This is a genomic window from Anabaena sp. WFMT, from assembly GCF_051781005.1.
Taxonomy (GTDB): domain Bacteria; phylum Cyanobacteriota; class Cyanobacteriia; order Cyanobacteriales; family Nostocaceae; genus Anabaena.
Window position 1 is genome coordinate 1 of record NZ_JBPWOA010000029.1, and the last position, 115343, is coordinate 115343.

Annotated in this window: 108 protein-coding genes, 1 tRNA gene and 1 other RNA gene (1 of these 110 running past the window's edge); 35 read left to right on the forward strand and 75 right to left on the reverse strand. The window is 37.5% G+C overall.

Going from position 1 to position 115343, the window contains the following annotated elements:
* Window positions 1–28: 28 nt before the first annotated feature.
* The 4 genes from ACSQ6I_RS19085 to ACSQ6I_RS19100 form a co-directional block, all read right to left on the reverse strand.
* A complete protein-coding gene (locus ACSQ6I_RS19085; protein ID WP_438891876.1) occupies window positions 29–328 on the reverse strand; it encodes a DUF4238 domain-containing protein in 300 nt (99 codons plus the stop codon).
* A 150-nt stretch (window positions 329–478) separates the two neighbouring features.
* Window positions 479–808, reverse strand: coding sequence for a DUF433 domain-containing protein (locus tag ACSQ6I_RS19090; protein WP_438891877.1), 330 nt, complete (start codon window positions 806–808; stop codon window positions 479–481).
* An 84-nt stretch (window positions 809–892) separates the two neighbouring features.
* Window positions 893–1111: a hypothetical protein gene (locus ACSQ6I_RS19095; protein ID WP_438891878.1), complete on the reverse strand. Its 219-nt coding sequence runs from the start codon at window positions 1109–1111 to the stop codon at window positions 893–895.
* Window positions 1080–1298, reverse strand: coding sequence for a hypothetical protein (locus ACSQ6I_RS19100; RefSeq protein WP_438891879.1), 219 nt, complete (start codon window positions 1296–1298; stop codon window positions 1080–1082). The genes ACSQ6I_RS19095 and ACSQ6I_RS19100 overlap by 32 nt, the downstream gene beginning before the upstream one ends.
* Before the next feature lie 175 nt (window positions 1299–1473).
* Between ACSQ6I_RS19100 and ACSQ6I_RS19105 the strand changes: the two genes are divergently transcribed.
* Together ACSQ6I_RS19105 and ACSQ6I_RS19110 are read left to right on the forward strand one after the other, a co-directional pair.
* Complete coding sequence (locus tag ACSQ6I_RS19105) at window positions 1474–1929, forward strand: hypothetical protein (protein ID WP_438891880.1); 456 nt, start codon at window positions 1474–1476, stop codon at window positions 1927–1929.
* 45 nt (window positions 1930–1974) lie between these two features.
* Entirely contained in the window at window positions 1975–3027 is a 1053-nt protein-coding gene (locus ACSQ6I_RS19110; RefSeq protein ID WP_438891881.1) for a pentapeptide repeat-containing protein, read from the forward strand.
* A gap of 70 nt (window positions 3028–3097) precedes the next feature.
* On the opposite strand, the gene ACSQ6I_RS19115 is transcribed toward ACSQ6I_RS19110, so the two are convergent.
* The 12 genes from ACSQ6I_RS19115 to ACSQ6I_RS19170 form a co-directional block, all read right to left on the reverse strand.
* Window positions 3098–3733 carry a hypothetical protein gene (locus ACSQ6I_RS19115; protein WP_438891882.1) on the reverse strand — a complete coding sequence of 212 codons (636 nt, stop codon included), beginning with the start codon at window positions 3731–3733 and terminating at the stop codon, window positions 3098–3100.
* A 91-nt stretch (window positions 3734–3824) separates the two neighbouring features.
* On the reverse strand, window positions 3825–4388 hold the full coding sequence (locus ACSQ6I_RS19120) for a Uma2 family endonuclease (protein ID WP_438891883.1): 564 nt from the start codon (window positions 4386–4388) through the stop codon (window positions 3825–3827).
* Window positions 4389–4442: 54 nt separating this feature from the next.
* A complete protein-coding gene (locus tag ACSQ6I_RS19125) occupies window positions 4443–5006 on the reverse strand; it encodes a Uma2 family endonuclease (protein WP_438891884.1) in 564 nt (187 codons plus the stop codon).
* A gap of 135 nt (window positions 5007–5141) precedes the next feature.
* Window positions 5142–6296 carry an iron-containing alcohol dehydrogenase gene (locus ACSQ6I_RS19130; protein ID WP_438891885.1) on the reverse strand — a complete coding sequence of 385 codons (1155 nt, stop codon included), beginning with the start codon at window positions 6294–6296 and terminating at the stop codon, window positions 5142–5144.
* Between the two features lie 205 nt (window positions 6297–6501).
* Complete coding sequence (locus ACSQ6I_RS19135; protein ID WP_438891886.1) at window positions 6502–6810, reverse strand: P-II family nitrogen regulator; 309 nt, start codon at window positions 6808–6810, stop codon at window positions 6502–6504.
* A gap of 4 nt (window positions 6811–6814) precedes the next feature.
* Entirely contained in the window at window positions 6815–7786 is a 972-nt protein-coding gene (locus tag ACSQ6I_RS19140; protein WP_438891887.1) for a sodium-dependent bicarbonate transport family permease, read from the reverse strand.
* 203 nt (window positions 7787–7989) lie between these two features.
* Entirely contained in the window at window positions 7990–8919 is a 930-nt protein-coding gene (locus ACSQ6I_RS19145) for an alpha/beta fold hydrolase (protein ID WP_438891888.1), read from the reverse strand.
* Window positions 8920–8942: 23 nt separating this feature from the next.
* Window positions 8943–9767: an SDR family oxidoreductase gene (locus ACSQ6I_RS19150; protein WP_438891889.1), complete on the reverse strand. Its 825-nt coding sequence runs from the start codon at window positions 9765–9767 to the stop codon at window positions 8943–8945.
* Between the two features lie 300 nt (window positions 9768–10067).
* Window positions 10068–10733 carry a pentapeptide repeat-containing protein gene (locus ACSQ6I_RS19155; RefSeq protein WP_438891890.1) on the reverse strand — a complete coding sequence of 222 codons (666 nt, stop codon included), beginning with the start codon at window positions 10731–10733 and terminating at the stop codon, window positions 10068–10070.
* Between the two features lie 429 nt (window positions 10734–11162).
* Window positions 11163–11654, reverse strand: coding sequence for a hypothetical protein (locus ACSQ6I_RS19160; RefSeq protein ID WP_438891891.1), 492 nt, complete (start codon window positions 11652–11654; stop codon window positions 11163–11165).
* Window positions 11655–11971: 317 nt separating this feature from the next.
* Entirely contained in the window at window positions 11972–13399 is a 1428-nt protein-coding gene (locus tag ACSQ6I_RS19165) for a sensor histidine kinase (protein ID WP_438891892.1), read from the reverse strand.
* 609 nt (window positions 13400–14008) lie between these two features.
* Window positions 14009–15250, reverse strand: a complete 1242-nt coding sequence (locus ACSQ6I_RS19170; protein ID WP_438891893.1) for an RNA-guided endonuclease InsQ/TnpB family protein — start codon at window positions 15248–15250, stop codon at window positions 14009–14011.
* A gap of 384 nt (window positions 15251–15634) precedes the next feature.
* Between ACSQ6I_RS19170 and ACSQ6I_RS19175 the strand changes: the two genes are divergently transcribed.
* Window positions 15635–17920, forward strand: coding sequence for a hypothetical protein (locus ACSQ6I_RS19175; RefSeq protein ID WP_438891894.1), 2286 nt, complete (start codon window positions 15635–15637; stop codon window positions 17918–17920).
* Window positions 17921–18017: 97 nt separating this feature from the next.
* Window positions 18018–18158: a photosystem I reaction center subunit VIII gene (gene psaI / locus ACSQ6I_RS19180; protein ID WP_438891895.1), complete on the forward strand. Its 141-nt coding sequence runs from the start codon at window positions 18018–18020 to the stop codon at window positions 18156–18158.
* Between the two features lie 172 nt (window positions 18159–18330).
* Here psaI and ACSQ6I_RS19185 read toward each other — a convergent pair whose 3' ends face one another.
* The 6 genes from ACSQ6I_RS19185 to ACSQ6I_RS19210 form a co-directional block, all read right to left on the reverse strand.
* Complete coding sequence (locus ACSQ6I_RS19185; RefSeq protein WP_200324672.1) at window positions 18331–18450, reverse strand: photosystem II reaction center protein J; 120 nt, start codon at window positions 18448–18450, stop codon at window positions 18331–18333.
* 52 nt (window positions 18451–18502) lie between these two features.
* Window positions 18503–18622 carry a photosystem II reaction center protein L gene (locus ACSQ6I_RS19190; RefSeq protein WP_081462709.1) on the reverse strand — a complete coding sequence of 40 codons (120 nt, stop codon included), beginning with the start codon at window positions 18620–18622 and terminating at the stop codon, window positions 18503–18505.
* Window positions 18623–18631: 9 nt separating this feature from the next.
* A complete protein-coding gene (gene psbF / locus ACSQ6I_RS19195) occupies window positions 18632–18769 on the reverse strand; it encodes a cytochrome b559 subunit beta (protein WP_015115279.1) in 138 nt (45 codons plus the stop codon).
* 9 nt (window positions 18770–18778) lie between these two features.
* Window positions 18779–19027 carry a cytochrome b559 subunit alpha gene (psbE, locus tag ACSQ6I_RS19200; protein ID WP_438891896.1) on the reverse strand — a complete coding sequence of 83 codons (249 nt, stop codon included), beginning with the start codon at window positions 19025–19027 and terminating at the stop codon, window positions 18779–18781.
* 235 nt (window positions 19028–19262) lie between these two features.
* Window positions 19263–20261 carry a photosynthesis system II assembly factor Ycf48 gene (locus ACSQ6I_RS19205; protein WP_438891897.1) on the reverse strand — a complete coding sequence of 333 codons (999 nt, stop codon included), beginning with the start codon at window positions 20259–20261 and terminating at the stop codon, window positions 19263–19265.
* Between the two features lie 54 nt (window positions 20262–20315).
* A complete protein-coding gene (locus tag ACSQ6I_RS19210) occupies window positions 20316–20660 on the reverse strand; it encodes a rubredoxin (RefSeq protein WP_438891898.1) in 345 nt (114 codons plus the stop codon).
* 87 nt (window positions 20661–20747) lie between these two features.
* On the opposite strand from ACSQ6I_RS19210, the gene ACSQ6I_RS19215 reads away from it, so the two are divergent.
* Entirely contained in the window at window positions 20748–21215 is a 468-nt protein-coding gene (locus ACSQ6I_RS19215; protein ID WP_438891899.1) for an HIT family protein, read from the forward strand.
* On the opposite strand, the gene ACSQ6I_RS19220 is transcribed toward ACSQ6I_RS19215, so the two are convergent.
* Window positions 21212–22081 carry a methylated-DNA--[protein]-cysteine S-methyltransferase gene (locus tag ACSQ6I_RS19220; RefSeq protein ID WP_438891900.1) on the reverse strand — a complete coding sequence of 290 codons (870 nt, stop codon included), beginning with the start codon at window positions 22079–22081 and terminating at the stop codon, window positions 21212–21214. The genes ACSQ6I_RS19215 and ACSQ6I_RS19220 overlap by 4 nt on opposite strands.
* 231 nt (window positions 22082–22312) lie before the next feature.
* Between ACSQ6I_RS19220 and ndhC the strand changes: the two genes are divergently transcribed.
* The 6 genes from ndhC to ACSQ6I_RS19250 all read left to right on the forward strand — a co-directional run bounded on the left by ndhC (window position 22313) and on the right by ACSQ6I_RS19250 (window position 26033).
* The gene (gene ndhC / locus ACSQ6I_RS19225) at window positions 22313–22675 is read left to right on the forward strand and encodes a photosynthetic/respiratory NAD(P)H-quinone oxidoreductase subunit C (RefSeq protein WP_438891901.1); all 363 of its coding nucleotides are present in this window, start codon (window positions 22313–22315) and stop codon (window positions 22673–22675) included.
* Window positions 22666–23400 carry a photosynthetic/respiratory NAD(P)H-quinone oxidoreductase subunit K gene (gene ndhK / locus ACSQ6I_RS19230; RefSeq protein WP_438891902.1) on the forward strand — a complete coding sequence of 245 codons (735 nt, stop codon included), beginning with the start codon at window positions 22666–22668 and terminating at the stop codon, window positions 23398–23400. The genes ndhC and ndhK overlap by 10 nt, the downstream gene beginning before the upstream one ends.
* On the forward strand, window positions 23393–23920 hold the full coding sequence (locus ACSQ6I_RS19235; protein ID WP_438891903.1) for an NAD(P)H-quinone oxidoreductase subunit J: 528 nt from the start codon (window positions 23393–23395) through the stop codon (window positions 23918–23920). Before ndhK ends, ACSQ6I_RS19235 begins: the two co-directional genes overlap by 8 nt.
* Before the next feature lie 171 nt (window positions 23921–24091).
* Window positions 24092–24826 (forward strand): DUF1995 family protein, encoded by a 735-nt coding sequence (locus tag ACSQ6I_RS19240; protein ID WP_438891904.1) that lies wholly within the window; start codon window positions 24092–24094, stop codon window positions 24824–24826.
* A gap of 271 nt (window positions 24827–25097) precedes the next feature.
* On the forward strand, window positions 25098–25298 hold the full coding sequence (locus ACSQ6I_RS19245) for a hypothetical protein (RefSeq protein WP_438891905.1): 201 nt from the start codon (window positions 25098–25100) through the stop codon (window positions 25296–25298).
* A gap of 201 nt (window positions 25299–25499) precedes the next feature.
* Window positions 25500–26033 carry a CPBP family glutamic-type intramembrane protease gene (locus ACSQ6I_RS19250; RefSeq protein WP_438891906.1) on the forward strand — a complete coding sequence of 178 codons (534 nt, stop codon included), beginning with the start codon at window positions 25500–25502 and terminating at the stop codon, window positions 26031–26033.
* An 8-nt stretch (window positions 26034–26041) separates the two neighbouring features.
* Here ACSQ6I_RS19250 and ACSQ6I_RS19255 read toward each other — a convergent pair whose 3' ends face one another.
* Complete coding sequence (locus ACSQ6I_RS19255; protein WP_438891907.1) at window positions 26042–27418, reverse strand: hypothetical protein; 1377 nt, start codon at window positions 27416–27418, stop codon at window positions 26042–26044.
* A gap of 568 nt (window positions 27419–27986) precedes the next feature.
* Here ACSQ6I_RS19255 and ACSQ6I_RS19260 point away from each other — a divergent pair.
* Window positions 27987–31973, forward strand: coding sequence for a magnesium chelatase subunit H (locus tag ACSQ6I_RS19260; RefSeq protein ID WP_438891908.1), 3987 nt, complete (start codon window positions 27987–27989; stop codon window positions 31971–31973).
* A 62-nt stretch (window positions 31974–32035) separates the two neighbouring features.
* Here ACSQ6I_RS19260 and ACSQ6I_RS19265 read toward each other — a convergent pair whose 3' ends face one another.
* The 3 genes from ACSQ6I_RS19265 to ACSQ6I_RS19275 all read right to left on the reverse strand — a co-directional run bounded on the left by ACSQ6I_RS19265 (window position 32036) and on the right by ACSQ6I_RS19275 (window position 34203).
* Window positions 32036–32704 (reverse strand): MAE_28990/MAE_18760 family HEPN-like nuclease, encoded by a 669-nt coding sequence (locus tag ACSQ6I_RS19265; protein WP_438891909.1) that lies wholly within the window; start codon window positions 32702–32704, stop codon window positions 32036–32038.
* Between the two features lie 5 nt (window positions 32705–32709).
* Window positions 32710–33822 carry a DUF262 domain-containing protein gene (locus tag ACSQ6I_RS19270; RefSeq protein WP_438891910.1) on the reverse strand — a complete coding sequence of 371 codons (1113 nt, stop codon included), beginning with the start codon at window positions 33820–33822 and terminating at the stop codon, window positions 32710–32712.
* Between the two features lie 243 nt (window positions 33823–34065).
* Window positions 34066–34203: a hypothetical protein gene (locus ACSQ6I_RS19275; RefSeq protein WP_438891911.1), complete on the reverse strand. Its 138-nt coding sequence runs from the start codon at window positions 34201–34203 to the stop codon at window positions 34066–34068.
* Window positions 34204–34482: 279 nt separating this feature from the next.
* Between ACSQ6I_RS19275 and ACSQ6I_RS19280 the strand changes: the two genes are divergently transcribed.
* The 4 genes from ACSQ6I_RS19280 (at window position 34483) to ACSQ6I_RS19295 (ending at window position 36326) form a co-directional block, all read left to right on the forward strand.
* The gene (locus tag ACSQ6I_RS19280; protein WP_438891983.1) at window positions 34483–34557 is read left to right on the forward strand and encodes a hypothetical protein; all 75 of its coding nucleotides are present in this window, start codon (window positions 34483–34485) and stop codon (window positions 34555–34557) included.
* A gap of 523 nt (window positions 34558–35080) precedes the next feature.
* Window positions 35081–35854, forward strand: a complete 774-nt coding sequence (hisF, locus tag ACSQ6I_RS19285) for an imidazole glycerol phosphate synthase subunit HisF (protein ID WP_438891912.1) — start codon at window positions 35081–35083, stop codon at window positions 35852–35854.
* Window positions 35855–35952: 98 nt separating this feature from the next.
* On the forward strand, window positions 35953–36144 hold the full coding sequence (locus ACSQ6I_RS19290; protein ID WP_323314709.1) for a hypothetical protein: 192 nt from the start codon (window positions 35953–35955) through the stop codon (window positions 36142–36144).
* Window positions 36145–36253: 109 nt separating this feature from the next.
* Window positions 36254–36326, forward strand: a tRNA-Ala gene (locus ACSQ6I_RS19295).
* A gap of 331 nt (window positions 36327–36657) precedes the next feature.
* On the opposite strand, the gene ACSQ6I_RS19300 is transcribed toward ACSQ6I_RS19295, so the two are convergent.
* Window positions 36658–37164, reverse strand: a complete 507-nt coding sequence (locus ACSQ6I_RS19300) for a pentapeptide repeat-containing protein (protein WP_438891913.1) — start codon at window positions 37162–37164, stop codon at window positions 36658–36660.
* 168 nt (window positions 37165–37332) lie between these two features.
* Between ACSQ6I_RS19300 and gcvT the strand changes: the two genes are divergently transcribed.
* Together gcvT and gcvH are read left to right on the forward strand one after the other, a co-directional pair.
* Window positions 37333–38517 (forward strand): glycine cleavage system aminomethyltransferase GcvT, encoded by a 1185-nt coding sequence (gene gcvT / locus ACSQ6I_RS19305; protein ID WP_438891914.1) that lies wholly within the window; start codon window positions 37333–37335, stop codon window positions 38515–38517.
* A gap of 81 nt (window positions 38518–38598) precedes the next feature.
* Window positions 38599–38988 carry a glycine cleavage system protein GcvH gene (gene gcvH / locus ACSQ6I_RS19310; protein ID WP_438891915.1) on the forward strand — a complete coding sequence of 130 codons (390 nt, stop codon included), beginning with the start codon at window positions 38599–38601 and terminating at the stop codon, window positions 38986–38988.
* A gap of 86 nt (window positions 38989–39074) precedes the next feature.
* Here gcvH and ACSQ6I_RS19315 read toward each other — a convergent pair whose 3' ends face one another.
* The gene (locus tag ACSQ6I_RS19315; protein ID WP_438891916.1) at window positions 39075–40094 is read right to left on the reverse strand and encodes a catalase family protein; all 1020 of its coding nucleotides are present in this window, start codon (window positions 40092–40094) and stop codon (window positions 39075–39077) included.
* 78 nt (window positions 40095–40172) lie between these two features.
* Window positions 40173–40916 (reverse strand): glycoside hydrolase family protein, encoded by a 744-nt coding sequence (locus ACSQ6I_RS19320; RefSeq protein WP_438891917.1) that lies wholly within the window; start codon window positions 40914–40916, stop codon window positions 40173–40175.
* 313 nt (window positions 40917–41229) lie between these two features.
* On the opposite strand from ACSQ6I_RS19320, the gene ACSQ6I_RS19325 reads away from it, so the two are divergent.
* From ACSQ6I_RS19325 to queF, 5 genes are all read left to right on the forward strand, one after another.
* Window positions 41230–41496, forward strand: a complete 267-nt coding sequence (locus tag ACSQ6I_RS19325) for a YciI family protein (RefSeq protein ID WP_438891918.1) — start codon at window positions 41230–41232, stop codon at window positions 41494–41496.
* Window positions 41497–41533: 37 nt separating this feature from the next.
* Window positions 41534–41630: signal recognition particle sRNA small type (ffs, locus tag ACSQ6I_RS19330), an RNA gene on the forward strand.
* 25 nt (window positions 41631–41655) lie between these two features.
* On the forward strand, window positions 41656–42039 hold the full coding sequence (locus ACSQ6I_RS19335; protein WP_438891919.1) for a phasin family protein: 384 nt from the start codon (window positions 41656–41658) through the stop codon (window positions 42037–42039).
* A 157-nt stretch (window positions 42040–42196) separates the two neighbouring features.
* Entirely contained in the window at window positions 42197–42601 is a 405-nt protein-coding gene (locus ACSQ6I_RS19340; RefSeq protein WP_438891920.1) for a hypothetical protein, read from the forward strand.
* 88 nt (window positions 42602–42689) lie between these two features.
* On the forward strand, window positions 42690–43118 hold the full coding sequence (gene queF, locus ACSQ6I_RS19345; RefSeq protein WP_438891921.1) for a preQ(1) synthase: 429 nt from the start codon (window positions 42690–42692) through the stop codon (window positions 43116–43118).
* Between the two features lie 76 nt (window positions 43119–43194).
* Here queF and ACSQ6I_RS19350 read toward each other — a convergent pair whose 3' ends face one another.
* From ACSQ6I_RS19350 to ACSQ6I_RS19375, 6 genes are all read right to left on the reverse strand, one after another.
* The gene (locus ACSQ6I_RS19350) at window positions 43195–43482 is read right to left on the reverse strand and encodes a hypothetical protein (protein ID WP_438891922.1); all 288 of its coding nucleotides are present in this window, start codon (window positions 43480–43482) and stop codon (window positions 43195–43197) included.
* A gap of 77 nt (window positions 43483–43559) precedes the next feature.
* Window positions 43560–43829, reverse strand: a complete 270-nt coding sequence (locus ACSQ6I_RS19355; protein ID WP_438891923.1) for a colicin E5-related ribonuclease — start codon at window positions 43827–43829, stop codon at window positions 43560–43562.
* Between the two features lie 106 nt (window positions 43830–43935).
* Window positions 43936–44637 carry a serine/threonine protein kinase gene (locus ACSQ6I_RS19360; RefSeq protein ID WP_438891924.1) on the reverse strand — a complete coding sequence of 234 codons (702 nt, stop codon included), beginning with the start codon at window positions 44635–44637 and terminating at the stop codon, window positions 43936–43938.
* Window positions 44638–44690: 53 nt separating this feature from the next.
* Window positions 44691–46058 carry a cytochrome c biogenesis protein gene (locus ACSQ6I_RS19365; protein WP_438891925.1) on the reverse strand — a complete coding sequence of 456 codons (1368 nt, stop codon included), beginning with the start codon at window positions 46056–46058 and terminating at the stop codon, window positions 44691–44693.
* Between the two features lie 2 nt (window positions 46059–46060).
* Window positions 46061–46801: a cytochrome c biogenesis protein CcdA gene (locus ACSQ6I_RS19370; RefSeq protein ID WP_438891926.1), complete on the reverse strand. Its 741-nt coding sequence runs from the start codon at window positions 46799–46801 to the stop codon at window positions 46061–46063.
* A gap of 106 nt (window positions 46802–46907) precedes the next feature.
* The gene (locus tag ACSQ6I_RS19375; RefSeq protein WP_438891927.1) at window positions 46908–48569 is read right to left on the reverse strand and encodes a SulP family inorganic anion transporter; all 1662 of its coding nucleotides are present in this window, start codon (window positions 48567–48569) and stop codon (window positions 46908–46910) included.
* 498 nt (window positions 48570–49067) lie between these two features.
* Here ACSQ6I_RS19375 and ACSQ6I_RS19380 point away from each other — a divergent pair, with 498 nt between their 5' ends.
* Window positions 49068–49511: a YidH family protein gene (locus ACSQ6I_RS19380; RefSeq protein ID WP_438891928.1), complete on the forward strand. Its 444-nt coding sequence runs from the start codon at window positions 49068–49070 to the stop codon at window positions 49509–49511.
* A gap of 507 nt (window positions 49512–50018) precedes the next feature.
* Window positions 50019–53612, forward strand: coding sequence for a pyruvate:ferredoxin (flavodoxin) oxidoreductase (gene nifJ / locus ACSQ6I_RS19385; protein WP_438891929.1), 3594 nt, complete (start codon window positions 50019–50021; stop codon window positions 53610–53612).
* A 252-nt stretch (window positions 53613–53864) separates the two neighbouring features.
* Here the strand turns inward: nifJ and ACSQ6I_RS19390 are convergent, their stop codons facing one another.
* Complete coding sequence (locus ACSQ6I_RS19390) at window positions 53865–55814, reverse strand: transglycosylase domain-containing protein (RefSeq protein ID WP_438891930.1); 1950 nt, start codon at window positions 55812–55814, stop codon at window positions 53865–53867.
* Between the two features lie 437 nt (window positions 55815–56251).
* Here ACSQ6I_RS19390 and ACSQ6I_RS19395 point away from each other — a divergent pair, with 437 nt between their 5' ends.
* Window positions 56252–56521, forward strand: a complete 270-nt coding sequence (locus ACSQ6I_RS19395) for a YciI family protein (RefSeq protein WP_438891931.1) — start codon at window positions 56252–56254, stop codon at window positions 56519–56521.
* A gap of 276 nt (window positions 56522–56797) precedes the next feature.
* Here ACSQ6I_RS19395 and ACSQ6I_RS19400 read toward each other — a convergent pair whose 3' ends face one another.
* Window positions 56798–57856, reverse strand: a complete 1059-nt coding sequence (locus ACSQ6I_RS19400; protein ID WP_438891932.1) for a hypothetical protein — start codon at window positions 57854–57856, stop codon at window positions 56798–56800.
* A gap of 151 nt (window positions 57857–58007) precedes the next feature.
* Entirely contained in the window at window positions 58008–58199 is a 192-nt protein-coding gene (locus tag ACSQ6I_RS19405) for a hypothetical protein (protein WP_438891933.1), read from the reverse strand.
* Window positions 58200–58810: 611 nt separating this feature from the next.
* Here ACSQ6I_RS19405 and ACSQ6I_RS19410 point away from each other — a divergent pair.
* Window positions 58811–61339: a sugar phosphate nucleotidyltransferase gene (locus tag ACSQ6I_RS19410; RefSeq protein ID WP_438891934.1), complete on the forward strand. Its 2529-nt coding sequence runs from the start codon at window positions 58811–58813 to the stop codon at window positions 61337–61339.
* A gap of 184 nt (window positions 61340–61523) precedes the next feature.
* Window positions 61524–61667: a hypothetical protein gene (locus tag ACSQ6I_RS19415; protein ID WP_438891935.1), complete on the forward strand. Its 144-nt coding sequence runs from the start codon at window positions 61524–61526 to the stop codon at window positions 61665–61667.
* Between the two features lie 31 nt (window positions 61668–61698).
* Here the strand turns inward: ACSQ6I_RS19415 and arsC are convergent, their stop codons facing one another.
* Together arsC and ACSQ6I_RS19425 are read right to left on the reverse strand one after the other, a co-directional pair.
* Window positions 61699–62094: an arsenate reductase, glutathione/glutaredoxin type gene (gene arsC, locus ACSQ6I_RS19420; protein ID WP_438891936.1), complete on the reverse strand. Its 396-nt coding sequence runs from the start codon at window positions 62092–62094 to the stop codon at window positions 61699–61701.
* 96 nt (window positions 62095–62190) lie between these two features.
* The gene (locus tag ACSQ6I_RS19425; RefSeq protein ID WP_438891937.1) at window positions 62191–62646 is read right to left on the reverse strand and encodes an ArsI/CadI family heavy metal resistance metalloenzyme; all 456 of its coding nucleotides are present in this window, start codon (window positions 62644–62646) and stop codon (window positions 62191–62193) included.
* 101 nt (window positions 62647–62747) lie between these two features.
* Here ACSQ6I_RS19425 and ACSQ6I_RS19430 point away from each other — a divergent pair, with 101 nt between their 5' ends.
* Window positions 62748–63083 (forward strand): ArsR/SmtB family transcription factor, encoded by a 336-nt coding sequence (locus ACSQ6I_RS19430; protein WP_438891938.1) that lies wholly within the window; start codon window positions 62748–62750, stop codon window positions 63081–63083.
* Between the two features lie 12 nt (window positions 63084–63095).
* On the opposite strand, the gene arsB is transcribed toward ACSQ6I_RS19430, so the two are convergent.
* The 3 genes from arsB to ACSQ6I_RS19445 all read right to left on the reverse strand — a co-directional run bounded on the left by arsB (window position 63096) and on the right by ACSQ6I_RS19445 (window position 66745).
* Window positions 63096–64244 (reverse strand): ACR3 family arsenite efflux transporter, encoded by a 1149-nt coding sequence (gene arsB, locus ACSQ6I_RS19435; protein WP_438891939.1) that lies wholly within the window; start codon window positions 64242–64244, stop codon window positions 63096–63098.
* A 446-nt stretch (window positions 64245–64690) separates the two neighbouring features.
* A complete protein-coding gene (locus tag ACSQ6I_RS19440) occupies window positions 64691–64966 on the reverse strand; it encodes a Calvin cycle protein CP12 (protein WP_438891940.1) in 276 nt (91 codons plus the stop codon).
* A 384-nt stretch (window positions 64967–65350) separates the two neighbouring features.
* Window positions 65351–66745: a GTP-binding protein gene (locus ACSQ6I_RS19445; protein WP_438891941.1), complete on the reverse strand. Its 1395-nt coding sequence runs from the start codon at window positions 66743–66745 to the stop codon at window positions 65351–65353.
* Window positions 66746–67368: 623 nt separating this feature from the next.
* Between ACSQ6I_RS19445 and ACSQ6I_RS19450 the strand changes: the two genes are divergently transcribed.
* Window positions 67369–67632 carry a hypothetical protein gene (locus ACSQ6I_RS19450; protein WP_438891942.1) on the forward strand — a complete coding sequence of 88 codons (264 nt, stop codon included), beginning with the start codon at window positions 67369–67371 and terminating at the stop codon, window positions 67630–67632.
* Between the two features lie 90 nt (window positions 67633–67722).
* Here ACSQ6I_RS19450 and darG read toward each other — a convergent pair whose 3' ends face one another.
* The 4 genes from darG to ACSQ6I_RS19470 form a co-directional block, all read right to left on the reverse strand.
* The gene (gene darG, locus ACSQ6I_RS19455; RefSeq protein ID WP_438891943.1) at window positions 67723–68742 is read right to left on the reverse strand and encodes a type II toxin-antitoxin system antitoxin DNA ADP-ribosyl glycohydrolase DarG; all 1020 of its coding nucleotides are present in this window, start codon (window positions 68740–68742) and stop codon (window positions 67723–67725) included.
* 7 nt (window positions 68743–68749) lie between these two features.
* On the reverse strand, window positions 68750–69325 hold the full coding sequence (locus tag ACSQ6I_RS19460; protein ID WP_438891944.1) for a DarT ssDNA thymidine ADP-ribosyltransferase family protein: 576 nt from the start codon (window positions 69323–69325) through the stop codon (window positions 68750–68752).
* A 221-nt stretch (window positions 69326–69546) separates the two neighbouring features.
* Window positions 69547–70695, reverse strand: coding sequence for a glycosyltransferase family 4 protein (locus ACSQ6I_RS19465; RefSeq protein ID WP_438891945.1), 1149 nt, complete (start codon window positions 70693–70695; stop codon window positions 69547–69549).
* 170 nt (window positions 70696–70865) lie between these two features.
* Entirely contained in the window at window positions 70866–72035 is a 1170-nt protein-coding gene (locus ACSQ6I_RS19470) for a glycosyltransferase family 4 protein (protein WP_438891946.1), read from the reverse strand.
* Window positions 72036–73107: 1072 nt separating this feature from the next.
* Between ACSQ6I_RS19470 and ACSQ6I_RS19475 the strand changes: the two genes are divergently transcribed.
* From ACSQ6I_RS19475 to ACSQ6I_RS19485, 3 genes are all read left to right on the forward strand, one after another.
* Entirely contained in the window at window positions 73108–75444 is a 2337-nt protein-coding gene (locus tag ACSQ6I_RS19475; RefSeq protein ID WP_438891947.1) for a hypothetical protein, read from the forward strand.
* A gap of 579 nt (window positions 75445–76023) precedes the next feature.
* Window positions 76024–76809 carry a PIG-L deacetylase family protein gene (locus ACSQ6I_RS19480; protein WP_438891948.1) on the forward strand — a complete coding sequence of 262 codons (786 nt, stop codon included), beginning with the start codon at window positions 76024–76026 and terminating at the stop codon, window positions 76807–76809.
* 100 nt (window positions 76810–76909) lie between these two features.
* Window positions 76910–78064 carry a glycosyltransferase family 4 protein gene (locus tag ACSQ6I_RS19485; protein ID WP_438891949.1) on the forward strand — a complete coding sequence of 385 codons (1155 nt, stop codon included), beginning with the start codon at window positions 76910–76912 and terminating at the stop codon, window positions 78062–78064.
* A 71-nt stretch (window positions 78065–78135) separates the two neighbouring features.
* On the opposite strand, the gene ACSQ6I_RS19490 is transcribed toward ACSQ6I_RS19485, so the two are convergent.
* The 24 genes from ACSQ6I_RS19490 to ACSQ6I_RS19605 all read right to left on the reverse strand — a co-directional run bounded on the left by ACSQ6I_RS19490 (window position 78136) and on the right by ACSQ6I_RS19605 (window position 109411).
* Window positions 78136–79017, reverse strand: coding sequence for an aspartoacylase (locus ACSQ6I_RS19490; RefSeq protein ID WP_438891950.1), 882 nt, complete (start codon window positions 79015–79017; stop codon window positions 78136–78138).
* A gap of 330 nt (window positions 79018–79347) precedes the next feature.
* The gene (locus ACSQ6I_RS19495) at window positions 79348–80781 is read right to left on the reverse strand and encodes an O-antigen ligase domain-containing protein (RefSeq protein ID WP_438891951.1); all 1434 of its coding nucleotides are present in this window, start codon (window positions 80779–80781) and stop codon (window positions 79348–79350) included.
* Window positions 80782–80856: 75 nt separating this feature from the next.
* Entirely contained in the window at window positions 80857–81798 is a 942-nt protein-coding gene (locus ACSQ6I_RS19500; protein ID WP_438891952.1) for a glycosyltransferase family 2 protein, read from the reverse strand.
* Complete coding sequence (locus ACSQ6I_RS19505) at window positions 81716–82918, reverse strand: glycosyltransferase family 4 protein (protein WP_438891953.1); 1203 nt, start codon at window positions 82916–82918, stop codon at window positions 81716–81718. The genes ACSQ6I_RS19500 and ACSQ6I_RS19505 overlap by 83 nt, the downstream gene beginning before the upstream one ends.
* A 29-nt stretch (window positions 82919–82947) precedes the next feature.
* Window positions 82948–83937 (reverse strand): glycosyltransferase family 2 protein, encoded by a 990-nt coding sequence (locus ACSQ6I_RS19510; protein ID WP_438891984.1) that lies wholly within the window; start codon window positions 83935–83937, stop codon window positions 82948–82950.
* 88 nt (window positions 83938–84025) lie between these two features.
* Window positions 84026–85192, reverse strand: a complete 1167-nt coding sequence (locus tag ACSQ6I_RS19515) for a glycosyltransferase (protein WP_438891954.1) — start codon at window positions 85190–85192, stop codon at window positions 84026–84028.
* Window positions 85193–85304: 112 nt separating this feature from the next.
* Window positions 85305–87134: a heterocyst formation ABC transporter subunit HepA gene (hepA, locus tag ACSQ6I_RS19520; RefSeq protein WP_438891955.1), complete on the reverse strand. Its 1830-nt coding sequence runs from the start codon at window positions 87132–87134 to the stop codon at window positions 85305–85307.
* Between the two features lie 69 nt (window positions 87135–87203).
* Window positions 87204–88148, reverse strand: coding sequence for a hypothetical protein (locus ACSQ6I_RS19525; RefSeq protein ID WP_438891956.1), 945 nt, complete (start codon window positions 88146–88148; stop codon window positions 87204–87206).
* A gap of 129 nt (window positions 88149–88277) precedes the next feature.
* Window positions 88278–89033, reverse strand: a complete 756-nt coding sequence (gene hepC, locus ACSQ6I_RS19530) for a heterocyst development glycosyltransferase HepC (protein ID WP_438891957.1) — start codon at window positions 89031–89033, stop codon at window positions 88278–88280.
* A gap of 1013 nt (window positions 89034–90046) precedes the next feature.
* Window positions 90047–92278 (reverse strand): GumC family protein, encoded by a 2232-nt coding sequence (locus ACSQ6I_RS19535; protein ID WP_438891958.1) that lies wholly within the window; start codon window positions 92276–92278, stop codon window positions 90047–90049.
* Between the two features lie 76 nt (window positions 92279–92354).
* Window positions 92355–93455 carry a glycosyltransferase gene (locus tag ACSQ6I_RS19540; RefSeq protein ID WP_438891959.1) on the reverse strand — a complete coding sequence of 367 codons (1101 nt, stop codon included), beginning with the start codon at window positions 93453–93455 and terminating at the stop codon, window positions 92355–92357.
* 397 nt (window positions 93456–93852) lie between these two features.
* Window positions 93853–95166 (reverse strand): NAD(P)H-dependent oxidoreductase, encoded by a 1314-nt coding sequence (locus tag ACSQ6I_RS19545; protein WP_438891985.1) that lies wholly within the window; start codon window positions 95164–95166, stop codon window positions 93853–93855.
* A gap of 2 nt (window positions 95167–95168) precedes the next feature.
* Window positions 95169–95714, reverse strand: coding sequence for a dTDP-4-dehydrorhamnose 3,5-epimerase (rfbC, locus tag ACSQ6I_RS19550; RefSeq protein ID WP_438891960.1), 546 nt, complete (start codon window positions 95712–95714; stop codon window positions 95169–95171).
* Window positions 95715–95861: 147 nt separating this feature from the next.
* Window positions 95862–96755 carry a phytanoyl-CoA dioxygenase gene (locus tag ACSQ6I_RS19555; RefSeq protein WP_438891961.1) on the reverse strand — a complete coding sequence of 298 codons (894 nt, stop codon included), beginning with the start codon at window positions 96753–96755 and terminating at the stop codon, window positions 95862–95864.
* An 84-nt stretch (window positions 96756–96839) separates the two neighbouring features.
* Window positions 96840–97817 (reverse strand): glycosyltransferase family 2 protein, encoded by a 978-nt coding sequence (locus ACSQ6I_RS19560; protein WP_438891962.1) that lies wholly within the window; start codon window positions 97815–97817, stop codon window positions 96840–96842.
* A gap of 82 nt (window positions 97818–97899) precedes the next feature.
* Window positions 97900–98739 (reverse strand): phytanoyl-CoA dioxygenase, encoded by an 840-nt coding sequence (locus ACSQ6I_RS19565; RefSeq protein WP_438891963.1) that lies wholly within the window; start codon window positions 98737–98739, stop codon window positions 97900–97902.
* A 61-nt stretch (window positions 98740–98800) separates the two neighbouring features.
* Window positions 98801–99802: a glycosyltransferase family 2 protein gene (locus ACSQ6I_RS19570; protein WP_438891964.1), complete on the reverse strand. Its 1002-nt coding sequence runs from the start codon at window positions 99800–99802 to the stop codon at window positions 98801–98803.
* A 51-nt stretch (window positions 99803–99853) separates the two neighbouring features.
* Window positions 99854–100840 (reverse strand): glycosyltransferase family 2 protein, encoded by a 987-nt coding sequence (locus ACSQ6I_RS19575; protein WP_438891965.1) that lies wholly within the window; start codon window positions 100838–100840, stop codon window positions 99854–99856.
* Window positions 100841–100973: 133 nt separating this feature from the next.
* Window positions 100974–102002: an NAD-dependent epimerase/dehydratase family protein gene (locus ACSQ6I_RS19580; RefSeq protein ID WP_438891966.1), complete on the reverse strand. Its 1029-nt coding sequence runs from the start codon at window positions 102000–102002 to the stop codon at window positions 100974–100976.
* A 439-nt stretch (window positions 102003–102441) separates the two neighbouring features.
* Entirely contained in the window at window positions 102442–103653 is a 1212-nt protein-coding gene (gene lhgO, locus ACSQ6I_RS19585; protein ID WP_438891967.1) for an L-2-hydroxyglutarate oxidase, read from the reverse strand.
* A 51-nt stretch (window positions 103654–103704) separates the two neighbouring features.
* Complete coding sequence (rfbF, locus tag ACSQ6I_RS19590) at window positions 103705–104478, reverse strand: glucose-1-phosphate cytidylyltransferase (protein WP_438891968.1); 774 nt, start codon at window positions 104476–104478, stop codon at window positions 103705–103707.
* 767 nt (window positions 104479–105245) lie between these two features.
* Entirely contained in the window at window positions 105246–107441 is a 2196-nt protein-coding gene (locus ACSQ6I_RS19595; protein WP_438891969.1) for a tetratricopeptide repeat protein, read from the reverse strand.
* 321 nt (window positions 107442–107762) lie between these two features.
* Complete coding sequence (locus ACSQ6I_RS19600; protein ID WP_438891970.1) at window positions 107763–108545, reverse strand: PP2C family serine/threonine-protein phosphatase; 783 nt, start codon at window positions 108543–108545, stop codon at window positions 107763–107765.
* Window positions 108546–108736: 191 nt separating this feature from the next.
* Window positions 108737–109411, reverse strand: a complete 675-nt coding sequence (locus ACSQ6I_RS19605; protein WP_438891971.1) for a vWA domain-containing protein — start codon at window positions 109409–109411, stop codon at window positions 108737–108739.
* A 607-nt stretch (window positions 109412–110018) separates the two neighbouring features.
* On the opposite strand from ACSQ6I_RS19605, the gene ACSQ6I_RS19610 reads away from it, so the two are divergent.
* A complete protein-coding gene (locus ACSQ6I_RS19610; protein WP_438891972.1) occupies window positions 110019–111383 on the forward strand; it encodes a response regulator in 1365 nt (454 codons plus the stop codon).
* 95 nt (window positions 111384–111478) lie between these two features.
* Complete coding sequence (locus ACSQ6I_RS19615; RefSeq protein ID WP_438891973.1) at window positions 111479–112747, forward strand: ABC transporter ATP-binding protein; 1269 nt, start codon at window positions 111479–111481, stop codon at window positions 112745–112747.
* Between the two features lie 401 nt (window positions 112748–113148).
* Here ACSQ6I_RS19615 and ACSQ6I_RS19620 read toward each other — a convergent pair whose 3' ends face one another.
* The 3 genes from ACSQ6I_RS19620 to ACSQ6I_RS19630 form a co-directional block, all read right to left on the reverse strand.
* Window positions 113149–113988 (reverse strand): TlyA family RNA methyltransferase, encoded by an 840-nt coding sequence (locus tag ACSQ6I_RS19620; RefSeq protein ID WP_438891974.1) that lies wholly within the window; start codon window positions 113986–113988, stop codon window positions 113149–113151.
* Window positions 113989–114423, reverse strand: coding sequence for a DUF29 family protein (locus ACSQ6I_RS19625; RefSeq protein ID WP_438891975.1), 435 nt, complete (start codon window positions 114421–114423; stop codon window positions 113989–113991). It lies immediately after the preceding gene.
* Window positions 114424–114533: 110 nt separating this feature from the next.
* Window positions 114534–115343: the 3' portion of a Z1 domain-containing protein gene (locus ACSQ6I_RS19630; RefSeq protein ID WP_438891976.1), read on the reverse strand. It continues 1365 nt past the right edge of the window; the window shows 810 of its 2175 coding nt (coding positions 1366–2175); its start codon lies off the right edge, out of view — the gene reads right to left on this strand; it ends in the stop codon at window positions 114534–114536.

Genomic DNA, 115343 nt, shown 5'->3' on the forward strand with positions numbered 1-115343 from the left:
GCTTTACTATTAATCGGAAATGCTATTTCTATACCTGGAGAATTAATACCCTCTTTTTTTGAATATGCTTAAGTAATTTATTTTGCCTGATTTCTAGCTCGTTGAAGAAATTTTCTACTTTTTGTGGATCTTCTCGTGGTAATACGAAAGTTTCAGGAAAATCATAAAAATATCTTTCTAATGTAATATTTTTAATATTAGTGGGAAATTTTTTTTGAGTAACTTTGTCAAAAACAAAAATTTGCTTTTCATTTTTGCTTGGATCAATACTAAAGTTTTCTAGATAAGATCGAGGAACATAGTGTTGATTTTTTTTAGGTTTTTCCATTTTTAATAACTCGCTTGTAATATACAAATATGGTGATAATATTTTCTTATGCTTACTGTTTTATTGCTATCAATGATTTATTTTTTAACTTTTGCAGAACTCCCGTGACAATAGACTGATTCAAATCAGCATCGGCTTGGTAGCGAATATTCACAATTTCACCTGCTGTCTTGCTGTTTTCGCTGCCTTGAGTTTGTCATCTAAAATAGGATCACTGCTTTCTAGTGGTTGAGGCATAGCATCAAAAGCCGCTTCCTCATCTGCCAAGTAAGTATCAATCTCAGCGCGGTTAGCTAGATAAAACGTAATTCCTCCATAAACCTGTTCTAGGGTTAGCAGAGGAAAAGATTGAACGATACTTTCAGGTGATAAGCCTTTTTGGAAAGCATAGACAATCGAATCTAGAGAAATCCGTGTTCCTTCCACCCAATATCCATCGTTCCGATACTCTACGTAAGTTTTAGCTGCAATAACTGACATAAATTTACTCGCTTGTCTAGCTATTTATAATCATAATATTATTTGTTTTCTTAAACTTTCGGAAATATATGTAGACACAAGAATTTAAGGATTTGGTAAACTATATCCTCGCCAACGAAGTAAAACTGTTGATTGAGCTTTACGTAACATAAAAATATCAGCTTCTTGTCTGAAAAATATTAAATTTAATCTTTCTGTTTCTGTCAATTTACCACTAGAATTTTTTTCTGGTAAGTTATTATATTCTTCCATGTTGGCTGATGTTTTATGACTATGGAAAATTTGCCAGTAGAGTATTATCATCTAACTTATCTAAAGCCGCCAGTTCGGCTTGAAACTCTTCTGGTACATCATCCCATGCTGGTGGGCTACCTACTTGTAAAGCACGAAGTATGACTTCCTCTAAAGGACGTTGAGTAGCATTGGCGGTATTGACTAACCGTTGATAGATAATTTCAGGAATTTGTAGGGTGACAGTTTCAGTAAGCATATTAAATTACTACTTTAATTATCAATAGTTTTTCTATTGATAATTAAAGTATATCCTGTTGTTATAGGTCTTTCAATTCAGTATAACGGCAATACAAGTACAGCATTTAATATTTACACTTTCATTAATTTGTGCTATACAATACTTAGTATTTTTCAGTATTGATTCAAAATTGATGAAAAGCAAAATAATTAATGTAGTCTTTTTTAGCCTTGTGAGTATCAGCAGTCTGTTTGTGTGCAGTATTATTCTTAGTATTAGTAAGACAGTTATAGCACAAACAGCAAAGCAAGATTCAGGTCAAAAACCTTGTGTAAGACAAGAATTACCAAAGCTTAAACAGAATATGCCTTATTCAAAAGCTAGAGAACTTTTATTAGAAGCAGGTTGGCAAGCAATATTTAACCGAGACCAATTAATGAATTCTGAAAGAAGCGCCCCTGTGAATTACTTTTTTACTCAAAAAGGTTATACAGAAATTGTAGATTGTGCAGGTTCAGGTTTAGGTCTTTGTCTTTTTCAATTTGAAAGTGCTTATGGAGAAATTTTGTCTGTTACAACTGCAAATAATGGAGCAAATCAAGAAAGTGTTTTTCGCTGGTATATTGAACAAAAAGAAACAGAAAAATAATGTGGATGGTAGATTACGTAATTTAAAATATAAAAACAGTTGATTATGGCAAATTCAGAACACCTAAAAATTTTAAAGCAAGGTTTAGAAGCCTGGAATAATTGGAGAGATGAAAATCCAGATACAGTACCTGATTTCAGCAATTTTTCTTTTTATGAGGCTAATTTCTACTTGGCAAACTTCACAGGTGCAAATTTCAGTGGGGCTGAACTTGTTGATGCTGAACTGAGCAGAGTTGATCTTAGTAAAGCTAATTTAAGTAAGGCTATTCTGAGTAGGGCTATTATAAGAGACGCGGATTTAAGTGAAGCTGACCTTAGTAATGCGAAACTTGATAGCACTGATTTAACTAATACTTTACTCATTGAGGCTAACCTGAACAGCACGGATCTCAGTTTTTCTAACCTAAACAGTGCGGATCTCAGTTTTGCTAACTTAAGCAATGCTAATTTTATGTCTTCACAAGTAATAGGTGCTAATTTAGAGTTTGCTAAACTGACTGGTATTTGTGTAAAAGATTGGCAAATTAACAGTAAGACAGTCTTTGATGATGTATATTGTGATTATATTTATCTTGATGAAAATGGAAAACAAAGAAGACCCCTAAAGGGTAATTTTGAACATGAAAAATTTGCTATTTTATGCAAAAAAATTATAGACAGTAAAAATTTAATTGTAAGTAAAATTTTTGAAGATGATGAAGTAAATAATCAAGGACTTGAGCTTTATTTAAACCAAACCTCTTCCTATTGGGAAAATTTACGGTTTCATTCAGAAGCAGAGATAAAAATTGCTCAAGCATTAGACCGCGCTGGAGTTCTATATTTCCCAAACTGTTTAGCTAGACTCAATGCAGACAATGGCAGAGCAAATAAAGACGCAAATTTTTTAGTGCGTTATAAGGATAATTGGGGTATTTTAGAAGTTGATGAAATTTATTATACACCAGAACGTAGAATAGAAGAACAAGAAAGAGAACGTATGTTTAAAAGAAATGGTATCAAAGTAGTAGAAAGGTTTGATCCTAAAAGTTGTTATAAAAATCCTGATAAAGTAGTAAAAGAATTTCTAGAAATAATAGAAAACATCTATTCATAAAATCATCTCACTTTTAAAAATGATTATTTTTTTAGCACTTATTCACATCTTAGAACTTATGCACACAAAATTAGTATTCAATCGTCAAGTCACTTTTAGCTATTGCTTCCATAATGATACTAACAGCAAATAGTATTATTGATAAAGCTAAACTCCACATAGCATATCTTAGACACACGCTCTTGTTTCTTGCTTGAAGTTCAAGTTGTTGTATTGCCCCTTTCCATGCACTAGCAATATAGTGACGACATCTTTCATCTGATTTGTAATACCACTCTCCATCTAACAAATCTTTAGGTGAGACGACATCGCCACATGGAGACGGCATTAATCCAATGATACATAAACCAATATCTATAGCAAGAAGAGCGCAAACAGCAATTTTGATGTACAAACAGTAACCATCGTTTGAGAGGTCGGCCGAAAATCTCAGCAGTACACCGCTAAAACCTATGACGGTGGTCATCTTAGTATTAAGTGAATCTATACTTTTATTGACATCTTTTAAAAAACTTTCTGTATATTCATAAGCTAGTTTAGTATTAGTATGTTCTTCAGTATCTATGATATTTTTCTCCATGTCTAATAACCAAGATGACAGACAAAAGGAGCAACCTAAAACACCACCTGCATCTCCTCCACCTCCTAAGCCTAGCAAAATAAGGCTTGATGGCGATGATACCAAGGATAAATAACTTATTGGCATTGCTACAACAGACTGAATAAAGAATAGTTAATTAACTCAGGTGGGTATTGCCTATCTGATTTTTTTAATAAGCCTTGATGAATCAATAATATCACTCTAAAAACCACCCAAACAACTCACAAACCGTCAATTGTAAATGACTAGCAAAAGAAGGCACAGAAATTAGCATATCTGGTTCATCAAAAACCTCAACTTGTTGATTTGCATGATAAACAAACACAGTCCGTTCACCTGGATCAATTAACCAACCCATTTGACTACCATATTTTAAACAATGCAAAATATTTTTAGTTACCTTGGTCTGATTTTGATCTGGTGATAAAATTTCAATTGTCCAATCTGGAGAAATTGCAAATGTGTTAGATACTTCTCCATTTTCATCACGGGGAATTCTATCCCAAACAAAAACTGCTATATCAGGTACTATCGAACGTCCACCAAAGGTACAACGCAATTCAGGAAATGCACGAGCGATTTTTTGAGGTTTAACGATAAAATTAATAGCAGGTACAAGTTCACCTTGAACTATACTATGTTTTCCCTGTGGCATGGGTTTTTGAATAATTTGACCATCAATATATTCACTTGCAGGTTTCGTTTCTGGTAGTTGCAGAAACTCATCTAATGTGAGAGGTTTTAATATTGCTTGTACCATCTTGGTTAACTTCTAGAAAATATTTGTCTTTCAATGTTAAATTTAAGGATTTTTCTACTTAAGCAAACTACCCACAACACAACTAAATCCAGGCAGCAAAGGCGATATTAACTCATCATTAGCAAACAGAGTTTCTACTAATACTAAAATTGCCCTTTCTCTTCGATAAACTTCTATTTGTTGTAACCACCAATTCATTATCCAATATTCCTGAACACCTCTAGAAGCATAAAGCTTTAATTTCACTTCTTTATCTCGGCGTTCATTTTCTACACCAGCAGAAAGTACTTCAATTACTAATTCTGGCGCACCTGTTAAATGTCCATCATCATCTAATAAAGTTGCTAACTTTTCATTACTTACCCAAACTACATCAGGAATGACATTATCAGCATCAGTAAAAATAATACCGGGAGCAGTTGCAGTTTCTCCTAAACCGGTTTCTCTAGACCAAAGTGTGAGTTCCGTACAAACATTGTTGCCAGCTTTTTGATGTTTCCAATGTGGCGCTCTTGTCACAAATAATTCTCCATTAATTATCTCATAACGGTTGCCGTTATCTGGCAAGAGTTCAAGGTCTGAGCTTGTCCAGCGTACTCCCTCATATATCTGGGTCATACGGACTCCTGTAGTGGTGATAATTATATTATAGAATTTGTAGCAATATTGTTGTTATCCCAAGTTGAAAAATTTTAGATATTAAAAATTGCTTTGTTATGGGTAGGTATTTTACCTACCCTACAAATTAAATCTCTAAGCGCAAAGAGCTAAAATCTTCTCAACAACTTGCGGGTTAACATCTTTATTTTCCCCCAAAGCTGTCATTCCATGCTTTTCTAAATTCTCGATAACTGCGGGAATAGTTTCTACTCCCACACCATAGTCAGATAAATGAGTGCGGACACCGACTGATTCAAAGAAATCACGAGTTTTAGTAATTGCTGCATCTATCCGTTCATCTTCTGAACCACCAACAATTTCCCAAACTCTATCTGCATATTGTAGAAGTTTTTGCCATTTGCGATCGCGTCTAATTGTCAACGTACTAGGTAACACAACCGCCAAAGTTTGAGCATGATCCATACCATGCAACGCTGTCAACTCATGACCAATCATGTGAGTTGTCCAATCTTGAGGTACACCAGCAGCAATTAATCCATTTAACGCCATTGTCGCAGACCAGACTAAATTCGCCCGTGCATCATAATCTGTAGGACTTGCTAAGGTTTTTGGACCCTCCTCAATCAGGGTTCTTAAGATTGACTCAGCCATGCGGTCTTGTAATGGTGCATTCACTGGATAAGTCAAATACTGTTCCATCACATGAGTAAAAGCATCAACAATACCATTACTAATTTGCCTGGTAGGGAGGGAGAAAGTCGTTTCTGGGTCAAGAACAGAAAATTTAGGAAAAACCAGGGGACTAGCGAAATATAACTTTTCTTGAGTTTCCGACTTGGTAATCACCGAAGTTGGGTTCATTTCCGAACCAGTTGCGGGTAAAGTCAAAACCACCCCCATAGGTAAAGCCGCAGTTATCGGTGCGCCTTTTGCTAAAATATCCCAAGGGTCGCCCACAAAAGGAACCGCAGCAGCTATAAATTTAGTCCCGTCAGCAACTGAACCACCACCTACAGCTAACAGAAAATCAATACCTTCTTTGCGTATCAACTCAACTGCTTTCATCAGAGTTTCAAAGTGGGGGTTGGGTTCAATACCACCAAACTCAAATACATTCCTTCCAGCTAAAGCAGATTTTACTTGGTCATAAACGCCATTAGCTTTAATACTCCCACCGCCATAGGTGATGAGAATTCTAGCATCTGCGGGAATTTCTGAAGCAATGTTAGCAATTTGACCTTTACCAAATAGGATTTTAACTGGATTGTAAAAAACGAAATTTTCCATGATTAGTGACACAAGGTAATTAAATTTCACCTTGAGTATTGTAATCAGATTAGTGATTTTTCGCCTGTACCTACAGAATACTATTTCAAAAAACAGATATAGTATATTGCAGGTATACGAGGTATACAAATTTGTTCCAAAGCTAGGCTACAAAAGGCTTTTATTCCTGACTCCTGACTTCTGAATTCTGCTGTAAGTTATTTACCTAACCAACACACTTAGTTGTGTTCAATTCCATTGCATCAGAAATAAAACAAGTCCCACCAAATTTATTTAAAATCTTTCTAATTTGTACCTCCACTAATGGCAATTTTTCAGGAGGAAAGAAAGCAATAATATAAATGTTATCTAGCAAGGTCATTGCTAAATCATCACTGTCTGTTCCTCCTCTACCTTTACCGACAACATTTTTAATAACCGTATGTTCAGGAACACCAGCTTTTTCTAAAGCTTCTAAAATCTTCCCAACTTCAACGTAATTAGCAAAAATTTCTACTCGTTTAACTAACTCCATAATCTCAACTCCAAAAGATATTAATTGCGTATAGATAAAAGGGTATGCCAATGATGATGTTAAAAGGAAATGTCACAGCTAAAGCAGTAGAAACGTATAGACTAGGATTAGCTTCAGGAACTGTTAGTCGCATAGCTGCTGGAACTGCAATGTAAGAAGCACTAGCGCACAACACCGAAAATAAGAGAGCATCTCCTTGGGGCATACCGATTAGTTTAGCAATAATTAAACCAACTCCGGCATTGACGATTGGTATTAATATGGCAAATAAGATTAAGAAAACGCCGGTTTTTTGCAAATCTTTGATTCTTTTTGCCGCTAGAAGTCCCATATCTAACAAGAAGAAGGTGAGGACTCCGTAAAACATATCCTGTGTAAACGGTTTTAAAGTCGTCCAACCATGTTCACCTGTGAGTAAACCCATAATCAGGCTACCAACTAGGAGAAATACGGAACTATTTAGAAATGCTTCTTGTAATACTTCCGACCAATTAAACTCTCTGTCACTTTGATCAGCAGTAAATAATTTTACTAATATCAAACCAACGACAATAGCCGGAGATTCCATCAAAGCCAGAGCTGCAACCATATAACCATCAAAGCTGATACCCAGTTGAGTCAGAAAAGAACTAGCCGTGATAAAGGTTACAGCACTAATTGAACCATAGGTAGCTGCGATCGCAGCGGCGTTGTAAGAGTCCAATTTTACCTTGAGAATAAAAAAAGTATAAATTGGAACAATGCAAGCCATTAAAATCGCCGCCAGCATAGTTAAAATCACTTCCTGGCTAATACCACTTTTTACCAGTTCCACACCACCCTTAAACCCAATCGCAAATAGCAAATACAGGGAAAACAGCTTAGGAATGGGTGCAGGAATTTCCAAATCTGACTTCAGGAAAACTGCCAACATCCCCATAAAAAAAGCTAATACAGGTGGATTCAAGATGTTGGACACAATCAAGCTGACATCCATTCCCACCACTCCTATAATTTTGTGATTAAGATTCCTTCATAAGTTTGACACGAGAGTGGCAACTATAACAGTCTATAAAAATCCAATTTGATTTATAAGAGTTTAGTAGCATAGGTATACTTAGCTATAAAACAGCAATGTTTATAATACGCTTTTAAGCGCAAGCCACTTTACCGATAGACTCCCATAGTAAAAGATGTCAACTAAGAAAGTTCATTAACAAATGAAGATATAGTTGCCACAAATTCGGCAGTTGATTCATATGGTAAAACATTGCGTCCGCTGATTTTCATGCCTCGACCTTGAGGTAAACAAGCCAGATAATCTGCCAAACGTTCATCAGGCGTTTCTTTTTTACCTTCCTTACTAATAGCTGATGCTGTATCTCCTAAAACTACTAATGTCGGTTGTTGAATGGAGGCAATATCACCACTATAATCCCGTTGCCAAAACCTAGCTAAAAAAGAAAATACAGCGTAGCGACCACCCATATTTTTAGCATCTGCTATTAAAGTATTTAACCATTGTTCATCAACAGCTTCGCTAGATGCAAACAATTTCTCAGTTGAGAAAGAAACTAAAAATTTGCGTGTACGTGCATATCGAAAAAAAGCATTCCCTAGTGGTGAATTAAAGATAGACCAAAGCAGATTTTGTTGCCATTTAGGTGCATTTTTAGTAGTTACACTCCAAGCTGTTGGACCAGAAAGTACAAGTCCTTTAATTAGATTTGGCTCTAATTTAACTAATTCAATAGCTACTGGTGATAAAGCACCTTGTGCTATTACAATCACAGGTTTTTGTACTACTGTATGTAAAAAGTGTTGTAATTGTTTTGCCCAATCGATTGGTTTATACGCCTGGCGAGGCATATCACTTTCACCACATCCCAATAAATCAGGATTATAAATAATATTTTGATGATTGGTTTGATACCATTCATGGCAAAATCGCTGCCAAAATTGCCTTGATAATCCTACCCCAATAGGATGAATTAAAAGTAAAGGAGTACAGTCAGCAGATGAATCTATGGGTTGATGTACTTCATAAGCACAGCGATAATTCTGCCAATTATAAAACTTGGTAGGAGATGCTGTAATCCCCGATGTATTGGCTATGGTAAAAGGTTGCATAATCCTAAATTCAGTATTTCTGGCTAAAAAGTTATTTGAGGATGGATTAACTTGTATCCCGCGTCTTTTATCTTTTGATTAGACACCCACGTATTATATGGGCGGTTACTCTTGTTTGTTGCATCCCATATTACATTAGGTAAATTATGTTTTGTTAGCACATTATCAATTAGTTCTCGACTTGTGAGATGTGAATCATCTACTAGATTATAAATACCTTGTAAGCGATGGTTACGTGCAAATTCTATAGCGCCAACAATATCATCTCGGTGAATCCAATTTGTGATTTCTTCACCATTACCAGCACGAGTTGTACCAGCTACTCGTCCAAATATTTTCACCAATTCTCTACCAGGCCCATAAATCCCTCCCAAACGTAAGATACAAACACGGAGGTTTTCATTATCTGCTGATAGTAAAACATCTTCGGTTTTGCGAAGAATTTGAGCATTCAAATTAGGTGGTGCTGGTGGTGTTTCTTCATCTACCCAAACACCATTTCTATCTCCGTATACTGAATAACTTCCTGTATATATCAATTGATGAATATGGGGAGAATGTCGCAATACAGAAACTAAGGTTTTGGCAGTTTGCAGATAAGTTTCTTCATAGGTATTTCCACTTTTTGCACCTAGACTTAATATGACGACATCTTGATTTTTTAATACTGAGGTTAGAGATTCTAAATCATTACCTTGGGTGACTATAACTTTTTGAGCTACAGCCTTCAAATCAGATACACGCTCAGGAGTAGTTGTGGTTGCAGTGATGATAAAATTTTTATTTTCCTGCCAATATTGAGAAACTGCATAACCAACATAACCACAACCAATTATTGCTATATTCATGACGATCTAAACAAAAAATTAAATTACTTTCCAGATTACATTTGCAAAAAGCGAGATTACAAGAGTTTATAACTAAATGATTGTCGCTATTTTCCAGTTTAAATTTAAAAATTCCAACTTAAGTAGTCTGTTTGGAAAATTTTAGACACCTGTAAAGTAGCTTCTCTCAGAATATTTTCAACTTTCTGTTACATATGATACCTTTATTGGGAAACTTGTGTTCTCAGGAATATTACGAAGTTTCCCATATTGCAGGTACGTCAACTTAGTTATTTATGTTTTTGATAACTAAGGTCGAGATCAGCCATGAATTACGCCATCTGGCATAATAGCCCCAGCCAAGTTAGCACCAATCAGTTTCACTAGTAGACGCTCACCTGAGCGAATTCTAGCACCAGTCAAGTCTGCACCCCGCAAGTCTGCACCGCTGAGATCCGCACCAATCAAATTAGCCGAGCGTAAATTTGCTTCTCTCATATCTGCTAACAGCAGGTTAGCTCTAAACAAATTAGCTTCCGATAAATCCGCACCTCTGAGATTAACTTTGTGCATAAAAGTGTCACTGAGATTAGAACCGCTTAAATTTGCATAGCTTAGGTTTCTACCAGATAAATCTCTGTTACTTAAATTAGCGCGACTAAAATCTTTTCCACTCAAGTCTGGATTTTGATTGGGTTGTTGATAGTTTGTTTGTGGTTGTTGATAGTAAGTAGAGGATGGTTTTTTTTGTTGGGTTGGTCTAGAATTTGCAGTTTGAGACCTATCGTTTAAAGAACGTAATTTTTCACGAGCTTCATTAAAGGCTTTGAGTTTGTCTTGAGCTTTTTGTTGTAAACGGTGGTTGTCTTTAGGGAGGCGATCAGGATGCCAAACAAACACTAAATCTTTGTAAGCCTGGTTGATCTCTTCTAGTGTTGCTCCAGGCTCTAATTCTAAGATTCTGTAGTATCGCTCCAGTTCGCTCATACGATGTGTTGATGGAAAATCAAATAATAATTAAATTAATTATGAGTGATATCGCTATATGTTGAGTATAACGATTCATTGAGTTGGCTTCCGCACTCATACGGAAAATTGCGAACTGACGGCTGAGGTAGAAATTTTCCTGATGGTTAATCCCCAATCCCTAATGTCTTGTATTTTATAAATTTTACGTCAGTTATTTCTAAAATTCTACTATAGTTCTCTGAAATCTTGCGGTGATGCCTACAACTACCAAAGATATCGCTCCATTTATGATCAAATAGTGAATGAATCTAATTTTTTTGCCGCCACGCTTTTGCTCAAGTTTACAAAGAGCAGATGGCAACATGAAAACCCTACATCTTTAGCCCATAAAGTATCAAATAGCGATGCCTATGGCTACCAAAGGTATCACATTATAGATTTAAAAATTCACCTTGTTACACTATTTCTCCAGCGATTGATGGCTCGGAAATATGCCTCAATCGGAATTTGATAAACTTCAATAAAAATCCAAACTATAATTGATAAATGTAACAAAAATGTGAGTAATGTCCAGATATATGGTAGCCACGAAAGAGGTACATCAGGATTTGGAGGAAAATAATAAGCTGCTAGGCCAATTAAGATAGTTGGTAAAATGACAAAAGCCATTGCTGCTAACACGTAACCCCAACCTAATTCAACACCTTCTAGTTGGGCTTCTGTCCACTTAAAGCCATTCCATTGCCAAACCAGTGGAGGTTGTCTAGAAGGCATCTTGATTTGCTGTATTTCCAAATTGACGGTAAAAATTTCTTGGCAAAAGTTACAAGACATTGCTTCCATTAATGGCATAGGGGAAATTTTACCGACTCTACAAACAGGGCATGGGAAATCTTCTTGAAAATTTAAAGCTGTGGATAAAGTTTGAGAACTAGGCATAATTAAACTACTACTTCTAACAAAATTGATTTTATTTATAATAAATCAACTAAAAATCATAAATTGTCAGATTTTTCACTATTCTTTTGATTGAGTTTCCTATTGGAAACGTCTCAATGAACTTCAATTACTAGCATCAGGGAATTTATACTTAATAATACACAAGATAAAGAGCTTTAGAGAACTCTACAAAAAAGATGAACTGCTTGCAGCAGCGCTTCGCTATCCAATTTGTGAAATCAAAATGATTTTTCCTCCCCCTGCTCCCTGCCTCCCTGCCTGTACAAATACGGGATATTTTTTTATTTGGAAGTCTCTTATGTCTGGGTTTTACAAGGTATTTCAATCCAAAATTCTGCGCCTTTTCCTTCTTGGGATACATACTTCAATATTCCACCATGTTTATCAACTATAATTTGATAACTAATAGATAATCCCAAACCTTGCCCTCTGCCTACAGGCTTAGTTGTAAAAAATGGATCAAATATTTGTTTACTAATAGATTCAGGTATACCTAGTCCATTATCTGCAATTCTGACGACAGCAAATCCTGAGTGAACATACTTAGTCTGAATGCTGATTTTGAGTTCATGCTTTTGTCCAGGTTGCATAACAAATGACTCCTGTAGAGAATCAATAGCATTACTAAGTAAATGCATAAAAACTTGGTTTAAGTGTGCTGGATAGCATTCTACTGATGGAAGTTCACCATATTCTTTAATAACTTCTATTTTCGGAAAATCTCCCTTTGCTTCCAGTCTATGCTGTAAAAATAATAATGTGCTATCAATACCTGTGGTTATATTCACTGATTTTTTTTCAGCTTCGTCTATCCGACAAAAGTTCCGCAGCGACAGCACAATTTCACGAATGCGCTGAGTACCAACTTTCATAGAGCTAAGGATTTTAAATAAGTCTTCATTCAAAAAACCAAAATCAATAGCATCGGTTTTCTGCTGGATATGAGAACTTGGATGGGGATAATTTTCTTGATACAAACTTAATAAATCTAATAAATCTCGGACATTATCATCTACGTGTTTGAGATTGCCATAAATAAAGTTAGCAGGATTATTAATTTCATGGGCAATACCTGTAATCAAGGGAACTAAACTAGACATTTTTTCGGCATGAATCAGTTGTGTTTGAGTTCTTCTTAACTTATTTACAGTACTAGAAAGCTCTTGATTGCTGATGCGTAGTTCATCTTCAATTATTTGACGCTTGACAATATTTTTTTCTAACTGCATTAAATTAATTCTCAGTTCCATTTGTGTGAGAACTTGACGACCTAATCTTCTCATTGCTGTAATTTGTTCTGGATTCAGAATGTGCGGTTTTTGGTCAATAGCGCACAAAGTTCCCAAAGCCAAACCATCAGATGTCACTAGAGGTGTGCCTGCATAAAACCGAATATTAGGGTCTTCTGTCACTAATGGATTATCATAAAAACGCCCATCTTCAAGGGCATTTGGTACTATTAGCATTTCCTCTGGTTGGAGAATAGCATGGGCGCAAAATGATATATTTTTAGGAGTTTCTGTTACTTCTAAACCAATTTTTGATTTGAACCATTGTCGATGGTCATCTATTAAGCTGATCAAGGCAATGGGAGTTTTACAAATATATGCGGCTAAAGCAGTTAAATCATCAAAGCCTTGTTCTTCAGCGGTATCAAGAATTTGGTATTTTTCTAGTGCTTTTAGCCTCTCTGCTTCATTGGATGGTAATGGAGCTACTTTCATTGAGTGAATATAATAATGTTGGTATTAAGTTCTGAGATATTAATCTATTGTTGGCCAAATTATGTAAATTTTTGGTAAATACTTACGCAGAAATATCTAGCTATTTTTGAACAAGAATGTAATTGCTGTATTTTATAACTGTTGTTATTTGCCTGTTAATATTCTTTTCTCCTAACTATATAATTAATTTATTTTACACGACTGTAGGGAAACATGAATTTTCCATACAGAGGATTTTGGATAAGGCATGATTATTTTTCAGAGATGTTTAATATTCTTTCAGTAAATACAGGTAACAGTGCAGAGTAAATAATTACAAAATGCTTTTTAAATGTTCTTATACTAAACACGGGTTAAAAATGTCATTTTGATAGCGTTCATGTAGTGTGCCGTAGGCATAGCGTGGCGTTAGCCATACGAAGTGTATCCCTTACGGGAGCCGTAGGCTCTAGAATCTCCGAGATACTTCACTTCGTTCAGTAGGACATAAGTCCAGATTTCACCCGTTTGCAGTATAACTCGCTTATAGACGCAGTTAAGACTAAGTTATCCAAGATAATAGTGATTTGACACTCCCCTGGCTAAAGCGTCTCGCTAGAGAGGGGATTCTTAAGACCAAATAAATAATCTTAACGGCGATATCAAAACGCCTCTACTGATTCCACTAAGATTTAACCCTAGCTTTACCGCTACTTTTCTGAAAATATTGGCTGCGCCGTTACAGTCTGCATTTATTGTTGTACCATCTTGAGAACGATACAAACCACGGCTAACTCTTTGACCTGACTCTTTCCACCACTCGGGTTTTTCACCGTATTTAGGTAGAATATCATTGTCCAAGAATGATGCCTTTGATGTATAAGATTCTTCAGTTTCTACAAACTTAATACTGTATTGTTCACACAGTTGAGCAATGCGGTCTTTAAGTCGTGCTGTGGGGATTTGAACAAACTTTTGATTAGTTTTAGAGCCAAGATTGATAGTATCTTTATGTCCTGTATTCCAACCAAAAACTATAGTTCCAATCTGGTTTTCCAGACAATGATTTATAACTATTCGAGCCGATTTATTTATGGCATCACGTATTTGTCGGTTACGCTTTTCAGTTATTGATGCTAATTGCTGAGACCAAAAACCTGGAGGTTGATTTTCTTTTAAAACTGAAACTCGCTTGTTGTACCATTGGTTCATTGATTTTAATTTGCGTCCGTCAATTAAAAACGACGTGCCAACATTGCTGATGCAGGTTAGCCAATTATTTAAACCGTGGTCAATTGATAAAACATTATCAATATTTACGTCAGCTTTTAAAGGAGATATTTTGTAAACTAGCTCTAAATAGAACTGATTATTCCTTGGTAGTATCCGATATTCTTGAATGTTTTTGTGTTCTAGGTTTGAGGGCATGGGAATATAGAAAGCGTCAAGTCCAAACCAAATTTTTACTTTACTGCCCAATGGAAATCTTAAATTTCCGTCTTTTAATTTAACAGCTTGCCCAGGGAAAGTCACGAGATTAAAACCACCTTTTCTATATCCAGGTAACTTAGATTTTTGGGTTAAAGTTCCTTTTTTAATACTTTTTATAAGTCCGACATAAGACTTGAATGACTCCGCAACTGTTGTTAAACATTGCTGTGCGACTTGAGAATACATTGAGCTACAATGTGGATTGTTTCTTAACTCACGGTGCAAATCAAATTTACCAGGAATTTTCCCAGTTTTCCAGAATAATTGTCTAGCATAGTATGTTCCACAATTTGCAAGTTTTACAGACTCACTACACAAAAACTCTAAAACTCCTTTCAATGCTGAGTTCGGATTAATTCTAACTTGTTGACAACCATACATTTGTTTTACCTGCTTCTGTATATGTTAACATAAATGCACAAATAATTTTAGTGCTTTATGAAAACAAAATCATTAACAATTCGGTTATCTGAACGTAGAAGATATAAATTAGAGTTATACGCTGCTGAGAATGACAGAACAATAACTAGTTTATTAGAAGAGTGGATAGACAACCTGAAATTAAAAGACAATGCAGGCTAAAGCCTGCCACTAGCTTTCATCCCTGACTTAAAAGATGTTCATTCTTCAAAACCAAAAAGTTTTGAAGAATTCACTTCAGGGCTTTCAGCATTTCCCTTGTAATTACACAATGCTGAGTTAAACTTGCAAGCAAGTTAATGCAAAATATTAATTGGCGGATCTTCGGTTTGGGCATTACTCACAATGGAACACTGGCAATTTCTGATACAGAAACAGGGCGATCGCGCTTGGCAACCCCTGGAATCGCCTACTCTGAAAATTTTAGCAGGTAAATACAGGGTTTTGGCTCGTTCACACCTTCCCAATATAGATGTAGAAGTGCGGGTAACTCACTCCTCAATCCAGGCAGTTCCACCCAAACGGCGAATTTTTAAACGTTTGCGTCGCACTAATGCAGATGGGCTGATGGCTGTAATTCCCTTTACTGAACTGAAACCGGGAATTTGGGAATTACGATGTTCAGCCGACTTAATGACAGATATGCTAGGTAAATCCTGGCAATATAGTCTGCTGATCAAAGTCTCTCCACAAGAAGACAGTAACCAACCAAATCTAAGTAGTGGTGATGAGTTTGATAATGAACTCGAGGTATTACTGACTCAAGAAGATCAAACCGAAGAAGATATAATTATTAATCAGCCTGTCAGCCCAGTTTGGTTCAAAGGTGAGACAGCAGAACAACTTTTACAAAGTTTAATAGATTTAGCTTTACCCAACTCGGAATCCTTGGAGGAAGAGCAAACATCTGAGGATTGGCTGTCGATATCCCCACCATCACCACTGAAATTATCTCTGGAAAGGGACACATACATTACTGCTTGGGGAAAAACTCTGACAGTGAATGGGGATGTGGAACTGGCTCAAACTGGTCATCTGGAAGATGAAATATTCTCAATAACCAGTCTTAATCAGCTACAGCTATTGATCGAATTGCGATCGCCCTCAGAATCACAAGTCTTAACTCAAGTCAGACAAACTTTAAAAAATAAAATCCTGCCTTTTACATTCAGTACCGCCATTAATATTCCTACTGAGTGTGAATCGAAGTTAATTTTGGCAGATATTAGTTTATACGGTGCAATTACAGATGGTGGTGAAGTCATATTCTTGGCCAACCATGCTTTCACAATTACAGCAGATGTCACAGAATTACTGGCAATTTCTTTACCAAAATCTAGTCCACCAGACTTGCCATCTGCAAGCACCGAAATCCAAACTCAAGCTGAGACAAAGCCAGAACCACCAGTTAGCGTTGGCTTGGAACTTTTCAATCTCGTCAAAACTCCCAAATTAGCTCAGTTTCATAGTTTAAAGTCTTCTGCCAACAAACAGCTGCCACCCAGAATTAAACCAGTAATTGTCTTAGGTGGTTTTTCGCCAGAATTACCGAATTTGCCTCGAATTCACAAAAATTTAATGGCAGAATCGCTCAAATCTGAAGGTAGTATCAAGACACCGCCTCAGATATCCCCAATTAATCTGGAAAAGTTGGTGATTAAACAGGTTAAAACAACTTTGCCTTTTTTGAAAAGGTTAAAACCTGCTCCAGTTCAGGAAGAAGAACCTCAAGTCCATTCGTCAGATATCTTAGAAACTCAATTATCTGAAGTTGAAAATACATCGGAATTTCGGCTCAATAATGCAGAATATGAGGATGAATCCGCTGAATTTAGAGAAAATGTTCCTGCTCAATCTCCTACTTTGTCCAGTGAGGAATTAATCACAGCGAAGACTCCAGAAACATCTCCCCTGATTCAAAAATGGATGCATAGCCAAGGCTACTTGAGTGAAAGTGTCAATTTGGAAGCCGCAGAAGATGATACTAATGAGTTGAATGAGCAGCCACTTTTAATTCTGAATGCAGAAAATCCCTCTGTTGAGATGGATGCACAGGAAGATGATATTGAAGAAAATCTGGCTATAAATACTCGTGAAACAGGAGAGACACCAGAAGAAATAGTGCAGCCAATTCAGATTTTACCTACTGTGTTGTCCCAAGAAATAGTTTTAGATGATACATATATTAGTTTGAGCAGTCAGGATAACAATCAGTCTCCTCTCCAACCAGATCCACCACTAGTAGATTTATCGAGTTCTCTTCAAGAATCTTTACCAACACCCCAACTGTTTTTACCAAATGGTGAATTGCTGGCGGGAACGTCGATAAAAGTGCGTTTAGAATTGTCTGCGGTGTCGTCAGCGGTGGTGGTTAAGTTGTGGGTTGAAGATTATCAAACTCGCGGTTTACTAGACGGGCCTCATCTACTCAAAGATTTGCGACCTACCCCTTGGGGAAATTGGGAAGCGATAACTCAATTAATTGTGCCTTTCGGCTGTGTAGAAATCCGTGTAGGAGCGATCGCACTCGACCTGAATACTCAACAGGAAAGTGGTAAAGTCACCGTCGTCAAAACCGTTATTCCCCCCGATTTGCCAAATATAGAACTAGATGACTTACTGGGAATTTGACCTCTCTGTTAAAAATCTTGATAATTTGCAAAAACAGGCAGAATTTTGCAGTAAGCTCCTAAGTGAATTGTAGTGTGACTTCAGAGGACTTTTTACTATGTCAAGTTCATTTTTGCCCTCTATCTTGGCCTATTCTTCATTCTTGCCTTCTATTTTCGTACCTCTGACTGGTCTAGTTTTGCCAGCAGTAATCTTCGCATTTTTGTTTTCATATATTGAACGCGAAGATATCGCTTAATTAGGTACTGCGGATTGGGGACACTTCAGCGTAGCTCAGTGACCACTGGGGAAGTCATTTTTCCAATCACCAATCCCCAATTACCAATTTATACTTGAAAAACCGCCTATCTCATTGAGAAGGGCGGTTTTTTGATGTCGGTTTTTAACCAAAAATTCGGTTAAGGTTCACATTACAGTGAAGAACCGAGTCCGGCGTAGGCTCCATAAAAGAAAATACCTACAACAGTAATGACACCTAAACCTGCGATCGTAGCGACGACCCACAGGGGAATTCTTCCACTTCCTGACACAGTTTTCTCCTCCCTTACAAAAATCAACAGAAATTAGCAGCCACAGATCCAGTTAGTTAAAGAAGTAACTGGAAAACAGAATTCCTAGAACGAAAATCAATAGCAGTCCTAGATACAGAGAGGTACGGTTTAATTCAACCGGTTGTTGATTAGGATTAGGCGATCTTTCCATGAGTTGCTCCTAGCGTTGAATAAACTGCATTGCGGCGATCGCTCCCAAGAAGAAGACAGTTGGCACACCTAGAGTGTGAACTGCAAGCCATCTGACCGTAAAAATTGGATAGGTAACTGGTTGATTGATGTTATTGCCGCTAGTCATGATTTCAAATTACTTTCCGATAAATGTTTCTACTTGCTTTTTAGCTTCAAAACGGTTCTTCACAATAGGCACTTCTTGTCGTACCTGTGTGAAATAATCGTTGGGACGGGGTGTGCCAAACACATCATAAGCCAGTCCAGTGCTGACAAATAGCCAACCAGCAACAAATAAAGCTGGAATGGTGATGCTATGGATTACCCAGTAACGAATGCTGGTGATAATATCCGAAAACGGACGCTCTCCGGTGGTACCTGACATTTAGATCACTACCTTCTCAAAAACTACTATTGAGTTTATTATCCTACAAAGTTTAGAAAGAGTTACAACTTGCAACGTTCTTCTCAGAAATCTCTTTTGGATAAATTTTTAAACGAGCCTTTCAGGAGAGTCGAGAGTCGAGAGTTGAGTACCGAGTACCGAGTCATGAGTATCGAGTCTTGAGTAATCTGAGATTATTGCCCTTTTTACTCAGTACTCATTACTCAATTACTATTTAAGCTGCATTGGGGTTGTATTTGAGCAAAACACCGTGATCACCGATCACAAAGCCTTGTTCAGGATTGAGAAACACAATCTTATACAAGTTACCTGCAACTCCTTCCACCTCACGGTCTTTTTCCCAAGTTTTACCACCGTCGGTACTGCGTAGTAGATTACCGCTACCACCACCAATCCAAATTTCATTGGGTGTGCGATATGCCAAATCTAGTAAACCCCAACTAGTGGCTAACTCTGGATATTCTACATCTAGCCACTCATCTGGGTTAGTCAAATCGCTAAATTGAACTTGACCACCCCGTGCTAATAACCATAGTTGGCCATTATCAGCAAAGCCCATATTTTCTACACGTCTAGAACTGAGACGGTTATGGGGTTCCCAAGCAGCTTGTCCTGGTTCCCAAACAGAGTAAAAACTACCTTTGGCAGAAACAGCAATATACTTACCATCAGGCGATCGCTCTAAGTTTCTCACTACACCAACGGCTGCTTCAACTTGAGCTTTCCAGTTTTTACCGCCATCTGTAGTTTGATAGATAGCACCGACATCAGTAGCCATTTCTGCTGTATTTTCAGCCAAAGCTGCGATCGCAATTGGGCTACCTGGTAGCTTTTCGGTTAAAGGAATACGTGACCAAGACTTGCCTTCATCAGTAGTATGTAGCAACAGCGAAGGCTCTCCCGCAATCCAGCCTTCATTCCCACTAAAACTGACTGAGTTAAAGCGATACCTTTCATCATCCAGTTCCAGTTTTAGAGGCTGCCAAGTATCTCCACCATCATTAGTTTCCAATAAAGTGGCACTACTACCGACTAAATAACCATGCTGGGGATTACCAGTAAAGCCAATATCCAACAGTTTTGCTTCTGTTGGCACATTAATAACTTGCCAGGGATTAGAGCTGATTGAGGGAACTTTGCTACAGCCGATACAGGCGATGACTACTATTAACGCGGCAAATATTCGTTGCCAACTTCTCAAAATTGAATGCATCAGTATTTCTTAGTGTTTTGTAAATTTTTGTAGGATGTCTATAAAAACCGGGTCTTATTGTAAGCCGTAAAGACTAATAAAAAACAAGAATCCAAGCGCCAAAGCACCGAAAATCAAAATGTTCTTTTGGGTTGGTGTCAGCGTATTAACACCTAAACCGTAACCTAAATTTTCTTTGAAACCAGATGCTGTACCCGCAGGCCCAATGTTAGCGAAAGCTACCTTTTTGGCATTACAAACTGGACAGCGCCAATTTGTAGGTAGTTCTGCAAACAGTGTGCCAGCATGAATATCATTCTTGTCGTCTCCTTTTTCCGGTTCATAAACGTAACCGCAAGAGCGACACTCGTATCTATCTAACACTGGAGTTTCAATAGCTTCTTCAGCTTGTTCGCTCATGGCTATAGCCTCCCAGAGGGAAATCTTAAATATACGTTACAAATTATGACATATTTGTTAGGCTTTTCTATCGCCTACTAATTTGATATGTCTACTCTCATTCACGATCGCGTTCAAGCAGCACGTCAGGGAACTAATCCAACTGTAATTTGCCGTGTTGGATCAGGTTGGGTAGTACTTGGAGATGTCCAGTTTTTGCGGGGTTACTCTCTCTTACTACCCGATCCTGTGGTTCCAGACCTAAATGCTTTAACAATGGATCAGCGTCTAAACTTCTTGCGAGACATGACATTATTGGGAGATGCACTGCTTGAAGTCACTGGTGCTACTCGCATCAATTACGAAATTTTAGGTAACAGTGAAGCAGCACTACACGCCCATGTTTTTCCAAGATATGCGATCGAGCCAGAGGAGAAGCGACGAAAGCCAGTATGGTTTTATGATTGGAAAAACGCGACTCCATTCAATTTAGAACGGGATAGTCCATTGATGTTTGAAATAGCTGAGTCCATCAAACGTCATCAGAAAACTGCGGTAGGCGATTCTACGGTTTAACTTAGCTGATTTCGACTTGATTCCCATCCCAGAATCATCGTTTTACGTTCTAATCCCCACCTATAACCGCCCATCTCACCCGATTCTCGAATTACTCGATGACAGGGAATTAAGTATGCGACTGGATTACTGCCAATTGCGTTACCTACGGCTCTAGCAGCAGTGGGACGATCAATTGATGCGGCTAAACTTTGATAGGTGGTAATACCTCCCCAGGGAAGTCTTAGTAGCGATCGCCAAGCTTGAATTTGAAAGTTAGTTCCTTTAACGTGAATAATTAATGGAGAACTATTGTCTGCAACTGGTTGGAAGATGCGAGTGATAGTTTCTTTTGTCACTTGCTGATCATGAATGATTTCTGCATTTTTCCATTCTGTACGCAGGTTATTTTCAGCAATTTCTTCATCTTTTGCATTCAGGAAATGAAGATTGCAGATACCACGTACTGTTTTGGCAATGAGACAATCACCAAAAGGGGTTTCATGAATCCCATACCAAATCTTCAAGCCCGCTCCCCCGTTCTTAAATTCACCGGGTGACATGGCTTCTAGCTTCACAAATAGATCGTGTAAACGTCCTGGACTTGATAACCCCACATCCATAGTCAGATTTAAAAGGCTCTTAGTCTCAACGATTTTTGATTTTGCGTACTCAACTGTGAGATATTGCCAGAAACGCTTGGGACTGATTCCTGCCCATTTCGTAAATAAACGCTGAAAATGATACTCGCTCAGATGTACGTGCTGGGCGACAGTTTCCAAGTCAGGCTGGTGCAGATAATTTTTTTGCATAAATGCGATCGCTCTCGCAATGCATTCATAGCTTTCTCTATTGTAACTATTAGTAGCTTCTATCGAGGAATTCATATTGTTAATCTATTCTACCCATTCCTCAATTTAGGGACTTACGGCGCTTCAATACCACCCACTTCTTGCTATTCATAGAAACTGCATGAGCATTTTTAGACTAATTGCCAATTCAATCAACACCCTACCCTCAGTGTGTCTAATTCCACGATTTCAGAAAGCCGGGAAAGATATAATAATGTAAGAGAAAATTATCCATTTCAATTACACCATCAGCGGTAGATATCCATTGTGTTTGTCCTTAGCGGTTACGAATACCTTCTAGGCTTCTTCCTCCTTTGTAGCCTAGTACCAGCCCTGGCGCTCTCAGCGTCCAAGCTCCTCAGACCTAGTAGCTTCAGCCCGGAACGGCGCACCACTTATGAATCTGGCATGGAACCCATTGGCGGAGCCTGGATTCAATTCAACATTCGCTACTATATGTTTGCGCTGGTTTTTGTAGTTTTTGACGTGGAAACTGTATTCTTGTATCCTTGGGCAGTTGCTTTCCACCGTTTAGGTTTATTGGCGTTTATTGAAGCGTTAATTTTTATTGCGATTCTCGTAATCGCCTTAGTTTACGCATGGCGTAAAGGAGCATTGGAATGGTCTTAAATTCTAACATAACCACCCAGGACAAAGAGCGAATCATCAACCCGGTTGAGCGTCCTACAGTTACTCAAGAACTGTCAGAAAACGTGATTTTAACCACGGTTGATGACCTCTACAATTGGGCGCGACTTTCTAGTTTGTGGCCTTTGCTGTTTGGGACAGCTTGCTGCTTCATCGAATTTGCAGCTTTAATTGGCTCTCGCTTTGATTTTGACCGTTTTGGTCTAATTCCCCGTTCTAGCCCCCGGCAAGCTGATTTAATTATCACTGCTGGTACAATTACCATGAAGATGGCTCCTCAATTGGTGCGTCTTTATGAACAAATGCCCGAACCCAAGTATGTAATTGCTATGGGTGCTTGTACAATTACTGGCGGAATGTTCAGCGTTGACTCTCCTAGTGCTGTGCGCGGAGTTGATAAGCTGATTCCGGTGGATGTGTATTTACCTGGTTGTCCTCCTCGTCCTGAAGCGATTATTGATGCAATTATTAAGTTGCGGAAAAAAATTGCTAATGATTCCATGCAAGAACGGGGTCAAATTAAACAAACTCACCGTTACTACAGCACGACTCATAACTTGAAACCAGTACCAGAAATTTTAACTGGTAAGTATATGCAGTCAGATACCCGCTTTACTCCACCGAAGGAATTGACGGAAGCAATGGGTATGCCCATACCACCTGCGCTACTGACAACAAAGACAAAGGAGGCGGAAAAGCGTGGCTGAAGAAGAATCTAAATTAGTTCCTGCGGCTGAAGAAGCTATAGTTCCAGCAGGTCAGGTTTCCCAGTGGTTGACAGAAAATGGTTTTGACCATGAATCTTTAGCCCCAGATGTGAACGGGGTGGAGATTATTAAGGTAGCACCTGATTTCTTGCTTCCTACCGCTACAGCTTTGTACGCCTACGGGTTTAATTATCTCCAGTTTCAGGGAGGTATTGACTTGGGGCCAGGACAAGATTTGGTTAGTGTCTATCATTTGGTGAAGGTAAGTGATAATGCTGATAAGCCGGCAGAAGTCCGGGTGAAGGTGTTCTTACCTAGAGAAAATCCCTCTGTACCTTCAGTCTACTGGATTTGGAAGACTGCGGACTGGCAAGAGCGTGAGTCTTACGATATGCTTGGCATTATCTATGAAGGTCATCCTAATTTAAAGCGGATTTTGATGCCGGAAGATTGGGTAGGTTGGCCTTTGCGTAAGGATTACATCTCGCCTGATTTCTATGAGTTGCAAGATGCTTATTAGGTAGTGCTGAGTTTTAATCTGTGATTTACCCCTTTCCGGTGGCGGAGAGGGGTATTGTTTTTAACGCAGAGGAACGCGGAGGTAAGCGCAGAGGTTCGCGGAGGAGTAAATACTCCTTTTGTGGTGAGAGAATCGAAATATTGATGATTAACTTGAGAGACTTTATAAACTATGGCTGAATTACCCAAAACCCTAGAAGATGCGATCGCACAATCCCGTGAAGCTGTAAAATCGGCTTTAGCTGATGGTATGACTCGCATTCAGGTTGATTTTCTGTTTCCTGAACTCAAATTTATGCCGGTGGCGGAACAGTTTATACCTCTGTTCGCTGAATATGAATCCCGGCTGAAAATCTTTTTTGCAGATGCTGGTGCAGCCGCTTTAGCCCGTCGAGATTGGGCAGATTCACCATTTAAAGTTGAAGATATCGGTACAGGTAGAACTGCATCTTTAGAAACCAAAATTCAGCCAGAAGATGAAATTTTCCTCTTTATCGCTCCCACTTCTGTAGAAGTGCCACAATTAGAAAAACTGTGTGAAATCATAGGCACACGTCCATTTATTTTATTAAACCCCCGTTTAGAAGATTCCGGTGTGGTAGGTATCGGTTATGCGGCTAGAGAAACCCGCAGACGTTTTATTAGCACAATTGAATCTTGTTATTATCTGCGTCCTGTTGATGATGAATCTGCCCTGTTTCGTTGCTACCCTGGAGATTGGGAAGTATGGCTAGAAACCAACGACGAATATCAAAAAATTGCCGAATTACCTAAACGTCCTTCTGGTGATGAAATAGATGTAATTCTCATGAAAGGACAACCGCAAACCACCACCGACGGAACACCCGTAAAAAAAGCTAGTGTATTCAAGAGTTTGCAACGGTTTATCAAGGCTTTGAGTAGTTAAATTCAGTGGAAATAGTAGAGATGTTTCATGAAACGTCTCTACTGCAAAAGGTGTATTTAATGTTGTGGGATTCATACTATAAACAGGAGAAATAGACAGTATTTCTGGCAACGGGTTCTTGTCAAGTATTATGCTATTTAATACAAAAATTCAATACGAAAAACCCAGTTAATGGACAAAACACCAATTACTCTTTATAGACAAGGTAATTCTAATTCCCCCAGAATGGATAATGTCCGCCCTGATAAGGATATTGCTTGCTATGATCAAGATGGTCAAGTTTAGTGAATCTGTCAGATCATACCTGGAAACCCAATTACAAGAAACGGTTAATGATGCTGTATCTGATCCGTTAATTGGCTTATTTGCAGCCACACCTGATTTAGCTATTAATTCCGAACGCTGCGCGAACGCTATCGCTCTCCCAATCAACATCCTAAACAGCGATCACTCACAACTCCCCCAATTTTAAGCGATCGCTCTCCCAAGCAATATCCTAAACAGCGATCGCACTCGTAATATTAATGATGTTGGTTTCTCATCTGTTGAAGTAACGGAATCTGTGAAAGTTTTGTAAAGGGTAAACAAAACTGAAGCACACTAATTACTCATTTATCATAGTGATAATATATCAGAGGTTTCATTTGAAGATTATTTTTCAAGAATTATCCAAATGCTACAGTTACTGAAAAAGCGCTTACATTTGGCTTTCACGACATCAATCAATGCCGATCAACTAAAGCGTATACTGCCACCTCTGTTTGGACTGATAGCTTTGTTGTTAATCATAGGGTTTAAAACTGACTTTTTGAAAATCAGGTTAATTAGTAAAACATGGATAGAAATTATCAAAATAACAATAATTTCTTTAATTGTTCCGTCATTAAGTGAGGAAATATTTTTTCGAGTTTTATTTTTGCCTCACCCTTCTGAAAATCCGTCTACAAAATCTCAGATTATCTGGGGACTTGTCAGTGTGATCCTTTTTATTATTTACCATCCATTTCAGGGTATGACATGGAACCATTCTGGACAGGATGTATTTATCAACCCAATTTTTTTGAGCCTAGCTAGTTTGTTAGGGGTAGTTTGTACAATTACATATTTAAAAACTGGCTCAATTTTGCTATCAGTAATAATACATTGGCTGGCAGTAGTAATTTGGTTGGTTATGTTAGATGGTTTGTCAAAATTTATTCTGTATTAGAAATATTTTTATTTTAATAATTTTGGCTCTAACAAAGAATCTGTAATTTCAGGATTGAATTTTGTAGATTCTTTTCCGTATATTAACGTCAGCATACCAGCAACATCTCTAGCTTTCATAATATATTTAGAAGGATCTGAAGAATATTCTTTCTCAAAACCACGTAGTTCATTTATATATTTATTTAGCTCTGCTATGGAATTTGGAGATATTGTATTTCCAAAAATGTATACAACATTGCTTAGACCAAGAAGATTTAGAAATCCTTCTGGAAGTTTAAATTCAGTTAGGACACGAAGTCCGCTTATTGTCAACGTAATTCCAACAATAAAGCTAAAAAGCAAGAGTTGATACTTGTAAACATCAAAGCTGCCATTAGTATTGATCAAATCTTTCCAATTTGCATTTTTTGACTGATTAGAATCATTTAGATATCCTTGAATGCGTAACCAAGCCAAGTTATCAAGTGATAATCGATTTGCAGAAACATCTATTCCCATTGAAAGAATCTTGGCAGTACCACTGATTCCAAGAAGCCATAATATATCTTCTGAAATAGCACTTAATTGACCAGTTCTCAATAGGACATGAATTAGTAAGCCAAATACAATTAAAGTAAACCATGTAATTTGTAAATTAGAAATACTAGCCTTCCCAGACTTTTCTGTTGTGAATGTTACCAGGTCTAAGTATTTAATTATTTGCAGGAAAAATTCTCTTATTCTTTGTGGGGAATGTTTTTTTGCGAATTTAACATGATCTATATTTTGAGAATTATAAATGGATTTATCTATAGAGGTTTTCAAATTATACACAGGGATAGCTGCAACCAAGTAAATAACAATAAGCAGAGCAATTGAACCAATAAAAGAAAGTGGCCAAGAACTAATCTTTACATCTTGCAAAATATAAAAATTTGGAGAAGCTACTTGATATTTTCCAGTTGCTTCATCAAATGGTATAGATATAAGTTCAAAACTTTTCTCTATGTTAAAGTTTTTCCATCCTATTTTAGGAGTTTTAATTGTTAAGATTGTTTTCCCTTCAGAAGAATTCTTTGCTGTTAATACTTCAATATCCTTTTCATCGATTCTGGCACAAAAAACTGTACCTTCCTTTGTGGGCTTTGAAATTTTAATATCTATGGTTTCACCATCAGGAATTATGGGTGATGTAGTTTCTATAAGTATTGAGTTTAAGGTCGGACGACCTTTTTTTGCAATTTCTTGAAAATCGACCTGCTGGCACAAGGGATTTTGGTTTATGGGAGATATAATTTCCTGTGCGTTCAAAATGCTAGATGTAAAAAAAAATGTTATCACTAAAATAACGGATAAAGCAATCCATTTTTCATAAATATTAAGCTTTGTCTTTCTTTTAGGCATTAAATACGTTTTGTACTACTATGTGACCGCCAGGCTGTCTATCAATAAATTTAACCTTCATTTTTTGAAATCTCTTTTTTTGAATTAGCTATCAATTTATTACTTTTTGCAACTTGAAAGTAAAGTATAACTAGCATTTATTATACTGAAAACTTTTTTATAACACTTTTGTGTCCAACTAATTAGTAAGCATTACAGGCAAGTCTTGCCAAGATATACAGAAATTTTTTTGGCTGCTCTAGAAGCAATCGCCTAACTCAAAACCATCATAATATCACAACATTGTCAGTGTCAATACTTGACTACAAATTTTTTATGAACCTATCCCACCCTTAACTGTTATGTAAACAAAATTTAAAAATAGGTGAGAGAATCTGCATTCTTTGTTAAGGTTTGTAAATAATTATTTCGTTTTCTATATCATTTTGTGTCAGATATAGGACAAAATCCCCACAGAATGGGAGTTTTCTGATAAAAAACTCTTATTGCCGAAAATAATCGAAGTTACAAACGGCCATATCAGCCGTGATGAACTTCATGAGAACACGCCTGAAAGGAGCTTATTTGAATGTTTACCCAAGTCAAGTCCACTATTAGACATATTGCACCTGACGATTTACGGGGACGTAACTTAATCAAGGTGGTTTATGTTGTACTTGAGTCCCAATACCAGAGTTCATTATCAGAAGCGGTACGGGCAATTAATGCTAATCATCCCAGTGTAGCGATTGAAATTAGTGGTTACTTGATTGAAGAACTCCGCAACTCTGAAAACTATGAGGAGTTGAAACGCGATATAGCTAGTGCTAATATATTCATTGCCTCACTAATTTTCATCGAAGACTTAGCTCAGAAGGTAGTTGCTGCCGTTGAACCCCACCGTGATCACTTAGATGTTTCCGTTGTCTTCCCCTCCATGCCAGAGGTAATGCGCCTTAACAAAATGGGTAGCTTCTCTTTAGCACAGTTAGGACAATCTAAGAGTGTCATCGCTAACTTCATGAAGAAGCGTAAAGAGAAATCTGGCGCTGGTTTCCAAGATGGAATGCTAAAGCTGTTGCGGACACTACCCCAAGTGCTGAAATTCCTACCAATGGAAAAAGCACAAGACGCAAGAAATTTCATGCTCAGTTTTCAGTATTGGCTAGGTGGTTCAGCGGAAAACCTAGAAAACTTTTTACTGATGCTGGCTGATAAATATGTATTAAAAGGCGAAGACAGGGAAAACTTCGTCGCTGCTGACTATCAAGCACCCGTTGTTTATCCTGACATGGGGATTTGGCATCCCTTAGCGCCGAGTATGTTTGAGGATGTGCGAGAATATCTGAACTGGTATTCTGCCCGCAAAGACATTTCCAAAAACCTTAAAGATCCTCTTGCACCATGCGTTGGTTTGGTATTACAACGGACTCACCTAGTTACTGGCGATGATGCCCATTATGTGGCAATTGTTCAGGAATTGGAATCTCTAGGGGCAAGAGTTCTGCCTGTATTTGCCGGTGGTTTGGATTTCTCTAAACCAATAGAAGCTTACTTCTATGAACCGACTACTCAAATGCAGTTAATAGATGCAGTAGTATCATTAACTGGTTTCGCTTTGGTGGGTGGACCTGCTAGACAAGATCATCCCAAAGCAATTGAAGCATTAAAACGGTTAAATCGTCCTTACATGGTGGCGTTGCCTTTGGTCTTCCAAACCACGGAAGAATGGTTAGATAGCGATTTGGGGTTACATCCCATTCAAGTAGCCTTACAGATTGCTATACCTGAACTTGACGGGGCAATTGAGCCAATTATATTATCAGGTAAAGATGGGACAACTGGGAAAGCGATCGCTCTTCAAGATAGAGTCGAAATAGTGGCACAAAGAGCGTTAAAATGGGCAAACCTCCGCAGCAAACCCAAATTAACCAAAAGAGTCGCCATTACCGTTTTCAGCTTCCCACCCGATAAAGGGAACGTGGGAACAGCCGCATACTTAGACGTATTCGGTTCTATCCATGAAGTCATGAAAGGACTGAGAAACAACGGTTACGACGTGCAGGACATTCCCGAAACTCCCCAAGAGTTGCTAGAACAAGTCATCCACGACGCACAAGCACAATACAACAGCCCTGAACTGAACATTGCTTACAAAATGTCTGTGCCAGAATATGAAGCACTGACACCATACTCCCAACGCTTAGAAGAAAACTGGGGACCACCACCAGGAAACTTAAACAGCGATGGACAAAATCTGCTAATCTACGGAAAGCAGTTTGGTAACGTCTTCATTGGAGTACAACCAACATTTGGTTATGAAGGCGACCCCATGCGGTTGTTATTCTCCCGTTCTGCTAGTCCTCACCACGGTTTCGCAGCTTACTACACCTATTTAGAAAAAATTTGGGGCGCTGATGCTGTGTTACACTTTGGGACACACGGCTCATTGGAATTCATGCCTGGTAAGCAAATGGGGATGTCTGGTGATTGTTACCCAGATCAACTAATTGGCTCAATTCCTAATCTGTATTATTACGCAGCTAATAACCCCAGTGAAGCCACAATTGCTAAACGCCGCAGTTACGCAGAAACAATTTCTTACCTGACACCACCTGCGGAAAATGCTGGTTTATACAAAGGGTTGAAGGAACTCAGCGAGTTAATTGCTTCTTACCAAACTTTGAAAGACACAGGACGCGGTGTTTCCATTGTCAATTCCATTATGGATAAATGCCGCATTGTCAACTTAGACAAGGATATTGAGTTACCAGAAAACGATTCTAAGGAGATGTCCTCGGAAGAACGGGATAACATCGTTGGTAACGTTTATCGTCGGTTGATGGAAATTGAATCGCGGTTGTTACCTTGTGGACTGCACGTTATCGGTAAACCTCCAACAGCCGAAGAAGCGATCGCAACTTTAGTCAACATTGCTAGTTTAGATCGGCAAGAGGAAGAAATTCAAGGCTTACCCGGAATTATCGCTAGAAGCCTGGGACGCAACATTGAAGATATCTACAAAAACAACGATGCCGGCATTTTGGAGGATGTACAACTATTACAAGATATCACCCTCGCTACCCGTGCAGCTGTCACAGCTTTAGTACAAGAACAAATTGACGCAGAAGGTAGAGTTTCCCTGGTTTCCAAGTTGAATTTCTTCAACATGGGTAAAAAAGAACCTTGGGTAGAATCTCTGCACCAATCAGGTTACACCAAAGTTGACACCTCTGCGTTAAAACCCCTGTTTGAATATTTGGAATTCTGCTTAAAACAAGTTTGTGCAGATAACGAACTCGGTGGACTTCTCCAAGGTTTAGCCGGTGAATATATCCTACCTGGACCTGGTGGTGATCCTATCCGTAACCCGGATGTATTACCCACGGGTAAAAATATACACGCTTTAGACCCCCAATCTATCCCCACTTCCGCCGCAGTCCAATCTGCGAAAATCGTCGTTGATAGGTTGTTGGAACGGAATAAGTCGGAAAATGATGGCAACTGGCCAGAAACCATCGCCTGTGTCCTCTGGGGGACAGATAACATCAAAACCTACGGTGAATCCCTGGCACAAATTATGTGGATGATTGGTGTGCGTCCAGTTCCCGATGCTTTGGGAAGGGTAAACAAGTTGGAATTGATACCCTTGGAAGAATTGGGTCGTCCCAGAATTGACGTTGTTATTAACTGTTCTGGTGTATTCCGCGACTTGTTCATTAACCAAATGAACCTGCTTGACCAAGGTGTGAAAATGGCTGCTGAAGCTGATGAACCCTTGGAAATGAACTTTGTCCGCAAGCACGCTTTGAAACAAGCAGAGGACATGGGGATAAATCTGCGTCAAGCTGCAACTCGCGTTTTCTCAAATGCTTCTGGTTCTTATTCTTCTAATATTAACTTGGCGGTGGAGAATAGCACTTGGGATAGTGAAGCTGAGTTACAGGAAATGTATTTGAAACGGAAATCTTTCTCTTTCAATTCCGATAATCCTGGGGTTATGGATGAATCACGGCAGATTTTTGAAACTACTTTGAAAACTGCTGATGCAACTTTCCAAAATCTCGATTCTTCGGAAATCAGTTTAACAGATGTTTCCCACTATTTTGACTCTGATCCTACTAAGTTAGTGGCAAGTCTGCGTGCAGATGGGAAGAAACCATCTTCTTATATTGCAGATACAACTACAGCGAATGCACAGGTAAGAACTTTATCAGAAACTGTGCGTTTAGATGCACGGACGAAGTTGTTAAATCCCAAATGGTATGAGGGGATGTTGTCTCACGGTTACGAAGGTGTGCGGGAACTCTCGAAGCGGTTGGTAAATACCACTGGTTGGAGTGCGACTGCTGGTGCTGTGGATAATTGGATTTATGAGGACACGAACGAAACTTTCATCAAAGATGAGGAAATGCAAAAGCGTTTGATGAATCTCAATCCTCATTCTTTCCGCAAGATTGTTTCTACTTTGTTGGAAATGAATGGACGCGGTTATTGGGAGACTAGTGAGGAGAATTTAGACAAGTTACGTGAGTTGTATCAGGAGGTGGAAAACCGGATTGAGGGTATAGAATAGGTTGAGATGGGCAGGTTTTTTACCTGCCTTTTTCATAAATAAGAGAAAATCATAAATCTAATTTATTCAGAATCTAAATATTCTTGGTTAACTAAATACTCATCAATATTTTCTAAAATTTGTCTAAGATATTTTATAACTCTTTCACTTATTTCAACAAGATTTTCCGCAGATGTATTTTGACCAACTTCTTTAAAAGACATAAAACCATGAGCTAAATCATTTCGATTTTTTTTGATTGAAACTAAATCAATTCCATCTCTAGTATCTCTGTCAGTAGTAGTTGAAAAGCCATATTTTTCAGCTATTCCTTTGATCACTCTAGGATCTACATTACCAGAAAATACATCATCACGACTAAAGCCATATTTAATTATATCTAGAGAAATAATTTTTATTTGTTCTAAAACTTTATCAACATCACGTTTCTTGACATTTTGTAAAATTATTTTTTTAATTTCTATTCTCAGTTGATCAAAGGAAACTCCTTGATTAATTATTTCATCAAAAATACTTTGAATAGCATTTCTCATAGTAGATTCTACAAGATTATAAAGCAATAAAAATCCAGTAGCTTTTAAGTTTTTATCTAATTCAGTATCTATTTTAGAAATAACACCATCGTGACTTAATAGAATTTTCTCCTGTTCTAAATCTCTCAGAAAACAAAGATAATTACTAACATCGTTAGCACGTTCATCAAAATCCTCTAAATCTAATACTCTGTTCACTATACTTAACCTAAAATCTGATCACGAACATATTCGATACGACGAATCACTTTATTTCTAGAACTACTAGCATTACTGCTGGTATATTCTCGAAATTCCTTAGAATCTATAAAATCTACTGATGCTAGTTGAAGGTTATCTTGCTGTCTTAAAGCTAAAGCTATCCCAACAGCAAGAGATTCAAATTTAATTCGAGTTGTAGTTCTATCTTTGTTCTTACCTTGTCTAAAACCTGTTGGAAAATATCTTTCCACACAATCAAGCATTGAATAAAATTCATTTTTCATGCTTTGTAAAGTATTTTTATCTGTTCGGTTCATAGTCTCTAAATACTTATCAAGGAACTCAGTAATATTCTTATATTTATTAAACTCCTGATAATTATTTAAAAAAGCAAAAAATCGTAAAACAAATTCTTGAGGTTCTACTCTCCTAATTGACGGTTCTGTAAAAGCACAAAGATTAATAAATCTTTCTGATCTTGCTAATTCATCTATTACATTAAGAAACGCACCTCTTATAATACCTCGGCGTTTTTCCATTTCATTTAATTCAACACTGCCCGTATTTATTCTTTCAAATAAATCTCTACGAGCTTCTTCATCTGCTTCTTCTGATAGTTGAATTACTCTGAGCGTTGTTCTTTTAAATCTTCTTTGTCGGGCAATATTTAGATCAGAAAATCGAAACCCTTCTAGCTTTTTTAACTTTTCCAGGTTATCTAATTGTAATTCATTATTAAGGAAATTGACTAAAGTACGAAGTCTTTGTGTTCCATCTATAATTTCTAAACGACCATCTTTAGTTTCTGAATAATTTTCTTCTTCTTCTTCACCAGAAATATCCGCTACATAAATGTAAGGAATAGGTAAACCTAAGAGAATAGACTCAATAAACTTAGATTGTCTTACTTGATCCCAAGCCATCTCTCTTTGGTAGTCGGGAATAAATATTTCGTTTGAATCATCATTAATACCATTTAGATATTTGTCAACTATAACTTCAATAGGGTATTCAATGGTGTTATAATCGACAACTTTTTTCTTTTCGCGGATTTGCATTTCTGCTTCTTCCTGCATTTGTTCTGTAATACTTTTAGTTAATAAATTGTTACTCATATTAGATGGAAATATCTAAGTGATTATATCTATCTTATCCTAATTTTCCCCTCTTTAGCCAATCTTATGTTGAAAATAAATTTTCATACAACCTCACTAAACAAAGTTTTGAGAATATTTTATACAAAGTATCACTATTCTAGGGATGCAAGGCGGTGCGATCACTGTTTAGGATGTGGAGAATGTGCGATAGCGCAAGCGCTGTTTCTTGGATGCCTGGAGGGCTTTTGTCAGTTCGCTGTTTTATGGATGTTGGAAATGCGATCGCTTGTTGGGGATGTTGGGGGTGCGATAGCGCAAGCGCTGACTTGTCAGTTCGCTGTTTTGGGATGTGGAGAGGTGCGATTGCTTGTTGAAGATGTTGAGAGAGCGATAGCGCAAGCGCTGACTTGTCAGTTCACTTTTTGTGGGTGTAGAAGATGCGCGATCGCGTGGAGTGAGGTTTGGTAGTAATTTTTTACTAAATAGGAAAGTTAAAATTGATAATGGATGCTATAGTTCTCAATCTTGCACCAGTTATTCAATTAAGTAATTGGATAAAATTAATTACACAAAAATCTGGTTTGAAATCATTTACTGGCAAAGAATTGGTAAATAACCAATATGTGATTAATTCTGTCGTGGTACTTAATAGACATCATCACCATTGCCGTCTGTGCTGTGATTTGTGGAGCGGATGGTTGGGTGGCAATAGAAACTTATGACTGTGCAAGGTTTACGGGGCTTTGGTTTTGACATTTTATGCAGCAATTTTATTTTTTAATACATAAAAAAGCGCCAAACCTTTATGAAATAAGAGTTACAAAAGATGGATTCGATTATTGTTTTCCGCGATTGACAGAAGAGGGATACTTTTGCACGCGTATTTTCTACCATCTTCCGTCCGGGCAAAGGTGAAAAATTTATCGCCTTTTGCATCACAATAGAATACAGTGCCTCCAGCATAACTGGGTTGACTCATGGCTGCAACGCTTGTTAATGCTATTAATGAGGCTATAGCAAAGGTTTGAGTTAATTTTGCATATAATTGACTGGATATTTTTCCATAAATCTGGTGGTTTTGAGCGTTTTAAAGTTATTTAAACTCATAATACTCCAACAACAAGTGCTTATTAGTTCTATGGGCATCTTGCGCGTTCAACATCATACTAGCTTCATTATCTTCTGAGAGCTTGAGTGTTTTTATCCTCTTGTCACCTATTTCCCAATTACCTTTACAATTTAAATTCCGGCAATTACCAGGAGGATGAAAGTTATTATGTTATCTAAAAGAATTTTACCTTGCTTGGATGTCAAGGCGGGACGGGTTGTAAAAGGAGTTAACTTTGTAAATTTGAAGGATGCGGGTGATCCGGTAGAACTGGCCAAGGTTTATAACGAAGCCGGTGCTGATGAGTTAGTGTTTCTAGATATTACGGCGACTCATGAAGACCGGGACACGATTATTGATGTGGTTTACCGGACTGCTGAACAGGTCTTTATTCCATTGACTGTGGGGGGTGGGATTCAAACCTTAGAAAATGTTAAAGGTTTGTTACGAGCCGGGGCTGACAAGGTTAGTATTAATTCTGCGGCAGTCCGTGACCCAGACTTAATTAATCGGTCTAGCGATCGCTTTGGTAATCAATGCATTGTTGTGGCAATTGATGCTAGGCGAAGAGTTGACCCCAATAATCCAGGTTGGGATGTATATGTGCGGGGGGGGAGAGAAAATACTGGCAAGGATGCCTTATTGTGGGCGCAGGAAGTAGCACAACGGGGAGCAGGTGAATTGTTAGTGACAAGTATGGATGCCGATGGTACTCAAGCTGGTTATGACCTAGAGTTAACACGAGCGATCGCTCAATCTGTAGAAATTCCCGTCATTGCCTCTGGGGGTGCAGGAAATTGTGAACATATCCATGATGCCCTCACCACGGGCAAAGCAGAAGCTGCATTATTAGCATCTTTGTTACATTACGGCCAGTTAAGCGTAGCCCAAATTAAGAATTATTTGCAAGAGCGATCTGTTCCAGTCCGAATCCCCTGTTAATACCAAATGGAAACTAGCCACATCTCTCTCAAGTTCGACACAGTTACCCAAAACAATGTTAAGATTATATTTACTAGTATGAATAAATATTAAGAACTATGTTGATTCCTATTTTACTTTTTGATGTGGCGCTAGTAGCCTGGTCGCTGCACCTGATGGAAAAAGCCTACGAGAGCAAAGAATTTTCTCTCATGTTAGCTGGTACATTGGTTGCCCTAGCTGCTGCCGCTATGTTAGTAGTCTATTTCTTGATGGGTCATTGTATGACTTATCTGTTGCAAGTTTCTTAGACGAGTACTCACATCTCATAAAGTAAAGACATAGTTCATATTCAATATTTAATAATTAATTTATTGACAAAATACGAATAATCAGGGCATTATAGTAAATGGACTTCATGGGGTTATAGCTCAGTTGGTAGAGCGCTTGAATGGCATTCAAGAGGTCAGGGGTTCGATTCCCCTTAGCTCCATTCACTAATCTGTAAATTGAAAAAATCCCCTCAGCAAACAGGCTACGGTGTACACACAAGTCTGAAAATTCCTACTAGTACTTGGTTTCGTCATCTAGTTTGAGGTTGTGCGATCGCTCTGGAAGCCTGTCATTGCGTTCGCGTTAGCGTCTCGTAGAGAGGAAGAACGACGAAGCAATCGCAAAAGCCACCGGATTATGTGATTACTTCGCTCCGCTCGTAATGACAATTCAAGGGGTCTATAACGCCTAAAACCCTTGCAGATAGTACTTGTGTGTACACCGTAGCCACAGCAAACAGGGGGGAGGGGGGAATAAAATTAGTCTGGTTTTTACTTGCAGCCTAAAGATTCACGAGTGTCTACACCAGTTTGAGAATTGACACCGCTGGCATTTGCACAGAGTTTTTTCACCTGTGTCATATCTAAAATTGCGTTGCTAAAATCTGCACCAGTGACATCAACATCATCAAAAGTTGTGCGTAACATCATGGCATCTGTCAACACCGCATCACTGAAATCAGTATTTTTGAACCTTGCGAGATAGGCAATACCTTGCCTAAAATCTACACCATGTAGATTTACACCCTCCAATAAAGCACCGTTAAATACACCACCGCGTAAATCAGCATTGCTAAAGTTAGTATTCTCTAATTTGACGCTAGTAAACTCAGTCCCGGCTAAATTTTGACCAGAATAGTCCTGTCCACTGGCTCCTTTATTACCAATGTTACCAATAGAACTATTAACACTAGAAGAACTTGCAGCCTCTGCTGGTAAGGGATACACAAACAGCACCACAGCTAAAACAAAACTAGCTAATATTTGCCAATACTTCATAATTTCTGCTTAATAAATCTCAACACTTCCACTATTAATTATTAAACCGCACTAGGGGGTGTTGAGTAATTATCTGCTAAATTAGAAGTCATCTCGTAGGATAGATAGATATTGAGGTGCAATGCCTACGGCAAGCGTACCCGCTATCGCACGCCTAACTAACTACCTGTGACTAATCAAGAAAATATTACCTCGTTGGCAGTCGCTCATGGGGGAAACCTCCAAGACAGCGCTACCTCCAAATCTCCAGCGCGAACCCCTTTATATCAAACGGGTGTAGAACTCAAAGCCCGCTTCACCAGTTTTGGTAGCTGGGAAATGCCCTTACAATATAGCGGTATCAGCAGCGAACACGCAGCCGTTAGAAACAAAGCCGGGATGTTTGACATTTCCCACATGGGTAAGTTTACCCTTCAAGGTAAAACCCTCATTGACCAACTTCAGAACTTAGTTCCCTCAGACTTGAGTCGCTTACAACCCGGTCAAGCCCAATACACAGTATTGTTAAATGCTCAAGCCGGAATTATTGACGACATCATTATCTATTACCTAGGCAAAGACAGCACTGATACTCAAAACGTAGTCATTATAGTCAATGCCTCAACCACCGATAAAGATAAAGCATGGATATTGGCACATTTAGACCCTGATACAGTCCAATTTCAAGACCTGTCACGGCATAAAGTTTTAATTGCCGTGCAAGGTCCAAAAGCTACCAGCCATCTTCAGTCCTTAGTATCAGCAGATTTAACACCAGTCAAAGCCTTTGGGCATCTAGAAACAACCATTCTGGATCAACCCGCCTTCCTTGCCCGTACAGGCTACACTGGGGAAGATGGCTTTGAAGTCATGGTCAATCCAGAAGTAGGGGTAAAATTGTGGCATCGTCTTCATCATCTTGGTGTCATCCCTTGCGGACTCGGTGCCAGAGATACTCTGCGTCTGGAAGCAGCAATGGCGCTTTATGGTCAAGACATCGACGATAATACAACACCCTTAGAAGCTGGTTTAGGTTGGTTAGTTCATTTAGATACCAAAGGCGATTTTATTGGACGTAGTGTTTTAGAACAACAAAAAACTGAAGGAGTGCATCGTAAACTCGTAGGTTTACAAACCCAAGGTAGGAATATTGCCCGTCATGGCTACCCAGTGTTATCCTCAAGTCAAGTTGTTGGAGAAGTAACTAGTGGAACTCTCTCACCAACACTCGGTTATCCCATAGCCTTAGCTTACGTTCCTACCCAATTAGCAACCGTCAAACAGCAACTAGAAGTGGAAATTCGGGGTAAAGCGTACCCCGCAGTAGTTATCAAACGTCCCTTTTATCGCTCAAAAAATCGTGTGACTAATTGATAACCTTTGAAGGTTTTAAGGAATAATGTGTTTTGGGTTACTGTTGTAACACTAATTTTTGAACGTGGAAGAGGAAGTTTTATGTCTTTTGAATATCCGCAAGATTTGCGATATCTAGATTCTCATGAGTATGTACGCCTAGATGGAGAAATCGCTACTATTGGTATTAGCGAGTTTGCCGTAGATCAATTGGGTGATATTGTATTTTTAGAACTACCAGAAATTGGTGATGCTATTAGTCTGGGAGACACGTTTGGCACAATAGAATCAGTGAAAGCCGTTGAAGAACTCAATGCACCAATCACAGGTACAGTAGTAGAACGCAATGAAACTTTGATTGAATTTCCCGAACAAGTAGCAGATGACCCCTATGGTGAAGGTTGGTTTATCAAAGTGCGTATCAATGACCCTGGTGAACTTGAGGAAGCCATGACAGCCGATGAATATCGGGCTTTGGTAGAAGGTGAGTAAATAATTCCAATTTCACCATATTGTCAATGTAGAGATGTTTCGAGAAACGTCTCTACTTAAAAGCTGTTTATAAAATACCTAGATTACTACTGTGGAGGATCTTGAACATCTGTATACGGTTGCGGCTCTCTCAACAGTTGAGCAAGTTGTTCTCGGCGAGATTTTGCTAGTTCACTGTATAGCTTCTTACGAGAAAGATTCACACTGCCAACAGGTTCATGTTCTAGCAAAGTATGCCAAGGTGTAAAGAACATTCCTTCGTCTAATCGTTTGCGCTCTTCAAAATCAAATCTTTGGCTGGGAATGCGAACCGTTGCGACTTTAATTAGAGGTGAATCGGTTTCTTGCCATTCATGAATTAAGTTTTCGATTGGTGTTTTATCTTCATCTACATAGAGTTGAATAAAAAAATCAAAATAGATATCTCTTTCATCCTCTGTTAAAGACTTCACCATTGCTTCCCGTAAGTAATTCTCAGATTCGGGTAATGTTTCAGGAGGAGTTTCCAAATGTTGAGATTTGACTGTCATTTTCACAACGTGACCACCAAATTTAAATGGAGCCATACTCCAGTATTGGATTAAAAGTGGATTGCTCACTTTCCGACTGGTGACTTCTTGTATAAGCGCAAAACAAGGAGCTAATTCTTGCATTCGTTCTGGCGTTAGTTGTCCACTTCCTGCTCTAAAAATATCGGCATAATCACGAATATCTTTAGCAAAGAAAATCGGGTAACTATTGAGTGTAAAGTCCTGGGTTTTTTCCTCATCATCCAGTATTTTTTGCCCTTCTACATTCATCACCTTGATAGCAATACCTCGAACATCAGGCTGACTATCTGATTTGAACTTTCCTCGTTTTTCAGGTGCGCCGCCACTGGAAAAGCGAATCCAAGCGGGATAGGTTTGCTGTGTTTTGAATAGTCCTACCCTGAGATTTTCGGGAAGATCAGGTTCAATGATGAACTCACCCCAAACTAGTCCATGACTTTTGCTATGAATTTGACGCTGGTCTGGGCCTGTTTGCTTTTGAGCTTGCAGGCTAGTAGCAAGAACCTCGTTGGTCATTGCTTCCTGTTCAGCACTGGATACAGTGGGATGATTCATTGGGCGATACCTACCTACTTTAGTTATCTTTGTTGGTCTGGGAATTCATACACCCTTAATCTGGGCTATTACGCACTACTAAATTATGGGTTTCAAAAACAGTTTAGCTTCTGCCAGCCTTCTCCGCCTTAATCCTGCTTCAACATTGCTACCTGGGTTTCTGTACTTAACAAATGTCTCTTCAATTTCACTCCACTGTTTATTTTTCAAGACTCTGGTGATGCTCTCGAAGTTAGGCGCACCGTAAAAATTAGCACCTAAGTTGTAACCAAAACTTAATAAAGCTCCTTGCTGATTAGGGTTCAACTCATTCCATACAGGAATTTTTTGCAGACTTGGTAAATAGTTATTTTCTAGTTGAGAAATCAAAAGTTCTTCTGCTTCTTCTTTGGTAATTTTTTCACCTAACTGCCATTCACTACCATCTTTTTTGCGAGTAGTTCCCCAACCAATAGTGATAGGTTTATCACCACTGTTTGGATCAGGATAAGCCTCTAAATATAACCCTTCAAATTCTTTGACAAGGGCAATTCCTGAAAGCGGGAGTTTTCCAGATTTACCACCATAAAAGTTTTGATTTAAGTTGGCAATAGACTGATTTAAAGCATTCTGAGTATTCATTCCCACAATTCCATCAGCTTCAAGTCTCTGTTGTTGTTGAAACTGTTGCACTGCCGCTAGAGTTTTGTTACCAAAATCACCATCTATCAAACCTGGATCTAGCTTGAGCGCTTTTAATATTTGTTGTAACTGCTCAACTTTTACACCTTTTGAGCCTAGTCTGAGAACTTGATTAGGATTGAGAATTAGTTCTGTGATCATGATGCTATTGTGGTGGAATTAATTTGAAGAAACCTGGCATTTCCTTATTATCTATTATTGGTATATTGTAATAATTGAATAAAAATAAATATTCGTAACCATTTTTTAATTAAATTTTGCTCAACAGCTACAAGACAAACAAGGAAACTCTGATTGAATATTCTAGCGTTTACCGTCGTGAAGCAGTAGCGTTTCTAGAAGAGTTTTGGAAAATGCATATTTATATTCGGTCGATGTCCATTGTCATGATCATGCAAATAGATAAAAATCAAGGATATGATAAATTATTCCCAATTCCAAATATAAAATTGATATGCCTTGGTTTGTAAAGATTGAAGCAGGTAAAGTGGATAAACCCACCTTTGATCAATATGTACCCGCCCACACAGCCTATGTACAAGACTTGATAGACAAAGGACACAAAGCTAAAACAGGCTATTGGGCGCAACGAGGAGGGGGAATGATGCTGTTTGAGGCAGCGTCAATGGATGAAGCACAGGCTATAGTTGCTGGTGATCCCTTGGTACATAACGGTTGTGTCACTTATCAGCTTTACGAATGGCGAATTGTTATGGAATGACACACAATTACTGAATTTTCATGTTATGATTACTTTAGACCTGGATCTATGCAACTTCAACGCCCAAATCTTGTCAGGACCGGAAGGTAGCAGCAATAAGGGATGCTTGTGGTAGGCGTAGTCTCCGGGTCGCCCCATTTTTAGGAGCGCTTTGCAGCAATGCCTGGTTTTGGAGATATTGTTCAAAAAGCTTTTTACCTCGGTGTAGGCTTGGCTTCTTACGCTGGTGAGAAAGCAGGGGGGAAATTAGCCGAACTGCGATCGCAAGTCCAAAAACTAGCTGATGAAATGGTGGCTAAGGGCGAAATGAACACCGAAGAAGCTCGTCGTTTCGTCGAAGATATGATGAAGCAAGCCCAACAGCCCCAAGCACCTGGTGATACACCTGAAAAAACAGCCCCTTCGGAACCTCGTCGCATCGAAATCTTGGAGGTAGATGAAGAACCAACTGTTAAACAAGAACCAACTGGAAATGTTGATCATTTACGCCAACAAGTACTAGAATTGCAGCAAAAGTTAGAGCAACTCAAAAGCGATCAGTAAAAAATTACTTTTTACTTTGAGGACTCAGCAAAAGTTATCAGTTGGCAATGACGCTATATGCACAGCTTGTTTTATGTGCATTTCCTATTGTGTACACTAGCACTTACAAGCAGGTATATCAAGCATCCTGTTTGTAGCCATTAAGGCAGTTAAGCTTATGGAACCGTGGCAAAAAGATATATTTGAAATCATTGAAACTTTGGCTGATGAAGTAGAGAGCTTCTTCCTAGTAATGAATGACATGGTAGATTCATTTTTTGAACTGACGGAAGAAATTACCGAACAGATACACAATAGCATTGCTGCTGACATTGACCAGTACTTACAGGAATTAGCCGAACCGCTGCTGGAAGTTTACTGGGAATTGGAAGACGTGGTAGGAGATGTAGATCCCGGCTTTCCTTATGCAGTTGAACCTACAATAGAAAAAAATGCTGCTTGTATGGGTTGTAGCAACTATCATGGACAAGTTTATAGCGGTAACTTGCTAGTTTGTGCTATGCATCCCCACGGTTGGGATGATGCGAATTGTCCAGACTGGGAAAAGAGTACTGAGTACTGAAGTATTGAGTACTCAGTACCGAGTAACGAGTTAGCAATCAATGTTAGATTAGAGTTTATGAATCTCTGCATTTTTTTGACTAAATTTTATGAGTAATACTTTACCTGAGACTGTTACCCCAGCATACCCAGAAATGAAATATGGTGAACGCGAGATTGCAGAAGGGAAATTAATTACATTCCCTAACCCGCGTGTGGGTAGACGCTACGATATTAGTATTACCTTGCCGGAATTTACCTGTAAATGTCCATTTTCCGGTTATCCTGACTTTGCGACTATCTATATTACCTATATCCCTGATGAACGGGTGGTAGAATTGAAGGCTTTGAAGCTGTATATTAATAGTTATCGCGATCGCTATATTTCCCACGAAGAAACAGCAAATCAAATCTTAGATGATTTTGTTGCTGCTTGCGAACCCTTAGAAATAACAGTGAAAACAGATTTTACCCCCCGTGGAAATGTACATACTGTGGTTGAGGTAAAACATATAAAAGAAAAAGACGAGATTTTTTAACCCAGAATCGTTTTGTAGTGAGGGCTTAAGTCACCACTACGAACGTTTTTGACTACAACTTTCAGAATATAGCAATTTATTCATCTAAAACAAAAGAAACAAAAGCAGTTCCTTCTGGTAAATTATGAGTAATAAATTGTTTAGCTATAGACACGCTTTCTGGAATATTATCAATTTCACTTAAATCTAATGAACCAGGATCTTCGGCAATTTGATCATTAAAATAACACCATAAATTTACACCTAAAATTAAAATATCTCTAGATTCAATCTCTTTAATAAAGTCAAGTGCATGAGTAGGAGTTAATAACAATTCTCCAGCTTTAATGAATCCTGTTTTTTGATATTCATCAATTAATTTCATATTTCTCACTCCTTTTTGAGTTGTTAGTAAAAAATCATTTTAGTTTCTTACTCAATAATTTAATTGAATCATTTAGTTTAGTATTGTTTTTCAATCCAGTTAGGATCATTAATATCACTTACCTGAACTACATCACTTGTCATATCGTTACAAACGATATACGAACCATCACTACGATAATAAACGGTAGCAGGATCATCTTTTCTACTTCCATCTATATTATACCTTCTATCTCTTGTTTGTTCAGTTTTGTCAGGATTTAAGTAAACTAATTCAATTATTTCTGCTGTCCATCCTCTTTTACTCATTTGTTTTTTGATTTTTGCTCCAATTTTTAATTTTGCCATTTTTATTTAATTTACTTGATTTTTACATTGGTTTTGTTTAGCAGATATGGGAACCATAAATGATAGCTGAAAAATTTTAAGTAGTGTAGGGACAATACCCACCCCATTAATTTTTCAGAGATTTCCGATGACGTAATCTGTTAATAAATTTAAATACCTTACCTGCAAAAGAATTTACAAAGCGGTAGGTTTTGCGAACCCTATCTAAAAGTGGATAAGGTACTCGTAACCGCAAAGGATAGAAAATCGGCAAATATATCAAATAATAAGCCTTTTTCAAATTATCCCATTTTGAGCAATGTTCCTGGTGCAGAAAATCAGAAATATCAACAACTAAACCTCTCCCCTCAGACATCATCACATTTTTACCATGAACATCATGAGGGTAAAGTCCACGAGTCCGCGCATAGTCTAAAGCACTATCAATATCTCTGATTACCTGGGGAGGAATACGCAAACCTTTGTGAAGACAGTCATAAAGGGTAACACCATATAATCTTTTTAAGACTAACAAGCCTTCTTGAGCATAAAAACACTCAGAAAAAGCCGGGTGAGAACCAAGACGACTGTAAACTTCTAATTCCTCCTCAAAGCCAGGACGACCGGGTGCATAAATTTTAACCACCAAGTCCGGGTATTCAGGATGATAAACTACTGCTGCGTAGTTTCCTGTACCTAGTAGTTGCCAAGGCGCGGGAATATGGCGTACTTGTGCTGGGTTGTGAGGATGGACACTTTCCACAATTAACTGTGGGATCAGTTCTTGGTGGATACTTGCAATCAGTGACTGAATATTGGATTTATTCATAGGAATAAAATACACCACTCAATTGCTATTATGCCCCAATGATGAAGAAAAAATTATTTTTTTACTGGGTTAGTCAGTTGATCTAAAATCCCTAAAACCTCTCTTTCAAAAGCAACTTGAGCGCGGTTAGTCTTACCACCTACATAGAGCATATCGCCCTTTTGTAAAGCCCAAACTTGGGAATGGGAAAAATAACTCATCACAACACCCAACATCAGCAAAGCGAACCCTGCGTAAACAATGGGGATACCGGGATCAAATTTAATTTGTAAACCTGTACTACCAACGACAGCAAGAATTTTCAAATTGATTCCATTCACTGGAATAGACATTCCTGCACGAACAGTATTAATTAATTTGCCTTGAGCATCATATATTAATACCATACCTTGCAAATCTTTTGCCAGCAGAGATACACCTTCACTTAAATCAGGTTTAGTGGGAATCCAAGTTCCCCAAATTCGTCCTTTCCCTTTGGTGTCTAACTGCGCCATAGGTAATTGAAAAATTGGACTTTTATTTAATCTCACACGAACGCTAGAAATTCCCCAATCAGTTTGATAAAAAACTACGCCATGATAACGCAGAGGTTGGTTAACATAAATCTTCTCATGGTCAACTTCTTTACCCTCATTATTTAACACAGACAGATCAGAATAAAATTGGTCAATTCCCCCTGTAGGAGTGTAATCAATCCAAAACCGATTTACACGCACAGACCAATCTTTCAACACATCTTGAGATGACCAAGGGCCAGCATCAATCAAATTTTTGACTTGAAAAGTTTCCCCACTAGAAATCATTTCTTGAGCCATAAAACCTGTCATTGCACCCCAAATTCCCCCTAAGAGGATAGCGACGATACCAATATGGACAATAATTGGCCCAATGCGTCCGACTATACCTTTACGGGCGTAGAGCAGATCATCTTTTTCCTGAAATATCCGATAACGTTTTTCTTGTAATATTGGCGTGAGTGATTGCAAAGAACTGGCATCTAATTCTGCACTCAAAGCTAACTTTTGAAATTGTCTAGGTTCTTCATAATATTTCCAGCGTTGTGCAGCTTTTAAAGCTGGTAATTGCCGGGTAAAAGTGCAAGCAGTTAAACTGGTTCCAAATAAAACTAATAAAGCTAAAAACCACCAAGTTCGATATACGTGATCTAACCCCACAACCTGAATTACTTTCCAAGATAGGAAACCAAATAAAGCGGGATGTTCAGGATAATTAGATTGGTAAAATGCTGGCAACTGTCCCTGTTCAATTACCGTACCACTAACGCTAAATAAGGCAATTACTAATAATAGGATAATTGCCAAACGTAAATCAGTTAATACAGGCAAAATCTCACGCCGGATAAATCGCCAAGGTATTAACCACCAACTTAATTCTGTGGATGTTGTATTATCTAAAGTCATGCCTATAAACTACCAATGGGGATGCGAGAAATTAAGGAAAACACTCCAAATCCTACTAATAATGCACCGCTAATAGGATTAATCCAACCAGACCAGCGACGCAATTCTAATAGTTTTTTTATTGACGCAGTGAATGTACCTGCTAAAATTAATGGGGCTACATATCCGGCTGTGTAAGAAAGTAATAAAATAGCACCTAAAATTAAATCTTGGGTATTAGCAACCCAACCTAATAAACTAGCTAAAACTGGTGTGCTACAAGGTGAAGCGACTAAACCAAATGTTAAACCGATGGAATAGGAACGGACTCCGGGAGGTAAATCTTGGGAAATCCAATTTGTTTCGTTCAAAGATGGAAATTGTAGAGGTAAGGCTTCTAATAAATTCAGCCCCATAATAATAGCAATAATGCTGACAATAATTGGTAAACCAATTCCCACTTGACCGTAGACTTTTCCAACTAAACCTGCAATAATTCCCATTCCTGCTAATGTGGTTGCTAATCCCAAGGCAAACCAAGTAGACTGTGCGGCGGCTTGTAAGCGGCTTTTGGCTTCATAACCACCGATATAGCCGATGGTAATTGGTAACATGGATAGCATACAGGGCGTAAGGCTGGTAAGCAAGCCAGCCGCAAAGATGATGCCAATACTCACGACGCTGAGGTGGGTGAGTTGGTTAGCAACAAGGGTGTTGGCAAATTGTTCAAGTTCGTAAATTCGGGAAGCGAGAGTTTCTAGCATGGGTATGTTTGCGGGAATGCTTGCTCTGCTTGCATTTTAGCTTATTTTGGGTTGTGGAGTTGGGAAGAATGGCGAATGCTTTCCTCTGTAGGTTGTACCAGTGGCGTTAAACATACTCCTGAATTTCTATTTCTGTATTGTTGTTAACTTCAGGGCTAAGGGAACAAATAGCGTCTGTAGTTGTTTCAAAACAATTTGACAACCCTATTTTTGCTAATAATCCTGATCTTTGTAATAGCTGTTGGACTTGGGGTTGTAAACCGGTGAGAATCAAGCGGCAATTGTGGCGTTTTAAGTCTTGGTAAATATCCTCTAGGGCTACTAATCCAGTGGTGTCCATATTCGGCACAAAGCGCAACCGTAGAATCAAATATTTTACTTCTGGTTGCTCCCGTAGGAAAGTAACAAATCTTTCCGCAGCACCAAAAAATACAGGGCCATCTACGCGATAAACGGCGATTTCTTTGCCTAATTCAAGGGGAATACCGGGGGGGAAAACTTCGGTTTCGGGAATTTTGGCTAGGCTTAAATCACTCATGCGTTTGATGAACAAAGCACCAGCGGCAATTAAACCGATTTCTACTGCGAGAACTAGGTCAAACAAGATTGTCACCAACCAGGTGAGAATCATGACAGCAAAGTCAGAGTAGGTGGCACGAAATAGTAAGCTGATGGCTTCCCATTCTATCATCCGCAAGCTAACTACCATGAGAATGCCAGCTAGTGCAGCTAGGGGAATCTGTGAAGCTAGGGGTGCTAAAGTTAGGATGATGATGGCTAAGGCCACGCCATGAATTACCCCAGAGAGTCGGGTTTTGCCACCAGAACGGACATTGACAGCAGTTCGAGCGATCGCACCTGTAGCGGGAATGCCGCCAAAAAATGGGACAATAATATTGGCCAAGCCTTGACCAATTAATTCGCGATCGCTATTATGTTTCTCACTCACCGTCATGCCATCAGCCACCACCGCTGACAACAATGATTCAATACTCCCCAAGGCCGCTAAAGCTAAAGCGGGATTAATGAGTTCACGAATCAGACTAAAATCATTCCAGTGGGGAATCGTTTGTAACATTGGCAAAGACTGGGGAATAGCCCCAATTTTCGGCACATCCAGATGAAAATAACTGGCGATACCAGTTGCCAACACTAACCCCACCAAAGAGCCTGGTATTGTATTATTAATTTTAGGCCAGAGTACATTTCCTGCGATCGCTACCACTACTAACCCAACTGCAGCCCAGTTTACCGCTTCTATATGACTCACGGTTTGCCAAATTCCCGGCAAAAAATGGTCGCTGCGGGGTAGTTTTAAACCAAAGAAATTATTTAGCTGACCACAAAAAATAATGACCGCGATACCATTAGTAAATCCTGCTGTCACGGGATAGGGAATAAATTTCACTAGCTGTCCGAGTTTGGCTACCCCTAAAGCAACCTGAATAACTCCAGCCATTACCCCAGCAATCCAAACCTTCTCAATACCGTACTTGGCGACAATTCCCACCAAGATGACGGCCATTGCACCCGTAGGGCCTGTAATTTGTACTGGTGATCCTCCAAAGATTGCCGCTATAATACCCGCAACAATAGCGGTATATACTCCCGCCTTTGGTTCCACACCGCTTGCTACTGCAAAGGCTAATGCCAAAGGCAAAGCTACCACAGCCGCTGTCAGTCCTCCTGTTAAATCACCACGCAGGTTACTAAACAAACGACTGATCTGGAAAATATGCGGTTCTTGAATGGCTTTAGATTGTGTCATATTGTTCAATTAAACTCTTGTACACAATTTGTGAATTGATGCAGAGATAGTAGATTTATTTTTCAAATATAGGAAAGAATATCAGGTTAAAAAATATCATCTACTTTTAAAGTCTCGCAGATAGCTTAACACCTATAAATAGGAAAGCAAAATTTTTTTGCAAATCTCATTTGCCTCTGTGCCTTATCCAATCAAGGATACAGAATTAAAAATGCGACATTAATTTTACACAGATACTTAAGATTCAGCAGTAAGCTAACATTAGTAAATCCTCAGTATAGTTATCCTTTTTTCGTGGGGATTTATTCATGAAATTGATAACATAGTGAAATTATTGCACCGCTGAATACTTTCTCTCCTTGACCACATATGTTATCTAACTGATTGATGATAAATTATTGATTATTTGTAAAAATTGCTGGCACAATTGCAACTTATAAATTGTTATGTTATGGCTACATCACTGTTCTATATTAGATAATTACGGAATTTTATTTTATGAGCAGTAAATTGCCTAATATTGATCGTATCCGAGAACATCAAGCAAACGAGCGGACTTTTCTAGCTTGGTTACGTACTTCTATTGCCTTAATTGGCTTTGGTTTTGCGATCGCTAGATTTGGTATATTTTTACATCAAATTAATGTTGCTTTTACACAACAGGAAACTACTGTAAACCCCTTAATTAATTCTGAAAACTTAGGCATTTTTTTAGTAGTTTTTGGTATTCTTACCATTGCTTTAGCCGCATGGAGATACAATCAAATTTTTCAGCAAATTGAACAAGGAGACTATAGACCTAAACGTTTACCAGTTTTGATTATGACTGGAGTAGTTATGGTTTTTGGTTTACTCAGTCTTCCTTTACTCTTAATGCGAAATCAAATACCTCAGCGTCCATCTTCTGCACCTAAACAAAATCAATCTTTTCATATTCGTTAATTTCAAGACTTACGCAACTGGCACATTATTAGGGTGCGTCAGATTTTAAAAAATCTGTTTATTTGTAGTATTTATCACGTCTGATGCACCCTACAATTTAAAATTTAATTTTAGGATCTCGGTAAGTGATAACTTATATTTCTTGAGTATAAATGCAGGACAGATAAATCTAATTATACCTCGCAAACCTGGAAAATTCCCAACTACTCTCCTCTCCTAAAAAATCTCCCGCACCTCTACCCTATAACAATCATCAGACCTTGATAAATCAAAGATGATAAATATTGAGTACAACATTAATATTGATATAGATAGGATATTTACCACCTGCTAAAATTTAAGAGATTGGCTAAAAGTCAAAATAATTCGTAATTAATAATTATCAATTCATAAAAATGTAGAAAATATCACAAAATAACTTCCTGACTTTAGCTATTTTCAATGCTTATATTTTTGGTTTCTCTACATACAGTTTAAACAACCAGAGAAGAGATAGGAAGGAGAATCATGAACAAATCTTTTGCCACAATTGATGGTAATGAAGCCGTTGCGCGTGTAGCTTACAAATTAAACGAAGTAATTGCTATTTATCCTATTACCCCATCTTCTGCTATGGGTGAATGGGCTGATGCTTGGATGTCAGAAAATAAACCGAATCTTTGGGGTACTGTTCCCAGTGTCACCCAAATGCAAAGTGAAGGAGGGGCTGTTGCTGCGGTACATGGTGCATTACAAACAGGTTCATTAAGTACAACTTTCACTGCATCTCAGGGATTGTTATTAATGATTCCTAATTTATACAAAATTGCAGGTGAATTAACAAGTGCAGTAGTTCATGTTGCAGCACGTTCTTTAGCTACTCATGCTTTATCTATTTTCGGTGATCATAGCGATGTCATGGCTGCTAGGGCGACTGGTTTCGCTTTTTTGTGTTCGGCTTCTGTGCAGGAAAGTCATGATTTTGCATTGATTTCTCATGCTGCAACTTTAGAAGCAAGAGTACCATTTATGCACTTTTTTGATGGGTTTAGAACATCCCATGAAGTACAAAAAGTTGAGTTATTATCAGATGAAGATTTACAATGTTTTATTCCTCAATCTTTAGTATCTGCACATCGTCAGCGTTGCTTAACACCAGATAAACCAGTATTACGAGGAACAGCCCAAAATCCTGATGTTTACTTTCAATCCCGTGAAGGTGCAAATCCTTATTACAATGCTTGTGCTGATATTGTCCAAAATATCATGGATAAATTTGGGGAACGCACAGGTAGATATTACAAACTTTATGAATATCATGGCGCACCGGACGCAGAAAGAGTAATTGTGATTATGGGTTCTGGGTGCGAAACGGTACATGAAACTGTGGATTATCTAAATAAGCAAGGGGAAAAAGTCGGAGTTTTGAAAGTGCGGCTTTATCGCCCTTTTGATATAGCCAGATTTATAGAAGCTTTACCTAATAGTGTCCAATCTATTGCTGTTCTTGATAGAACTAAAGAACCGGGAAGCGCTGGAGAACCATTATATTTAGATGTAGTGACAGCTATTTATGAAGGATGGAAAAAAACCACATTCCCGAAAATAGTTGGTGGCAGATATGGACTGTCTTCTAAAGAATTTACTCCTGCAATGGTGAAGAGTATTTTTGATAACCTCACCCAAATTAAACCCAAGAATCATTTTACTATTGGTATTAATGATGATGTGACTTTCACATCTTTGAATTTTGATGCCAATTTCTCGACAGAACCAGATAGTGTAGTTCGTGCTATGTTCTACGGCTTAGGTTCTGATGGTACAGTTGGTGCAAATAAGAATTCTATCAAAATTATTGGTGAAGGAACAGATAATAACGCTCAAGGTTATTTTGTCTATGATTCCAAAAAATCGGGTTCAATGACTGTTTCTCATCTGCGGTTTGGTGCTGGGAAAATTCGTTCAACTTACCTGATAAATCAAGCTAATTTTATTGGTTGTCATCATTGGGGATTTGTTGAAAGTATTGATATTTTAAAATCCGCTGCGCCGGGGGCAATTTTGTTGTTAAATAGTCCTTATGATGCTGATACCGTTTGGGAAAATATACCACTAAAAGTACAACAGCAGATTATTGACAAAACCCTGAAAGTGTATGCTATTAACGCTAGTCAAGTAGCGAAAAATAGCGGCATGGGTAGAAGAATTAACACTATCATGCAGGTGTGTTTCTTTGCTTTGGCGGGAGTTTTACCAGAAAAAGAAGCAATTGCTAAAATCAAACAAGCCATAGAAAAGACCTATGGTAAAAAAGGTGCAGAAATTGTCCGTATGAATCTACAAGCTGTGGACAACACCTTAGAAAATCTCCATGAAATCAAAATTCCCAAAAAGGAGAATTACCAATTAGCAATTAGCAATTACCAATCACCAATCACCAAACCCGAATTTGTCGAGAATGTTCTTGGAAAAATTATGGTATGGGAAGGTGATGATTTACCTGTCAGTGCTTTACCTGCTGACGGAACTTTCCCTAGTGGAACTGCAAAATGGGAAAAACGCAATGTTGCGGAAGAAATTCCGGTATGGGATGAAGATGTCTGCGTTCAATGTGGGAAATGCGTGATGGTTTGTCCCCATAGTGCAATTCGCGCTAAAGCTTATCAACCAAGTGAGTTAGTTAACGCACCGATAACTTTCAAATCAACTAACGCTAAAGATAAGGATTTTGCTAACCAGAAATTTACCATTCAAGTAGCACCGGAAGACTGTACAGGTTGTACTATCTGCGTTAATGTTTGTCCTGCAAAAAACAAAGCGGAACCGACACGGAAGGCTATTAATATGAGTCCGCAGTTACCATTGCGGGAACAAGAACGGGAAAACTGGAATTTCTTTTTGAGTTTACCAAATCCCGATCGCACAAAGTTGAAGTTAAACCAAATTCGTCAGCAGCAATTGCAGGAACCGTTGTTTGAATTTTCCGGTGCTTGTGCTGGTTGCGGAGAAACGCCCTACCTTAAATTATTAACACAATTATTTGGCGATCGCTCTCTCATTGCCAATGCGACCGGTTGTTCTTCCATTTACGGTGGAAATTTACCCACAACTCCTTGGAGTCAAAACGCTGACGGAAGAGGGCCAGCATGGTCTAATAGCCTGTTTGAAGATAACGCGGAATTTGGTTTTGGTTATCGTCTCTCCCTCGACAAACAAGCGCAATTTGCAGCAGAGTTATTGCAACAATTCAGCGGTGAGTTAGGGGATAATTTGGTCAACGGCATTCTCCACGCTGAACAAAAAGATGAAGCTGACATTTGGGAACAACGGGAACGAGTCGCAGTTCTCAAACAAAAGCTAGAAGAGATTACCAACGCAGATGCACACAGATACACGCAGATAGAAGAAAATAATATCCGCGTTAATCAGCGTTTATCTGCGTTTGAAAATCTTAAATCCTTGGCTGATTATTTAGTCAAGAAAAGCGTTTGGATAGTTGGGGGTGATGGTTGGGCTTATGACATTGATTTTGGGGGGATTGATCATGTTTTAGCCAGTGGTAAAAACGTCAATATTCTTGTTATGGATACAGAAGTTTATTCTAACACAGGCGGGCAATCTTCCAAAGCAACTCCCAAAGGTGCGATCGCTAAATATGCAACTGGTGGAAAACCTGCACCAAAGAAAGACTTGGGTTTAATGGCCATGACTTACGGTAATGTCTATGTAGCGAGTGTGGCATTAGGTGCGCGAGATGAACATACACTCAAAGCATTTTTAGAAGCGGAAGCTTTTGATGGGCCATCTTTGATAATTGCCTACAGTCATTGTATTGCTCACGGTATTGATATGACCACCGGTTTACAACAGCAAAAGGCTTTAGTAGATGCAGGAAGGTGGTTGTTATATCGCTATAATCCTACATTGCAGACACAGGGTAAAAATCCCTTACAATTGGATATGAAAGCGCCTTCCGAGTCTGTAGAAAAGTCAATGTATCAAGAGAACAGATTTAAGATGTTGACGAAGAGTAAACCGGAAGTTGCCAAGTTGTTGTTAGAACAAGCGCAAATGGAAGTTAATGCCAGATGGGAAATGTATCAATATTTAGCGAATAGGTAAATAGCTCTTCCCATTTTAGGTAGCCAGAGTCTGCCTAGCAAGGTAAACAGCCGCAGTGTGGGCAGGTTTTGTCTAACTTCCAATTGATTGCAAATGGTTGTAAACTGCTACACCATAAAAAACTACCGTCTTCTCAATTTACCAGGACTCACGCACTGAAACGGAAAACTGTCATTCTGAGCGCAGCGAAGAATCTCTCCAGAAGTTGAAACGCCTATTCTACCGTTCTCAACTTGGCTGAGTGCGTAAGTCCTATTTACGTGGCTTAGTCTTTTTAATTGGCTGAGGGCGAGAAAACTTAGAAACTGGCTGGAATTTCTCTACTGGTACATCTTGCAGCGCCTTCTCCATAAAATCGCGCCAAATCGGAGCAACCATACCACCACCTGTAGCAAGGCGAGCTAACTGTTTATTATCATCTCTTCCCACCCAAATAGCAGTTGTTAACTGAGGTACTGTACCAATAAACCAGATATCTTTTTCTGAAGAAGTTGTACCAGTTTTTCCCGCAGATGGACGGCTTATAATCGCACCTCTACCAGTTCCTTCTTTAACTGCCGATTGCATCACATCTAAAATCGCAGCTGATGCCCAAGGATTAAGAACTCGCTGCGGCTTTGGAGTATTATCGAGCAAGACATTGCCACTACTATCACTGACACGGACAATAAGCGTTGGCGACGATTTCCAGCCATAATTAGCAAAAGTCGCATAAGCACTAGCTATTTCCAGTGGTGTAACACCAATTGCACCTAATGGCAAAGAAGTGACAGGTTCCATCGGACTCATAATTCCTAAAGTACGGCAAGTCTCGATAACTTTATTGATTCCTATCTGTTGACCAAGCTTAACTACAGGAACATTACGAGATAGCGCCAAAGCATTACGAATTGGGATTGCACCCTTAAAACTATGATCGTAATTGCGTGGAGAATAGACACCTCCTTCCACATCAGGGTAGGTAACTGGGGTATCGAGTATGGTTGTATCTGGAGTAAACTTACCACTAGCAAAGGCAGTATAGTAAACAAATGGTTTAAAAGCCGAACCAGGCTGACGCAGTGCTTGAGTTACCCGGTTAAATTCACTGGATTTTGAATCGACACCACCTACCAATGCTTTGATAAATTGAGTGCGTGGATCAATTGCAACTAAAGCCATTTGATTTTTATTTAACCCTTGATTTTCAAGAGTTTTATGCCATTTATTGATAGTTGCTTCTGCCATTATTTGCAAGTCTGATGCTACCGTAGTTTGCACACGCATTCCACCTTTAAATACTGCATCATGCCCAAACTTTTTAATCAATTCCTGTTTTACAGCATTGGTAACATCAGGAAAAACACTACCTTGAAATGACTTGATTTGACCAAGTTTAATTTTTTGTTGAATAGCATCATCATATTCTTGCTGGCTAATCCATTTTAATGCCCGCATTCTTCCTAATACTTGCCTTTGTTTCTGTTTAGCCAAATTCATGTTGACAAAAGGGCTAAATTTTTCTGGAGCTTGAATCAAACCTGCCATCATTGCTGATTCACTCAAAGTCAAATTCTCCACCGATTTATTAAAGTAGGTCTGTGCTGCTGTTTCTACACCATAGTTGTTATGACCCCAATAAACTTGATTGAGGTACATTTCTAAAATCCGGTCTTTACTGAGAATTTGCTCTAAGCGAATGGCTAATATCGCTTCTGCTATTTTGCGGCTTAAAGCACGCTCCCTAGATAAAAAAAGATTTTTCACCAGCTGCATGGTGATTGTAGAACCTCCTTCTTTGACACCACCAGCTACCCAATTGACTACAGCCGCACGTCCAATTCCTCCGGGGTCAATGCCGTGATGATTGTAGAAATAATTATCTTCACTGGCTAATACTGCGCGTTTTAAATTGGGGGGAATTCTATCTAGTGATACAACTTTTCGATTGGCTTCTCCATGTATACCTACTAGCAATTTGCCGTTAATGTCATAAATGTAAGTTGTTTCTGCTGGCAAAAAGTTGACTATATTTTTAACATTTGGTAAATTGCGGCAACTAATAGCTAGGCCAATTAGTCCTCCTACAATCACAGAACTTGCCAGCATTCCGATTGATAATAGAGTACTACCAGTAATCAGACCTACTTCTCTCCAAAACTCAAAACTAGGTGAAGTCTGAAATTCTGACTGTTTCTGTTGAAAAGTTTCTGATGAAGACATGGTGTTTTTTTTCTTTACTTCTAAAGAAAACGATAATTTGACAATTTATTTAATGAAACAGCAAAATATTTAATGTAACAAGCAAATCAGTACTTACTCAACTAGTAGTCTGTCAAGAACTAATTGACGAATAAAAAAATCTTTCTTCTTCCTTCTTCCTTCGCGCTCTTTGCGTCCTTCGCGGTTCGTTTCTTCCTTATCCGTCAAAATATATTTGACAGACTACTAGCATCTGAGTTGGGGTACGTAAGTCATAGAAAATATAACTACTTATCTCATTGTGATTATTTTCAAAACTTTTACCTCTGACAAAAGTTATAAAAATAGAATCAAAAGTTAGGGATGCAAACTGCTATGAAATTTTTTCAGTTTTCACAAATCAAAGTATACGAAAATTGCGGTATATTATTATTAATCAGTAGAAGTAACTAGCAATCATGACTAAATATATAATGTGGGGAACTTACTGCGAAGACGTGTTAGAAAAACGCGATCCCTATCGTCAAGCCCATTTAGAAGGATTAGCAAAACAAAAAGAATCAGGTGTTTTGATTACTCTTGGCCCTACTAAAGATGTTACTAAAGTTTTTGGCATTTACGAAGCCGAAGATGAAGCTACTGTCCGTCAATTAGTCGAAGCTGATCCCTATTGGCAAAACGGCATCTGGACAGAATATTTTATTAAAGAGTGGATTCAAGCTTTTTAGTTTCTAATCATTATGTTACAGAAGACATCTAGCAATTGGTTATTATAGATTTGTTCTTCTTGTGAAACACCGCTACATCTCTTGGAAATTAGCGGTATATAGCGGTTATCGGTTGAGTGAAGTACAAAAACCCCACCCCCAACCCCCTCCTCCTTCCGGATTCACCAGTCGCCTACGGTGGGAAACCCGCCAACAGCGCTGGTTCACCGCAAGCGAGGAGGGGGCTATGATATACCTCATGTGATTAGGAAACGCTATAAACATTTTTGCAGCTAATTATAAGTTCAAAATAGTTTTTAGAACTTGCTCATCAGTAAAGTAAGAAAGATGAGTTTTTCCTCTTAATTGCTTAATTAAATCAAATTTGAGCTTATTTTTAAACGATTGAATTTTTGGATAAGTAGATCCTTGAGGAAAAGGTGTTTTAGTAGAAAGCCAGTCTTGGTCTGAATAAAAATCTGTCCAGCTTTCCAGTTTTTCATTATCTACACATTTTTTAATTTCCTCATCAATCCATTCAGAACGATAGGATAATATTGCTAGAGGTCCCCCTAGAGTAATGTGTCTGAGTGCTTGATCTTTGTGATAGTCTGCGACAAAATCAGTCGCTACAACTACTCCCCAACTATGGGATAATATTGTAATCTTACTATAAAAATTTTCATTTACTAAATCATAAACAATCTCCGATAACCTGGATCTTATTTTGCTGCGGATAACTTTGCCATCTGTGTCTTGATCTAAAAATTTCATCGTGAAATAACTAATATCAATACCTGTGTTAACAGGAAAAAAATTGATTAATGCGCTTAAAATTAACCAGATAGACCAGCCTCCTAAATATTTCCCTAATTCACCTACCTGGGTTGCAAAATTTTTATCAAGTGCAAATCCTAGAATTGTATTATCTTGACCTATTGCTGTTAGAGCCATAACAATGGTGCCATAATACCAACATATTAGTAAAAATATAGAGGATACAAAACTCTGAAATAAAAGAGGGTATTTTGTGGCAGACAGCCAAATTTTAGAAAATATCCAGTAGAAGAAAAGTGATGTACCTCCTATTAATTTTTCTTTTAATCCTACATCACTAAGTTTACAAGTCAAGTCCAACCAAAATACTTCATATATATCAACATTTTTAATATTATTATTCAAATTAACTTGAAATCTTTTGCCACTATATCCTCCGACTTTAGCTGTCTCAATCTCTTTTATTTCTATATTTTCCAACTGCTGTGTGAGTCCATCAGTCAAACATGAGAGATAATAGCCTTTTTCAATTGGACTCCATCCAGGGATAAAAATTACTACTTCTTTTGATAATGACATACTTGATTAGATTAAGTATTGTTTTTACAGTTGAGTAAATAATAGTGTCATCGACCAATTATCTATGGTTAAGGGGAAATTTGGGAGTTGATGAGGGTTAGAAAATCTCCCAAATTCATGTTTAATTCCATTAAAAAATTAAAATTAATATCTATCCCTTGAGTGCCTTTCTAAAGTTGCGTCGATAGGATGGATTAGCAATAAACAACACTGGCCATAACAATGAAAAACCAATACGATTCGGCAGAGTTTGATTAAAATTGGTTTTCCTAAACCCAGTCCAAAACTTCCAAGCACCACCTAAATAAACTACTAACAGACCAAAAATAATGAATTGACTCATTGTTATCAACTTCCTTAGTAACTGAGAGAATTTTATTTAAAACTCACCATGCAGTAGAGAGAATTCATCGCCAATATAGATAAGATATAAATCAGGCTATCACTCTATGGCGTTGAAGTCACTTATTTATAGTTTAAATTAGTATCCCCCATTGCTGCTATTAATGAGAACAGGATTGCTATATATAGCCTGTGATATCACGTCCGGTAAAATGCTTGTCATTCTGATAGCGCAGCGTGGCGTATGACTCCTACGTCGTCACGCAAGCTATAGCCATACGAAGTGAAGAATCTCCGAGATACTAGAGCCTACGGCTCCCGTTAGGGATACGCTGCACTACGTTCCGCTCACTATGACACATATATTTTATCGTAAGTGATTAGGCGAACATGATATGACAGCAAGAAAACAGAGTTTAATCAGGAATTTAACCAATTATCAATTACTTTTTCCCTATTACCAGCCTAAACTAGATGACTAGTAACTTGGGTTAGTTGCAGATGTCTCTTATGGAAGTTCCTCAAAAATCAATATATAGAGGAGACTAAATAAAGAAGAACCAAGTTTTATAACGGATTTTGATGCAGCCTAGGTTGCAAAGAGGAGGATTTATGCGTGCAGTACTAATGGCGGGGGGTTCGGGGACAAGGTTACGTCCCTTAACTTGCGATCTACCGAAACCGATGGTTCCTATATTAAATCGACCAATTGCTGAACATATCATTAATCTTCTCAAACGACATCACATCACGGAAGTAATTGCCACATTACATTATTTACCTGATGTTCTCCGAGATTATTTCCAAGATGGCAGCGATTTTGGCGTGCAGATGACCTACGCTATTGAAGAGGATCAACCTTTAGGAACAGCAGGGTGTGTCAAGAATATTGCTGAACTTCTGGATGAGACTTTTTTAGTAATTAGCGGAGATAGTATCACAGATTTTGACTTGAGTGCTGCGATCGCATTTCATAAACAAAAACAGTCAAAAGCAACTTTAATTTTAACCCGTGTTCCCAACCCCATTGAATTTGGGGTCGTCATTACTGACGAAGAGGGACGAATACAGCGATTTTTAGAAAAACCTTCCACTAGCGAAATTTTTTCCGATACTGTCAATACTGGTACTTATATTTTAGAACCCGAAGTTTTAGACTATTTACCAGAAAACACTGAATCTGATTTTTCCAAAGACTTATTCCCCTTACTCCTAGCCAAAAATGAGCCAATTTACGGTTATGTAGCCCAAGGTTACTGGTGTGATGTGGGTCATTTAGATGCATATCGTGAAGCTCAATATGATGCTTTAGCTAGGAAGGTAAAACTAGATTTTCCCTATACAGAAACTTCTACTGGTGTGTGGGTGGGTCAAAACACTTACATTGATCCGACAGCTAGAATTGAAACTCCGGCTGTAATTGGCGATAATTGCCGCATTGGGGCGAGAGTACAAATTGAAGATGGGACTGTGATTGGTGATAATGTCACTATTGGCGCTGATGCTAATTTGAAGCGTCCCATAGTTTGGAATGGGGCAATTATTGGTGATGAAGCCCAACTATCGGCTTGTGTAATTTCCCGTGGAACTCGTGTAGATAGACGCGCTCATGTATTAGAAGCTGCTGTAGTTGGTTCCCTTTCTACGGTGGGAGAAGAAGCGCAAATTAGTCCTGGGGTGCGAGTTTGGCCGAGTAAAAAGATTGAATCTGGTGCAGTTTTAAATATTAATCTAATTTGGGGAAATACTGCCCAACGGAATTTATTTGGTCAAAGGGGTGTTCAAGGTTTAGCTAATATCGACATTTCTCCAGAATTTGCGGTGAAATTAGGTGCTGCTTATGGTTCGACTTTAAAACCAGGTTCTAAAGTCACAGTTTCCCGTGACCAGCGCAATGTCTCACGCATGGTGACTCGTTCTTTAATTGCTGGTTTGATGTCGGTAGGTGTGGATATTCAAAACCTCGATTCTACAGCTATTCCCATTACCCGAACTGTTATCCCCACAATGGGAGTTGCTGGGGGTATTCATGTGCGAATACATCCAGATCGTCCTGATTATATCCTAATTGAATTCATGGATAATAAGGGAATTAATATTACTAAAGCACAGGAAAAAAAGATTGAGGGCGCTTATTTTAAGGAAGATATGCGGAGAGCGCAAAGTCATGAAATTGGTGATGTCGCCTATCCTAGCCAAGTAATTGACCGTTATTGTACTGCTTTTGAGAAGCTATTGAATGTTTCCACCCTCAGCAATAGTAGAGCTAAGGTGGTAATTGACTATGTTTATGCTGTGTCTGGGGCAGTTTTACCCCAAATGTTAGATAAATTTGGTGCTGATGCGGTGGTGCTGAATGCGAGTTTGAATAAAGCTTCAATGACTACCACTAACCGGGAAGGACTACTGACTCAATTGGGTCATGTGGTGGAAGCACTAAAAGCTAATTTTGGGGTGCAGGTATCAGCTAATGGGGAACAACTGATTTTAGTTGATGAGTCTGGTTATCCGATTCGGGGGGAAATTTTGACGGCGTTGATGGTGGATATGATGTTAACATCTAATCCGAGAAGTTCGGTAGTTGTACCGGTTCATGCTTCTAGTGCTGTGGAACAAGTTGCGCGTCGTCATGATGGTAAGGTAATTCGCACGAAAGCAAATCCGACGGCGTTAATGGAGGCTTCTCAGAAAAATCCGAATGTGGTTTTGGGTGGAAGTGGTGAAACTGGTTTTATTTTCCCCCATCTTCATCCGGGGTTTGATTCGATGTTCTGTATTGCCAAGTTGATTGAGATGTTAACTATTCAAGAGCGATCGCTTGCATCTGTTCGCGCCGAACTGCCACGAGTCATTCACAAGAACTATACCATCCGTTGTCCTTGGACTGCAAAGGGGGCATTAATGCGTTATTTGGTGGAAACTCACCCAGCCCAAAATCTGGAATTAATTGATGGGGTCAAAATTTGTCAACCCTATGATGATAGTTGGGTGTTGGTTTTGCCTGATGCTAGTGAACCAATGGTACATTTATTTGCCAATAGTAGCGATCGCGATTGGGTAGATGAAAATCTGAGAAACTACCGCAATCGTGTCCAAACTTTTGTGGAAAGACAACAAGAACATTACGCAACTGAAATGTAACTTCTCCCAATCAAATTTTTGTCCAGCCCTGCTTTTGATCGCAGGGCTTATACTTTTAATTTAATTTTTTCTAACCCCTTGATTCGGTAAAGACATACTGTATGATCATACTCTTAAACTTATTTCTCTTACCAAGAGTTTACTTCAGAAAATTAAAAAATTTAGTTTAAGGAGTGGTTTCACTATGACATCAAGACATTCTTTTGAAGAAAGTTTTAACCCGTTAGAAAAATTAGAATACCTTCCATTACTTGATGCAGGTTTAAAATTAGTTAGAGAAAAGACAAGGTTTAAATTTTCTCCCGATGGTAATAAACTATTTTATTAAACCTTCAAACTTTAAATCAGATTCCCAATATTTAACCCAGAGATGCAATTAACTGTATAACTCTTTCCTTCACCTGATCTCGCACACGAAGAAAGGTGTGAATATCCTGACCTTGAGGATCATCAAGTTGCCAATCTGCAAACACATCTCTTAAAACCCAAGCTTCTGGTAAGTTCACACCACAACCGCATAAAGAAATCACCACATCAAAATCTTCAGGGTTAAAATCACTGAAAGTTTTAGAAGTTTGATGACTAATATCAATCCCTATTTCTGCCATAACTTGCACAGTGATGGGATCTAATTCACTAGACGCTAAACCAGAACTAGAAACAGCGATTTTTCCTGCTCCTAAAGTTTTAGCAAAACCCTCTGCCATTTGGGAACGACGAGAATTATGTTTACAGATAAACATTACTTTTTTCATGACATTATTAATTATTAATAAATTGCACAATTAAATCTAAGCTATGTGAATAAAAATTCATGAATTCATGGTGGGACATTGCCCACCCTTCCCATATCATGCACAACAAGGTTTTTTCAAAGGTTGTACTACCTGTTCAGAATCTATAGTAGCACCCACATTCTCTTCTGGTTTTGTATCTGCCACCTTCACCACAAATACTTCCCAGCGATTTCCATCAGGATCTGTCACCCACACCTTATCTTGTAAAGCATAGCAACATTCTGTATTTTCCTCTGTAAACAATGCTAGTCCAGCTTCTGCAAACCTTTTTATAGAAGCTTGTACTTCTTGTGTACTTTCAACCTGTACACCTAAATGAGATAATGCTCCCCCAGTCTGTACGCTAGAAGTTAGATTCAGTGTCAGGTTTAAAGCTGGGTTGGGAATATCAAACTTAGCATAGTCAGTCTTATATTTCACAGGTTCTACACCAAACATTGCTTGATAAAATGTTACGGATTTCTCAATGTTAGTGACATTCAATGCGACATGAGTTTTTAGAACTGACATAAATTTTGCTCCTTGTAGGAATTATATAATATTGATACTTATCAATATTTACCTTTATCAATATATTGCCAGAACATATAGATGGATGTCAATATAAAAATATGAATTTTCCTAAAAATATTTCCAATTGTTGTACACCGCTGCTTTCCAGCTTTATCAAGCCTGATGAAACTGCCCAAATAGCAGCTATATTTCGAGTCTTAGGAGAACCTGCTCGGTTGCAATTGTTAAGTCTTATTGCCAATCAAGCAACAGGTGAAGCCTGTGTTTGCGAGCTAACAGAGCCTTTAGGACTATCACAACCTACTGTTAGTCATCATCTGAAAGTATTGTATGAAGCTGGTTTGCTCCAGAAAGAACGACGTGGTACTTGGATTTATTATCGAATTGTACCTGAGAGAATTAAAGCTTTACAAAGTGCTTTGGCTCTACCTTAGCAAACTTAATTTCTAGGAAGGATGAATACAGCGGGGATCTAACAAAGTTGCCTTGTGAGGTTCTCGCGGAAACCATGCTGCTGTGCGCTTACAAAATTCAACCAGCATTAACATTACTGGAACTTCAATTAAAACTCCTACGACTGTTGCTAATGCAGCACCAGAATTTAAACCAAATAACATTACTGCTGTGGCAATAGCAACTTCAAAATGATTACTAGCACCAATTAAAGCCGCAGGAGCTGCATCCTCATAAGATATATTCAATTTTAATGCTGCTACATAACTAATCAAGAAAATGAAATTAGTTTGAATAAACAAGGGAACAGCAATTAATAAAATGTGCAAGGGATTGTTAATAATTAATTCACCCTTAAAGGCAAATAGCAAAACTAAAGTAATCAATAAAGCACTAATAGCAATGGGAGAAAGATATTTCAGAAATTCTCTTTCAAACCATTCTCTACCTTTATATTTAAAAATCCAGTAGCGGCTATACATCCCTGCTACTAATGGCAACCCAACATATATTAATACTGATAAAACTATTGTTTGCCAGGGAACTGTTAAATCATTTGCTGCTAGTAACCACCTACCTAATGGTGCATATAAAAACAGCATGGCTAGAGAATTAACTGCCACCATTACCAAGGTATGTCCTTGATTTCCATAGGCAAGATATCCCCACATTAAAACCATTGCTGTACAGGGAGCAATTCCTAATAAAATTGCCCCAGCGATGTAAGAATTGGCTAAACTAACTTCATTACCACGAATTAATTCTGTACCTGTAATCAATGGTTTAAATAACCAACCTAAAAAGAATTGGGCAAATACTACCATTGTGAATGGTTTAATCAACCAATTTATTACTAAAGTCAGAATTACAGGTTTTGGGGTGCGGAGTGCATTTGCAGCTTGGGTAAAGTCGATTTTTACCATGATGGGGTACATCATGAAAAATAGACATATAGCAATGGGAATTGAGACTTGATAAATACTAATAGCGTCTAGTGTAACAGCAATTCCTGGAAATAATTTCCCCAATGCAATTCCTACTAAAATGCAGATAAATACCCAAACAGTGAGATATTTTTCAAAAAAGCTGAGATTGCTTTGAGCTTTAACTGGAGTTATATTTTCTCCATGATTTACATTCATAAATATCTCCTAATAATCAACAGATGTAATTTATAATTGGTAAAAACTATAGATAGTTTTTGTCAATTGAGTGATGTAAAATAACCCCCTCCCCGCTGTTTTGTGGAGGGGAATATGATATGAATCAATACCATCTCTATTGCTGATATGGAAAGTATGTATCTATCAGTTCAAAAAAAATTGATATGTTAATCAATAGGATAACACCATATACAAATATTAATCAATAAAATTTGATGTATTGGGTAGAGGAGTTAAAGCAAAGTGGTGAGTATGGCAAATGAAGCCTCAGAGAAACTAACAGGACTTACGCAACTGGCTTGCTTTGTAGGATGCGTCAGACCTATAAATTGGTTATTATCAATAGATTTACCATATCTGACGCACAGGCAGAAGATATTAAATGTGACACTTGCGTAAGTCCTGACTAACCTACTTCTACAAATTTATAAGTCGTAGATAAGGCACTCCAAAGCATCTGGATACATCTCACAATAGCTTTCTAGAGAAGTTTTGTGATGTTGTGCCTGTTTTTGATGTGCTTTTTCGGCTTGCAATTCTTCGACAATATCCCAAGCTACTGCACAATTAGGAGAATTATTTCCATTTTCCTCACAGGTTGCACGAGCTTCAACAATTGCTTCGAGAATCGCGTGTTCAATTGTTTGAGTGCTATTTTTATCGGAGTTAATAGCAGCTTGAACTCCATCTAAAGATGTCATGATACTTTCACCTGTTGAGATAAATATTGACTGATAGCTGCCTTTGGTATCAGGAAGCTCACACTTTCCGTTTAGATAAGCTCTACAAAATAAGATGGTTTCAGCATCTTAGTAATTTTTAGACTTTGTTGAACTCTGATCAAAGGTAACAATTCAAAAAATACTTTTTAGTTAATCTCTATACTGTTTGTGTAACGAAAACATAGAGATAACTATTTTATTGGTGGAAGATTTTATTAAGTTTTTATTTGTTTTAAATTGCAATTTAATTAATACCAATTTTATGTGAGGCTGCACAGAATAATGACATCAATTGAATTATCTGCGTTTATCTGCGGTCAATTATTCTTGATATCTTATTCTATGCAACTTCATATCAATTTTTCAAAATTCTCCGAATTTTCCTTCTAATTCTGCTCGCAGCCGATACAAAATTGTATTTTTATCAACTTGGGATAAAATCTCTTGAATAACGGTACTAGCACCTAACTGTCCCCAGGTACAGCCTTTTTCTAGATATACCTGTGCCGCTTTACCAATAGTATAAGAACCATAGGCGGCAATACCAGCTTGAGCAACACCTCCGGTGAGCTTCGCTAATGCACCACCGGCAAAAGTAGTAATATTCAGAGGATTATCACCACTGGCTAGAACAGCAGTACTATTACCTAAACCTAACATTAAACTACTGCCTATTTCTCCTAACAATAAACCGCCAGAACTGAATAAAATGGTTTTTAATAGGTTAGTAGCTTCATAGCTAGTCATTGGTAAACCGTAGAATCTGGCTAAAGAACGAATTAAAGCTAAATCGGTAATTGCCCCACCAATAACATCTAAAACAGGAATGGGATTTAAAGCGATCGCAAGAGCTTTATATTTGCTAAATTTCCAAATGATATCTTCTGCCTCTTTTTGGCGTAAATCAATGGTTTTTTGAGCTATGGATGCTTCTGAGTCCCGTGCTTGCAGGAGTGCATTTAAAGCTAAGAGCGATCGCCCTTCCCGATTTAGTATATTGAGTATGGTTTGCTTAAGTTCCTCAACCTGCGGTGGTGGCGTTTCCCATTCATAGCTCACACTCCCATCTGCATATTCTACCCTCACCTCCATCGGTGCAGGTTCAGCCGCTACCATTACAATTTCATCAGGTAATAAAGGTTTAGCTTGAAGATTTCCTGACCCCAATTGCTGTAAATTTTGGTAAATAGCTTTTCTATCTATTTCTGGATATAAATCAATTTTATTAAACACCAAAATCAGGGGTTTTTGAGCTTGGCGTAATTCTAGTAACCCTTGATACTCAATTCTAGTAATATCACCGGATACAACAAACAAAATCAAATCAGCCTGACGTGCCACATCTCGCGCCATTTGCGCCCTTGATTCCCCCTCAATTTCATCTAATCCAGGAGTATCAATTAATTCAACTAAAACCTTTCCCCCCGGTTTCCACCGGACAGAACGAGGCCATTGAGTTACACCATTGAGGGGGCCAGTTTGAAGGATTTTTTCCTCTAGCAAAGAATTCAAAACCGCAGACTTCCCACGACTCACCAAACCAAAAGCCGCAATTCTAATTACATTAGTGTCTAGTTTGTTGAGTGTAGCAGTTAAAGCTTCTATTTCTGGTTTTACCAAACTTGCCAATTCTGGTTTAGATGATAGCTGTCCAGACTTGCGGAGATATCCATACCAAGATAGTGCTTGTCTAAGACTAGCACGGGCGCGGTTTAAATGAGTTTCTTGCAGATTACGCACTGCGTTAGGTTGGGACAAAGTGAAACAAACAAAGGGTTATATATTCATTTATATCGAAATTTCTACTTTTTTCACCGCTTGGATCACCTTGAGAAATTTCTATTCAGAACGTAGGACTATCTTCATTATCCCAACTTTTACTAGAATCTTGACATTTAAGTAATTGGACAAAAATATTTACAGTCATTGCGAGCGAAGCGAAGCAATCCCAGCCCCTGCGATTGCGTCATTCCACTTCGTTCCATTCGCAATGACATTGTGTAATTAATTCTGTCCAGGTACTTACTAGAATCGTCTATCCAAGAAATCGAAATCGGATAGTTTAAAAAAGCAGTATCAAACCTAGAAAGTTTAGTAATTCCTAAGTTATACGTCTTTTTACTCCTCAAAACGAGGAAAATCTCAAAAAGCTATTCTCCTCTCTTGCTAAAATAGTACTAATGTACTATAATATCCTTATCGCATCCACTCTCTTAGGACTTACGCAAGTGTCACACACAATGTCTCTTGTAGGATAGGCCAGACCTATAAAGTGGTTAGTATCAACATATTTTCGACATCGAACGCACCCTACTAATATTCCAGTTGCGTAACTCCTACCTCTAAAAGCCTTCTAGAAGATGGATTTAACGGTTAATCTTATGATGAAACACTACATTCTCAATCTTAATCCAACTGCAAAGCATGAATGGGATAGATATATTTTACGTGATCCGTTAACCGCAAAACGTCCAGATATTGCCAAGTTAATTGCTGAAGCAGTGGGTGCGGATACAGGTAATTATTTAGTCAGTGTCAACATTCAAGTCACAGTGTTAGAAGAAGCAACAGTTTCACCAGCGGAACAGCTTTCGCTACCTTTTCCTGAGGTAAATGTTTCTTCGCAGCGACGGGAAGCTGCATAAACAAAAGAGTAGAAGGGGTAAAATAAAATCAATATTGTAAATTTTTTATTTTCTAACCCCTTCACCAATATATTGGAAATCGTAAAATCATCATTTTACTAGGCTATATAAGCCTAATAAGTTGCTTTGAATAATATGTTTCTTTTGTAAATAATTTAGTGCTTCTAAAATTTTATTTTCATTAAACTTGTCAGCCTTGCGTAGCGACCATTCTTGTATATGCTCCGTAACACCTGCTACTGTTAATTCTCGTTCAGATTCTAACAAATAGCAAATTGTTGAAAGCAGTTCTAAGTCTTCGTCATGAATGACTTCATTTACAAAAACTGTAGCTTCATGAATAGCCTTATTGAAGCTGTTAAGTTTTTGTTCTACTGATTCACTAATTAGCATAGTTTTAGCTAAATTTAAAGCTTCCTCAGTATTAACATTATAAAAATCCTGAAATTCCTTAATATCCTTGCAGAGAATATCAATAGCATGAGCATAAGGACCATATTTATTTTTGGAAAAGTTGAAGTAAGCTTTACCTAAGAATAAATTCATAAAGTAACCTGTTTTTTGCAACCGTAATTTATTAAATTTAGGTAGTTTTGATTTAAAATTCATCAAAACTAAATGGGATGTATTTAGTTTTGGTGCTTGTATACTCTTTGCAGCATAATACTGTGATGGTTCATAAATTAATATTTCTACTGAATCTGAAATAGGAGTCAAATAATCAATTACTATTGGTCTAATATCAGTCCAATTTAGACCACCATTGCCACAACCTAACGGTGGAACAGCTATAGATTTTATATTTAATGATTGTATTAATTTCACTAATTCTACAAGACCTTGATGAATATAATCAATTTGAGATTTTTGTCTCCACTTATCCTTAGTTGGAAAATTTATGATTAATTTTTCTTTTTCCCAAAAGTAATGTATTGTCCCTATCCTAAGGGATTTATTTCTACAAGCTTTAATATAATCTTTATTATTTTCTGGAAATCTTAATTTAAATTGATAGGCAATTCCTTTACCCATGTATCCTTCACAGTTAACTGTGTTAACCAAGCATTCTGTACTAGATTCTAAAATGTCACCAACAGTAAATTTGAACATAATTCAATCAATTCACAAACATATTAGGATTTGAATTGATATAAAAATTATAGGAAAGTTCATAATGATCACACATTCCTTCGATATAATTTTTTATATCCTCATTTCTAACATAAATACAGCTAAAGTCATTATGGTTAATTGTATGTTGTGATAAACACTCTGCCATACAGATATGTTTACAGTTAACATCTGAATAATCCCTTTTATCCATTATATCCCATTCTATCTTTTCATACCCCTGTAAATAGTTATACAGAACTAAAGGTTTCATAGCATTAGGGTGTTTAGGAATTATTTTAAAATTGTTGTTCTTAGCAAATTCCCTATGAATGCAAATGTAAATAAATTCTTTATCAGGAAAATTTTTTTGTACCCTTCCGTCAAAAGGATTGTTTGCGAAAAAGTGAAATGGTACATACTGCGTCAAATTATTATCCTGTCTAAAATTAATAATATCCGAATCGGCTACATCATCAAAGTTTTCAATTTTATTCCGTGCCAATAACCCATAATCTAGGATACACTCAAGATTATCTAAGGAAGTCAAGTGATACAAAAGTTTCTGATCTCGAATAGACATATACCTGAAATAGATAGTAATTTACGTTTGCCATATCTTTTCGTTACATGGCGTAATGCTGAGGTTATATTTTAAACTCTATATTCAGTATATATGAAAATTGGTAATATTTTTATTGTGTTTATAATAATTGCTTTTAGCAGGATTCAGCAATTGTTAGAAAGTTTAGTAATGCAATTAATTATCGTGAAGTTTTTATAAAAGTTTATAAATTAAATGTATTACTCATAACTCAGCACTGACTTCAGTAGTTTCTCAATTTGTTGATTAATAGTTGTCACATCAAAACGCTCACTAGCATGAATTCTAGCATAATTGGCAATAGTCGCAGTTTTTGTATTTTCATTAATACAAGTATTAATCACCTGTGCTAATTCCTGGGGGTTATTTGGTGTAACTAAAAAACCATTAATTCCATCTTTTACTAACTCCATTACTCCCCCTGCTTTAGCAGCAACGACAGGTTTACCGCACAGCATGGCTTCAACAATAACCCTTCCAAAAGGTTCAGGTGCAGTCGAAGTATGAGCTACTAAATCACACATAGTCATTAATTGGGGAATATCCGAGCGAAATCCTAAAAATTTAACCTGGTTTTCCAGTCCCAATGCAGTAACTTTTTGGTGTAATTCTTGCACATATTCCTGTTCTCCAAATAAAGCATCACCTACTAACAGAACTATCACATCTTGCGGACATTTAGCTAGGGCGCTAATTAAAATATGCTGTCCTTTCCAAGGAGAAAGCCGACTAAAGTGTCCAATAATAAATTTTTCATCTAATCCTAATTCTTGCCTGAGGTTTCTAACTTCAGTTTCAGGAACTTGGTAATCAGTTGCTGAAAACCCATTATAAACAACTTCAATAATATCTGGTTTTCCTCCCGCTTCTAAAAATGCTATTTTACTAGCTTGGGAATTAGCAATTACTAATGAAGCAAACTGGTTTACTAAAGTAACTGCAACCCGTAGGTTAGTTTGGCTAAAGTGTTCTGGGGAAAGAATATCATGTAAATGATAAACCAAGGGACGACGAGCTAAAAAACTCGCTACTGCACCAACAACTAAGGCTTTTTGAGTATTAGCATAAATTAAATCATATTCTCTAGCACGTTGAACTACTTTATTAATTAATGGTATAAGCTTTCCTAAACTACCTATCGCTTGTAATAAACTGCTTTGTTTATGAACTTGAAGCGATTGAGTTGTTAAAACTTCTACGGGGATTTGATGTTGTTGTAATAACTTTCTAAAATCACCATCTGCAAATAAACCAACAAGTGAGCTTTCAGCATAAGATTTAGCAATATCTAATAAACATAATTCTGCACCACCAGGTTTACCACTTTGGTCTAAGAAAAAAATTTTCATATGAACTCCTAAAAATACCAAAATCCGATTTTAATTTCTTTATAAAAGACCGTGATCGAATTTAAATAAGCATAATCTCAAATTCTTATGGAGATTTTATATAGAATGTGCCTACATTTTTTAACAGATATCTAAATAATATCCATGAAAATTACAGCCATATTCTAAATTTAATTTAACAAAATTTGCCGCACCTTTTGAGCAATATGATTCCAATCATAATTTGTAGTTGTATAGTGACGACATTGTTCTCTAGAAGGTAAATTGATTTTTTCTAACAATACCTGCTCTAATTTTTCTTCAATACTTTTAGTACTAATATCATCAGTAATTAATTCCGGTGAAAATTGTTGTAAAATTTCTGGCATTCCCCCTACAGGAGTACATACAACAGGAGTACCACAGGCTAAAGATTCGAGAATTGCTAATCCAAACCCTTCAAAAGATTGACTAGGCATAACAGTTAAATCAGCAGCTTGATAAGCAATAGGTAACTGTTCATCTGGCAAAAAACCTAAAAATTTAACATTATTTTCTAAACCTAATTCTTGAGTCTGTTTTTGTAATAAAGTTTGAATATGTCCACGTCCAGCTATTGCTAACCAAATATCAGGAATTTTTGGTTTAATTGCCGCTACTGCTTGCAATAATTTGTCAATTCCCATACGATGAACAAGGCGACGAGATGTAAATAATATGGGATTGTTATTTGGCCAACCGAGTTGTATTCTAGCCTCTTGTCGTGATAAATTATTTTGAAAATGATAAATATCTACTCCACCAGGAATAATATTGATTTTGTCCCAAGGAATTTGATATTTTTGATGTAAAATATGACCAAATGCTTTGCTAAGAACAATAAAGCGATCGCATCGATCATAAGTCTTTTTTTCTATTAACTGCTGCTTCAGCCAAATACTAAGTTTCTGATTTGTTACTTCTTCTTGACTTTCCGAAGCCCAAGGTCCATGAAAATTAAAAGTGATTGGTACTTCTTTAGGTAAAAGATCTAAAATTGGAAAGCTATATAATGCAAAATGCAGATTAATAGCATCAGGTTTATCTAATCTTGTTTTTTGAAAATTAGAACGAATTGACCATAACCTCTGCCAAATTAGACTCTCAGGAGATGCTAAATTAGTCAATTTAACTGGGGTATTTTGTACTGTGTTTGGTAGACCAACTCCACATAATTCTATCCGGTCTTGATTTACAGCTAATTTATGAGTTAGTTCATAAATATATCTTTCTAATCCTCCTGGATTTTTAGGAAACCAACCTGTTCCTAAGGTTAGAATAGATGCAGAGGATGACTCAACGTTTTTTTCGTTACTTTCCACCTAATTATCTCCTCTAATGAATTGAGCTTACTTCTGTTCGCTTTCATACCCAATTCAACCTCTTTACATTTTAAAAAATTACAAATCAGGTTATTTTTAAATAAATTAATAATTTTTTTAGATACAGCAAGTCAAAAAGTATATGTAAAATTTCTGTTTAGAGTTTTTTATGAAAAGTAGTTATACACTTTTACAAATACTACAATAAGTATATAGATTTGGTATAAATTTAATCATGCAAGTATCTTTTTAAAGATTGAAAACTCTTTTATAAACCATTTTTATTTGACTGTCAACCAGAAAATTAAAAGTATTTTTATTTCCCTCAAGTTGTGATGGCAGTGTAGGATAATTTTGATTAATAAAACCTCTATCTAACGAATTTATTTAGCAGTTAATTTGTATTAAATTTTACTTGCCGAAAATAATATTTGCCACTTAGATATAACTATTCTGTAAAAAAAATATATAGTCTTGATAAAGTTTCTATGAAAATATATGATCAATGCTATTTATTTGTTAGGTTATTCAAGTGTTCTGCCAATACCTAAGCATAATTAAGATGAATTATCTTGTTTAGGCAGAAAGTATGAAGTAAATAGGTGCAACAAAGACATTCATAAGCCAAGTTTAAGACTAATTACTAGGATTAAGATTGTTAACAATTTTTTTGAGAGGATGTTTGAAAAGCAGTCGCTGATGTATTAAAAAATTTAGTTCCTCCTAAATCTTCCTTAAAAAAGAGGACTTTGAGCAGGTTATTTCTCCTTTTTAAGGGGATCAGCAAGTGTCTAAAATCACCACCTAAAACTTTTCAAACAACCTCTGAGAGATGGACTCTTCATACAATATCCTGTGAATAGGATAACCATAATTATTGAGCAACTTTGTGTAAACAAGATAATTTATTGGTTTCCTAGATGATTACCCTAACTATTAGTTTTAATTTCTTGGGTTAAATTTCATTTTTGATAATATTTAGTGAATTCAAACTAAATATAACAATTTCATCTACATTCATCACTTCATATCGAAGTAATGATAGCTGCCGATATGCAATCATAGTAATCCCATGATCAAAATATTAATTTCACACCTTAAAAAAAACCATCAAAAACTTAATCACTTTATAAAAAAATCAACTCAGAGTAGATATTGGCAGAGAAAAATAGCCTTCAATATTTTACTCTGTTTAACTTGTGTATTAATGGCGATATTCGTAGGCATGACAATGGATCAGGCTACGACAAAAAGTATTACAGCATCTAACTTTACTAATCAAATTTCTAAGAAGGAAACGGCTAAAGCACCTAATTTTACTAATCAAATCTCTACAGTACCTGACTTTACTAATCAAATTTCTCAGAAGGAAACAACTAAAACCCCTACATTTACATATACAACTTCTTGGCTTGGTAACACCATTGGCAAAGGAAAGTTGCGAGTACAAAATAATGTAGAGGCAATGTATGTAACTGCAAATGGTGAAATTTATACTAATAGTTACTGGGATGAAGCAGGAGGAGAAGCAGGAATATATAAAGATGGTAAAGTTATCGGTTTTCTAGAGGATCTTCACGGCTGGAATCGTCTTGGAGGTAAAGCGGTGACAGTCAATAGCAAGTATATTTATCTTGCTATGTCTCAGAGTGGGATGAATAATGGAAAAGAAGGTTATCCTCCAGAAGGTAAAACTTGGTACTGTGTGCGACGCTATAATTTAGCAGGAAAACCCGTACCTTTTTCTGGCGGTAATGGCTGGGATAAAAGTATGTTAATTACCAGTGAGAAAAGTGAAGTCACTGGTTTAGCAATTGTAGGTAATAAGCTATTTGTGAGTAATGCCATTGATAACATTGTGGGTATTTATAATACTGAAACAATGCAAAAAATGGGCAGCTTTGCGGTTACGAATCCGGGAGGAATAGCTATTGATTCACAAGGAGATTTATGGATTATCCAAAATAAAAAAGGTAGCACTGCTGGTAAGGTTGTGCATTATTCCCAAACTGGTAAAAAATTGCCTGAACAAATTGTAGATATTGTTGACCCCACAGCGATCGCACTTTACAAACAAGATAGACTATTAGTGGCAGACAATAGCCTCCGGCAACAAGTACTAATTTATACAATTAAAGGCAAACCTACACAAGTAGGAACTTTCGGCAATAAAAATGGTATCTATGGCGGTGTTCCAGGTGAAGTACAAAGCTTGAAACTCTATGGAATTACTGGCGTTGGTACAGATACCGCAGGTAATATTTATATCAACAACAATGGGTTTAACAAATCAGGCACAGATTTAAGAAAATTTTCAGCCACTGGAAAACAACAATGGCAATTACTAGGCTTGATATTTGTAGATAATGCAGACACTGACCCCAAAAGCGATGGTGTAAATGTATTCACCAAGCATGAAGAATACTCACTGGATTATAGTAAACCAGCTGGTAAACAGTGGACTTATAAAGCCTACACAGTTAATCCTTTCAAATATCCTCAAGATCCTCGTTTACACACATCCCCAGATGGTACTTTTGTCCGTCGTATTCAAGGAAAGCCTTTTTTATTCCTCACAGATATGTTTGGCAGCTTACTGCAAATTTATCGTTTTCAACCCGCTACAGACGGTAAAATTGCTATTCCTGCCGGGTTATTTGTAGGAACCAATGACCAAGGTAAATCTATCAACGGGAATTGGCCTCCCCACCAACCAACCCAAGGGGAATGGATTTGGCGAGATAGTAATGGAAACGGTGCATTTGATCAAAAAGAGTACGACAGCAGCAAAGATTATCCCTACATAGGTGGTTGGTGGGTTGACAACAAAGGTGATGTTTGGAAAACCTTGCGAACAGAAGATGGAATTCGCCATTATCCTTTACAGGGATTAGATAGCAAAGGCAACCCCATCTATACTTATAATTCCATGCAAAAACAGAAGACTCCCAGCGTCTTTAAAGATTTGCGGCGAATTGAGTATTTTCCTGAAACAGATACTATGTATTTGTCAGGCTTCACCGCAGAACATCCAGCTTCTGGTGATGATACTGGAGTTGTCGGATCAGAAATTGCCCGCTTTGATAATTGGAGTAAGGGAAATCGTACCCCCAAATGGCGAACAGTAGTTCCCTATGACTCTACAGGGAAGCGAGAAATTTCTACCGCAGCTATGAGTGTAGCCGGCGATTATGTATTTGCAGTGACAGTGAAAACCGCAGAAGTGTATGTCTATAAAGCTGCAACAGGAAAACTCTTACACAAATTCGGTCCTGGCCCTGAAGTTGGTGGAGAAAGTGGCTGGGTTGATATTCCCCACGGTATCCGGGCTTTTCGTCGGTCTAATGGTGAATACTTAGTGTTTGTAGAAGAAAATATGAACGGAAAAGTGATTATCTATCGTTTTTAAACTTGAGGAAAAAATCTAAAAATTCACTCAAAAAATTGACTATTATCGGGCTAAAGCGCATTGCTTATTAGTTTCAACTTAAGCTCAGTTTATCTCGTTCCTAGTCTCTGACTAGGAATGCTATCACAGAGGCTCTGCCTCTACTGTCATTGATAGCACAGCGTGGCATTAGGGACTTCCAAATAAAAAAACACTCAACCATCTTAGAACTTACGCACAAGTCGCAGAAGAATGAACAAGGAAGGAACGAGCAATTCTATATCAAGTTTCGCCAAAAAAATTATTTATAGAAGTTATATTAACGTTTATATAGCGCTTTTTTGTGAGATGGAATACAATCGAGGATGTAAAGCAATCTGCTATATTTAAGTAGAAAATAGCTCTTAAGTTACTTCTAATTTTCCTTCATATTTATGGCGCAAATTTACAAAAACAATAAATATTGGAGAGCATATTTAATTATGATAAATAACATATACTTATTGGCTGCTGATTTTTAAAATAGTCTCAAGGGGAAATTATAATTTTAATCAATATTTCATAAGTATTAATACACATTATAATAAATTAAGCAAAAAAATGGATAAAACTAGTCTGATTAAATTGGAAAAACTAATTCCTAATGATTTTCTCAATCAGATACAATATATTCATTCCCAATTACTTACACAATGGATTTTGAATTGGGGAAGTCAGCCACTAAAATTTAGTCAAAAATCAGCAATGGTGTTTTCTCCCCATCAAGATGATGAAACCTTCGGTTGTGGTGGGATGATTGCACGAAAAAGAGAACAAGAAATACCAGTAGTTGTCACCTTTTTGACAGATGGCAGAGGTTCTCATGGTTCAGATCCAAATATTCAAAATAAAATTATTCATATTCGCAAACAAGAATCCTTAAATGCATTAGAAATTTTGGGAGTCAAGCCTTCAGAAATTCATTTTTTGGATAAGCTAGACGGAAGTTTACCCGATTTGAATCCAGAGGAAAGACAACAGATAATTAACCAGATTTCTGAACTAATAAAACTTTATCAACCAGGAGAAGTCTATGTTCCCCATCGTAAAGATTGTCATAAAGATCATGAAGCTACATATCATTTAGTTCAGGAGGCAATCATCCAATCAGGAATTATAGTAGAACTATTACAGTATCCTATTTGGGTGTTTTGGAGAGCGCCTTTATTTATCCTCTTGAAGTTAAAGGATATTAGAGCAGCTTATCGGCTTTCAATTACTTCGGTGCAAGAAAAGAAAAAAAGAGCGATCGCAGCCTATCCCTCTCAAATAGAAAGTCTACCTCGTGGTTTTATCAAGCGATTCTTACACTCAGAAGAAATCTTCTTTAAATCTGAATCTTATTAACTGATAAATTATCTAATTTAGACTTATTTTAAGATTATATCTACATTATTAGGGAGCATCATGATATTTGCCAAAAATAATTGCTGTGGAGAAAAATTAAATGAGAATCTTGCATATTACAAATCATCTGCAACAAATCGGTAATGGAATTGTCAATGTAGCAGTAGACTTAGCCTGTTTACAAGCAAAAAACGGACTTCATGTTGCTGTAGCATCATCAGGTGGAGAATATGAAGCATTATTAGCACATCATGGTATTAAGCACTTTACACTAGATCAATCGCGATCGCCACTCAACATGATCAAAGCTGCTTGGCGTTATCGAGAAATTATCAAACAATTTCAACCAGATATTGTTCATACTCACATGATGACAGGAGTTGTGCTGGCAGGAATTTTTAGAAATAGTGGTAACTATAGTTTAGTTTCTACTGTCCATAATGAATTTCAACGTAGTGCAGTTCTCATGGGATTAGCAGATAGAGTAATTGCAGTTAGTCATGCAGTCGCTGATTCAATGATTCGGCGTGGTATCCCAGCCAAAAAGTTGTGTGTGGTTGCCAACGGCACCTTAGGTAGTCCTCGACATAGAAACATTCAAGATTACCAACCCCTAGCACTCCATCATCCAGCTATCACTACTGTAGCCGGAATGTATAGCCGCAAAGGTATTGGTGATTTAATTGAAGCATTTAGCCTCATTGCTCAAGATTTTCCCCAAGCTCATTTATATTTAGTAGGAGACGGCCCAGATCGGCCTATTTTTGAGAAAATAGTCCAAAGTAAAACATTTAGCGATAAAGGACTACACCGACGCATTCATTTTGAAGGTTTTCAAGCAGAACCACAACGCTATATGTTATCAACAGATATCTTTGTCCTCGCTTCACACTGCGAGTCCTTTGGTTTGGTATTAACAGAAGCACGAGAAGCCGGTTGTGCAATTATTGCCAGTGATGTAGACGGCATTCCAGAGACTTTGGATCATCGGCAAGCAGGTATTCTAGTTCCACCTCAAGATAGTCAAACTTTAGCCAATGCCTTAGGGCAATTACTCAGCGATTCCCAGCAGTTGCAAAAGTGGAAATTCCGCGCCCAACAAAACTTAGAAAGATTCAGCGCTGCACGGGTAAACCAGGAAACATTGGCTGTATACAGTGAATTAATGAGAAAATACAATATTCCTAAAGTTATAGAAACAAGAGAATTAGTAGCAGGTAAAAAGGTATTTATATCAAGTTCAGATAATTACTGATTTACCTACTCTGAGAGAGTTTGGATCTAAATTGTATTAGTTGTTAGCACAGAGTGCCGTTAGGTATATGCTTATATATGAATCATATCCTTCTGACTGAGATACATAGCAATTCCTTTTTCATAATAAGCTGCTTCATTAATGAAAATGGGATAAACAGTAGACTCTCCTTCATAAAGAATGTCTCTGTCTTCAAAAGTCAGAAAAATTGGATCACCGGGATGCAAAGGTTGATAATCTCTAAATTGAAGTTGGGGGTGAATCATCGCTTGAATTTCACCTTCTTCATTTCTAGGATAATCAACCATACCAATAGATTTGTAAAAAGTTAGCGTGTTGTTGGTGAGGGTGACTTTACCTTGATTACATTCTTCAAAATAGTTCAAAACATGATAAATAAGCTGTTCTGTTTGTTGAAATAATTGAGCATCTAAAATACCTTGTGCTACAGCACCAACTTCTATGGCAAAACCTAATTTACTTAAAGAACGAAGAAAACCACTATTTTTAGGTTGTTGATGAATATAGATTTTGACTAAAGGATTAATTGCACTTAGATTAGCTGCTAAATGAAGTAATATGGGATGCATATTACTTAAAATAATACATAATCCCATGTTGGCTGTAGTGGTGTGTAAATCAATAATTGCATCTACAAATTCTTGGTTTTTTGGTTGCAGTATTTGCAGAATTTCTTTTGCTCTTAGTTCTTCATAATTAGATGCTATAGTGGCTGCTTGTAAATTATCTCCAGTGAAGCAACGATTTAAATCGGTGTCTATATATCTTCTGCCAGCAACAATAGCTTTAGGATTGCCTAGTATTGCCAAAGTTTCAAAACTTGCTCTGTTGATTAAATTTGGATATTTTTGAAACTTTTTGACTAGATAAGCTCCTGTTAATTCATTACCGTGACTTCCTCCGACAATTGCTACCCGCTTAATTTGATTCATAATTACCCCATGTATAAAAGAGTTTACCATCAAAGCGAAGATATTCTGTTATCCTTTGAAAATACATAACAGTATAGGCTCTAAAAGAGCAGATTAATAAGGGTAATTAGAGGAAAATATGAATAAAAAAATTTCTATTTAAAATAGGCACTTATGGCACAAACAGTATCATGCTATAAATACCTATATTGCACATCATTAATAATAGCGTTAATCGACAAATGACCAATAATTCCTTGATAGTGATTTATCTGTGGGGTCAATCCAAAATCGTTCGACTGAGCGCTCACGACGAAGTCCAAAATCCAAAATTGTCTGACCACTGATGAGCTACATCTTTATACCTTGATGTTGATAGAATTTATGTGCTGCCATAGCCATAGCTAAAAATCCCCACATAATCATGCCTGCTACACTCAACATCCCGCTATAAATAATTAATTGAGCGCAAGAACTGATACTAATAGCACGAGCAGCACTGACAAAACTATCAAAGCCACCTTCAGTATACTTGCTCACATTGATCAGCATCAAGACTAACCCACCAATATAAGGGATAGCACCGAACCAACCTAAGGTGAAAAACATATCTAAAATGCCACTGTCAATGACTATTACTTCTATTTGCCCAGTTTTTTCATTGACTTTCCAGATATTTCCTAAGCCATTACCAACAATATTAGAAAGGGCGAGACTGAGGTTTCTATCATAAGTGGCTGATCTATCTTTAAAGCTACCATCTTCTTCAAGATTAGAAAAACTTTCAAACCTTGTAGCAACAACTTTAGAAATCGGCTCAATAGTCACCAATGGCACAACACACATAGCCATAACTAAAATTATGGTGATTAAGCGCATTTGAATTCTGGTTTTGACCGAACCAAAAATCATTATTATTCCTAATAACCAGCCTCCCCAACTGGTACGAACTTGTGAAAGTAAAAATGATAAGTAACCTACTGCTGAGGCAGGAAAAATCAAAGGGCCTGAACTGGTAAATAATAATAATAAACCTGTTCCCATCACAGTACCAAATGGACCTGGTGAGTGTAGTGTACTCCATACACGCATTCCAAAAGGTATAGGAGATCCTGCACTGGTAAACATTTTTGATTCTATCAACCAGTATTTATCCCACTCAGGAGCCAGCACAAATTGATAGATGCCGTATGCTCCTAAGATGAAAACACACCAAGTAAATACACGCTGAATGTGCTGACGATAACTGGGATAATCTCGCCAATTTGTAAATAAGTGAAAAGCAAAGATAATGGGACTCAGCCAGTCTAAAAAGCCTCGTATGACTGGAAGTGGTTGATTGTAAATCATACCTATCAAAAAACCATAGAAGACCCCAGCAAACGCCAAAACAAAGGGTAAACCTCCTTGCCGAATGGCGCTAGGTAAGTGTTTAACAAAGGTCGCTATGGTTACAAATACCACTAAATAGGGGGCAATCAGCATCTGACGGGTGGGGTCCCAACCAATCCGATAGTCAACTAGACGAGTTAGCAAGGGTGTGAGAAACCAGATCCACCAGGTGAAGCCAATGTAGAGAATGGGATGACGCAGGTATAAGAATATGCCTACTCCTAAAGCGGTTGCGGGAAAAACTACGCGCAACAAGCCAGCAGCACCAGTAAAGTAGCAGGTTGCTGTGAGTAAGAGGAAGCCTAATATGACTACCCAACTTTGTGCTGCCCGATCTTGAGGAGAAAAGTTGGTTTGTGAAAAACTATTAAAAAGTATTTGTTTGGAAATCATGCCATTTTGGATTTTGGATTTTGGATTCTAAAAGGATTTTGAATTTGTGAATTGTGACTATCTCTGAATCCCGATCTAAATTGTCCCTTCTGCCTTTTTCAATTGATTGGTTTGCCATCCTTGCCAGCGTCCACGCAAAGATGCTTGCAATTTTTTACTCACAAGTTTGCCTTGACTGGGGAAAAACCTCAGCCATTGAAATAAGCCTAAACTGTCTCTTGTGCCTACTAAAACTGCCCAGAATAAAAAGACAATCCGACGTAGAGGGGGCAGATGTTCTAATAAAACTACGGTTTCGTTATGAACTAGGTTAATTAAGGCAATTTCATTGAAGTTTTCGCGCTGGTCTTCATCAAAGCGTTGGGCTGGATAGTGGTCTACGGCAACGCTGGGGTCATAAATCATTTTCCAACCTGCCCGTTGAAGAGTTAGGGTGAATGCCATTTCAAAGTTGACCTGTGCGCCTGTACCACGCATTCTTTCGTCAAATCGTAATTTCCCGATCGCTTGGGTGCGAAAACTCATGTTTACACCTTTGAGGATTTCAACTGTGCGGGGTTCTCCTACTCCCAGGTGGTGGTTGCCAATTACTCTTCCAAACCACTGTAAACGCCCTACGACTGAGCAGGAACCAGATTCTATTTTTTCACCCCGGTAGATCCAATCTCGCCCACCAACGCCACCTATGCAACGATCGCTTTGAAAGTGTGCGGTGATTTTTTCTAACCAATCGGGGTGGGGGGCAGCATCATCATCGGTGATGGAAACGATATCACCTTCTACTGCTGCTAGTCCAGCGTTAAGAGCGGCGACTACTCCCGGTTGTGTGACTGTGACAATCTGTAATGGTAGATTGTGGGGGTGAAATTCGCTGAGGAATTGCCGAGTTGCGGTGTCTGTGTCGCGGACTATAGCGATCGCTTGATCAACTGGTTTAGTTTGGGCTTGCAGTGCGGTAAGGCAGCGCGATAGGTCTTGCGGACGGCGATAGGTGGGGATGAGTACTGTGTTCCTCATTTTTAATTAGCTCTTCAAATATATCTACATAGGTTTGGGCCATAGTTGTCCAGCTATGTTGTTCAGCAATGGTGCGGGCTGCTTTACCCATTTGCTGGCGGATTGTGCGATCGCTATTTAGTAACTTCAGCGCATCCGCTAAAGCATCAACATCGTCACAATCAGAGACAACTATTCCACAAGACGGCGTTACCAAGTCAGCAGCACCGGTTGTTTTCGCCGTAATCACTGGTAAGCCTGAAGCCATTGCTTCAATTACTACCAATCCAAAAGGTTCATAACGGGATGGAAAAACGAAAAAATCTGATGCCCGTTGCAGAAGGGGCATATCATGGCGATAACCTAAAAAATGTACCCGTTCACTCAATTGCAATGCGGCAGCCATTTGCGGATAAGGGCTATCTTTGGTTTCACCCACAACCGCCAAATGTAAATCAGGAACGTGAACTAAGGCGTGAAGTACAGTATCCAAATTTTTACGGGAAATACGAATATCTCCCGCAAATAGCGCCAAAGTGACATTTTCTGGTAAACCCAATTCTTGGCGACTAGTCAAACCAGGAGAAAACTCTTGTAAATCAACTCCATTGACAATGACGCGAATCTTAGCACGGGGTACGCCGATGTTGACTAACTCCTCAGCTACGTTTGCAGATACAGCAACGACCACTTGAGTTTGACGAAAAGCCTGTTTTTCCCAATAGGCATTCATCGCAGTATACAGCCATTGGTATAGCCCATAGGCATTTTGAGATGGTGACTGGTGCGATCGCAGGTATCGCCACCATGAACTATGGACAAAATGTACAGCATTGACATCCGTAACACCCATAGTAATCGCACCATTGACTTTAATTAAATCAATTTCCGTGCGATTTTGGCGCAACCAATCACCACTTTTTCTGGCAAATAAAAAGTTGCGGATAAATTCCGTAGGATAACCTTTTACAGGAATCTCCACCCAATCAACCGCCCTATTTTGTTCTAACTCTGGTGCTATTTCACTTGCCAATAATGTCAAATTATGACCACGACGAAGCGCTTCCATCGCAACTTCATAGTTTACTCGTCCCTGACCATCACCTTTCTTAATTTTGTGGGTAACAATACAAAGTCTCACTCACTACCTCTTGCACATTAATTGAATAATTAGGAAACACCCAATATTTTATTAGCTAATCTTGGTGGCACAAAACTGAGCGTCAGAGCAGTTAAAGTTCGCAAATTAAATTTTTGTTCAATCAAAGTTTTCCAAAAATAAGAACGTGCTACTGTTGTTTGTCTATCACCTAGCAATCCAATACCTAAAGTTGTATTAGCTTCTAGCCAGAGATTTTTAAAATGTGCATGAAACTCCTTAAGTCTCACATCTTCCATAAACACTTTATAACAAAACATTTCACTTTTAGCTTTACGAATTTTTGCCTGTACATTGCGTCTACCACTCAGCATTGTATCAGTTTGCTCATGTTCACGATAATAGGTCAATTTTTCTGGACAATAATAAGCAGCATACCCTGATACACAACATAAATAAGTTAAATATAAATCCCACATACCACCAACTTCTGCTGGAATCAAATTCCAATCAATCAAACCATTGCGAATCACACAAGCTGCTGCTGTCGGGATACTTTTATAAATTAACCCAATTTCACTAAAGTTTTTATAGATTCCTGAAACAATTTGATCACGCTTGTAATAGCGTGTATTTTCTTCAGTAACAATGGGTTCAATTTGACTTTGAGAATTGATAATATATTGGTCACAAAAAGCAATAATTAAATTAGAATTAGCCTCTAGCGGTGGTATAAGTTTAGCTAAAAAATCTTCATGCCAAATATCATCATCATGAAGACTAGCAACATATTTTCCTCGTGCCATACTGAAGGCACTCATCTGATTAGTTAACATCCCTAAATTTTCTTGATGCCGATAAAACTTAATCCGAGAATCAGCAAAAGATTCAACTAGCAATTGAGGGTTTTCTGGACTACAATTATCAGAAACAATGATTTCAATATTTTGATATGTCTGTGTCACTGCGCTAGAAATTGCTTGTTTTAAGTATCTCATCCTGTTATAAGTAGGGATAATCACGCTCACTAATGGTTCTGGCAATTCAGAATTAATAGACATCATTCTTAGTCGTTACGTTGTCAAATTTAGCTTCTACTAATCGCCTGATAAAAATTAATATTTATAAATCCACAAATACCAAAAATATTTAAATTTCCAACAACGTTTCTACCTCAACTTTCTTAGTTATTGGCTGTTGGTACACCGTTTCTAAAAAGCGTAATGCAGTCGGGACTGGACTGTAATGCTGAAGCGCCCACAGCCTTCCTTGTAGAGCAATTCTCTCTAAAATTTCTGGTTCATCTGCGATTCTGTCTATAGCTGCTTGTACGTTGTCTAAGTCTATGCCAATATAATGCTGCCAATTCTGAGGCATGACAGGAAGGAAAATGCCATATTTTTCAAAATCCACATGAAAAGTAACACATCCTGCTGCTAACGACTCCCAAAATCGCCAACTATCCCACTGCACAATAGTGTTTGACTTTAACCTCAATTTAGTGATAAAACGCCGAATATTACGACTCATTAAACCGCCTGAATTTTTAGGCCAAGAGGTCACAAAAAAACCACCAAAACAAGCACAAGCCATTGAATCTTTCAGGCGATTATAGTAAGTCGGGTAGTGACGTTTACCAGTTTGTAGCCAGTGTAGATGATGATATGCTTCCGTTGAACAATTAGCAGGATTATCAACACTATTATTGATTTGCCAAATATTGCTAATTTTCGGTATTAATAAATTAGAACTAATATTTCTAACTGGATGACCAGTTCGCCAATGTCGAAAATTGACCAATATCTGACTTTTTCTATCTTGAAAATTTGGTACTGCTTGTAATTCTTGCAATATCCGCTGACTCAAACCAAATGACCAAGGATAAAAGTTATCCAAATAATTTAAATGTCGATTGTAATGAGTCTTTAAAATGAAATCAAATTGCCTATATTCTGGGCGTTTATTGTAATCTTTGTCATTGTCGTTACCATCCAAATAAACAGTCAAGTATTTACGGTTGGCATGAAATAAATTATCTGGCAGAGGATAATTATTATTAAACCAGTTATTGCTAAATACAACAATAGAACAATCATCTGGCTTTATCTCTGGATCATGGCGAAAGAGATATTCTTGTTTTTCGGGTAATTCTTGCCAGTAGTTAATATTTGAGAAAAAGGATACCCCTAATTCTCGAAAACCTTCCGCCAAACAAATAAATAAATGCTGGAACTGATCCTTGCCCTCTTTTTCCTCTCTTGGTAAGCAGAAAAAATATATTTTGCCATTAAAATTAGCCAATTGTTCATATCTCATATTTTTTGCAATTTTATTATTCCAAATAAATAAAGTATCTATCTTTTTATTATGTCAACCTACAAACGAAGATTGACATAAACCTTTACACCATTAAATGTTGAATTATTGTTTATCTCACTTCATTTTGAATTTGATAATATTGCCAAAACTTACCACGTTGTTGACGTAGCTCTTGATATGCTCCCTGCTCCACAATCTGTCCTTGTTCAATCACTACAACCTTATCTGCTTTAGCAATTGTGGAAAGACGATGAGCAATTACAATCACTGTCCGACCCACGGTAAATTTTTCTAACAACTCCTGAATCACCTGCTCTGTGATCGAATCTAAAGCACTCGTTGGTTCATCTAAAATCAAAATTTCTGGATTTCTAACCAAAGCGCGAGCAATAGCAATTCGTTGTTGTTGTCCTCCAGATAATTGAATACCATCAGCGCCAATAACTGTATCCAGACCTTGAGGCAATTTTTCGATAAATTCTAATGCATTTGCCAGGCGCGCTGCTTCTATAATTTCGGTCTCAGTTACGGCTAATGCACCATAAGAAATATTATTGCGGATGGAAGTATTGAAAATAAATGTTTTTTGACTAACTATAGCCATTTTGCGGCGCAGTGAGTCAATTTCAAATTCTCGTAGATTTATACCATCTATGAAAATTTTGCCTTCTATGGGGTCGTAGAACCTGGCTAATAAATCAGCAAGCGTGCTTTTACCACCACCAGATGCTCCCACCAATGCTACCATTTGACCTTTTTCAATAGTCAGCGTAATATCTTTGAGTACAAGTTTATTAGGTTCATAACCAAAATTTACAGCTATTATTTCTATGGCTCGCTGTAATTTATGAAACTGGATATGACCATTTTGAAAGTAATTTTTATCCTCTGTTTTTAACAAATCCTTAATATTTTCTACTGCTCCGGCTTGGGTACTTAAAAAAGCTATCACTCCATTTAAATCCTGAGTCATAGGAACTAAGCGAAACAGCACAAAAAAGAATGTCAATAACGAGGAAACCTCCATTAATCCTGTGACTAGTGCTACTATAATCATCGAGATAAGAATCATAGTAGATAGACTCTCAGCCAGAGGTTTAACTAGCAGAGAAATCCAATAAACACTCTTCCAAGTATTAACTATTTTTTTACTGGCTTGATAATATCTTTGCCGCTCAAATTCTTGAGTAGAAAATGCATGAACTGTGCGTATACCTTCGATAAACTCTAATGATCTGGAAGTAAAATTATCATTAGCTTTAGTAATTGCAAAACTACGCTCTCTAATTTGTTTGTTTAGTGTTGATAATCCTACGGCTAAGAGGCTAAATAATAAGACAGAAACTATTGAGAGTTGCCATGAAAGCACGAATAATGAAACAGAATAAACTATTAGTGTTAAACCTCTAGCAACTAAAAAAGCCATTCCTCCAAAAATTTGTCTAATTCTCTCCATTTCATTTGTGAGAGTATTAATCAATTCTCCAGAACTTTTTTTACCAAAATAACTGAGGCTTTGAGCCGCTAATTGTTCAAAAATTCTTTTACGGAGATTATCTACTAGATTTATTTCACTAAACTGGATGCAAATTTGTCCCATATAGTTGAACGATGCACGCATACAGGTTGTGATAATAATTAAAGCCGATACGCGATATAATCGCTCGGTGGCTGAAGCATTAATTCCTAAAATGAAAATATCAAACCAGCCAATACCTGTTTTTACAGGTTCAGAACCGGGAGTAGTTAAACTTTGCAAAAATATCAATAAAAAACCTAAACCAAACCCCTCAAAACTGGCTGCTAAAGCTGAAAAAATAATAGCTAAACTTGCTACAAGTCGAAAATGTTTAAACTCTCGTAAGATTAAATGATAATTTTGCCAAAAATTTGTGGCTTGCAAGATTTTCAAAGTTGATGAAGGAATTTTAAGATTCATAAAAATTTTGAACATTACTTTTGAGAATTAAGCACATAAAGCTCAATGAAAAGATAATAATTAATATCCTTACATGGGAGAGCGACGGATAAAACGCCCAACAGCAGATCCAAAAAGAATTTCAAATTGTTGCCATATTAATTTTGCTGTTGAATACAACTGAATAGGTGTTTGGCTATGTCGCCAATACAATTTATCAGTAATAGTTGGTGAGTTACCTTCTAAAGCACTAAAAATCAGTTTCTTGCGCCAAGGTTTAACATTTGGTACGGTTGCATGAGACATGATAGTACCACCAGGAACAAAATCCATTCCATCAGGACCAACCGTACTCAAAGGATAACTAGTCAACATCAATGCTAAATTTAAATAAGTCTGATCTCCATACAGATACGGATAAGTATGGAAAGTATGATCAGCATAAAGATCCTCTAAATTGGCATATCCTGCCATTTCACCCAATTCTTCTAATTTCTGCCAAAGTGTTAGTATAGATTTATGGTTTTTATGAATACCAATGAAGCCACTATTGTAGTGATAATCTAACTCACGTTCACAAAATAAACCGTTATCTTGAGCAAATTCTTTCCATCCTAAACGTCTGGGATGATTAGCAGGAACAAGATACCAAGAATCACCACAAATAGCTATTCCACGACTAACCCAATTTTCGTAAAAAGTCCAACTACACTTATTGACAATATCAGGATCAAAATAAAATAATGCATCAATATCTGGGCAGAAGTTTTCCCACAATTGAGACATAAAATCAGGTTTGTAAAAACCTAAATGTTTGCGGGTTGTTAGCTTTACAAACCGAATCGCGCAACCTTCCGCTAGAGAAAACTCTTGATAACCATTTCCTGCTTGAAGAGACTTAGCCCAAGGTGGTAAATTACCACGATAACCAGCCCAAAATATTCCTCGAAAACCGTGGTGATACAAGGAATTTACTAAAGCGCCTACACCATAATGATAGTCTTTTTCAAAAACGGTACAAATTGCTGTTTGCATGATAGTTTTTATTTTTAAGGTAAGTACATAATTCTTTGCTTAAAATACTAAAACAGGAAATAATTATCAGTTAGATAAAAACATCCTAGTATGCAATATATAATGTTACTAGGATGTAGCCAGTTTAATTTATGACAACCTAGCTGGTTTTAATTTAGTCTCTACTTGCCACAATTTTATTAATCCTGGTAGTTTAGATAAATGTTGTTTTTGTCCTTCTAAACTTAGCTTGATTGCATCATCTAAAGACCAACAACGATACCCTAATAAACTCATTTCTCCCTTAATCACGTTGAATAACATGGGTAAATTTTCCAGACTATATTTAGTCATCCATAATTCTAGTGGTATAAAATTTTGTTTTGTATTTGTGCAGAATTTTATGGTTTGAAAAAGTTTACCTCTTTCTCCAATATGCCACTCATAGGAAAATGGTAATTCTGAGGATTGAATTCCTATGAGTATAAATAATCCCAGCATTAAAGGACTAATTAATACCAGTAAAATGAAAGCTAGAATCCAGTCAGTTATTCGTTGTATAATTCTCAATATTTGGTTGTCTGATGTTGATAATTGATGCCCAGATGGTAGACGAAGAAATATTGGTTTCTGAGCTTTTTTACAAGCATCTGCCCAAAATCGTAGTGCATTATCACCTAGTTTTGGATCTATAGTTACCAACATCACTGGAGAATTTTTTAAACACTCTACCAATAATCGTTCGTTATCTAGTGCAGGTAAATATGGTTGTTGCAATTTTCCAGGAGATTTCACCAACAACTGACCCCTACGCCATTGAAGTGAGCAGTATTGGGAATGATAATTTTGTGTTGGCTGGGCTATAGTGTAATTATCCTGTAAACTGGGAATGAGTGAAGTTGTCATATTTCTGTGAATTTATACAGTAGTAAATTACTGACTTGATAATAGAAGTTTGGCAGTGTTTATGGGTGTTAAACTTAAGTAGAAGTTGCTAGGAAAAAGCCTTTTAGACTTAAGTGAATACCAATAGATAAGAACTACGACGTAGATTTATAAGAAACAGTTTTTTTTGCATCCTCCTAACGAATTATTCTTCTGGTCTTTCTATCAACTATTTGGTGTAATTCTGTAGGTATAAAGATGTACAGAAAGCAAAAATAAGAGTTAGGCGAACAGCAATTAAGATAAATGGCGAGTTAGGAAACTTGGTATTTTCTTTAGGGATGTGTAGAGGTCAATTATCCCGTTAAATTATTGCTATGCTGATGTATTTCTGTCTATTTAATTTCTAGACATCTATCACAAAACTGGTCTAATTTTACTTTTACAGCTTTTACAGCTTTTACAGCTTTTAGTTTTGTCCTCAATTTCTAGAATATAAGAACCAACAGAAATAACTAATGATTAAATCAATTCTTTATTTACTCTTTAAATAAAACTGGAATTTTCAACAAAAATATTAAGCTATGATGAATTGATCTAGTTAAACATAAAAAAGTTACAATTATTTGTAGCTATTAACTAAACTTATTTTTTGTATGATTGACAATCAATTAATGTTACATATTTTACTGAAAAAAGCTGATCCTTGTTGGAGTTTGAAAAGATTTAGCTGATCAAATTCAGAGGTTATATTTCTTACTATTTCTGTTGATATATAACTTCTTCCTGATTTAAAAAATCCTTATGATGCATATTCGTAGCTTGTTTCCCTGATTTTTTTTCCCTGTCATAAACATCTCAAAGAATTGAATAATTGATTTTTTCAAAATTCTTCAATTCTCAGATTAACTGATTGATTAAATTTATACTTGCTCAAAAAGCACACTACAGGAGCCAGTCATCTAAAATTAGTCTGACTCCTGACTCCTGAATGATTTTTTGATAAATAGAATGATGCCGTGGAAATCATTTAACTATTTTTCCACAATCTGTTGCAGCACCAATTGTTGTTGCTTGACATAGGGGACATAAGTGCTATCAGAGTTAGATACTCCATTAGCCACAATTCCAATCAGATTTAACTTGCTTAACATAGCGGTAGCTTGGGCTAAATTGTTGCGTGTCACCCTACCAATACTGGCTACCATGACCACACTACGACAAGATGATGCTGTGAGCATAGCATCCACTAAACCGAGAACTGATGAAGAGTCTATAAGTACCAAATCATAGTTTTCTTCAAATGCTGCCATCAACTGCATCATGCGTGGGGAACTTAAAAGATGAGCAGGATCTACAGGTATGGGGCCAGCCGTCAAGATGTCGATATAGGATGAACCTGAGTATTGAACTCCAATCTGTTGAGGAAGGTCAACATCACTAGCTAAGAGTGTGGAAAGCCCTTGTTCATTAGGAAGATTAAGCTGTTTGTGCAGGCTTGGATCTCGTAAGTTGGCATCAATTAGTAGTACCTTTTTGTGTAACCGGGCTGCACTCATGGCTAGACCTAAAGCCAAAGCTGATTTACCCTCATCTGGCAGTGCTGATGTTACCATCAATGATTTCAAATCAGATACACTATTGAGAAGTTCTATATTTTTATAAATCAGGTCTAATGATTCCCAACGTGGTGGTGATTGCAATACTTGAATTGTCCAGGGAGCAAGAACTTCGGGTTTACCAAATGGCAATTTGATGATTGATTCTTTGGGTTTAGCTGGTGGTAACTTGGGTGTTGTGCCTAATAATGGGAGGGCAACTTGTTTCTCTAATTCAGCGGTAGTATGTACTGAATCATCAGATGCTTCTCGAATAAAGGCAGCAATGCCACCTAACATTAATCCGACTACGGCACCTAATAAGAGATTTTGTTTGAGGTTGGGTCCTAATTGTGTGCCTTCTTGGGGATCTTCGACCACTTCCCAATTAAATCCACCTTTGGATAGTTCCTGCCGCAATTGCTGTTCTGCACGCAATAATTGCTCCATTCTTTCCCGGCTAAATTGTAATTGGGGAAGTATGCGGTTGTAGTAGGCCAAGAGGGAGGGGAAGCGTTTTAGTTGCGATCGCAGTTCTTTCTCTTTTTCTGCTAGAGTTTGATCACGCGCACTCAGAGAAACTATATTTGTCTGGGTTTCTACCAACTCACTGGTGAGATTAATGTCAATTTCTCCCAGCTGTCCTTGTTCGAGCAGGGTTTCTCCAAGACCAAATGCACTAGTAGACCGTCCACCTAAGGTTCTACTAACTTCTTTTTGCAAAAGTTCTTTTTGACTTTGAAGTTGTTCATTCAGTTTCTGCACACCAGGAGTGTCATCAGTGAAGCGTAAGCGTTCTGTGGCTAAAGCTAGTTCGGTTTTTTGAATTTCGTTGAGTAAGCCTTGATAGCGTGTGGACTGACTCAAACGAGAAGAAACTAAAGCATTTTGTGGAGAACGATTGAGTTGTACTTGTAAAGATTTTTGTTTAGCTAAAGCTTCTTCATATTGAGAACGAGTTGTTTGTCGTTCTCGCTGAATAGTGTTTAAAGTTTCTTCAATTGCTTTGGCTTGTAATTCTGGATCAATTAAATTTTGGTTTCTCCGAAATCGTTGGAGATTGCTTTCAGAAGCATTCACTTCATCACTGGCTTTTCTCAATTGATCTCTGATAACTTGCAGACCTTTTTGTAAACGCGAATCCTGTTGTTGTTTGTTATATTCTAAATAAACTTGCCGAATGGCATCTAGGACTTTTTGCGTTTTTTCAGGATTAGTATCTGTATAGTCAACTTGGAAAATTTTAGTGGCGACATTATCTTCTTTAGTCCTGAGTTGAGTTAAGACTAAGGATTTTTTAATCTCCTCTACAGTAACACTGGGATATTCAGCTTTAAGTTTATCAACTGCTTTTTGAATCAACCCAGAACTCTGCATCAGATTAAGTTGGGTTGCTGTATCGACAACAACGTTAGAGTCAGTAAACTGATTTTCTACTGCATCTCCTCCTTCTTTTTTACCTTGATAGTTAGGTTCTACTAACAATTGCATGGTACTTTTGAAGGTGGGATTTGTCTTTAAAGTAATGATGCCAGCCAGAGCCGTAGAACTTAAAAATGCTAATAAAAACCAGGGAAATCGCCGGAGAAATACGGCAAACATTTGTCCATAACTTGGTTCTGTATCTGCTACTGAAGTGATGTGGGGATTAAGACTAGTTTGAACCACGTTTATTATCCTTGTTGTGCGAGACGCTATGTGTAGCTTGTTTCCTCTGAGAGGGACAGCTAACCAATTAAATAAATTAAATAAATGAGCGATGCACACCAGAAGCTTGAACAATAATTTGCTCAACCTTACTAAAGAATGCCTGTTCTGAAAAATTATTTACGGCATGATTACGAATATTTTCGTAATTCCAAGATATTCCTCTAGCTTCTAATAATGCGGCTTGTAGAGAATCAGGTGTTTGTCTATTAAAGAAAACCCCAGTTTTACCAGGTATCTGAGTATCTAATACCCCACCGGCTCCATAGGCTATGACAGGTGTTCCACTAGCATTTGCTTCTACTGGAACTAAACCGTAGTCTTCTAAAGCAGCAACAATAATGGATTTGGCTTGAGAAAATAAGTCCTTACGTTTGCTATCACTAACGTGACCTAAGAATTCGACATTGCCCAATGCCTTGGATTTTAACCGTTCTAGTTCGGGTCCGTCACCTGATATTAATAAATGCCACCCTAACCAGTTGAAAGCCTCGATTATTATATCAAGACGTTTATAACTTATCATCCGGGCAGATGCCAAGTAGTATTCTGCTTTTGTATCTGAAAAAACAAAGTTGCTGGTATCAATTGGATAGTTAATTACAAGTGCTTGTTTACCATAAATTTTTTGAATACGACGGGCGACAACGCTGGAATTAGCAATGTAGAGGTCTGGTTCTTGAGAATATTTCAGGTCTACATTTCTCATGAGTTGAAATATTTTTTCAATTAACGGAGCAAAAAACCGATAGTCTCCATACTCTCGTAAATAGGTTTCTGTATCCCATAAAAAACGGGTAACATTATGACAAAAGCAAATGTGGCGTGCTTGCGATTTTTTTCTAACTGCTTTGGCAAAACTGGTGCTACTACTGATAATTAAATCGTAGTCTTGTAGATTCAAAGACCGAAATGCAGGAAAGTAAAGGGGAGCCATTAAACGGAAATGCTTTGCTGCACCAGGAATCTTTTGCAAAAAAGTTGTCTTAACTATGCGCTCACTAAGATCAATAGTTTTTTGCGGATCGTATAACGATGTGAAAATGTCCGCTTCAGGGTAGCGTTTACAAAGCAATTCAAACACACGCTCTGCCCCACCGCGCTGGGTTAAATAATCATGGACGAGAGCAATTTTCATGGATGATGCCTTATATTGCAATGTTGATTAAATTCTGGGTTGGTTAGCAAGTATTTACAGATATGTTTATAACAGTCTGCTGTCTTTACTAAACCCATCTGTAGGAGGTTGTGGCGATTTTTTATTTTGGATAATGCCCTTGTATAGATATGAAAAATCTGGAAGATTTACTTATTTTTGATATTAAAGATAGTTAAGTAAATTACCGATAAAATAAGTTACTTTCTATTGACAAAGAACAAGTAAATACTATCAATTAAAATTTTGAGTCCCTATAAATAAGAATCAGGGGTTGAATAAGAATATCAGGATTTTTTTTTACTGTTCGCTCATTTTGAACTAAATTATATCTAGCTTAAGGGTGATAACCACCCCCAAGCTATCAATCAATTAAAAACTATTTTGCAAGTATCAAGGTTTTTGCAGGAGCAAAATAAGTTGTTTGTTCAGCACGTAGTTTGTCGCAAAGTCTACCTTCAGGCAATTCCACATCGTCGTAGGTGAGGACTTGATCTTTAGCCAGATCATGCTTTAAGCGACATCCTTCTGCTATTCCCATTGGCAGTAAATTTTCTTGTTTGACAATTTCTGCGTTTTCACATTGTCCATAGGTCATGTAATAACCAATGCCATCAAGGGTTTCTCCAGCTTTGAGGTCGATTTTGGCAGTAGCGACGACATCGACAACGGGGCCTGCTATGGGTGCAAGAACAGCATCATGGAAGAGGACTGCACGCGCTACGGAGAGGGGAACTTCAAAATGGCAGAGGTGATAGGGGGTGTAGAAGCTATAGAGGGGGCCTTCACCGAGTTTATAGAGGTTAAGATAATGGCGTTGTTTGGGGTCGTCGTGGGTGGCAAAGACAAAGACTCCTGGGCTTGGTTTTGTGCCGACGACATAATCAACGATGCCACCTAATTCTTTGAGTTGGTCAACATCGTACATTTTGGTCATTTCATCGACATGACCTGTGTAGTCATATCCCAACATTCCGCGTTTTGCTACTTTCATGTTTGTAGCATTGGCAACTATTGCTTGCTCAAAAGAAATTTTTGTGCCGTCTGCAAAGCTTGTTACCATAGCGGGATTTTGACCCCAGCGTTTAGCAAAGCCTTCTTGGGTGGTGGGGTTGCGGTAGGGGTCTTGTAGACCTTTGATGTTGCCACATAATAGGGGGGTTAAGCCGATGCTTTTGACGAAGCGGTACAGGTTCATTTCTACCCCTGGTTGGTCGCCGTCGCAGGCTGTGAGGATGACTCCAGCGCGGTCTGCATGGACTTTGAGGATGGGGCCAATTGTGCCGTCGAGTTCGGCGTTCATCAAGATGATATGCTTTTGATGAGCGATCGCACTCATGACCAAATGAGCCGCAAATTCGATTGTGCCGGTGACTTCAATAATTGCCTCTATGCCTTCGGCTTCGCACAGCAACATGGCATCTTCGGTGACTGCATACTGCCCTTGTGCGATCGTATCTTCTAAATCAGCTAAATTAGAAACAACCCGAATATCCTCAATTCCTGCTTCTAAATAAGCTCGTTTAGCTGTATCAATATGGCGATTAAAAATAGCAACTAACTCCATTCCCGGCACGGAATTGATAATTTGATTAGCAATTCCACGACCCATAAAACCAGCACCAATCATCGCCACTTTAACTGGTTTACCCAAAGCAGCACGGGCTTCTAAAGCTTTATCTACAATAATCATCATTAAACTCCTATTAAAATAGATTCTAGTAAAGGCCAATTCCGATCTTTATCAGACATTTCCGTCACACCCAAAGGCCAAGAAATTTCTAAAAGTGGATCATCATAACGCAAACCACGCTCATATCCAGGAGTGTAAAATTCACCCACTTGATAGACAACTTCTGCACCATCTGTCAAAGCTTGATAGCCATGAGCAAACATTTCTGGTACATATAAAGCGCGACGATTTTCCGCAGTTAGTTCTACACCAATATGCGATAGATAAGTTGGAGATTCAGGACGCATATCAATAATTACGTCATAAATAGCCCCTTGAGTGCAACGAATTAATTTCGTTTCTGCGGCAGGAAGAATTTGATAGTGCATTCCCCGCAAGGTGCCTTTTTGATGATTAAAAGACAGGTTACATTGGGCAACCGTTGACTTTAAGCCGTGGTCTGCAAATTCTTGAGCGCAGAAAGTCCGAGCAAAGAAACCACGAGAATCTGACTTTTCTTCTAAGTCAATAATAAAAGCACCAGAGAGATTAGTGGATGTAAAAATCATGGGTTGCTATGATAATAATGTCTAGTGAAAACAGAGTTGATTGAAAGAGTTTCATTAAGAGTGATAAATCCTAATTGAAACTAGTATATGATAATAGAAATAAAGCTACTATCAAAACTCAAAAAACATTGCTTATATGTAGCGGTATCAGCCATCTATAGCAGTGAGAGATTCTGAACTTTTTGGCACGGATGATAAATGATTATTTAACTCCTGATCATATTCCCCAGATAAATTTGGTTTGGGAAAAGAATCATCCCAGAAATGATTACAAAGTTGTGGTTGTTTAGGAGGGTTAGCAGTGTAGGCAAAAAATAATGTTGACCGTTCTTGAGTGCGGAGAGTGCCATGATGTAAAAGTCTTCTGGTATCAACAATAATTACTGTACCTGCTGGACCAGGGCAAGACTTCCAAGCTGATTTTGGGATAATTGGATTTAGTGTTTCATCGTTTATTCCTCCTGATGTATTAATCTTAGATTTAATTCGATAACAATTAGGATGATATGGAGAAGTATAAGACAACGGTACATATTCAAATGGCCCATGTTTTTCTTCTACATCATTTAAATAAACGATGACTTTGATAACTCGACGGTCTTCTATATCTCTATGCCATAGTAATGTGGCAAACTGATCTTTATTAGGAAAGTCTTTACGTAAATGTACACCATGAAAGGCAATGGGAAGACCAATGTAGTTTTCGATAATGCTGATTAATCTTGGTTCTCGTCCCCATGTAGAAAATTGTGGTAAATCTGTAACCGTATAAATTGCTGGTGGATTCTGGTCTGAAGAATTGGAGTTATTCTTAACCAGACTTGGTAATAAATAATAAGCAGAATTAAGCAGTTGTGAAGTAGAGCTTAATCCTAAATCTGTGAGATTTGTAATGCAAATATAATCACGTTTGAGCGAGTCAAGAATTGGGCGATCGCATTCTGCTAATGCAGGTAAATTTTTACGATGCTTAACTAATGCCATTCTGTACTTCAACTCATAACTTAATGCTGATGTTTTGGCTTTAATTTTGTTGAGCATGACATGAATCCTTGCTTCATTAATGATTTATGAGATGTCGAAAAATTGATAAATATTTCATTATCAATAGGTATACACAAGCTTCTATTGATTTCTAACATCACTTATCTGTGAGGTTGTATCTTCTATTTTATGAGAGGCAATAGTGCTTTCTAAAACTGATACACTTACTAAGCCAAGATAAGGGATTATGGTGGTAACTGCCATAATTGGCCATCTTTTCAAAGCCCCAAATAGAACTCGCCAATTATTACTTTTAAAATGCTGAATAACTAATTGATTACAAAAATCTTTAGGATATCCTACCTCATTGAGCTTGATATTAATTTCTGGCGAATACGTATATTGCATTTTTAGTAATACCTTAGGTTTTAGCATCCAATGACTAGCACCAAAAGCATTTTCCAAATAAGCATCTTTAGTTATTTTAACGCTGCCATGACAAGCACAAAAACCAGTTAAATAGACCTGGTAATCTAAGTTATTTAAACCTTCAGACCATTTTTGTAGAGCATTTTGAGCTAATTCTGTTCTGTATATTTGAGCAGACATCAGTTGTACACCAGAGCGATTTTCTTGTATACAACGTTCAAATGCTGCTTTGCCATTATGCTCAACCTGTTCATTATCAATTTCATAACAGCGTTGATATAATAATTCACCCGTTACTTCATGACGACAGGAAAAATTCAATATCAGTAAAGTTAAATCTGGCTCTTGCTTCAAGGTTTTAACTATATAAAATATTGCATTATCAGCAATGATGTCATCATCACTAATAGTCCAAACATATTTGCTTGCTGCTGCTTGTATACAATAAGCAATATTTTTCATAACACCCAAATTTTCGTGATTCTTATTGTTATGAAATACTATATCTGGTAAAGATGACTGCCATTTTTTAATTATTTCTTGTGTATTATCTTCTGAACAGTTATCAGAAACAATAATTTCACATTCAGATTCAAAACCTTTGATAGATTTAGCCAGCCATGCTAATTGTTTATCTAGCAATGCAGCACGATTATATGTAGGAATAGAAATAGTAAGTAATTTATTCATGGTATTCACAGGAAATCAGGTTAAACAAAGAAAGTATTAGATTAATACTCATTATTAAGTATTAACTTTCAGCAAAACTGTATTAGTGCCTATTTATTTGTTGGCTTAACTGTGGTCTAGCAAAAGTATCATCATTATATTGTCTACAAAGTTCTGGACGCTTTGGTGGGTTAGCTGTATAAACAAAAAATAGTGTTGATCGCTCTTCTGTTCTCACAGTTCCATGATGTAAAACATTTCTTGGATCTACAAAAATTACAGTTCCAGCTTTTCCAGGACAAGATTTCCAAGCTGACTTGGGTATAATTTCCATCAATTTTTTATCATCTATTCCTAAATAATTAGACCTCCAAAGCATATAATCGACTCGATAATAATTTAATCTCTCTACAAAACTAGAAGGTGTTGGTACATATTCAAAAGGCCCATGTTTTTCAGTTACATCATTTAAATAGATGATGACTTTAATCATGCGTCTATCTTCGGAATCTTTATGCCATAGTAGTGTTTGTAGTTGCTGCTCATTAGGGAAATCTTTACGCACATGGACACCATGAAAAGCTATAGATAGTCCTATATAATTTTCAATGATTTTTTGTAGCCTTTCTTCAATTCCCCAGCTAAAAAATTCTGGTAAATCTGTAACCGTATAAATTTGCGGCAACTTATAACCTGTATGGATATCTCGTGGAGTTTCCATACTTGTTGTATAATTCTTAGCAGCAGCTAAGATTTGTGTTGTTGATGGTAATCCTAAATCTTCTAAGGAGGTGATATAAACACCTTGCAGTCTTAGAGTTTCAGCAATTAAGTGATCGCGTCCTTGTAGTGCAGGTAACTTACTCTTATGCTGCCAAAGTTGAGTTCTGTAAACTAACTCATTTCCTAATGCAGAAATTTTGTCTTTAACACTATTAAACATAACATAACTTCCTGATGATTGAATAAATAGTGTAATGCACCTATTTCCAGTAAATTACTACTCATATTTTTTTGATTTCTTGAGTAGATACATCAAGCATTTCTACCGTTTTGAATTCCCTAATTGGTATTATTTCAAAGGCAGATAAACTGACTAAAGCCAAAAAAGGAACTACTGTTTTGATGGCGGGAAAAGGCCATCTTCTTAAAGCACCTAAAAAAACTTTTAAATTTACTTCCCGGAAATTCTGCAACATCATTCGACGGCAAAATTGAGAAGAATATCCAATTTCTTCAAATTTTAAAATCACTTCAGGGATGTGTTTGTATTGCATTAATAGTGCAGACCTTGGCTCTTTTTGCCAATGACTCACACCAACAATACATTCTAGATAAATATCTTTAGTGACAATAACTTTGCCCTGAGTGGCACAATAACCAGCAAGATAAGCTAAAGATATCCAGTTATTAATTGCATCAGGCCACATTCTTAGGGCGCTTTTCACTAAGTCCGTCTGGTATATTGTTGCAGTCAGAAAAATTACTGCACCAACACTTTTTGCATAACAATGTTCAAAGGTGGCCTTACCATCACTTTCACCATCTTCTCTCTCAATATCAAACCAGCGATTACCAACTATTGTAGGAGGATGAACAGGTTCACCAGTGATTTGATTTCTACCAGAGAAATTCAGGAACAACAATGATAAATCTTCATTTTGCTTAATTTTATTAATTACATAAGCAACTGCTTTTTCTTGAATTGGATCATCATCACCAATTGTCCAAACATATTTACTGGTGGCAGCATTTAGGCAGTAGAAAATATTTTTCATTACGCCTAAATTTTGAGAATTTCTATTGGCTTTAAAAGTTATATTGCTCAATATATTTTGCCATTTTTTGATGATTGATGGCGTGTGATCAGTAGAACAATTATCAGAAACTAAAATTTCACACTCTGATTCAAATCCTTTGATAGCTTGGGACAACCAAGTTAACTGTTTATCCAGTAACTCGGCTCGATTGTATGTAGGAATTGCAATTGTCAGTATTTTAGTCATGTTCAATCAGTATTATAATTTTATTAAATTGACTAGATGTAGATATCACTATTAACCCTCTTCACTTAAAGAAGTAATCAATTGTGGTTCAATATCATTATTTTTTCTGGAAACAAAGATGAGTCTATAAGCAGATTGGCAGATCAAAGACCAGTAATAAACCATGACCCTCATCGCTAAAAAAGGCCATCTTCTAAAACCACCTAAAAAGATTCTCCAGTAATTTAACTTGACTAGGTTTCTTAAAATTTTTCTTTGACAAAATTTATAGGAATAACCTATAGTTAAAAGCTTTAAATAAACTTCAGGTATGTAGATATACTGCATCATTAATGCTAATCTTGGATCTTGATCTAAATGACTAGCGTGCATTGTGCATTCTAAATAATTATCTTTAGTGACTATGACACTTCCATGTAAGGCACAAAATCCTGTCCAATATGCTTGAGATGCCAAGTTTTTAGCAGAAGTTGGCCAAGTTTTTAAAGCACGTTGTACTAGTTCTGTTTTATAAACTACTGCTGTCATGAAAAGCACGCCACCAAAGCTTTCCTGTAAATAACGTTGAAATACATTTCTGCCATTAGTAACTGGCTCATTAGTATTACTTTTAAACCAATGTTCGACAACTATTTTATTTGTTCGTTTATCACGACCAGAACAATTTAAAAACATTAATGTTAAACTTGGATGCTGCTTGAGTGTAGTTAATAAATAAGCCAGGCTTCTTTCTTGAATTGGATCATCATCACCAACAGTCCAAACATACTGACCACTAGCAGACTGTATACAAAAAGCAATATTAGGCATTAAACCTATATTTTTACGATTCCTATTATTGAGGAATACGGTATTACTAAGTTGGGCTTGCCATTTATTAATTATTTCTTGTGTATTATCTTCTGAACAGTTATCAGAAACAATAATTTCACATTCAGATTCAAAACCTTTAATAGATTTAGCCAGCCATGCTAACTGTTTATCTAGCAATGCAGCACGATTATAGGTAGGAATAGCAATGGTAAGTAGTTTGTTCATGGTGGTATTTTCATCCTGAATTCCTGGTATGAATAAAATGAGTGAAAAAAGATATTGAACTTATAGACACTTCCGAATCAAATAGAATTGATTCGGAAAGTTTAATTAATTTACTGATTCGACAATACAAGAACTAATTTTTAGCCCAGAAAAAATCTTGGTCAATTTGTTGAGTACGAATCAGATACTCTAACTGTTTTAAGCGTGTAAATCCTCGGAATAAGAAAGTATCTTCAGTCATATCAATTTGACTGAATAAATCAAATAATTGTTGAGCGCCGAGTTGAGCATTCCAATCACACTTGAATCCTGGCAAAATCGTATTGATTTTTTCAAAAGATACTCGATAACTGCGATTATCTGAACCGTTATTACCAAAAGATAATCTACAACCAGGGAAAGCATCAGCAATAATTTCTGCGATTTCTTTAACTCGATAATTATTAGCTGTATCTCCCACATTAAAGATTTGATTGTGGACAATATCTCTAGGCGCTTCTAAAGCACAAACAATAGCTTTACAAATATCCAATGCGTGGACTAATGGCCGCCAAGGTGTACCATCACTTGTCATTTTAATTTCTTTAGTAGTCCATGCTAATCCTGACAAATTGTTTAAAACAATATCAAATCGCATTCTCGGAGAAGCACCAAAAGCGGTAGCATTCCGCATAAAGGTGGGAGAGAAATCATCATCGGCTAATGGTTGGACATCTCTTTCTACTAATGTTTTACATTCTGCGTAAGCTGTTTGAGGATTAACAGGTGATTCTTCTGTGACATCATCTTCACTCGCAACGCCATAAACACTGCAAGAAGACATATAAACAAAACGACGCACACCTACTGTTTTGGCTAAGTTAGCCAAACGAACTGAACCTAAATGATTAATTTCATAGGTAATGTTAGGTGCTAATTGTCCTGTAGGATCGTTGGAAAGTTCTGCCATATGCACTATTGCTTCCACACCCTCTAAATCTTCAGGAATAATATTCCGAATATCTTTGTTGAGGGTTTTTGCTGTTACATCAGTTCCGTTATATAGCCAACCAACTTTATAAAAACCAGTATCTACGCCAATAACTTCATGACCTCTAGCAATTAACAAAGAAGGTAGTAAGGAACCAAGATATCCTTCTGTTCCTGTTACTAATATTTTCATTTTTCTCAAATCCTTGTGATTGATTAATTTAGTTTTAGTCAGTTGGGAGTGGTATTTATCTTGAAGATTTCTCTACTCCATGAAACTGTTACAACTAATTTTTGCAAGTATCAGTGTAATTCACAATTCAATTATTGGTTAATGATCGGCATTTTAAATGCTACAAATCCAATATTGAATCATTGAATTTAATACAATACAGCACAAATATAGATATCATATATAGCGTTTCTCGGTTGAGTGAGATACAAGAACCCCACCCCCAACCCCCTCCTCCTTCGGATTCATCAGTCGCCTACGGTGGGAAACCCGCCTACAGCGCTGGTTCACCGCAAGCGATGAGGGGGCTATGATGTACCTCATGTGATGAGGAAACGCTATAAAGTCAGCTAATACCCAACTATATAGATATCTATTTTTGAGATTTTCGCCTTTTAAACTAGGCTACTAAGCTTTGCAAATGTGATTGTTGGGGTATTTGGGTGACAATTGCTTTGCCAATTTCTAGAGAAGATGTTGCTGCGGGAGATGGTGCATTGCAAACATGAATTGAGTTGTTACCTTGGACGATTAAAAAATCATCTACTAAAGAACCATTACTCATTAATGCTTGAGCGCGAACTCCTGCATGGGTGGGAACTAAATCTGCTGCTTGGACTTCGGGAATGAGTTTTTGCAAACTTCTGACAAAAGCTGCTTTACTAAAGGAACGAATGATTTCTTGAATACCTTCGTCAGCGTGTTTAGCTGCTAGTTTCCAGAAACCAGGATAGGTGATAACTTCTGCAAAGTCTCTGAGGTCAAAGTCGGTTTTTTTGTAACCTTCACGTTTGAGGCTGAGAACTGCATTTGGCCCGGCATGGACGCTATTATCAATCATCCGGGTGAAGTGGACACCCAGGAAGGGAAAATCTGGGTTGGGAACTGGGTAAATGAGTGTTTTGACCAGATAGCGTTTTTCGGGTGTAAGTTCGTAATATTCACCGCGAAAGGGGACGATTTTGGCTTGGGGGTTGGCTTTACCTAGTTTTGCTATGCGATCGCTATGCAACCCGGCACAATTGATGATAAAGCGAGTGTCAAAACGACCTTTGTTGGTTTCAATGACTTGATTTTTACCACTTGGGGATATTTGCAAAACTTTAGTATTGAGACGTAAATCTCCCCCTCGCTTTTGAATTAGTTCAGCGTATTTTAAACAAACTTGCTTGTAATTAACTATTCCTGTAGAAAATACCCGAATTCCACCGACGCAACTGACATGAGGTTCAATTTCTTTAACTTCTTCAGCCGTGATTTTTTGAACTGCTATTCCGTTTTCTAAGCCTCGTTTGTAGAGGGTTTCTAGTCGTGGTAATTCTTGTTCTTCTGTGGCAACAATTACTTTACCACAAATATCATGCTCAATGTCATATTTTTGGCAGAATTCTACCATAGAGCGACTACCATCACGGCAAAATTGAGCTTTAAAGCTACCTGGTTTGTAGTAAATCCCAGAATGGATTACGCCGCTATTATTGCCTGTTTGGTGAAATGCCCATTGACTTTCTTTTTCTAAAACTAAAATTCGTGCATCAGGATAGCGATTACCTAAAGCCATCGCTGTTGAAAGTCCAACTATCCCCCCACCAATAATCGCAAAATCATACATTAGCAATTTTTCCCCAATCTAAAATCTAAAATCTAAAATCCAAAATTGGTATTACCATTTCTTCCAAGGAGCTTGACCGCTTTTCCATAGCTCCTCTAAGTAGTTTTTATCTCTTAAAGTATCCATTGGTTGCCAAAAACCATTATGTTTAAAAGCTGATAGTTGTGACATATCAGCTAACTTTTCCAATGGCTCTTTTTCCCAAACAGTGGAATCATCAGTAATTAAGTTGATCACTTCTGGTTCTAGAACAAAATAACCACCATTAATCCAAGCTCCATCACCTTCAGGTTTTTCTTTAAAACTAGCAATTTTAGTTTGTTCTTGTCCTAAAGAAATTGCTCCAAATCTTCCTGCTGGTTGAACGGCACTGAGTGTTGCTAAAGTTTTTTGTTCTTGATGAAATTTAATTAGTTCTGTGATATTTACATCACTTACACCATCGCCATAAGTAAAGCAAAACGTATCATTACCAAGATGTTCTCTAACTTTCTTTAAGCGTCCACCTGTCATTGTATTATCACCTGTATTTACTAAGGTGATGCGCCAGGGTTCAGCATATCCAGAATGTACACTCATCTGGTTAAATCGCATATCAAAAGTTACATCTGACATATGTAAGAAGTAGTTCGCAAAATACTCCTTAATGATGTAACCTTTATAACCGCAACAAATAATGAAATCGTTAATTCCGTGGGATGAATAAATTTTCATTATATGCCAGAGAATTGGCTTACCACCAATTTCAACCATCGGCTTGGGTCTGATACTTGTTTCTTCACTGAGGCGTGTACCAAGTCCTCCAGCCAAAATCACTGCTTTCATGCAATTACCTCAAATATCTGCCGGTAGGTTATTGTTTTATTTTTTGGGGGATGAAGAGTATGCACAATAATATAGAGAAAACATTATCTTTGTACGTTCTTCTCTATAAACGATCTAGAAACAATTTAACTGTAAATTGCTGAAAAATTATGAAGAAAAAGTAAATTTAAGATATTTTATATGTAAAAATTGATGAGTATAATTAATTCAAAGTCGCATTTATACAACGAAAAATAATACATTTAAAATAACTAGTACTAAATTTTGCCTACTTCCAAAGGAATGAATTTTACTGAAGAAAAGCAAAAAATGCTATTCATAATATACAATGATAAAATAACTACTAATAAGGTCTCTGTCAGTCTATTGATCAAGTTTGTGGAGTACCAGAAAGACTTAATTTATGCATCGGTATTACATTATTTGTAATTTGTCATTAAAGGTACAGGGTAAATTAATTAATATTCCAAACAAAGAAGTTTGGTATTTTCAGTTAGCTATATACAAAATGATTTAGAAGTCAGGAGTAAAAGTCCTTTGTGGCATAGGTTTGTGATCAAACTTTGTACTTCATGTACCTATAATTACAAATTACGTTAATATCAATTACGTACCATAACGTAGATGAATCCTGGTTGATTTTTGTTGGTGCAGTCTACTCTTTGCGCTTAAAAAACTCAGTACACCTGAATTTTCTGGAATCCTATTCTCTCCACGAGTAATTCAGTCATAAAACTGAATTTATGTATACTGAATTGATTCAAGTTTTACTGATGAAGTTTTTCAAAAATAGTTGAACTTTGGAATAAAATGTCACATTTTTTGGAGACAATAACGCAAATATTGCTGATAGCTTGCTGGTAATTATCCATATCTTCTTGTTCAAGATAAATTTGAGCAGATTTTTCTAAATCTGCAATGGCTTGCTCCTGGTTGTGCTGAATTTTATTTTCGCCATATTGTGCTAGTTCATAATGAACCATCCCTCGTTTGAGATAAACTTTAGCCATACGGGGATTAATATTTATTGCTTGGTTAAAATCTGATATTGCCTGCTTGTATGCTTGAGTATAGCTACTGCTATATTGGGCAAATTGATAACGGGCAAGTCCACGTTGAAAGTAAGCTTCTGCTTTGGATGAATTGAGTTCAATTGCTTCAGTAAAATCCGCAATTGATTTTTTGTATTGCTGGTAGTAGTTCTGGCTATATTTAGCAATTTGAGAATGCACAATACCGCGTCTGATATAAGCTTCAGAATCATTGCTATTGATACTAAGGGCAGTATTAAAGTTGTTAATGGCTTTTTTATATTCCTTGTCAGGATCGCTACTATATTCTGCCAGCATATAATAGGCATTACCCCGATTGACCATTGCTTTTACTTCCTGCGGATTAATTTTTATAGCCTGGGTATAGTCTGCTAATGCTCCTTCATAATCATTCATATTGTAACGAGCATTACCCCTATTCATATACAATTTGGAGAAACTCGGATTTTTTTTGATGCCTTGGGTAAAATTTTCAATTGCTTGTGTATAGTCTTGTTTTTGATAGGCGGTATTACCTCGCTCATAATAATCTGTAAAATTCAGATTTTCCTCCTCAACAATTTTCTTTTCTTGCCGAGACATTAAAGTTTGTTGAGTGTAAGGATTTTGAGATACGAATGGACGAGTAAATTTAATCATTACGTCCAAATATCCTAATAAACCAAAACCCAACAAGAAAAACATGATAGTATAAAACTTTGATTTACTGGGATTATTTACAGGTTTATAAACAGGAAAGTTTTGGGGAAATACTGGTCGCCAGTGATGTAGTGGAGATGTTAAAACTGCTGGCTTGCGGACACGAGGAGTTTGTATATTCCGCTTTCTCGATTTTCGGCGGGGTTTGAGATGTTCTTTTGATGCGATCGCTTCCAATGATGGAAAAGGATCACGTCCACCTAATTGTGAGGTACGTTCACACCAAGGACATTGCTTGAGGTGATTATCATAAAGATGCTGGGGATTTACAGCACAAGTAACAAGATTTTCTTCGGCTGCGACTATTGCTAATAACCAGGTTTGAGCGCTAGGACGCAGTTGGGGGTTGTTATGACCATCCTCGAAACAACGCACAAACAGATCCTGTAAACCAGGATGGAGCATTTCCCAAGGAGGTGCTATGGGGGTAGGTAAATAGGGAACTCGTTGCTTTTGACTGTAGGTGAAATGACCGGCAACTATCCTGGCTTCATAAGCAGGGGGGTCAAACAGACCTTGAAAAATCCCAGAAAATGGGTGAGTGCCTTCCATTAATAATTGAAATATCAGCACTGCTAACCCAAATAAGTCATGGGAACTTTCACGATCATATTCAGCAAAAGTTTTATTTTGTAGTTCTGGAGGGGTATATTCTGGTTTACCTACTGAACAACGATAGACTATATTCTGCTGCGGATCACGCACTTGAAATGAGTCTGTGTCTACTAAGGTGACTAATGAGGTGTCACTAACAAGGATGTTTGACTCATTTACGTCACCAATGCAGTACTGACTTGCGTGCAGAGCTGCAAAAGCTGCTGCCAAATTCCGAGCAGTACGCAGTAAATACTGATAATTAAATAAGGGGCAGTTTTGACGACGGGTTCCAGGATTATAAAAATCCATGATTGGCCGCATTCCTCGAATGCGTGGCATTAAAAAGCCAATGATGCTGCCACTGCTATCTGCTGCTTGCAATAACTCTTGTGGCCAAGCTATAGAAATATGTCCTAAATTAGCCGTTGGATTTTCCGGGGGGTTGGCCAGCATTGCCTGGAGTTTGTGACCATATGTAACTATGGGCTTGTGATAAATTTTGGCCACTAAATTTTCATCTGATGGCACTGCATATACACAAGCTTCACCGCCACGCCCTAAACTGACTGTGAGATTAAGGATTTCCTGTTGGGAAAGATAACGTACTACCTGCATGGTAAAATTACGGTTATGAGAGGTTATTTTAGAGAACTGGGGATTGAGAACTGGGGAGTGAGTGCAGTTTTTCCCCTTAGGACTCAATGCATTGATTGTTCAAGACCCGATTGGCACTAACTGACCTGTCTCTTCAAGAAGAATGCGACTGACATACCTCTTGTTCTCTATGTCCTTCAGAGACAATCTACGAATGGGATAGTTTAGCTAATGCGTAGCGTCTCGACAGGAATATGCTAAAAGAAGGGCGGGAAATTGGGAAAAACCTTACCCTAAACCTTGCAGTATGCACTTTAAACCCTACCCAATCGACCTTGCTCATCAGTTGCCTAATGCTGCTATAACTAGGGTCAAATCATCGTCTGTACGCTGGGTAATCCGATCAGAGCATAAGAACTTCACCAATTGCTCTTTAGCTACGATTTTATCGTCAGAATTGGCTACAAATTCAAATAAAGGAAAAAAGAAAGGTTTGTGCGGTTCACCAACAACCATATTCAAAGCCAGCATTTGTAGTCCATCGGTGAGAACGCCGATATTAACTATGTTTTGACGCAATATTCTGATTTGCGCTGTATCTAAAGCATCTGGTGAAGTCAAAAAGGTTGTTTCGTTGATATATTCACCGTTGTTAGGGATGGTAAGTGCCAGTAAATTACCTGTGCTATCCTTGGCTACAGCTAAACCATCACCAATTTGGGCTACTGCGACAATTTCTGGTGTAGCGATCGCAATAATTAAGGTAGTTGCTAAATCATGGGGCAAATGCTCGCTCACATCCGCTTCTTCTTCTATCGCTTTTTTGCTGGCTAATATGGTATCTGTCAGCAAAGCACGCAAGAGGTTATCATCAGCAAGTGTATTGGGCGTGATTTCTGAGCAGTTGGAAATATGTTCTATTGCCGTTTCTACTGCAATCATTGCTCCCACTTTTCCCATGCTGGCAGAACCTGCACCATCTGCGGCAGCGATCACCAACACATTATTTGACAATATCTGCCAATGATGAGCGTCTTGACACAGTTGCTTGTTTTTAATGTGGCTAGTACCACATACGGACGCGGCTACTATTCGCCATTGAGAAATCTGTTTTGATGTATTCATAAATTGCTTCTAACAGCTAAAGTGAAGAGTTATCAGTTCCAAGATGGATGATATGGAAAGTGCTGTAAGCGGTAGCGGGGCGTTTAGCCCGTCCTGAGTATAAACCCATTCGCTTCAAGGCTTTGAGCAATTATCACTGTCCTAGCCTATCTGACTACAGCCATAACTGATAACTGTTAACTTAATAACTGTTAAACAGACCCCCAACCAATTGGTGGTAGTGCTACTTGCTCATCTACCTTAGAATGAGATACAGCTGACATACTCGCTGAAAGCCAAACAAACATTTCAATAAAGTTTAATCCTTGCAATTTAAGAGGAGTACGCACTGCTATTTGATTTAAACGTGTCATGTTAGCATTTTCTACTCCTACTGTAAAAAAGGCAACACGCTTATTGGCTTCATCTCCTTGTAAGCGCTGTACTGCTTGCTCAATCACTTCATCTAGCTCTCCTTGCGGTTCACCATCTGTAATCATAAATACCCAAGGACGATAGTAAGCAATGCCATTGGCACGATACTGGGATTTGCGTTCTTGAATTATTTCTAATGATTTATGAATTCCCCCACCCATCGTCGTTAGTCCTTGGGCTGTTAAAATAGGCGGGTTGAATTGGTCTGCCGTTACAAAATCTTGTACTACATTGACATGACTATCAAAAGTAACAATTGCTACTTCTACCCGTCTCGCTGCCAAGGAATTTTTTATCAGTTCATCTTTAAAACTCAGTAAGCCTTGATTTAAGGCTTCAATCCGTTCTCCCTGCATCGAGCCAGATGTATCCAGCAATAGCACGCACGGGCAACGCGGTTCTGGGTTTTCTGCAAACTCTACGACTTCATCTAGTTTTAGTGTATCCAGCATAACCTTTTGTGTTATGTTATAGTCCAAAGCTTTAATTTCCTTTTCTCAAAGTATATAATTTCCAATACTAGTAAGACTACAAGTATGGTATTTATCGGTAGATAGCGTCAACTTCATTAACCAAATTATTCTTGTCAAATTCTCAATTTCAGGAAATTTGAATCATTATATAGTTCCTAAGCAGGTGAATTTATCAGGGTAAACATTACTTTTTGTAGTGGAGCTACCATACAGAAATTTTCGTGAAAAAATTAAGAATACAATAATCAATATATACATTTATTTCAATAGATTTTTAAAGATTTTATGTGGAAATTTGGCTAATTATAGACTCTTAATTAATTCAGCAATTTGATAATTATTGCCACCATGTAAAAATGAAAACTGAAAATTTGTATCATTTTGAAAATACGATGGGAATTTACAGCCTAGTAGTATTATGTAAGCAAACAACTAAGGAGTAATTGATATAACTGGTGATAGATACATAATATTTACCAATAGTATGATTAGTTTATAAAGAGATTGGCAAGGGAAGAAAATACCTGATCCTGAAATCTCTTATTTCTCAATAATAAGTCAATTCTTCGGAAAAAACTGTAAAAATATGAATAATACTGGCACTTTTAGCAAACTATCTCCTGAACGTTTATTAAGACAGTTAACTAATTCTTCTGATACTACTTGTTTACAAGTCTTGAGTAATTCGGTGTCATGGTCAATATTCTTAGATCAGGGCAAAATCATCTATGCTACCCATTCAGTAGAACCTTTTGACAGATTAGAACGGCAGATGCGTCGTCTGAGTCAGCAAATTCCTCTACTGACTAATGAAGTTCGTGTACAACTACGGATGAGTTTTGAACCTGACTGGCCAACTCAGTTAAGTGAATTTAACGATAATTTGATCAACCAAGCACCAGAATATCAAGCTATTTACTGGCTTGTTGATCAAAAACATCTCCTTTCTACCCAAGCAGCATTACTGATTCAAGAGTTAGTTAAAGAGGTGATTGAATCATTTTTATTAATTCCAGAAGGAACATATAAATTAACTGAGCCAGTTGATAGCATTCCCAAAATTTGTAAACTGGATGTAGAAAATATTATGGAGCGCTGCCAAAAGCGGTTACAGAATTGGCAGTCTTTTACTCCTCAAATATCTTCTCCCTATCAGCGTCCATATCTGTTGATTAACAGTAAATTTTATGACAAACAACTACCAGAATTACAGCAAAATCTAACTAATTGGATGAAGGGTTTTAGTCTGCGTCATTTGGCAGTAATTATGAATCAAGATGAAGTGGAACTGGCTCGAACTTTATATCCACATATCCTTCAAGGTTCGATTATTTTGCATGCACCAGATCCTCCATTTGATACGTTGCCTAAGACATTTGCAGATTTTTCACTATCTTCTCAATATGGCACCACAGAAATTAATCAGAAATTAAATACAGGATTATTACCAGATACGAGTACTACTAGAGAACACTCTGTACCTGAAATTTCTGTTTTACCACAAGACAATCTGCAACTGGTAACTATACCAAATAACATAGAACCTGATGAGCAAAACGTAAATACTGCTACTATAACTGCTAAAAAAACCTACAAAATTATTTCTGTAGATGATAGTCCGACGATTCTCAAAGAAATAAGCCGTTGTTTAGAAGATGAAAATGTTGTTGTTGTAACTATTAATGATCCAGTCAAAGCAGTTATGTCTATTATTAGACATAAGCCCGATTTAATTTTATTAGATCTAAATATGGCTGGTATTGATGGTTATGAGTTATGTCGAATCATTCGCAATAATTCATTTTTTAAAGAAATTCCCATCATTTTTGTGACAGGAAATAAAGGAATTGTAGACAAAGTAAAAGCAAGATTAGTAGGAGCATCTGGTTATTTAACAAAGCCTTTTACACGTGCTGAACTACTAAAAATGATTTTTATGCATTTAGCATGAAGGGGACTGGGGAGATGGGGAAGAATACTTAATTTATCTTTTCCTGTCACCTTCTTCCAATGACAACTGAAAACTAACTATTAAAGTAATTACTCGTGGCACAAGTTGTATTAGAAAATGTTTATAAAAGTTTTCCTCCCCGGAAGGGGGAAAATGTGACGACTCAGCAGCAGTCACCACCAGGAAGGGAAGGTGCGGATAGTATTAATGTCTTGCGACGGATTAATTTGACCATTGCTGATGGTGAGTTTATGGTATTGGTGGGGCCTTCTGGTTGTGGCAAAAGCACTTTGTTGCGGTTAATCGCTGGCTTGGAGGTGATGACTGGTGGCAATATTTCGGTGGGCGATCGCTTGATTAATGATTTACCTCCGAAAGAACGAGACATCGCTATGGTGTTTCAAAATTATGCCCTCTATCCCCACATGACGGTTTATGACAACATCGCTTTCGGGTTACGTCGTCGGTTTGGAGATGGGGACGCAGGGGGAGACAAAATTACCAAATGGCGTGAAGATATTTTTGTGGGGATGACGAGGAAGCTACCCAAGGGACTCCGTTATGTTTCTGAAAAAGAACGCGCAGTAGATGAACGAGTGCGGAGTGTAGCTCAGTTGTTACAAATTGAAACTTTGTTAAATCGTTTACCAAAACAACTTTCCGGGGGACAAAGACAACGGGTAGCATTAGGAAGAGCGATCGCACGCAATCCTCAAGTATTTTTAATGGATGAACCATTATCTAACTTGGATGCTAAATTACGGGCAGAGACTCGCGCTCAAATTGTCAAATTACAGCGTCAGCTAGGAACGACAACGATTTACGTCACCCATGATCAAACTGAAGCCATGACAATGGGCGATCGCATCGCCATCATGTCAGAAGGCAAGATACAGCAAGTTGCCGCACCATTAGAATTATATAATTATCCAGCTAACCGCTTTGTCGCAGAATTCATCGGTTCACCACCCATGAATTTTATTCCGGTAGAGTTTCACGCACCATTATTAATTACCCATTCAGACTTTCGCTTCACCCTTCCAGATGTGTGGGGAAGTGCATTGCAAAAATACGATGGACAAACCTTAATTTTAGGAATTCGTCCAGAACATCTAATTTTGAGTGTACCTGCAACTAAAAATTTACCCGTAAAAGTAGACCTAGTAGAAAACTTAGGAAATGACACTTTTTTATCCGTAAAAATTGCTGATCCTGATTTAACAAATAAAAATGGTCAAGCATTACAAGTAAGAGTTCCACCGGATAGAATCATCAATATCGGTGAGCAACTTTGGTTATCTTTATTACCTGATAAACTACACTTTTTTGACCCAGAAACCGAATTAGCCATATTCCCAAAATAATCAATCGTAAGAATTCAGGAGTCAGGAGTTAGGAGGCAGGAGTCAGGAGTCAGGAGTTAGGAGGCAGGAGTCAGGAGGCAGGAGTCAGGAGTCAGGAGTTAGGAGTCAGGATGAAGAATATTTTTCTCTTCTATTCCCTGCTATATCAAACATTATGTATCCTGAATCCTTACAAACAATCTTCACTGTTTGTCATAGATTTAGGAAACACCAAAAAATAAATTATCCAAAAATTGTAGCGTGGGTTAACCTACCATTATCCTAAAAATTGGATATTTTTTTATTTGGAAATCCCTTAATGTTATGGCGGCTTTTAAATCACAAATGCTGTAGGGGCGGGGTTTCCCCGCCCTTGATTCTACTCCTCCATCCGACCAAAAACCACTATATCCGTGTCACACTCAACGCAAAATTGTAGGGTGTGTCAAATGCCGAAAATCTGCAACTGCTGATTTAGTCATTTCCTGAATTGCTGCTAAATTCAGTGGTGATATTTCGCTTTCCATTCCCAACCAGAGAAGAAATTCAATATTACCTGCTGGGCCTGTTATGGGCGACCAAGTTAAACCTTTATACTTCCAACCCAACTCCAAAGCCGCTTGCAACACCTGAAAAATAGCATCAGCTTGGTCGCTAGAATCACGGACAACGCCCTTTTTGCCCACGCGAGACTTCCCAACCTCAAATTGAGGTTTCACCAGCAATACAGCTTCCCTGGGTGCTTGTGTTAATTCCCACAAAGCAGGCAAAATTTTAGTTAAGGAAATAAACGAAACATCCACTACAGCTAAATCGGGAAATGTCGCATTTTCAGCATATAAATCTTCTGGTTTTAACTGCCTTAAATTAGTGCGTTCTTTTAAAATTACCCGTTCATCAGTTCTAATTTTCCAATCAACTTGTCCATAGCCAACATCAATTCCATAAACTTGTTTTGCACCAGATTGTAATAAACAATCAGTAAAACCACCTGTTGAAATTCCCCCATCTAAACAAATACGTCCAGCTACAGGAATTCCAAAAAATTCTAAAGCTTTAGCGAGTTTTTCGCCACCACGAGAAACAAAAGGAGGGCGTTCTTTAACTTGAATTTGGGCTTTAATATCAACTTCAGTCCCGGCTTTATCAATCATCTGTTGATTTACCGTCACTTCCCCAGCTTGAATTAGCCGTTGTGCTTGCTGACGGGAGGGACATAAACCTAAATCTACTAATAGCGTATCGAGTCTTTGTTTGACCAATTAACTTGACTCTCCTGGTGATATTAGATTTAAAGCATGATAGATAATTTCTTCTCGGTTAACCAGCTTTTCTAATTCTTTTGGTTCATAACGACCTTCTTCTACTTCTAGGGAAGCTTCATTACTGGCATTTAAATAGGCTTCTGCTAAGGTTTCTAACAATTCTTCTGGTGCGAGATAATAGCCTCCAGCTTTACGTCGCTTATTTTCCCGCTGAATTTCCAGAACCGAATTCCGAATTGAGACTTCCCAAGAGCGAGTCGTGCGATTTTCAGCTTTTTGTTTAATCAAGTGCAACAATAAAACTACTGCATAACTCCGAATTGTCTTGATAATGTCATTTCGGCTCATTTCTTCTAATTCTTCAACTATAACCAATGCTTCTTGGACATTCCCTTGCAGAAGCAAGTCTTTCAGGGTTAATAATTCTTCCATATATTCATATTTTTTCCAATGTATGGATATTTATAATATACCGTAATATATACTTTTAGGTTATTTTCTGTAAGTTATAAATTGACTTAATCAGTAATTATTTATACACATTACTCATTCTCATCATAATTAAACATAAAAACAAATTTTTGTTTAGGTAAAACTAACATAGGTAGATAGATAGGATGATCATCCCAACCATTAATTTTTTCACCTTTTTGATAGCAAATAATTAAAGTTACGACATCAGGATATTTCTTTTGAGCTTCTATTGACCAACCACCTGATCCAAAGCCAAACATCCATTTAAAAGGGTCTTTCCTTAGCAACTCTAATCCTTCTTTATTATTTTTCTTCCCCCTACGAACATTTAAACGCCCTTTGTCCATACCTTTGGATTTCATATTTGTTAATGCTTTAATGATGCGATTATCTTCCCATTCTTCAGACGGAACATAATAACTTTTGGTATGACTGATGACTTTAATAATAAAATCTATATCTACCTCAGCATATTCTTCATCATCTTGATAATTAATTAAAAAATTCTCAATCGCTTTGAAATTAGGCTCTATATCCTCTTTTTTATAAGCTGGATCTTGTGCAAAAATTAATTTTCCTGGTCTTAAGACGTTAATAACAGAAGGATCTAAAACATTAGATCGCGTTGGTTTAAGATGTCCTCCTATCCAAACAGGTTGAACTTTAATATTATGAATATCATCTCCTATCGCTTGACGCATTGCTTCATCTGCTTCGTGAATGGAACGAAAAGCATCTAATATATGTTCTGCTAAAAAGAGACGAGTCACATCTTTCAATTGTGGACGATAACCATACATTCGAGCGTGTTGATGAACTGTATCTACTATCTTTTGTTTTGCATCACGTCCATAATAAGTTACCATTAAGCCTTTAAT

What these genes read in the sequence shown, in the direction of transcription:
- ACSQ6I_RS19175 (WP_438891894.1), top strand. Translation starts at nt 15,635, where the DNA reads ATGGAACACTGGCAATTTCTGATACAGAAACAGGGCGATCGCGCTTGG.
- ACSQ6I_RS19300 (WP_438891913.1), bottom strand. Translation starts at nt 37,164, where the DNA reads ATGAAGTATTGGCAAATATTAGCTAGTTTTGTTTTAGCTGTGGTGCTG.
- ACSQ6I_RS19120 (WP_438891883.1), bottom strand. Translation starts at nt 4,388, where the DNA reads ATGGTACAAGCAATATTAAAACCTCTCACATTAGATGAGTTTCTGCAA.
- ACSQ6I_RS19205 (WP_438891897.1), bottom strand. Translation starts at nt 20,261, where the DNA reads ATGCATTCAATTTTGAGAAGTTGGCAACGAATATTTGCCGCGTTAATA.
- hepA (WP_438891955.1), bottom strand. Translation starts at nt 87,134, where the DNA reads ATGAATCTTAAAATTCCTTCATCAACTTTGAAAATCTTGCAAGCCACA.
- ACSQ6I_RS19580 (WP_438891966.1), bottom strand. Translation starts at nt 102,002, where the DNA reads ATGAAAATATTAGTAACAGGAACAGAAGGATATCTTGGTTCCTTACTA.
- ACSQ6I_RS19260 (WP_438891908.1), top strand. Translation starts at nt 27,987, where the DNA reads ATGTTTACCCAAGTCAAGTCCACTATTAGACATATTGCACCTGACGAT.
- ACSQ6I_RS19245 (WP_438891905.1), top strand. Translation starts at nt 25,098, where the DNA reads ATGGTCAAGTTTAGTGAATCTGTCAGATCATACCTGGAAACCCAATTA.
- ACSQ6I_RS19370 (WP_438891926.1), bottom strand. Translation starts at nt 46,801, where the DNA reads ATGCTAGAAACTCTCGCTTCCCGAATTTACGAACTTGAACAATTTGCC.
- rfbF (WP_438891968.1), bottom strand. Translation starts at nt 104,478, where the DNA reads ATGAAAGCAGTGATTTTGGCTGGAGGACTTGGTACACGCCTCAGTGAA.
- ACSQ6I_RS19095 (WP_438891878.1), bottom strand. Translation starts at nt 1,111, where the DNA reads ATGATAATACTCTACTGGCAAATTTTCCATAGTCATAAAACATCAGCC.
- ACSQ6I_RS19110 (WP_438891881.1), top strand. Translation starts at nt 1,975, where the DNA reads ATGGCAAATTCAGAACACCTAAAAATTTTAAAGCAAGGTTTAGAAGCC.
- ACSQ6I_RS19570 (WP_438891964.1), bottom strand. Translation starts at nt 99,802, where the DNA reads ATGACTAAAATACTGACAATTGCAATTCCTACATACAATCGAGCCGAG.
- ACSQ6I_RS19410 (WP_438891934.1), top strand. Translation starts at nt 58,811, where the DNA reads ATGCGTGCAGTACTAATGGCGGGGGGTTCGGGGACAAGGTTACGTCCC.
- ACSQ6I_RS19150 (WP_438891889.1), bottom strand. Translation starts at nt 9,767, where the DNA reads ATGAATATAGCAATAATTGGTTGTGGTTATGTTGGTTATGCAGTTTCT.
- ACSQ6I_RS19165 (WP_438891892.1), bottom strand. Translation starts at nt 13,399, where the DNA reads ATGAAAGTAGCTCCATTACCATCCAATGAAGCAGAGAGGCTAAAAGCA.
- ACSQ6I_RS19105 (WP_438891880.1), top strand. Translation starts at nt 1,474, where the DNA reads ATGAAAAGCAAAATAATTAATGTAGTCTTTTTTAGCCTTGTGAGTATC.
- ACSQ6I_RS19360 (WP_438891924.1), bottom strand. Translation starts at nt 44,637, where the DNA reads ATGAATAAATCCAATATTCAGTCACTGATTGCAAGTATCCACCAAGAA.
- ACSQ6I_RS19140 (WP_438891887.1), bottom strand. Translation starts at nt 7,786, where the DNA reads ATGGATGTCAGCTTGATTGTGTCCAACATCTTGAATCCACCTGTATTA.
- ACSQ6I_RS19515 (WP_438891954.1), bottom strand. Translation starts at nt 85,192, where the DNA reads ATGAGATATGAACAATTGGCTAATTTTAATGGCAAAATATATTTTTTC.
- ACSQ6I_RS19540 (WP_438891959.1), bottom strand. Translation starts at nt 93,455, where the DNA reads ATGAAAATTGCTCTCGTCCATGATTATTTAACCCAGCGCGGTGGGGCA.
- ACSQ6I_RS19220 (WP_438891900.1), bottom strand. Translation starts at nt 22,081, where the DNA reads ATGAATTCCTCGATAGAAGCTACTAATAGTTACAATAGAGAAAGCTAT.
- ACSQ6I_RS19430 (WP_438891938.1), top strand. Translation starts at nt 62,748, where the DNA reads ATGAATTTTCCTAAAAATATTTCCAATTGTTGTACACCGCTGCTTTCC.
- ACSQ6I_RS19545 (WP_438891985.1), bottom strand. Translation starts at nt 95,166, where the DNA reads ATGATTATTGTAGATAAAGCTTTAGAAGCCCGTGCTGCTTTGGGTAAA.
- ACSQ6I_RS19490 (WP_438891950.1), bottom strand. Translation starts at nt 79,017, where the DNA reads ATGAATCAAATTAAGCGGGTAGCAATTGTCGGAGGAAGTCACGGTAAT.
- ACSQ6I_RS19250 (WP_438891906.1), top strand. Translation starts at nt 25,500, where the DNA reads ATGCTACAGTTACTGAAAAAGCGCTTACATTTGGCTTTCACGACATCA.
- ACSQ6I_RS19315 (WP_438891916.1), bottom strand. Translation starts at nt 40,094, where the DNA reads ATGAATCATCCCACTGTATCCAGTGCTGAACAGGAAGCAATGACCAAC.
- queF (WP_438891921.1), top strand. Translation starts at nt 42,690, where the DNA reads ATGAGTAATACTTTACCTGAGACTGTTACCCCAGCATACCCAGAAATG.
- ACSQ6I_RS19115 (WP_438891882.1), bottom strand. Translation starts at nt 3,733, where the DNA reads ATGCCAATAAGTTATTTATCCTTGGTATCATCGCCATCAAGCCTTATT.
- ACSQ6I_RS19415 (WP_438891935.1), top strand. Translation starts at nt 61,524, where the DNA reads ATGACATCAAGACATTCTTTTGAAGAAAGTTTTAACCCGTTAGAAAAA.
- ACSQ6I_RS19595 (WP_438891969.1), bottom strand. Translation starts at nt 107,441, where the DNA reads ATGCAGGTAGTACGTTATCTTTCCCAACAGGAAATCCTTAATCTCACA.
- darG (WP_438891943.1), bottom strand. Translation starts at nt 68,742, where the DNA reads ATGTTCAAATTTACTGTTGGTGACATTTTAGAATCTAGTACAGAATGC.
- ACSQ6I_RS19365 (WP_438891925.1), bottom strand. Translation starts at nt 46,058, where the DNA reads ATGACTTTAGATAATACAACATCCACAGAATTAAGTTGGTGGTTAATA.
- ACSQ6I_RS19390 (WP_438891930.1), bottom strand. Translation starts at nt 55,814, where the DNA reads ATGTCTTCATCAGAAACTTTTCAACAGAAACAGTCAGAATTTCAGACT.
- nifJ (WP_438891929.1), top strand. Translation starts at nt 50,019, where the DNA reads ATGAACAAATCTTTTGCCACAATTGATGGTAATGAAGCCGTTGCGCGT.
- ACSQ6I_RS19600 (WP_438891970.1), bottom strand. Translation starts at nt 108,545, where the DNA reads ATGAATACATCAAAACAGATTTCTCAATGGCGAATAGTAGCCGCGTCC.
- psaI (WP_438891895.1), top strand. Translation starts at nt 18,018, where the DNA reads ATGTCAAGTTCATTTTTGCCCTCTATCTTGGCCTATTCTTCATTCTTG.
- ACSQ6I_RS19465 (WP_438891945.1), bottom strand. Translation starts at nt 70,695, where the DNA reads ATGAAAATTTTTTTCTTAGACCAAAGTGGTAAACCTGGTGGTGCAGAA.
- ACSQ6I_RS19605 (WP_438891971.1), bottom strand. Translation starts at nt 109,411, where the DNA reads ATGCTGGATACACTAAAACTAGATGAAGTCGTAGAGTTTGCAGAAAAC.
- ACSQ6I_RS19475 (WP_438891947.1), top strand. Translation starts at nt 73,108, where the DNA reads ATGATCAAAATATTAATTTCACACCTTAAAAAAAACCATCAAAAACTT.
- ACSQ6I_RS19350 (WP_438891922.1), bottom strand. Translation starts at nt 43,482, where the DNA reads ATGAAATTAATTGATGAATATCAAAAAACAGGATTCATTAAAGCTGGA.
- ACSQ6I_RS19255 (WP_438891907.1), bottom strand. Translation starts at nt 27,418, where the DNA reads ATGCCTAAAAGAAAGACAAAGCTTAATATTTATGAAAAATGGATTGCT.
- ACSQ6I_RS19130 (WP_438891885.1), bottom strand. Translation starts at nt 6,296, where the DNA reads ATGGAAAATTTCGTTTTTTACAATCCAGTTAAAATCCTATTTGGTAAA.
- ACSQ6I_RS19325 (WP_438891918.1), top strand. Translation starts at nt 41,230, where the DNA reads ATGCCTTGGTTTGTAAAGATTGAAGCAGGTAAAGTGGATAAACCCACC.
- ACSQ6I_RS19495 (WP_438891951.1), bottom strand. Translation starts at nt 80,781, where the DNA reads ATGATTTCCAAACAAATACTTTTTAATAGTTTTTCACAAACCAACTTT.
- lhgO (WP_438891967.1), bottom strand. Translation starts at nt 103,653, where the DNA reads ATGTATGATTTTGCGATTATTGGTGGGGGGATAGTTGGACTTTCAACA.
- arsB (WP_438891939.1), bottom strand. Translation starts at nt 64,244, where the DNA reads ATGAATGTAAATCATGGAGAAAATATAACTCCAGTTAAAGCTCAAAGC.
- ACSQ6I_RS19215 (WP_438891899.1), top strand. Translation starts at nt 20,748, where the DNA reads ATGTCTACTCTCATTCACGATCGCGTTCAAGCAGCACGTCAGGGAACT.
- ACSQ6I_RS19425 (WP_438891937.1), bottom strand. Translation starts at nt 62,646, where the DNA reads ATGTCAGTTCTAAAAACTCATGTCGCATTGAATGTCACTAACATTGAG.
- ACSQ6I_RS19320 (WP_438891917.1), bottom strand. Translation starts at nt 40,916, where the DNA reads ATGATCACAGAACTAATTCTCAATCCTAATCAAGTTCTCAGACTAGGC.
- ACSQ6I_RS19510 (WP_438891984.1), bottom strand. Translation starts at nt 83,937, where the DNA reads ATGTCTATTAATTCTGAATTGCCAGAACCATTAGTGAGCGTGATTATC.
- ACSQ6I_RS19625 (WP_438891975.1), bottom strand. Translation starts at nt 114,423, where the DNA reads ATGGAAGAATTATTAACCCTGAAAGACTTGCTTCTGCAAGGGAATGTC.
- hisF (WP_438891912.1), top strand. Translation starts at nt 35,081, where the DNA reads ATGTTATCTAAAAGAATTTTACCTTGCTTGGATGTCAAGGCGGGACGG.
- ACSQ6I_RS19270 (WP_438891910.1), bottom strand. Translation starts at nt 33,822, where the DNA reads ATGAGTAACAATTTATTAACTAAAAGTATTACAGAACAAATGCAGGAA.
- ACSQ6I_RS19335 (WP_438891919.1), top strand. Translation starts at nt 41,656, where the DNA reads ATGCCTGGTTTTGGAGATATTGTTCAAAAAGCTTTTTACCTCGGTGTA.
- ACSQ6I_RS19290 (WP_323314709.1), top strand. Translation starts at nt 35,953, where the DNA reads ATGTTGATTCCTATTTTACTTTTTGATGTGGCGCTAGTAGCCTGGTCG.
- ACSQ6I_RS19485 (WP_438891949.1), top strand. Translation starts at nt 76,910, where the DNA reads ATGAGAATCTTGCATATTACAAATCATCTGCAACAAATCGGTAATGGA.
- ACSQ6I_RS19170 (WP_438891893.1), bottom strand. Translation starts at nt 15,250, where the DNA reads ATGTATGGTTGTCAACAAGTTAGAATTAATCCGAACTCAGCATTGAAA.
- ACSQ6I_RS19085 (WP_438891876.1), bottom strand. Translation starts at nt 328, where the DNA reads ATGGAAAAACCTAAAAAAAATCAACACTATGTTCCTCGATCTTATCTA.
- ACSQ6I_RS19100 (WP_438891879.1), bottom strand. Translation starts at nt 1,298, where the DNA reads ATGCTTACTGAAACTGTCACCCTACAAATTCCTGAAATTATCTATCAA.
- ACSQ6I_RS19190 (WP_081462709.1), bottom strand. Translation starts at nt 18,622, where the DNA reads ATGGAAAGATCGCCTAATCCTAATCAACAACCGGTTGAATTAAACCGT.
- ACSQ6I_RS19565 (WP_438891963.1), bottom strand. Translation starts at nt 98,739, where the DNA reads ATGTTTAATAGTGTTAAAGACAAAATTTCTGCATTAGGAAATGAGTTA.
- ACSQ6I_RS19440 (WP_438891940.1), bottom strand. Translation starts at nt 64,966, where the DNA reads ATGACATCTTTAGATGGAGTTCAAGCTGCTATTAACTCCGATAAAAAT.
- ACSQ6I_RS19560 (WP_438891962.1), bottom strand. Translation starts at nt 97,817, where the DNA reads ATGAATAAATTACTTACTATTTCTATTCCTACATATAATCGTGCTGCA.
- ACSQ6I_RS19555 (WP_438891961.1), bottom strand. Translation starts at nt 96,755, where the DNA reads ATGCTCAACAAAATTAAAGCCAAAACATCAGCATTAAGTTATGAGTTG.
- gcvH (WP_438891915.1), top strand. Translation starts at nt 38,599, where the DNA reads ATGTCTTTTGAATATCCGCAAGATTTGCGATATCTAGATTCTCATGAG.
- hepC (WP_438891957.1), bottom strand. Translation starts at nt 89,033, where the DNA reads ATGACAACTTCACTCATTCCCAGTTTACAGGATAATTACACTATAGCC.
- ACSQ6I_RS19155 (WP_438891890.1), bottom strand. Translation starts at nt 10,733, where the DNA reads ATGAGCGAACTGGAGCGATACTACAGAATCTTAGAATTAGAGCCTGGA.
- ACSQ6I_RS19355 (WP_438891923.1), bottom strand. Translation starts at nt 43,829, where the DNA reads ATGGCAAAATTAAAAATTGGAGCAAAAATCAAAAAACAAATGAGTAAA.
- psbF (WP_015115279.1), bottom strand. Translation starts at nt 18,769, where the DNA reads ATGACTAGCGGCAATAACATCAATCAACCAGTTACCTATCCAATTTTT.
- ACSQ6I_RS19125 (WP_438891884.1), bottom strand. Translation starts at nt 5,006, where the DNA reads ATGACCCAGATATATGAGGGAGTACGCTGGACAAGCTCAGACCTTGAA.
- ACSQ6I_RS19145 (WP_438891888.1), bottom strand. Translation starts at nt 8,919, where the DNA reads ATGCAACCTTTTACCATAGCCAATACATCGGGGATTACAGCATCTCCT.
- ACSQ6I_RS19500 (WP_438891952.1), bottom strand. Translation starts at nt 81,798, where the DNA reads ATGAGGAACACAGTACTCATCCCCACCTATCGCCGTCCGCAAGACCTA.
- ACSQ6I_RS19395 (WP_438891931.1), top strand. Translation starts at nt 56,252, where the DNA reads ATGACTAAATATATAATGTGGGGAACTTACTGCGAAGACGTGTTAGAA.
- ACSQ6I_RS19090 (WP_438891877.1), bottom strand. Translation starts at nt 808, where the DNA reads ATGTCAGTTATTGCAGCTAAAACTTACGTAGAGTATCGGAACGATGGA.
- ACSQ6I_RS19610 (WP_438891972.1), top strand. Translation starts at nt 110,019, where the DNA reads ATGAATAATACTGGCACTTTTAGCAAACTATCTCCTGAACGTTTATTA.
- ndhK (WP_438891902.1), top strand. Translation starts at nt 22,666, where the DNA reads ATGGTCTTAAATTCTAACATAACCACCCAGGACAAAGAGCGAATCATC.
- ACSQ6I_RS19460 (WP_438891944.1), bottom strand. Translation starts at nt 69,325, where the DNA reads ATGTCTATTCGAGATCAGAAACTTTTGTATCACTTGACTTCCTTAGAT.
- ACSQ6I_RS19160 (WP_438891891.1), bottom strand. Translation starts at nt 11,654, where the DNA reads ATGCCTAGTTCTCAAACTTTATCCACAGCTTTAAATTTTCAAGAAGAT.
- ACSQ6I_RS19375 (WP_438891927.1), bottom strand. Translation starts at nt 48,569, where the DNA reads ATGACACAATCTAAAGCCATTCAAGAACCGCATATTTTCCAGATCAGT.
- psbE (WP_438891896.1), bottom strand. Translation starts at nt 19,027, where the DNA reads ATGTCAGGTACCACCGGAGAGCGTCCGTTTTCGGATATTATCACCAGC.
- arsC (WP_438891936.1), bottom strand. Translation starts at nt 62,094, where the DNA reads ATGAAAAAAGTAATGTTTATCTGTAAACATAATTCTCGTCGTTCCCAA.
- ACSQ6I_RS19400 (WP_438891932.1), bottom strand. Translation starts at nt 57,856, where the DNA reads ATGTCATTATCAAAAGAAGTAGTAATTTTTATCCCTGGATGGAGTCCA.
- ACSQ6I_RS19480 (WP_438891948.1), top strand. Translation starts at nt 76,024, where the DNA reads ATGGATAAAACTAGTCTGATTAAATTGGAAAAACTAATTCCTAATGAT.
- ACSQ6I_RS19210 (WP_438891898.1), bottom strand. Translation starts at nt 20,660, where the DNA reads ATGAGCGAACAAGCTGAAGAAGCTATTGAAACTCCAGTGTTAGATAGA.
- ACSQ6I_RS19450 (WP_438891942.1), top strand. Translation starts at nt 67,369, where the DNA reads ATGATGAAACACTACATTCTCAATCTTAATCCAACTGCAAAGCATGAA.
- ACSQ6I_RS19380 (WP_438891928.1), top strand. Translation starts at nt 49,068, where the DNA reads ATGAGCAGTAAATTGCCTAATATTGATCGTATCCGAGAACATCAAGCA.
- ACSQ6I_RS19525 (WP_438891956.1), bottom strand. Translation starts at nt 88,148, where the DNA reads ATGCAAACAGCAATTTGTACCGTTTTTGAAAAAGACTATCATTATGGT.
- ACSQ6I_RS19240 (WP_438891904.1), top strand. Translation starts at nt 24,092, where the DNA reads ATGGCTGAATTACCCAAAACCCTAGAAGATGCGATCGCACAATCCCGT.
- ACSQ6I_RS19575 (WP_438891965.1), bottom strand. Translation starts at nt 100,840, where the DNA reads ATGAACAAACTACTTACCATTGCTATTCCTACCTATAATCGTGCTGCA.
- ACSQ6I_RS19405 (WP_438891933.1), bottom strand. Translation starts at nt 58,199, where the DNA reads ATGAGTCAATTCATTATTTTTGGTCTGTTAGTAGTTTATTTAGGTGGT.
- ACSQ6I_RS19340 (WP_438891920.1), top strand. Translation starts at nt 42,197, where the DNA reads ATGGAACCGTGGCAAAAAGATATATTTGAAATCATTGAAACTTTGGCT.
- rfbC (WP_438891960.1), bottom strand. Translation starts at nt 95,714, where the DNA reads ATGATTTTTACATCCACTAATCTCTCTGGTGCTTTTATTATTGACTTA.
- ACSQ6I_RS19135 (WP_438891886.1), bottom strand. Translation starts at nt 6,810, where the DNA reads ATGGAGTTAGTTAAACGAGTAGAAATTTTTGCTAATTACGTTGAAGTT.